General features: G+C 67.0%; 94 protein-coding genes, 1 pseudogene and 2 CRISPR repeat arrays (1 of these 97 running past the window's edge). Of the genes and pseudogenes, 52 read left to right on the forward strand and 43 right to left on the reverse strand.

Annotated features, from left to right (window positions below; translation table 11 throughout):
• Positions 1–506: 506 nt before the first annotated feature.
• Entirely contained in the window at positions 507–1,694 is a 1,188-nt protein-coding gene (gene nadA, locus G8760_RS23360) for a quinolinate synthase NadA (protein WP_166355256.1), read from the reverse strand.
• 83 nt (positions 1,695–1,777) lie between these two features.
• Between nadA and G8760_RS23365 the strand changes: the two genes are divergently transcribed.
• The gene (locus G8760_RS23365; RefSeq protein WP_166355257.1) at positions 1,778–2,059 is read left to right on the forward strand and encodes a hypothetical protein; all 282 of its coding nucleotides are present in this window, start codon (positions 1,778–1,780) and stop codon (positions 2,057–2,059) included.
• 88 nt (positions 2,060–2,147) lie between these two features.
• On the opposite strand, the gene G8760_RS23370 is transcribed toward G8760_RS23365, so the two are convergent.
• Positions 2,148–3,035 carry a GNAT family N-acetyltransferase gene (locus G8760_RS23370; protein ID WP_166355258.1) on the reverse strand — a complete coding sequence of 296 codons (888 nt, stop codon included), beginning with the start codon at positions 3,033–3,035 and terminating at the stop codon, positions 2,148–2,150.
• A 100-nt stretch (positions 3,036–3,135) separates the two neighbouring features.
• Here G8760_RS23370 and G8760_RS23375 point away from each other — a divergent pair, with 100 nt between their 5' ends.
• Positions 3,136–4,260, forward strand: a complete 1,125-nt coding sequence (locus tag G8760_RS23375) for a glycerate kinase family protein (protein ID WP_166355259.1) — start codon at positions 3,136–3,138, stop codon at positions 4,258–4,260.
• Positions 4,261–4,428: 168 nt separating this feature from the next.
• Positions 4,429–4,776, forward strand: a complete 348-nt coding sequence (gene erpA, locus G8760_RS23380) for an iron-sulfur cluster insertion protein ErpA (protein WP_166355260.1) — start codon at positions 4,429–4,431, stop codon at positions 4,774–4,776.
• A 311-nt stretch (positions 4,777–5,087) separates the two neighbouring features.
• On the opposite strand, the pseudogene G8760_RS30980 reads toward erpA, so the two are convergent.
• Positions 5,088–5,300: pseudogene (locus G8760_RS30980) on the reverse strand (sulfurtransferase TusA family protein); the annotation flags it as partial.
• A 55-nt stretch (positions 5,301–5,355) separates the two neighbouring features.
• Entirely contained in the window at positions 5,356–6,507 is a 1,152-nt protein-coding gene (locus G8760_RS23390) for a cysteine desulfurase family protein (protein WP_166355262.1), read from the reverse strand.
• Positions 6,508–6,687: 180 nt separating this feature from the next.
• Here G8760_RS23390 and ctaC point away from each other — a divergent pair, with 180 nt between their 5' ends.
• The 4 genes from ctaC (at position 6,688) to G8760_RS23410 (ending at position 10,369) form a co-directional block, all read left to right on the forward strand.
• Complete coding sequence (ctaC, locus tag G8760_RS23395) at positions 6,688–7,503, forward strand: aa3-type cytochrome oxidase subunit II (RefSeq protein ID WP_207782651.1); 816 nt, start codon at positions 6,688–6,690, stop codon at positions 7,501–7,503.
• Positions 7,504–7,574: 71 nt separating this feature from the next.
• On the forward strand, positions 7,575–9,314 hold the full coding sequence (ctaD, locus tag G8760_RS23400) for an aa3-type cytochrome oxidase subunit I (RefSeq protein ID WP_166355338.1): 1,740 nt from the start codon (positions 7,575–7,577) through the stop codon (positions 9,312–9,314).
• Positions 9,311–9,706 (forward strand): cytochrome c oxidase subunit 4, encoded by a 396-nt coding sequence (locus G8760_RS23405; protein WP_166355264.1) that lies wholly within the window; start codon positions 9,311–9,313, stop codon positions 9,704–9,706. Before ctaD ends, G8760_RS23405 begins: the two co-directional genes overlap by 4 nt.
• Before the next feature lie 189 nt (positions 9,707–9,895).
• Complete coding sequence (locus G8760_RS23410) at positions 9,896–10,369, forward strand: SRPBCC family protein (RefSeq protein ID WP_166355265.1); 474 nt, start codon at positions 9,896–9,898, stop codon at positions 10,367–10,369.
• Between the two features lie 161 nt (positions 10,370–10,530).
• On the opposite strand, the gene qcrB is transcribed toward G8760_RS23410, so the two are convergent.
• Genes qcrB through ctaE form a run of 4 tightly spaced genes read right to left on the reverse strand, consistent with a single transcriptional unit; the run spans position 10,531 to position 14,784 of the window.
• Positions 10,531–12,216 (reverse strand): cytochrome bc1 complex cytochrome b subunit, encoded by a 1,686-nt coding sequence (gene qcrB / locus G8760_RS23415; protein WP_166355266.1) that lies wholly within the window; start codon positions 12,214–12,216, stop codon positions 10,531–10,533.
• Positions 12,213–13,292: a cytochrome bc1 complex Rieske iron-sulfur subunit gene (gene qcrA, locus G8760_RS23420; RefSeq protein ID WP_207782652.1), complete on the reverse strand. Its 1,080-nt coding sequence runs from the start codon at positions 13,290–13,292 to the stop codon at positions 12,213–12,215. Before qcrA ends, qcrB begins: the two co-directional genes overlap by 4 nt.
• Complete coding sequence (gene qcrC / locus G8760_RS23425; RefSeq protein ID WP_246222665.1) at positions 13,289–14,179, reverse strand: cytochrome bc1 complex diheme cytochrome c subunit; 891 nt, start codon at positions 14,177–14,179, stop codon at positions 13,289–13,291. The genes qcrA and qcrC overlap by 4 nt, the downstream gene beginning before the upstream one ends.
• Positions 14,180–14,190: 11 nt before the next feature.
• Positions 14,191–14,784, reverse strand: coding sequence for an aa3-type cytochrome oxidase subunit III (gene ctaE, locus G8760_RS23430; RefSeq protein WP_281355179.1), 594 nt, complete (start codon positions 14,782–14,784; stop codon positions 14,191–14,193).
• 226 nt (positions 14,785–15,010) lie between these two features.
• Between ctaE and G8760_RS23435 the strand changes: the two genes are divergently transcribed.
• Together G8760_RS23435 and trpD are read left to right on the forward strand one after the other, a co-directional pair.
• Positions 15,011–15,427: a response regulator transcription factor gene (locus G8760_RS23435; protein ID WP_166355268.1), complete on the forward strand. Its 417-nt coding sequence runs from the start codon at positions 15,011–15,013 to the stop codon at positions 15,425–15,427.
• Positions 15,424–16,458 (forward strand): anthranilate phosphoribosyltransferase, encoded by a 1,035-nt coding sequence (gene trpD / locus G8760_RS23440; protein WP_166355255.1) that lies wholly within the window; start codon positions 15,424–15,426, stop codon positions 16,456–16,458. Before G8760_RS23435 ends, trpD begins: the two co-directional genes overlap by 4 nt.
• Before the next feature lie 252 nt (positions 16,459–16,710).
• Here the strand turns inward: trpD and G8760_RS23445 are convergent, their stop codons facing one another.
• Together G8760_RS23445 and G8760_RS23450 are read right to left on the reverse strand one after the other, a co-directional pair.
• Positions 16,711–16,995: an Lrp/AsnC family transcriptional regulator gene (locus tag G8760_RS23445; protein ID WP_166355269.1), complete on the reverse strand. Its 285-nt coding sequence runs from the start codon at positions 16,993–16,995 to the stop codon at positions 16,711–16,713.
• A 210-nt stretch (positions 16,996–17,205) separates the two neighbouring features.
• Positions 17,206–18,990 (reverse strand): DEDD exonuclease domain-containing protein, encoded by a 1,785-nt coding sequence (locus G8760_RS23450; protein WP_166355270.1) that lies wholly within the window; start codon positions 18,988–18,990, stop codon positions 17,206–17,208.
• Between the two features lie 146 nt (positions 18,991–19,136).
• On the opposite strand from G8760_RS23450, the gene G8760_RS23455 reads away from it, so the two are divergent.
• From G8760_RS23455 to G8760_RS23465, 3 genes are all read left to right on the forward strand, one after another.
• Positions 19,137–19,451, forward strand: a complete 315-nt coding sequence (locus tag G8760_RS23455; protein ID WP_207782662.1) for a hypothetical protein — start codon at positions 19,137–19,139, stop codon at positions 19,449–19,451.
• A 196-nt stretch (positions 19,452–19,647) separates the two neighbouring features.
• On the forward strand, positions 19,648–20,622 hold the full coding sequence (locus G8760_RS23460; protein ID WP_166355271.1) for a C40 family peptidase: 975 nt from the start codon (positions 19,648–19,650) through the stop codon (positions 20,620–20,622).
• A 187-nt stretch (positions 20,623–20,809) separates the two neighbouring features.
• The gene (locus tag G8760_RS23465) at positions 20,810–21,940 is read left to right on the forward strand and encodes a glycosyltransferase family 4 protein (RefSeq protein WP_166355272.1); all 1,131 of its coding nucleotides are present in this window, start codon (positions 20,810–20,812) and stop codon (positions 21,938–21,940) included.
• A 371-nt stretch (positions 21,941–22,311) separates the two neighbouring features.
• On the opposite strand, the gene G8760_RS23470 is transcribed toward G8760_RS23465, so the two are convergent.
• Together G8760_RS23470 and G8760_RS23475 are read right to left on the reverse strand one after the other, a co-directional pair.
• Positions 22,312–22,935: a response regulator gene (locus G8760_RS23470; RefSeq protein ID WP_166355341.1), complete on the reverse strand. Its 624-nt coding sequence runs from the start codon at positions 22,933–22,935 to the stop codon at positions 22,312–22,314.
• Positions 22,936–22,953: 18 nt separating this feature from the next.
• Positions 22,954–24,531: a sensor histidine kinase gene (locus G8760_RS23475; RefSeq protein WP_166355273.1), complete on the reverse strand. Its 1,578-nt coding sequence runs from the start codon at positions 24,529–24,531 to the stop codon at positions 22,954–22,956.
• Between the two features lie 779 nt (positions 24,532–25,310).
• Here G8760_RS23475 and G8760_RS30985 point away from each other — a divergent pair.
• From G8760_RS30985 to G8760_RS23495, 3 genes are read left to right on the forward strand one after another with little or no spacing between them, the layout of a single operon-like run.
• Positions 25,311–25,757, forward strand: a complete 447-nt coding sequence (locus G8760_RS30985; protein WP_166355342.1) for an SRPBCC family protein — start codon at positions 25,311–25,313, stop codon at positions 25,755–25,757.
• Positions 25,754–26,707, forward strand: a complete 954-nt coding sequence (locus G8760_RS23490; protein ID WP_166355274.1) for an ROK family glucokinase — start codon at positions 25,754–25,756, stop codon at positions 26,705–26,707. The genes G8760_RS30985 and G8760_RS23490 overlap by 4 nt, the downstream gene beginning before the upstream one ends.
• A complete protein-coding gene (locus tag G8760_RS23495) occupies positions 26,700–27,464 on the forward strand; it encodes an endonuclease/exonuclease/phosphatase family protein (protein ID WP_166355275.1) in 765 nt (254 codons plus the stop codon). Before G8760_RS23490 ends, G8760_RS23495 begins: the two co-directional genes overlap by 8 nt.
• A 35-nt stretch (positions 27,465–27,499) precedes the next feature.
• On the opposite strand, the gene G8760_RS23500 is transcribed toward G8760_RS23495, so the two are convergent.
• Positions 27,500–28,126 (reverse strand): hypothetical protein, encoded by a 627-nt coding sequence (locus G8760_RS23500; RefSeq protein ID WP_166355276.1) that lies wholly within the window; start codon positions 28,124–28,126, stop codon positions 27,500–27,502.
• Positions 28,127–28,135: 9 nt separating this feature from the next.
• Positions 28,136–28,297, reverse strand: a complete 162-nt coding sequence (locus G8760_RS23505; protein WP_166355277.1) for a hypothetical protein — start codon at positions 28,295–28,297, stop codon at positions 28,136–28,138.
• 128 nt (positions 28,298–28,425) lie between these two features.
• Here G8760_RS23505 and G8760_RS23510 point away from each other — a divergent pair, with 128 nt between their 5' ends.
• The gene (locus G8760_RS23510) at positions 28,426–29,127 is read left to right on the forward strand and encodes a lysophospholipid acyltransferase family protein (protein ID WP_166355278.1); all 702 of its coding nucleotides are present in this window, start codon (positions 28,426–28,428) and stop codon (positions 29,125–29,127) included.
• Positions 29,128–29,203: 76 nt separating this feature from the next.
• Here G8760_RS23510 and G8760_RS23515 read toward each other — a convergent pair whose 3' ends face one another.
• The 7 genes from G8760_RS23515 to G8760_RS23545 are packed head-to-tail and all read right to left on the reverse strand — an operon-like array spanning position 29,204 to position 37,364.
• Entirely contained in the window at positions 29,204–30,367 is a 1,164-nt protein-coding gene (locus G8760_RS23515) for a hypothetical protein (RefSeq protein WP_166355279.1), read from the reverse strand.
• 44 nt (positions 30,368–30,411) lie between these two features.
• The gene (locus tag G8760_RS23520) at positions 30,412–30,924 is read right to left on the reverse strand and encodes a hypothetical protein (RefSeq protein ID WP_166355280.1); all 513 of its coding nucleotides are present in this window, start codon (positions 30,922–30,924) and stop codon (positions 30,412–30,414) included.
• Positions 30,925–32,289: an RAMP superfamily CRISPR-associated protein gene (locus tag G8760_RS23525; RefSeq protein ID WP_166355281.1), complete on the reverse strand. Its 1,365-nt coding sequence runs from the start codon at positions 32,287–32,289 to the stop codon at positions 30,925–30,927. It lies immediately after the preceding gene.
• Entirely contained in the window at positions 32,290–33,291 is a 1,002-nt protein-coding gene (locus G8760_RS23530) for a type III-B CRISPR module-associated Cmr3 family protein (RefSeq protein WP_166355282.1), read from the reverse strand.
• Positions 33,288–33,842: an RAMP superfamily CRISPR-associated protein gene (locus G8760_RS23535; protein ID WP_166355283.1), complete on the reverse strand. Its 555-nt coding sequence runs from the start codon at positions 33,840–33,842 to the stop codon at positions 33,288–33,290. The genes G8760_RS23530 and G8760_RS23535 overlap by 4 nt, the downstream gene beginning before the upstream one ends.
• Positions 33,835–35,193: a Cas10/Cmr2 second palm domain-containing protein gene (locus tag G8760_RS23540; RefSeq protein ID WP_166355284.1), complete on the reverse strand. Its 1,359-nt coding sequence runs from the start codon at positions 35,191–35,193 to the stop codon at positions 33,835–33,837. The genes G8760_RS23535 and G8760_RS23540 overlap by 8 nt, the downstream gene beginning before the upstream one ends.
• Positions 35,190–37,364, reverse strand: a complete 2,175-nt coding sequence (locus G8760_RS23545) for an RAMP superfamily CRISPR-associated protein (RefSeq protein WP_166355285.1) — start codon at positions 37,362–37,364, stop codon at positions 35,190–35,192. Before G8760_RS23545 ends, G8760_RS23540 begins: the two co-directional genes overlap by 4 nt.
• Before the next feature lie 539 nt (positions 37,365–37,903).
• On the opposite strand from G8760_RS23545, the gene cas3g reads away from it, so the two are divergent.
• Genes cas3g through cas2 form a run of 6 tightly spaced genes read left to right on the forward strand, consistent with a single transcriptional unit; the run spans position 37,904 to position 46,849 of the window.
• Positions 37,904–40,303, forward strand: a complete 2,400-nt coding sequence (gene cas3g / locus G8760_RS23550; RefSeq protein WP_166355286.1) for a type I-G CRISPR-associated helicase/endonuclease Cas3g — start codon at positions 37,904–37,906, stop codon at positions 40,301–40,303.
• A complete protein-coding gene (gene cas8g1, locus G8760_RS23555) occupies positions 40,300–42,525 on the forward strand; it encodes a type I-G CRISPR-associated protein Cas8g1/Csx17 (RefSeq protein ID WP_166355287.1) in 2,226 nt (741 codons plus the stop codon). The genes cas3g and cas8g1 overlap by 4 nt, the downstream gene beginning before the upstream one ends.
• On the forward strand, positions 42,522–43,484 hold the full coding sequence (gene cas7g / locus G8760_RS23560) for a type I-G CRISPR-associated RAMP protein Csb1/Cas7g (protein ID WP_166355288.1): 963 nt from the start codon (positions 42,522–42,524) through the stop codon (positions 43,482–43,484). The genes cas8g1 and cas7g overlap by 4 nt, the downstream gene beginning before the upstream one ends.
• Positions 43,485–43,489: 5 nt before the next feature.
• Positions 43,490–44,899: a type I-G CRISPR-associated protein Csb2 gene (csb2, locus tag G8760_RS23565; RefSeq protein ID WP_166355289.1), complete on the forward strand. Its 1,410-nt coding sequence runs from the start codon at positions 43,490–43,492 to the stop codon at positions 44,897–44,899.
• Positions 44,896–46,557 (forward strand): CRISPR-associated endonuclease Cas4g/Cas1g, encoded by a 1,662-nt coding sequence (gene cas4g/cas1g, locus G8760_RS23570; RefSeq protein WP_166355290.1) that lies wholly within the window; start codon positions 44,896–44,898, stop codon positions 46,555–46,557. Before csb2 ends, cas4g/cas1g begins: the two co-directional genes overlap by 4 nt.
• 4 nt (positions 46,558–46,561) lie before the next feature.
• Positions 46,562–46,849 (forward strand): CRISPR-associated endonuclease Cas2, encoded by a 288-nt coding sequence (gene cas2, locus G8760_RS23575; RefSeq protein WP_166355291.1) that lies wholly within the window; start codon positions 46,562–46,564, stop codon positions 46,847–46,849.
• 176 nt (positions 46,850–47,025) lie between these two features.
• Positions 47,026–48,372: a CRISPR direct-repeat array (repeat unit 36 nt; unit sequence CCATTCCTGGTCATTACGACCAGGCTCCATTGCGGC).
• Between the two features lie 102 nt (positions 48,373–48,474).
• Positions 48,475–50,192: direct repeats of the CRISPR family, unit length 36 nt; unit sequence CCATTCCTGGTCATTACGACCAGGCTCCATTGCGGC.
• 488 nt (positions 50,193–50,680) lie between these two features.
• Here the strand turns inward: cas2 and G8760_RS23580 are convergent.
• Positions 50,681–51,844 (reverse strand): osmoprotectant NAGGN system M42 family peptidase, encoded by a 1,164-nt coding sequence (locus G8760_RS23580; RefSeq protein ID WP_166355292.1) that lies wholly within the window; start codon positions 51,842–51,844, stop codon positions 50,681–50,683.
• 162 nt (positions 51,845–52,006) lie between these two features.
• On the opposite strand from G8760_RS23580, the gene G8760_RS23585 reads away from it, so the two are divergent.
• Positions 52,007–52,582 carry a dihydrofolate reductase family protein gene (locus G8760_RS23585; RefSeq protein WP_166355293.1) on the forward strand — a complete coding sequence of 192 codons (576 nt, stop codon included), beginning with the start codon at positions 52,007–52,009 and terminating at the stop codon, positions 52,580–52,582.
• Between the two features lie 127 nt (positions 52,583–52,709).
• On the opposite strand, the gene G8760_RS23590 is transcribed toward G8760_RS23585, so the two are convergent.
• From G8760_RS23590 to G8760_RS23625, 8 genes are all read right to left on the reverse strand, one after another.
• The gene (locus G8760_RS23590) at positions 52,710–54,233 is read right to left on the reverse strand and encodes a M48 family metallopeptidase (protein ID WP_166355294.1); all 1,524 of its coding nucleotides are present in this window, start codon (positions 54,231–54,233) and stop codon (positions 52,710–52,712) included.
• Positions 54,234–54,387: 154 nt separating this feature from the next.
• Positions 54,388–56,127 (reverse strand): N-acetylglutaminylglutamine synthetase, encoded by a 1,740-nt coding sequence (gene ngg / locus G8760_RS23595; RefSeq protein WP_343074456.1) that lies wholly within the window; start codon positions 56,125–56,127, stop codon positions 54,388–54,390.
• A 41-nt stretch (positions 56,128–56,168) separates the two neighbouring features.
• Positions 56,169–57,968 (reverse strand): N-acetylglutaminylglutamine amidotransferase, encoded by a 1,800-nt coding sequence (locus G8760_RS23600; protein ID WP_166355295.1) that lies wholly within the window; start codon positions 57,966–57,968, stop codon positions 56,169–56,171.
• Between the two features lie 142 nt (positions 57,969–58,110).
• A complete protein-coding gene (locus tag G8760_RS23605; protein ID WP_166355296.1) occupies positions 58,111–59,001 on the reverse strand; it encodes a F510_1955 family glycosylhydrolase in 891 nt (296 codons plus the stop codon).
• The gene (locus tag G8760_RS23610; protein ID WP_166355297.1) at positions 58,998–59,618 is read right to left on the reverse strand and encodes a DUF305 domain-containing protein; all 621 of its coding nucleotides are present in this window, start codon (positions 59,616–59,618) and stop codon (positions 58,998–59,000) included. The genes G8760_RS23605 and G8760_RS23610 overlap by 4 nt, the downstream gene beginning before the upstream one ends.
• A 115-nt stretch (positions 59,619–59,733) precedes the next feature.
• The gene (locus G8760_RS23615) at positions 59,734–60,204 is read right to left on the reverse strand and encodes a hypothetical protein (RefSeq protein ID WP_166355298.1); all 471 of its coding nucleotides are present in this window, start codon (positions 60,202–60,204) and stop codon (positions 59,734–59,736) included.
• Between the two features lie 17 nt (positions 60,205–60,221).
• Positions 60,222–61,109: a serine hydrolase gene (locus G8760_RS23620; protein ID WP_166355299.1), complete on the reverse strand. Its 888-nt coding sequence runs from the start codon at positions 61,107–61,109 to the stop codon at positions 60,222–60,224.
• A complete protein-coding gene (locus G8760_RS23625; RefSeq protein WP_166355300.1) occupies positions 61,106–62,110 on the reverse strand; it encodes a LysR family transcriptional regulator in 1,005 nt (334 codons plus the stop codon). The genes G8760_RS23620 and G8760_RS23625 overlap by 4 nt, the downstream gene beginning before the upstream one ends.
• Positions 62,111–62,393: 283 nt before the next feature.
• Between G8760_RS23625 and G8760_RS23630 the strand changes: the two genes are divergently transcribed.
• Positions 62,394–64,457 (forward strand): penicillin-binding transpeptidase domain-containing protein, encoded by a 2,064-nt coding sequence (locus G8760_RS23630; protein WP_207782655.1) that lies wholly within the window; start codon positions 62,394–62,396, stop codon positions 64,455–64,457.
• A 559-nt stretch (positions 64,458–65,016) separates the two neighbouring features.
• Here the strand turns inward: G8760_RS23630 and G8760_RS23635 are convergent.
• From G8760_RS23635 to G8760_RS23645, 3 genes are all read right to left on the reverse strand, one after another.
• Positions 65,017–66,228 carry a pyrophosphate--fructose-6-phosphate 1-phosphotransferase gene (locus G8760_RS23635; RefSeq protein WP_166355302.1) on the reverse strand — a complete coding sequence of 404 codons (1,212 nt, stop codon included), beginning with the start codon at positions 66,226–66,228 and terminating at the stop codon, positions 65,017–65,019.
• Positions 66,229–66,432: 204 nt separating this feature from the next.
• Positions 66,433–67,767 (reverse strand): GGDEF domain-containing protein, encoded by a 1,335-nt coding sequence (locus G8760_RS23640; protein WP_166355303.1) that lies wholly within the window; start codon positions 67,765–67,767, stop codon positions 66,433–66,435.
• A 506-nt stretch (positions 67,768–68,273) separates the two neighbouring features.
• A complete protein-coding gene (locus G8760_RS23645; protein ID WP_166355304.1) occupies positions 68,274–69,515 on the reverse strand; it encodes an MFS transporter in 1,242 nt (413 codons plus the stop codon).
• Positions 69,516–69,978: 463 nt separating this feature from the next.
• Here G8760_RS23645 and G8760_RS23650 point away from each other — a divergent pair, with 463 nt between their 5' ends.
• Positions 69,979–71,337, forward strand: a complete 1,359-nt coding sequence (locus tag G8760_RS23650) for a class II 3-deoxy-7-phosphoheptulonate synthase (protein WP_246222668.1) — start codon at positions 69,979–69,981, stop codon at positions 71,335–71,337.
• Positions 71,338–71,367: 30 nt separating this feature from the next.
• Here the strand turns inward: G8760_RS23650 and trpS are convergent, their stop codons facing one another.
• Together trpS and G8760_RS23660 are read right to left on the reverse strand one after the other, a co-directional pair.
• A complete protein-coding gene (gene trpS / locus G8760_RS23655; protein WP_166355306.1) occupies positions 71,368–72,429 on the reverse strand; it encodes a tryptophan--tRNA ligase in 1,062 nt (353 codons plus the stop codon).
• A 204-nt stretch (positions 72,430–72,633) separates the two neighbouring features.
• Positions 72,634–73,269, reverse strand: coding sequence for a DUF2461 domain-containing protein (locus tag G8760_RS23660; RefSeq protein ID WP_166355307.1), 636 nt, complete (start codon positions 73,267–73,269; stop codon positions 72,634–72,636).
• A gap of 104 nt (positions 73,270–73,373) precedes the next feature.
• On the opposite strand from G8760_RS23660, the gene G8760_RS23665 reads away from it, so the two are divergent.
• Both G8760_RS23665 and G8760_RS23670 read left to right on the forward strand, forming a co-directional pair.
• Positions 73,374–74,414: a threonine aldolase family protein gene (locus G8760_RS23665; RefSeq protein WP_166355308.1), complete on the forward strand. Its 1,041-nt coding sequence runs from the start codon at positions 73,374–73,376 to the stop codon at positions 74,412–74,414.
• Positions 74,415–74,660: 246 nt separating this feature from the next.
• The gene (locus tag G8760_RS23670; RefSeq protein WP_166355309.1) at positions 74,661–75,557 is read left to right on the forward strand and encodes a sulfite exporter TauE/SafE family protein; all 897 of its coding nucleotides are present in this window, start codon (positions 74,661–74,663) and stop codon (positions 75,555–75,557) included.
• A 33-nt stretch (positions 75,558–75,590) separates the two neighbouring features.
• On the opposite strand, the gene aroF is transcribed toward G8760_RS23670, so the two are convergent.
• The 3 genes from aroF to G8760_RS23685 form a co-directional block, all read right to left on the reverse strand.
• A complete protein-coding gene (gene aroF, locus G8760_RS23675; RefSeq protein ID WP_166355310.1) occupies positions 75,591–76,649 on the reverse strand; it encodes a 3-deoxy-7-phosphoheptulonate synthase in 1,059 nt (352 codons plus the stop codon).
• Between the two features lie 220 nt (positions 76,650–76,869).
• Positions 76,870–77,733 (reverse strand): deoxyribonuclease IV, encoded by an 864-nt coding sequence (locus G8760_RS23680; RefSeq protein WP_166355311.1) that lies wholly within the window; start codon positions 77,731–77,733, stop codon positions 76,870–76,872.
• A gap of 23 nt (positions 77,734–77,756) precedes the next feature.
• A complete protein-coding gene (locus G8760_RS23685; protein WP_166355312.1) occupies positions 77,757–79,943 on the reverse strand; it encodes a Stk1 family PASTA domain-containing Ser/Thr kinase in 2,187 nt (728 codons plus the stop codon).
• Between the two features lie 153 nt (positions 79,944–80,096).
• Here G8760_RS23685 and G8760_RS23690 point away from each other — a divergent pair, with 153 nt between their 5' ends.
• Positions 80,097–80,594 carry an SseB family protein gene (locus tag G8760_RS23690; RefSeq protein ID WP_166355313.1) on the forward strand — a complete coding sequence of 166 codons (498 nt, stop codon included), beginning with the start codon at positions 80,097–80,099 and terminating at the stop codon, positions 80,592–80,594.
• 71 nt (positions 80,595–80,665) lie between these two features.
• Here G8760_RS23690 and G8760_RS23695 read toward each other — a convergent pair whose 3' ends face one another.
• Positions 80,666–80,971 (reverse strand): DUF1844 domain-containing protein, encoded by a 306-nt coding sequence (locus tag G8760_RS23695; protein ID WP_166355344.1) that lies wholly within the window; start codon positions 80,969–80,971, stop codon positions 80,666–80,668.
• A gap of 356 nt (positions 80,972–81,327) precedes the next feature.
• On the opposite strand from G8760_RS23695, the gene infC reads away from it, so the two are divergent.
• From infC to G8760_RS23720, 5 genes are all read left to right on the forward strand, one after another.
• Positions 81,328–82,044 (forward strand): translation initiation factor IF-3, encoded by a 717-nt coding sequence (infC, locus tag G8760_RS30395; protein ID WP_343074455.1) that lies wholly within the window; start codon positions 81,328–81,330, stop codon positions 82,042–82,044.
• Positions 82,045–82,060: 16 nt separating this feature from the next.
• Positions 82,061–82,255: a 50S ribosomal protein L35 gene (gene rpmI / locus G8760_RS23705; protein WP_166355315.1), complete on the forward strand. Its 195-nt coding sequence runs from the start codon at positions 82,061–82,063 to the stop codon at positions 82,253–82,255.
• Between the two features lie 102 nt (positions 82,256–82,357).
• Positions 82,358–82,738: a 50S ribosomal protein L20 gene (gene rplT / locus G8760_RS23710; RefSeq protein WP_166355316.1), complete on the forward strand. Its 381-nt coding sequence runs from the start codon at positions 82,358–82,360 to the stop codon at positions 82,736–82,738.
• 239 nt (positions 82,739–82,977) lie between these two features.
• Complete coding sequence (locus G8760_RS23715; protein WP_166355317.1) at positions 82,978–83,862, forward strand: TrmH family RNA methyltransferase; 885 nt, start codon at positions 82,978–82,980, stop codon at positions 83,860–83,862.
• A 159-nt stretch (positions 83,863–84,021) separates the two neighbouring features.
• A complete protein-coding gene (locus G8760_RS23720) occupies positions 84,022–84,489 on the forward strand; it encodes a PPOX class F420-dependent oxidoreductase (protein ID WP_166355318.1) in 468 nt (155 codons plus the stop codon).
• A gap of 61 nt (positions 84,490–84,550) precedes the next feature.
• On the opposite strand, the gene G8760_RS23725 is transcribed toward G8760_RS23720, so the two are convergent.
• Positions 84,551–85,774, reverse strand: a complete 1,224-nt coding sequence (locus tag G8760_RS23725) for a phospholipase D-like domain-containing protein (protein WP_166355319.1) — start codon at positions 85,772–85,774, stop codon at positions 84,551–84,553.
• A 211-nt stretch (positions 85,775–85,985) separates the two neighbouring features.
• Between G8760_RS23725 and pheS the strand changes: the two genes are divergently transcribed.
• Genes pheS through G8760_RS23745 form a run of 4 tightly spaced genes read left to right on the forward strand, consistent with a single transcriptional unit; the run spans position 85,986 to position 91,412 of the window.
• Positions 85,986–87,095, forward strand: a complete 1,110-nt coding sequence (gene pheS, locus G8760_RS23730) for a phenylalanine--tRNA ligase subunit alpha (RefSeq protein WP_166355320.1) — start codon at positions 85,986–85,988, stop codon at positions 87,093–87,095.
• Entirely contained in the window at positions 87,096–89,609 is a 2,514-nt protein-coding gene (gene pheT, locus G8760_RS23735) for a phenylalanine--tRNA ligase subunit beta (RefSeq protein WP_166355321.1), read from the forward strand.
• 8 nt (positions 89,610–89,617) lie between these two features.
• A complete protein-coding gene (locus tag G8760_RS23740) occupies positions 89,618–90,538 on the forward strand; it encodes a polysaccharide deacetylase family protein (RefSeq protein WP_207782656.1) in 921 nt (306 codons plus the stop codon).
• 58 nt (positions 90,539–90,596) lie between these two features.
• Complete coding sequence (locus G8760_RS23745; protein WP_166355322.1) at positions 90,597–91,412, forward strand: SDR family NAD(P)-dependent oxidoreductase; 816 nt, start codon at positions 90,597–90,599, stop codon at positions 91,410–91,412.
• A gap of 105 nt (positions 91,413–91,517) precedes the next feature.
• Here G8760_RS23745 and G8760_RS23750 read toward each other — a convergent pair whose 3' ends face one another.
• The gene (locus G8760_RS23750) at positions 91,518–94,919 is read right to left on the reverse strand and encodes a S8 family peptidase (protein WP_166355323.1); all 3,402 of its coding nucleotides are present in this window, start codon (positions 94,917–94,919) and stop codon (positions 91,518–91,520) included.
• A gap of 158 nt (positions 94,920–95,077) precedes the next feature.
• On the opposite strand from G8760_RS23750, the gene G8760_RS23755 reads away from it, so the two are divergent.
• The gene (locus G8760_RS23755; RefSeq protein WP_166355324.1) at positions 95,078–95,899 is read left to right on the forward strand and encodes a serine hydrolase; all 822 of its coding nucleotides are present in this window, start codon (positions 95,078–95,080) and stop codon (positions 95,897–95,899) included.
• Between the two features lie 92 nt (positions 95,900–95,991).
• Complete coding sequence (locus G8760_RS23760; protein ID WP_166355325.1) at positions 95,992–97,575, forward strand: N-acyl-D-amino-acid deacylase family protein; 1,584 nt, start codon at positions 95,992–95,994, stop codon at positions 97,573–97,575.
• On the opposite strand, the gene G8760_RS23765 is transcribed toward G8760_RS23760, so the two are convergent.
• Positions 97,561–98,835, reverse strand: a complete 1,275-nt coding sequence (locus tag G8760_RS23765) for a CynX/NimT family MFS transporter (protein ID WP_166355326.1) — start codon at positions 98,833–98,835, stop codon at positions 97,561–97,563. The genes G8760_RS23760 and G8760_RS23765 overlap by 15 nt on opposite strands.
• Before the next feature lie 223 nt (positions 98,836–99,058).
• Here G8760_RS23765 and G8760_RS23770 point away from each other — a divergent pair, with 223 nt between their 5' ends.
• The 3 genes from G8760_RS23770 (at position 99,059) to G8760_RS23780 (ending at position 104,271) form a co-directional block, all read left to right on the forward strand.
• Positions 99,059–100,936: a glycoside hydrolase family 3 protein gene (locus G8760_RS23770; RefSeq protein ID WP_207782657.1), complete on the forward strand. Its 1,878-nt coding sequence runs from the start codon at positions 99,059–99,061 to the stop codon at positions 100,934–100,936.
• 41 nt (positions 100,937–100,977) lie between these two features.
• Positions 100,978–102,345: an exo-beta-N-acetylmuramidase NamZ family protein gene (locus G8760_RS23775; protein WP_211199001.1), complete on the forward strand. Its 1,368-nt coding sequence runs from the start codon at positions 100,978–100,980 to the stop codon at positions 102,343–102,345.
• 96 nt (positions 102,346–102,441) lie between these two features.
• Positions 102,442–104,271 carry a serine hydrolase domain-containing protein gene (locus G8760_RS23780; protein ID WP_207782658.1) on the forward strand — a complete coding sequence of 610 codons (1,830 nt, stop codon included), beginning with the start codon at positions 102,442–102,444 and terminating at the stop codon, positions 104,269–104,271.
• A 118-nt stretch (positions 104,272–104,389) separates the two neighbouring features.
• On the opposite strand, the gene G8760_RS23785 is transcribed toward G8760_RS23780, so the two are convergent.
• Complete coding sequence (locus G8760_RS23785; protein WP_207782659.1) at positions 104,390–104,863, reverse strand: GNAT family N-acetyltransferase; 474 nt, start codon at positions 104,861–104,863, stop codon at positions 104,390–104,392.
• 216 nt (positions 104,864–105,079) lie between these two features.
• On the opposite strand from G8760_RS23785, the gene argC reads away from it, so the two are divergent.
• The 10 genes from argC to G8760_RS23835 form a co-directional block, all read left to right on the forward strand.
• Positions 105,080–106,132 (forward strand): N-acetyl-gamma-glutamyl-phosphate reductase, encoded by a 1,053-nt coding sequence (gene argC / locus G8760_RS23790; protein ID WP_166355327.1) that lies wholly within the window; start codon positions 105,080–105,082, stop codon positions 106,130–106,132.
• 168 nt (positions 106,133–106,300) lie between these two features.
• Positions 106,301–107,458, forward strand: a complete 1,158-nt coding sequence (gene argJ / locus G8760_RS23795; protein WP_166355328.1) for a bifunctional glutamate N-acetyltransferase/amino-acid acetyltransferase ArgJ — start codon at positions 106,301–106,303, stop codon at positions 107,456–107,458.
• Complete coding sequence (argB, locus tag G8760_RS23800; RefSeq protein ID WP_166355329.1) at positions 107,455–108,342, forward strand: acetylglutamate kinase; 888 nt, start codon at positions 107,455–107,457, stop codon at positions 108,340–108,342. Before argJ ends, argB begins: the two co-directional genes overlap by 4 nt.
• The gene (locus tag G8760_RS23805; protein WP_166355330.1) at positions 108,339–109,613 is read left to right on the forward strand and encodes an acetylornithine transaminase; all 1,275 of its coding nucleotides are present in this window, start codon (positions 108,339–108,341) and stop codon (positions 109,611–109,613) included. The genes argB and G8760_RS23805 overlap by 4 nt, the downstream gene beginning before the upstream one ends.
• Positions 109,614–109,674: 61 nt before the next feature.
• Entirely contained in the window at positions 109,675–110,598 is a 924-nt protein-coding gene (gene argF, locus G8760_RS23810; protein WP_166355331.1) for an ornithine carbamoyltransferase, read from the forward strand.
• Positions 110,595–111,140, forward strand: a complete 546-nt coding sequence (locus tag G8760_RS23815) for an arginine repressor (RefSeq protein ID WP_166355332.1) — start codon at positions 110,595–110,597, stop codon at positions 111,138–111,140. Before argF ends, G8760_RS23815 begins: the two co-directional genes overlap by 4 nt.
• A gap of 84 nt (positions 111,141–111,224) precedes the next feature.
• Positions 111,225–112,430, forward strand: a complete 1,206-nt coding sequence (locus G8760_RS23820) for an argininosuccinate synthase (RefSeq protein ID WP_166355333.1) — start codon at positions 111,225–111,227, stop codon at positions 112,428–112,430.
• 146 nt (positions 112,431–112,576) lie between these two features.
• Positions 112,577–114,031, forward strand: a complete 1,455-nt coding sequence (argH, locus tag G8760_RS23825; protein ID WP_166355334.1) for an argininosuccinate lyase — start codon at positions 112,577–112,579, stop codon at positions 114,029–114,031.
• 66 nt (positions 114,032–114,097) lie between these two features.
• Complete coding sequence (locus tag G8760_RS23830) at positions 114,098–115,132, forward strand: DNA polymerase IV (RefSeq protein ID WP_166355335.1); 1,035 nt, start codon at positions 114,098–114,100, stop codon at positions 115,130–115,132.
• A gap of 74 nt (positions 115,133–115,206) precedes the next feature.
• A protein-coding gene (locus G8760_RS23835; RefSeq protein ID WP_166355336.1) for a nitroreductase family deazaflavin-dependent oxidoreductase crosses the window boundary here: on the forward strand, positions 115,207–115,343 show its 5' portion. 298 nt of this gene lie beyond the right edge of the window; 137 of the gene's 435 nt are visible here — the first part of the coding sequence; it begins with the start codon at positions 115,207–115,209; its stop codon lies off the right edge, out of view.

Genomic DNA, 115,343 nt, shown 5'->3' on the forward strand with positions numbered 1-115,343 from the left:
CCAACGCCGCGGCCATCCTGATATCCATCGCTGCCACTCTCCCCGTCATGAACACACAGTCCACAACAATTCAGGTGTCAGCGATGTCCCGAGACATCAACTGTCAGCGATGTCCCGAAACAGGACAACGTGTGCGGTAGCGAGGCATGCATCTGATCGTCAGAGCATCCACTGTTGTTGTCGCGCTGGCGATAGTAAGCGTCCTTGTGCCCAGTGCGAAGGCCGCAGTAAGCCTCCTTGCCGTTGCCCGGACAATTACCACGTTTCCCTTTGCGGTGCGGAACCGTGCTGCTCTGTTCCGGACTGCGCTACCGCCAGATGGGGTTAAGGGCCGGATTCGGGCTTTAACGCCATCTGGCGGTAGCGCAGTGCGCGATGTCCCGACACGCCGGTGTCAACAATCACCTGACATACGAGAGTCGGCCAACGCGTCGGTCAGCGCACCTGATCGCCTCCGTGGAAATGATCAGGTGACAAAACGACGATCAGGTGCGCAAACGGGGTGGCTAGTCTTGAGCGGGCGCGGTGCCGGGCAGCGCCAGCATGCGATCGAGTGCGACGCCGGCCCAGTGGGTGGTGTCGGCGTCGACCTGGATGCGATTGACCACCCGCCCCTCGACCAGGCTTTCCATCGCCCATACGAGGTGCGGCAGATCGATGCGGTTCATCGTCGAACAGAAGCAGACGTTGCGGTCCAGGAAGACCACCTGCTTGTCCTGATGCCGTTCGGCCAGCCGCTTGACCAGGTTCAGTTCGGTGCCGACAGCCCATGCCGACCCGGCCGGAGCGTCGTCGATCATCTTGATGATGTACTCGGTGGAGCCGATGTAGTCGGCGGCGGTGACCACCTCGTATTTGCACTCGGGGTGGACGAGCACGTTGACGCCCGGGATACGTTCGCGCACCTCGCGTACCGCGTCCACGGTGAACCGGCCGTGCACGGAACAGTGCCCTTTCCACAGCAGCATCGTCGCCTGGCGCAGTTCGTCGTCGGTGACGCCGAAGTCCGGTTTGTGGGGGTCGATGACGACGCAGTCCTCGAGCGTCAGCCCCATTTGCAGCACGGCGGTGTTGCGGCCCAGATGCTGATCGGGGAAGAACAGCACCTTCTCGCCGTGCTCGAAGGCCCATTCCAAAGCGCGGCGCGCGTTCGACGAGGTGCACACCGCTCCACCGTTGCGTCCGACGAAGGCCTTGATGTCGGCGGAGGAGTTCATGTAGGTGATCGGGACGGTCGACGACGCGACTCCGGCGTCGGCCAACCGTGCCCAGGCGTCCTCGACCTGCACGATCCGGGCCATGTCGGCCATGGAACAGCCGGCTGCCAGGTCTGGGAGGATCACCTGCTGGTGGTCGCCGGTGAGGATGTCGGCGGATTCGGCCATGAAGTGCACGCCGCAGAAGATGATGAACTCCGCGTCCGGGCGGGCGGCGGCGTCACGGGCGAGTTTGAACGAGTCGCCGGTGACGTCGGCGAACTGGATGACCTCGTCGCGCTGGTAGTGGTGCCCGAGGAGGAATGCTCGCTCGCCCAGTGCGTCGCGCGCCCGCCGTGCGCGGTCGACCAGGTCGGGGTCACTTGCCGCCGGTAGGTCCCCTGGACACTCGACGCCGCGCTCGGTTGCCGGGTCGGCGCCGCGGCCGAGGATGAGTAGCGGCAGGGGAGTAGCGGGCTCTGGGTCGGTGACGGTCACGTGACGACGCCTCACTTTCACGGGCAGCTGCCTCTACATAGGACGATAGTGGCAACCGCCTGATAGATGGCACACTTCCCAGTGTGATGACCGCCATGCTGGCCGCCCTCGTGCTCGTGGCCGTGGTGGCTGCCTTCGGGTTCGCGTCGTCGGCTCAGCGCCGTGCTGACGAGGCGCAACGCCGGGCTGAGGTGCTGGCCGAACAGAATCACCGACTTGAGCGTGCCGTCGGAGTGGCAGAGCAGGCGCTGCGGTCGTTGGCACACGACACCCGGATCGATACCGGGGTGGCCGTGCAGATCGATTCCGCCGTGGAAGACATCCGGCGCGCCGCTCGCGGCGATGACCCTGGTCTGGGCCGCTGAACCTGCCGCCGCTGGTGTTCGAGTCGTCCGGCCGGGCAACTCGAAAAGCCGGGTGGAACTCTCGACGACCTGGCCGAGGCGGATCCCGTCAGCCGAACGGGACGGACGGGACGTAAGGCGTCGGCGGTCGCATGTGCCGCAGCGCCAGGAAGCCCTCGGCTTCGATCCGCAACCCGGCCGCGAGCCCGACGTCCACCGCCCATTCCTGGTCGGCGGTGAGGTAGCGGATGATGACCTCCGTACCGGGCGGCTGTTGCGCCAATGCCGCCCACAACAGCCGCTGGGCGACACCTCGCCGAGTGGCGGCCAGCAGACCCACCCCGGACCGGTCGAGGTAGGTGTATCCACTGCCGGTCAGCGTGTCGCAGACGAGGAGCGGGCCGTAGCCAGCCATGATGCCGTGGTCGGGCCGGTGGGTGGCGCCGCGGATCTGGCGGTCGACCGAGTCGACGAGTTCGAGATCCGCCTGCGAGCCCACCCGTACGCCATTAATGTCGGGCACGACGTCGTGATCGACGACGCCGACGAGGCGCATCGTCGGGTGCAGGGTGAAGCCGGCCTGCCGGTATCGGCGCAGCGCCCGTGGATCCGGCAGCGCACATACCGCGCCTCGTAGGCAGCCGGCGCCGTAGGCAAGGGCGGCATCGAGGAGTGCTTTGCCGATGCCGCGGCCCTGGTGACCTGGGGCGACGGCATAACTGGACAGGATCCAGAGCAGATCGCGGCGGACGGCGACGGCGATGCCGACGATGTCGTCGCCGGCGTCGGCAACCCATGCTCCGTCGGGGTCGGTGCTGAGGAAGTGGGCGAGCCGGGCGGTCCATCGTTGCCGGGCGAGCGGCGGACGCTGGCCGGGTGCCGCCGCGGTGTCGTCGAGGCTACCGGTGTGTTCTCGTGGCGGGCTGGGAGCGAACGCCTGGGCCGTGACCCGTTCGGCCGCGTCGATGTCGGCGGTGCGCATCGGTCTGATCCGCATGATGCTCCTGGGCTGCTCGTCGTCGCTCGATGGTGCCACAGGGCCACCACATTCGGACGCACGGAATTCCGGTGCACGGCACTAGGGCACACTCTGCGGTATGCGCATCCTCATGGCACCGGACAAGTTTGCAGGGACGTTGACGGCGGTCGAGGCGGCCCAGGCGATGGCGGAGGGATGGTCGCGTACCGCACCGGACGCGGAGGTCGTCACCGCACCGATGGCCGACGGGGGCCCGGGGTTCGTGGACGTTCTGCACGCCAGCGTGGGCGGGCAGATTCTGGCGGTCACGGTCCGGGGGCCCATCGGCGTGCCGGTCCCGGCAACTCTCCTGGTCGCAGGGGAGACGGCCTACATCGAATCGGCCCAGGCCTGCGGGTTGGCGCTGCTGCCCACCGAAGACGACGGCCGAACGCCATTACCTGGCGTCTCGAGCCGGGCATCCACCTATGGCGTGGGTGAGTTGATCTCCGCGGCCATTGACGCCGGCGCCACCAGGGTGGTCGTCGGTCTGGGCGGATCGGGAACCAACGACGGCGGGGCAGGCCTGTTGGCCGCGCTAGGTGCGACGTCGGAGCCCGCTGGGGTGTTGGCCGGTGGCCCGGAGAGGCTGGCCGACGTGCGGTCGGTTAATCTCGACGCCGCGCGGGCCCGCCTGGCCGGCGTGGAACTCGTCGCCGCGTCGGACGTGGACAACCCGTTGCTTGGGTTGCGCGGAGCCACCAACGTCTTCGGCGAACAGAAAGGGATCGTCGGTGACGAAGCCAAGCTGGCTGCCGACGCCGCGCTGACGGCGTTCGCCGATGTCGCCGGCCGGGACGTCGCCAACTGGAAAGGTGCGGGGGCCGCGGGTGGACTCGGGTACGCGTTGTTGTTGCTCGGTGGCCGGCGCGAGCCGGGGTTCACGACGGTTGCGCAAGCCGTGGAGCTGCCCGACCTGGTGGCGGCCTCCGATGTCATCGTGACAGGTGAGGGCAAGCTCGACTGGCAGTCGATGGATGGCAAGGTGCCGGTCGGGGTGGCCGAGCTGGCGGGGGCGGCGATGCGCCCGTGTATCGTTCTGGCCGGTGTGGTTGAGGTGGGCAACCGAGAGCTGCGCGCCAACGGCATCGAGGCAGCGTATTCGCTGGTGGACGTGGTCGGGGAGGAAGAAGCGTTCGCCCGGCCGGCACAGAGTTTGGCAGCCCTGGCCGAGCGGGTGGCGAAGACCTGGAGCCGGCGTTGACGGGGGTCCGGCGCCAACCCGTCGCGTCGTCGACGGCCAGGGCGTCGTACGGATCTCCACACCGCACCATGTGACCTCGTAGACTGGCTCCCACGGTAAGGAATGTCCGTGCGTCCGCGCACGTTGGACGATAAAGACGTAGTCCCATATTCGTCAGGAGAAGCAACGATGACGGTTCAGGAACAGACTGCCAGCGACGTCGTGCTGACCGAGCAGGCGTCCAGCAAGGTCAAGGCCCTGCTCGATCAGGAAGGGCGCGACGACCTCCAGCTGCGCATCGCTGTTCAGCCGGGGGGTTGTTCCGGCCTGCGCTACCAGCTCTTCTTCGACGAGCGATCCCTCGACGGGGACGTCGTACAGGAGTTCAGCGGCGTGAATCTGGTGGTAGACCGGATGAGTGCGCCGTACCTGACCGGCGCCACGATCGACTTCGTCGACACCATCGAGAAGCAGGGGTTCACCATCGACAACCCCAACGCCACGGGTTCGTGTGCCTGCGGCGACTCGTTCCACTGAGTCGACCCCGTTCCACCGCGCCGACGCGTTCCACCGTGGCGCCCCTCAACCCCGGTGATCGTCGCCGGATTCGCGTCGCTACCCACCGGTGATCGAAGCCCAGATCGGGTCGCTATGACGACCAGAAACCGGCAACGATCACGGTGGTGGTGGGCGGAAAGCCGGCAACGATCACCGGAAATGGCGGGTGATCAACGGCGGGCCGAGCGCCCTCATTGCATACGACGGACGAGGTAAGCAGGCCACAGAGCCCGGCCCGGCCGGGAGGCATCGTTGGTGCCAACCGCCGGGCCCGCCGGACCAGCGGAGTCACCGTCGGCTACGGGCACGGCCTCCTGGCCGACGTAGTGGTGGTGGCGCATCCGGCACCAGGCCGGGATGTCGCTGGCCGCCGCTGGATCGTCGGCGATCACCTGTACTACGCCGCCGACAGGTACGTCGCCGATCCGCTTGGCCAGCTGGATCACCGGCAGCGGACAGCGCATCCCCCGACAGTCGAGCACCAAGTGCGGCGCATCAGACATTCCGGCCTCCCGCTGGATCGATCGTGGCCCCCGCGCGGGTGAAAATGGTCATTTCTCACATTCCCGCATCCGCGCGTAGCCGGGCGACGACGCCGGGCACGACGTCGAGAAATCGCCCGACGTCGTCGGCGGTGGTGTTTCTGGTCAGCGACACCCGGACGTTGCCATGAGTCAGCACCCCCATGGCCTCGAGAACATGGCTGGGCCGCAAGGTACTGGCCGTACACGACGAACCGCTGGAGACCGCGAACCCGGCGCGGTCGAGTTCGGTCACCAGGGCCTCCCCGTTGACGTACAAGCAGGAAAACGTGACGAGGTGAGGGAGCCGCTCGTCGGGATGGCCGACCACCTCGACGTCGGGAATGCGCTCGGGGATCTCGTGGCGGATCTTCTCGACCAGCGTCCACTGCTGGCTGGCGAGGTGGTCGGCCTCTTCGGTCCGGGCGCGTAACGCCGCCGCGGCAGCGAGGACTCCCGGCACGTTCTCGAAGCCCGGCACCCGGCCACCTTCGCGCTCGTCCTCGGGCAGAGGAGGGGTCCATCGGGAATCCCGGCGAACGGCGAGTACCCCGACACCCGGCGGCCCGCCCCATTTGTGTGCGCTGGCGGTCAGGACGGACCATCCGCCCGGCAGTGGAGCACGACCTGCCGTCTGCGCGGCATCCACGAGCAACGGGACGCCATGCAGGTGGCATGCCGCGGCGACGGCCTCCACCGGCTGGACCGTCCCTACCTCGTGGTTGGCTGATTGCAGACAGGCTAGGGCGGTCTCCGAATCCAGCATGGACGCAAACCGTTCGGGATCGACGCGACCAGTGTTGTCGACGCCCACCAAACGAGCCGTCGCCCCGCTCGCTGCATGGAGAACGGACGAGTGCTCCACCGCCGACGCCACCACCTGGGTGCCGACCCGCCGCCGCGCCTGGAGCGTCCCCAGCACACCGAGGTGCACCGCCTGGGTGCCATTGGTGGTGAACGAGATCTCATCCGGCCGGGCCCGGAATACAGCGGCGATCACCTCGCGGGCGTTGTCCAGTAACACCCGGGCGCGGCGCGCCGAACCGTACAGCCGAGCCGGATCGGCCCAGCCTTCATCCACCGCGGTGAGCCAGACCTCCCGCGCAGCAGGGTGTAACGGCTCGGTCGACGCTGCGTCGAGATGGGTGGCGCTGGTCGGGGTGGTGGCTTCCGTACGTACCGTACTCACGACACATACCGTAACCAGGGACCTCCTGCCTGATCGTGAGTGCACAACCGTTAGGGTGGGCGTCGACAACAGAAGCGTGCCTGGGCCCCTTCCATGCCTATTTCGGGTTGGACGGCGGTAACCGGGGCGGGTCTATGCGTGGAAGGGCGCCTCGTGGGTCAGGATGAAAGAGTTCGCCCGGTGCGTCGCAGAGTTATGGCTGCGTCCGCCGCGGTGGGCGCGGTATTGGCACTAAGCGGCTGCGCTGCGGACGCCTCCGGGCAGTGGCAACGCTGGGGGCTACCCGAGGGTGTCACCGAGCAAGCACCGCTGATCGGCGACCTCTGGGTTGGGTCGTGGGTGGCTGCGCTGGTCGTCGGAGTGCTGGTCTGGGGGCTGATCCTCTGGGCGGCCATCGCCTACCGAAAGCGCAATGACGAGCTACCGCGGCAGACGCGGTTCAACATGCCGATCGAGTTCCTCTACACGGTCACTCCGTTGATCGTCATCGGTGTCCTCTTCTTCTTCACGGTTCGGCACCAGGACGACATCCTGGACGAGTCGGCACCGGCGGACGTGACGGTCGGGGTGATCGGGCAACAGTGGTCGTGGACGTTCAACTACGTCGACGAAGACGTGTACGACATCGGCACCACCACGGAGATCCCGACGCTGTACCTCCCGGTCGACCAGACGGTCCGGTTCGAGCTCGACTCGCCGGACGTCATCCACTCTTTCTGGGTGCCGCAGTTCTACATGAAGCAGGACGTCGTCCCGGGACGCACCAACAGCTTCCAGGTGACGCCCAACAAGGAAGGCACCTACGCCGGTAAGTGCGCGGAGCTATGCGGTGTGTACCACTCCCGCATGCTCTTCAACGTCGAAGTGGTCTCGGCGGAAGAGTTCGAGGCACAGATGGAGGCTCTGCGGCAGGCTGGCCAGTCTGGCCAGATCGACGCTCCGTTGCGGGGCGCGTACTCGGAGACGCCGCTCAACGAGGCCGGGAGTGACCAGTGACCACATTCGTCGAGCGCGCTGACTCCGCTGGCGCGCCGCAGCCCAAACCCTCCCAGCACCGCAAGGGCAGCATGGGAGTGCGCTGGCTGTCATCCACCGATCACAAGGTGATCGGCTACATGTACCTCATCGCGTCGTTCGGGTTCTTCTTGATCGGCGGCGTGTTGGCCCTGGTGATCCGGCTGGAGCTGTTCTCGCCGGGCCGCGACGTGGTCAGCGACGGCTTCTTCAACCAGCTGTTCACCATGCATGGCACCATCATGCTGCTGTTGTTCGCCACGCCGCTGTTCATCGGGTTCGGCAACATCATCGTGCCGCTGCAGATAGGTGCGCCTGACGTCGCATTCCCACGGCTGAATCTGTTCAGCTTCTATCTGTTCGTGTTCGGTGGTCTGATCGTCGTCGCCGGTTTCATCACCCCCGGCGGCGCGGCAGACTTCGGGTGGTTCGCTTATACGCCGCTGTCCAACTCGGTCTATACCGCACATGTCGGCGGTGACCTCTGGGTGGCGGGCCTTGCTATGAGCGGCTTCGGCACCATTTTCGGCGCGGTCAACTTCATCACCACCGTCGTGTGTATGCGTGCGCCGGGTATGACGATGTTCCGGATGCCGATCTTCACGTGGAACATCCTGGTCACCAGCATTCTGGTGATCATCGCGTTCCCGCTGCTGGCGGCGGCGTTGTTCGCGCTGTTCGCGGACCGCAACTTCGGCACCCACATCTTCGATCCGTCGGCCGGTGGTGCGGTCCTCTGGCAACACCTGTTCTGGTTCTTCGGCCATCCCGAGGTCTATATCATCGCGTTGCCGTTCTTCGGGATCATCACCGAGGTCATCCCGGTGTTCAGCCGAAAACCGATCTTCGGATACAAAGGCCTGGTCCTGGCCACGTTGTCCATCGCGGCGCTGTCCGTGACGGTGTGGGCACACCATATGTATGTCACCGGGGCGGTCAATCTACCGTTCTTCGCGGCGATGACCATGCTGATCGCGGTGCCTACTGGGTTGAAGTTCTTCGCCTGGATCGGCACCATGTGGCGCGGTTCGGTGACGTTCGAGACACCGATGCTGTTCGCGCTCGGGTTCATGGTGACGTTCTTGCTCGGTGGGCTGACCGGCGTCATCCTCGCCTCGCCACCACTTGACTTCCACGTGTCCGACTCGTACTTCGTCGTCGCGCACTTCCACTACGTGGTGTTCGGCACTGTGGTATTCGCGATGTTCGCCGGCTTCTACTTCTGGTGGCCGAAGTGGACCGGACGCATGCTCGACGAGCGGCTCGGCAAGATCCACTTCTGGTTGTTGTTCGTCGGGTTCCACCTCACCTTCCTCGTCCAGCACTGGCTGGGTGTCGACGGTATGCCGCGCCGGTACGCGGACTACCTACCAGAGGATGGATTCACCGGGCTGAACCAGGTGTCAACCATTGGCGCCTTCGTGCTAGGTGTATCCACCCTGCCCTTCCTATGGAACGTGTGGAAGTCTCGGCTGTCGCCCAAGGTGGCCGCGGACGACCCATGGGGCTGGGGCCAGTCCCTCGAGTGGGCCACGTCATCGCCACCGCCACGGCACAACTTCACGTCTTTGCCGCGCATCCGAAGCGAGCGGCCGGCATTCGACCTCAAATACCCCGAGGTGGCTGCGGAGTCGCAGTTGAAACCCACCACCGCGGGAGTCATGGTCGAAGTCCTCGGCCCGGCCGACGTGCAGCTGGTCGGTGAGGCTGGTGCCCCGGATGACGTGGCCGATGACGACGGCGACACCCACCAGCAGAGTCGTGAGGACAACAAGCGGGAGGACGAGCAGTGAAGATCGAAGCGTTCATCTTCGTCGTCGTCGCCGTCTTCCTGGCGGTGGTCACGCCGATCTACTGGTTCATGTCCAAAGACCCCACGGGGACGACGGCGCTGACCCTGACGTTCGGGCTCGGGGCCATGATCGCGTTCTATTTCATGTTGCTGGCCCGCCGGCTCGGACCACGCCCCGAAGACCGGCAGGATGGCGAGATCGAAGAACTCGCCGGCGAGTACGGCTTCTTCAGCCCGCACTCGTGGTGGCCGCTGATGGCCGGTGCCGCAACCACCGTGGTCTTCGTCGGACTGGTGTTTGCCTGGTTCATCCTCATCATCGGTCTGGCTTTGTCGGTTATCGCGGTTATCGGCTGGGTCTTCGAGTACTACCGGGGCGACTTCGCCCACTGACGAGCACCGACGCCGAGCCCGCGACGGGAGAGCGTCAACGGCGCCTGGCCGAGGCATTACGCCTCGGCCAGGCGCCGTTGTGTCGTGTGGTGCGAGCTCCGCGGCCACTGTTGGCGAGGGACCGAGTCGGCGTTGGTTCACCGGGCGGGCTTCACCGGCTGTGTGGCGGGCCGTATAGTCTCATGGTCCATGATGGGGCGTCGTTACACGTTCGGGTCCGTGTGGCACATCCAGGCGCCGCTGAGCCGTTGCTGGGAGTTCCTGGCGGCGCCGAGCCAGCAGTGGCTTGACTGGTGGCCCCGGCTGCGCGATATCGACGTACGGCGCACCGACGGGCTCGTGGGGAGCCTCGCCCGTTGCACGTGGCAGAGCCCGGTGGGGTATCGCCTACACACCGAGCTGCTCGTCACCGACGTCCGTGCACGCCACGGAGTGGAGATGACCACCCGTGGCGATCTCGCGGGGGTGGCGTTCGTCGGCTTCGCCGAGCTGCCTGATCGGAATGGTACCCGCGGTACGCGTATCGAAGTGACGTGGCGCGTGATGACCACCCGTCGTTGGATGAACCTGTCGGCGCCCCTGCTGCGGCCCCTGTTCACCTGGGGACACGCCGCGGTGATGCGGGGAGGGGAGCGAGGCCTGAACGCTACGCTGAGCGCCTGATCCAGAGCTGAGCGCCTGATCCAGAGCTGAGCGCCTGATTCGGAGCTGAACGCGCGGGGCGCGGCGCGTGACGGGCTTACCCGGATGCCGGTGTATAAGCGAGAGGGCCGCATCCGTCGCCCTTGACGGATGCGGCCCTCTCGCCGCTCTGCGCGTGCCGGCTAGTGCTGATCGCTGGTGGCGTCGCTGCCGGAATGTGCTTCGAGCTCCGCGTGACCGTGGTGGCCGTGCTCGAGCTCTTCCCTGGTGGGTTTGGGGATCACATCTCCGAAGTAGAACCGGGAGATGCGCGCACGCCGACGGTCGTGTTTGTAGTTCGGGTTGGGGATGCCGTTGGCGTCGGTCGGTGCGCCCGCTTCGTGCACCTGTGGCCGCTCATGTGCCGTGAGTGCGTAGGCCTGCGCCGCCGAGAGCGGACTGTGGCGCTCGGTGAACTCACCCTCGGGGCTGACCATGATGACGCCGGACTCCATGCCGTGCAGCACCTTGTCACGGTCGCGGCGTTGCAAGCCGAGACAGATGCGCTTAGTGATCCAGAACGCCAGCGGCGGCATCACTATCAAGCTGACCTGCAAGAACCGAGAGACCCAGTTGACTGGGATATGCAGGGTGGTGGCGAAGAAGTCGTTACCACCGGCGATCCACAGCAAGATGTAGAACACGATGAACGCGACACCGAGGCCGGTACGCACCGGGACGTTGCGCGGGCGTTCCAGGATGTGGTGCTCGCGCCGGTCGCCCGTGATGCGCTGCTCGATCCAGGGGTAGAGGGCCAGGAGGGTCAGTAGGACCCCGGGCAAGATGACGGCCGGCAACAGCACGCTGGGCGTGACGTGATAGCCGAAGATGGTGAACTCCCAGGGCGGCATCACTCGCAATGCGCCGTCGAGGAAGCCGACATACCAGTCGGGTTGGACACCTGCCGTGACTTGTGACGGATCGTATGGTCCGTAGAACCACAAGGGATTGACCTGGATCAACGCCGACATCAGGACGATGAAGCCGAACACGATGAACGTGAACCCGCCGGCCTTGGCGACGTAGATGGGGAAGAACGGGTAACCGACGACGTTCTTCTCCGTCTTGCCGGCACCGGCCCACTGGGTGTGCTTCTGGTACCACACCAGCATCAAGTGCACGGTGACCAAGGCGATGATCAAGCCGGGTACGAGCAGGATATGGATGGCATAGAAGCGGGAAATGATGTCTTCGCCCGGATACTCGCCACCAAAGAGGAAGTACGAGACATAGGTACCAACAACTGGAATCGCCAGGATGCCGGCCTCGATGATCCGCAATCCGGTGCCGGAGAGCAGATCGTCCGGAAGGGAGTATCCGGTGAACCCGTTGGTGATGCCGAGGGTGAGCAGCAACAGGCCGATGACCCAGTTGAGTTCCCGTGGCTTGCGGTAGGCACCAGTGAAGAAGATCCGCAGCATGTGCACCGACATAGCTGCGATGAAGATCAGCGTGCCCCAGTGGTGGATCTGGCGCATCAGCAACCCACCGCGGACCTCGAACGAGATCTGAAGGGTGGACGCGTACGCCTCGGACATCCCGATGCCGCGCATAGGCACGTAGGCGCCGTCGTAGATGATGTGTGCCATCGACGGCTTGAACCAGAGGGTGAGGAACACACCCGACAGGAGGACCAAGATGAGGCTGTAGAGCGCGATCTCACCCAAGAGGAATGACCAGTGGTCCGGGAAGATCTTCCGCAGGTTGCGCTTGAGCCAGTTGTTGGCGGCAATCCGCTGATCGACGAAGCCGACGACCTTGCCGGCGCCTTGGAGCACCGCGTTGTTGCTAGTACTGACGTCGCTGCCGGTTCTGGTGGTCGTGCTCATCGTGTTCCGCGCTCCCAATAGCTCGGCCCGACCGGCTCGGTGAAGTCGCTCTGCGCGACCAAATACCCCTCGTTGTCGACTGCCAACGGGAGTTGCGGCAGAGGCCGGGTGGCGGGGCCGAAGACGACCTTGCCGTTGTCGGCGAGGTCGAACGTCGACTGATGACAAGGACAGAGCATGTGATGGGTGGTCCGCTCATACAGGCTGATCGGGCAGCCGGCATGGGTGCAGATCTTGGAGTAGGCGATGATGCCGTCGACGTGCCAATTCTCCCGGTCGTCGAACGGTGAGAGCTCCTCGGGGAGCATCCTGATGAGCATGACCGGCGACTTCGCCCGCTCGTTGATCTTCGCCGGGCCGTGGTCGGGCAGGTCCCGGTAGGTGGCCGGCATGACGTTGACGAGCTGTCCGAGCTCGAGCTGGGCCGGACGGATGGGCTGGTAGGTCACGTCGGTCAGCAGCCGCACCCCCTCGGCCCAGACCGTGTTCTCCTTGGTGTCGCCGGGCAGCGGCCCGAGATCACGCAGCAAGACGATGGCGGGCAGCGGGAGCAGCGCCATGGCGCCGAGCAGCGAGTTGCGGATGAGTTTGCGGCGCCCGAACTGGGTTTCCTCGGCGCCGGTGTTGAAACTCTCCAACGTGGCTTGGCGTACCTCGTCGCTGCTGACCAGCGGCTTGCGGTTCTCGGCGAACTCGGGGCTGGTCATCAATGTGCGCGCCCATTGCACGGCGCCGAGGCCGATCAGCAGCAGCGCCAGGCCGAGGGTCATACCCAGCGCGAAGTTGCTCACCTGGACTTCGCCGACGTTCGGAACACCCTCGGGTGTCTCGATCTCGAAGGCGACGTACGCCACGATGGACGCGATGATGAGGATCGACGCGAGGCCGAACATGCCCGCCACTTGACGGTCGGCACGCTTCTGAGCTTGCGGGTTGACGTCGGTGTACCGGGGCCCGGGATCGTGCAAGCCAGGATCCGGAATAGGATCGCCGGCCGGCGCGCGGTGTTCCAGCTCGCCGGCGTGTTCAGGATGGTCGACCGGGTAACTCATTTCCTCGCTCTTCGAAGTAGTCACGACGAGGACCTCTCAGCCGAACGAGCCGCGGCCGACCGGGTGACGACCCAGGCGGCGAACGCGATGAGCCCGCCGATCCCGACCAGCCATGCCCAGAGGCCCTCGGACACCGGGCCAACTCGACCGATGCCGAGACCACCTGGATCGGGCTGCTCGTTGATCGCCGTGAGGAACGCGATGATGTCGCGTTTGTCGTCCTCGTCGAGGAGCTCGTCGTTGAACACCGGCATCGCCTGCGGGCCGGTGAGCATCGCCTCGTAGATGTGTTTGGGTTCGACGCCGGTGAGCCGTGGTGCCTCTTGGCCATAGGTGAGCGCGCCGCCCTGGCCGGACGTGTTGTGGCACTGGGCGCAGTTGGTGCGGAACAGCAGCCCGCCTCGGGCGATGTCGACCCCTTCAGCTTCGGTGTCGAGCATGTCGTCGGTGGGGATCTCCGGGCCCGGCGCCAGCGACGCGACGAAGGCCGCCATCGCGGCGATCTGCTCGTCGCTGTAGGCGACCGGTTTAACCGGAGCCTGGGCACCTGGGGCGGCCATCGGCATCCGGCCGGTGCCGACCTGGAAGTCCACCGATGCGGCGCCGACACCTACCAGCGACGGCCCGAGCACGGTGCCGTCGTCGCGGATCTCACCTTCACCGTTGAGCCCGTGGCAGGAGGCGCAACCGATGGCGAACAGCTGCCTGCCCTCTTCGATCTGCGTCGACTGGGAGACAGTCGCTTGGCCGAGCGGGGACTGCGTAGAGGGCGTGAACGCGGCGTAGGCGGTGCCACAGGTGAGGAGGACGACGAGCAGCACTGTCACCGCTGCCAGCGGATGCCGGCGCCGCCTCGTCAACACCCGGCCGAACCACCCGCCGGTACGACGACCCGAAGAAGATCGAGACACGTTTCTCCTCATCACTGGATGACGTAGATGGTGAGGAACAGGGCGATCCAGACGACGTCAACGAAGTGCCAGTAGTAGGACACGACGATGGCGCTGGTGGCCTGCTCGTGAGTGAACCGGCTGGTCATGTACGTACGGCCGAGGACCAGGAGGAACGCGAACAGACCAAGCGTGACGTGAATGCCGTGGAAGCCGGTGGCCAGGTAGAAGATGGAGCCGTATGGGTCGCTGGACAGGGTCAAGCCCTCGTGCAGTACCAGTTCGGCGTACTCATAGCTCTGGCCGGCGATGAAGAACGCGCCCATGAGGAACGTGAGGATGAACCACTCACGCATTCCCCACTTGCTCACCTGGAAAAGACGGCCCGTACGCCCGACCTGCCCGCGTTCCGCGGCCAGCACCCCGATCTGGCAGGTGACCGACGACAACACCAGCACGGTGGTGATGGTCAGAGCGAATGGCACGTTCAGCAGCTGAGTCTGCTCGTCCCACACACCCGGCGCGTTCGACCGGAGCGTGAAGTAGATGGCGAACAGTGCCGCGAAGAACATGAGCTCACTGGACAGCCAGACGATGGTGCCGACCGACGTCAGATTCGGTCGCACCGGCGACTGTGGGAGGGCAGAATCAACTGCAGTCGTGGAAGCCACGCTGCCATTATGTCGCTAGCTCTTCGCGGACGTGACCCCGCCCCGCCGACACGCCGTTGGGCGAGCCAGTACCATCGAGGATGACACCCCGCCGGCGCAGGACACAGCATACGCTTCCGATGCCTTCCGCGGCATTCGCGCTCCTCGCCGGCCCCAGACCGAGCCCAGCGAGGACCACTCGATGACCAGCACCGAGCCGACGATGAAGATCCTCGTCTACAGCGACGACCGCGCTACGCGCGACACAGTTCGGCTCGCGCTCGGTCGTCGCCCGGCGGCGGATCTACCGAAGGTGGAAGTCGCGGAGGTAGCCACCCACGCTGCGGTGATCGATGCGCTCGAAGTCGGAGACGTCGACGTCGCGGTACTCGACGGCGAGGCCACCCCGATCGGCGGTATGGGCGTGGCCAGGCAGGCCAAGGAGGAGATCTTCCAGGCCCCGCCCATCGTGCTCCTCATCGGGCGGCGGGACGACGCATGGCTGGCGGCGTGGTCGAAGGCGGAGGCCGTCGTGCCGCATCCCCTCGACCCGCTGGCGGTGGCGTCGGCCGTGGGCGAGCTCATGCGTCGCCGGCTGGAACTGCGGACCGTGTCATGACCACGGCACATCTTGGGTGGCCCGAAGTTCTGTCCACGTTGCTGAACCGGCAGGATCTTCCCGCCGCGTCGACGACGTGGGCCATGAACGAGATCATGCGGGGTGAGGCCACGGCTGCGCAGGTCGCAGGTTTCGCGGTCGCCTTGCGGGCCAAAGGAGAGACCGCCGAAGAGCTGGACGGCTTGGTCGAGGCGATGTACGCCAATGCCACGCCCTTCGACAACCCCCAGCCGTCCCTGGACATCGTGGGTACTGGGGGCGACCGCGCCAACACGGTCAACATCTCGACCATGGCGGCCATCGTGGCGGCCGGCGCTGGGGTGCGGGTCGTCAAACACGGCAACCGGGCAGCGTCGTCGGCCTGCGGGGCCGCGGACGTTCTGGAAGAGCTGGGCATCCGTCTCGACCTGCCACCGGAACGGGTGGCGGCCGTCGCCGACGAGGTCGGCATCACGTTCTGCTTCGCGCCGGCCTTCCATCCGGCGATGCGGCATACCGGTCCGATCCGCCGGGAGCTTGGTGTGCCGACGCCGTTCAACCTTCTGGGGCCGTTGGCCAACCCTGGGCGCCCAACTGCCCAGGCCGTCGGCGTGTCAGACCCCCGCATGGCCGCCGTGGTGGCGGGAGTACTGGCTCGGCGCGGCGTTTCGGCTCTCGTCTTCCGCGGCGACGACGGTCTCGACGAACTCACGACCACGACGACGTCGGACGTCTGGCTCGTCAACGACGGACAGGTCACGGCCGAGCGGTTCGACCCCGGCGATCTCGGCATCCCGCCGGGCCGGGCCGAGGCCCTGCGCGGCAAAGACGCGGCGTACAACGCGGACGTGGCGCGGCAGCTGTTGGCCGGCGAATCTGGACCAGTGCGCGACGCAGTGTTGCTGAACGCCGCTGCCGGACTGGCCGCGTTCGGCGCCTCGGGGGCGCCGCTGGTCGAGCGGCTGCGGGTTGGCTTGGACACAGCTCGGACGGCGGTCGACTCGGGTGCGGCAGCCGCAGTGCTCGAACGCTGGGTGGCAGCCGCCCGGTGATCGTTGCCGGTTCGCGGCGCCACCCCCGGTGATCGAAGTCAAGATCCGGTCGCTATGGCGACACGAAACCGGCAACGATCACCGGCGAGGAACGACACGAAACCGGCGACGATCACCGGCGAGGAACGACACGAAACCGGCGACGATCACCGGCGAGGAACGACACGAAACCGGCGACGATCACCGGCGAGGAGCGACACGAAACCGGCAACGATCACCGGGGCGTGAGTCCGTGGCGGCGCCGGATATCGGTCAGTCGCCGTCGGCGCCGAGCGCGAATGCCGCCTCGAGGTCGTGTTGGGAGTACGTGCGGAACGCGATGTGCGTCTCGGTGTTCAGGACACCGTCGATCTTGTTCAGCCGGTCGGCCACGACGTCGGCGATGGCCTCGTGGGTGCGCACGCGCACCAGCGCGACGAGATCGATCTCTCCGGTCACCGAGTAGACCTCGCTGACGCCGTCGAGCGCGGCGATGTGTTCGCCGACCTCGGGGATGCGCGCGACGTCGGCCTGGATGAACACGATGGCGGTGATCACGAGCTGTCTCCTCTTCAGGGGTCAGAGCTGGGTGCGCTCGGTACAGACACTACCGGAGCGGGTGGATGCCCGTGGGCCGCGCATGGGGGAGTACCCGGCACGTCCGGTGAGCGCCCCTGGGCGCCGTACGTCGAACCCATTTGATCCACCGGGTGGGCGACGGGTCGACGACGACGACGAACAAGGCATGACCGGACAGACGCCGAGGGGTCAGCCGGCCGGGCGCAGCCCACGGCGGTCGGCGAACGGCCGGGCGCCGAGTGCGTCAGCGTCGGCCGCGGCCACGACGTCGGCGTAGGTGGCCGCGCTGCGAGCCGGGAACGACCAGCAGCCGTCCACCTCGACCAGGCGGACCCCGGACGAATCCAGCCAGCGCAGGATGCACTCGGCCTCTTCCGCCGTACCGGCGGGCTGCGGTGGCGGTGGAGGAGCCACGGTCTCCGCCGTGGCCACCAGGCTGTCCACGTACGGACGTGGATCGGCGCCCGGGGGTGACGTTCCGGCGGCAGCGAGCCGGGCATGCCTGATGACGTGCAACTCCCAGCCGCCGGCCTCGAGCCGCCGGGCGGCGACCAGTTGGGGTACCGCGGCCAGCGCGCCCATACGCTGGCAACGCATCGCCGCTCGGACGAACGCGGTCAGCCGGTCTCGGTGTGAGGCAGCGTCTTCATAACGCTGCCGGTCCGCGAGTGCGTCGATACGGGCCCGCAGCCGGCGCACCACGGTCTCCGGGTCGCCGGTGAACGCGGTGCGCACTGCCTCGGCATGCACCGCGTACTGGTCCGTGCTCTCGGCACCGGAGCAGGGCGCTCCGCACCGGCCCATGTCCGCCAAGATGCACGCGGATACCGGGCGATGTGGGGACAGGCGCTGCGTGCATTGTCGGATCGGGATGGCCTCGTGTACGGCGGTCATGGCGGCCTCGGCGTTGCGCTTGGAGCCGAACGGTCCGAGGTACACCGCGCCGTCGTCGCGAACCTGGCGAACGAGCGAGAGCCGCGGGAACGCCTCGACGGTGAGTTTGAGCCAACTTCCGCGCTCTGGATGTCGGGAGCGGCGGTTGTACCGCGGCTTGCGCTCGCCGATGAGCCGCAGCTCGCGAACCTCGGCCTCGAGATTGGTGGCGCACTCGATGCCGGTGACCGATGACGCGATGGCGATCATCTCGGTCATCCGGGTTCTGGTCTCGGAGGCGGTGAAGTAGGTGCGGACCCTGGTCCGCATGTTCTTGCTCTTGCCGACGTATAACGCCCGGCCGCCGTCGTCGGCGAACACGTACACCCCCGGTGCGGCGGGCACCTGCTCGGCAAGGTGTCGCTTCGACCGTTGTGCCGGGGTGACGGTGCTCTGCCAGAGGCTGAGTTCCTCTACCGTGTGCACGCCGACGTTGCCCAGCCGCTCGAGCAGGCCGTGCAGGACATCGACCGTCGCCTTGGCATCGTCCAGGGCCCGGTGCGTGGGCATCGTCGTGGCCCGGAACAGCTGTGCGAGTGTGGAGAGCTTGCAGTTGTGTGCTTCGTCGCGGGCGAGGACGCGGCGCGCCAGCCGTGCGGTGTCCAGCACCTGGAACCGTGGCCACGCCATGCCGAGCTGCTCACAGCCGGCGCGTAGGAAGCCGATGTCGAACGGGGCGTTGTGCGCAACCAGCACCGACCCGCGGGCGAACTCCATGAACGCTGGCAAGGCTGCCGAGATGGGCGGCGCGTCTACGAGCATGGCGTCGGTGATGCCGGTCAGCACGGCGATGAACGGCGGCACCGGGACGGTGGGGCGCACCAGGGTGGCGAAGGTGCCGACGACGGCGCCCCCACGTACCTTGACCGCGCCGATCTCGGTGATCTCCGAGGTGTTGGGTGATCCGCCGGTGGTCTCCAAATCGACGACGACGAATGTCGTGGACGCCAGCGGTAGCCCGATCTCGTCGATGGTTCCCTGCACGCCATACAAGGCTGAGCCACCGCCCGTTCTGGTCTGCCCGACCCGTCGCCGCTCCATGAAACGCACCGTAAGGGCCGGCACCGACAACCTCGGCGCGCCACGCCCTGGACGGCGGTATCCGCTCCTCGGTGGAGAGCGCCGGGGGCTACCGCGCCGACGTGCGGCCGCGACCCTGTCGGTGGCGGGCCGTACCGTCATCGGACATGGAGATCGCGGCCGCCGGGCCGGGACACCCATCGACGCCAGGAGGTAAGAACGTGCTCATCGATTGCGATCGTTGCGAGGTGCGCGGCCTGTCGTGTTCGGACTGTGTGGTGAATGTCCTACTCGGCGGCCAGATGCCTGATCTCGACGCAGCCGAGCAGAAGGCCATCGGTGTTCTCGCAGATGCGGGCATGATTCCACCGCTGCGGCTCCGGCTCGTTGAGGCCGAAGAAGCGTCAAACGACAAATCGGACAGGAAAAAGTTTGTAGAAACTTGGCCGAGGGGTTTGCCTGACGTGCGCTCGGCTGGCTAGGCTCCCGCATCAGGTGCCCGCTGCCAGCCACATGAACGGAAGGATCAGCGTGCCTGAGCACAAAAGTCGGTCAGGTAAGTTCCCGCGAAGCCTTATAGCCCTGTGTGCGGCCGCAGCAGCCGTCGTTGCGGGGGTCGGGTTGGTCCAAGTGGGGCACGCGGATCCAAGACCAACGCTGGAAGAAGCCGCCCAACGGGTGGATGAGCTTGGCAAAGAGGTCACCAAGGCCACCGAGCGCTATCACCAAGCGGGTGAACAGCTCGAAGAGGTGGAGCGGCGGCTCGAGCGGGCCGACAACGCCATCACCAAGCAGGAGGAGCGGGTCGCGGCCGCATCGGCCGAGATGGCCGGGTATGCCGCAGCCACCTACCAGACCGGTGGCATCGACCCCACCATCCGTACCCTGCTCGCGGACGACCCCGTCGGTTACCTCGCACACGCGTCGATTCTTGACGCTTATGCGCGGCAGCAAGCGCAACAAATCGAGAACGTCACACATGAGTCGCGCGAACTCGAGCAGATCAAGCTGACGGCTGACGAGGAACTTGCCCGCCGCACCGCGATCGAAGAAGAGATCGAGGAAGAACGCGCGGCGATCGAGAAGGCTCTCGCCGAAGCCGAGGAGATCCTCGACGAGCTCGAGGAAGAAGAACGCCAACGCCTGGAAGAGGAGCGTCGGCAGCGCGAGCTCGAGCGGGAACGTGAGCTGGAACGCGAGCGCGAAGAGCGCGCCGACGACCCCAGCCGCGGCGACAACGACCGCGGCAACGACGGTCAAGACGACTCCGACGACGATCCCGGCGGAGACGACCCTCCGCCGTCCGGCAACGCTCAGGCGGTTGTTGACTTCGCCATGGCTCAGCGTGGAGACCCCTACAAGTGGGGCGCCTCCGGTCCGAGCGCATGGGACTGCTCCGGGCTGACCATGATGGCGTGGCGTCAGGCGGGTGTGTCATTGCCGCGCTCATCGTCGTCGCAGATCAATGTGGGCACTCGGGTGTCGCGCAGTCAGCTACAACCCGGTGATCTCGTTTTCTACTACAGCCCGATCAGCCACGTTGGCATCTACATCGGCAACGGCCAGATCGTGCATGCCACCAGGCCGGGTGACGTCGTGCGCACCGGACCAGTGGACTCGATGCCGTTCGCCGGCGCGAGCCGGCCAGGCTGATTCCACCCGCAGCTGTCCGCGGATCCGGCGCACCGGACTATGTAGCCCGCCGCGTAGTGCGCCGTTTCCGCCAAGCTGGCATGGGTATAGCACCTGGTATGCCGCCGCTGCTCGCCGCCCAAGACATGATCAGCCAGTTCAGGCAAAGAGCCGTGCCTTGCGTCATCCGTGTGGCAGGCTCACATTAATGGGCCGCACACTCGTCGTCACCAACGACTTTCCTACTCGCAACGGCGGCATCGAGTCGTTCGTCTATGCGCTGTGTCAGCGGCTCCCACCAGACGAGGTGATCGTCTACACCGCGTCGATGCCCGACGATGCCATGTTCGACCAACGTTTGCGGTATCCGGTGTTACGAGACAAGTCGTCGACGCTGCTGCCGACGCGCGGGGTGGCGAAGCGCACGGCTGCTGTCGTGCGTGAGTTTGGATGCACATCGGTGCTGTTCGGTGCGGCGGCACCACTCGGGCTGCTCGCTGCCAGGTTGCGCCAGGCTGGTGCGGATCGGATCGTGGGCTTAACCCACGGCCATGAGACGTGGTGGGCGCGGGTGCCAGCGGCGCGCCGGGCGCTCCGACGGGTCGGCGACACTTGCGACGTCCTGACGTACGTGTCCGAGTTCTGTCGACGGCGGATCATGAACGCACTTTCCACGGAGGCCGCGGACCGAATGGTGCGCCTGGCGCCGGGTGTTGATGTTGACGTCTTCCGACCAGGCGCCGGAGGTGATCACCTGCGTGAACGGCTCGGTATCGGTGCTCAGCGCCCCGTACTGCTGTCGGTGTCACGATTTGTGGCCCGGAAGGGGCAGGACACGCTGATCCGGGCGATGCCGCACATCCTCTCCACAGTGCCGGACGCGTTGTTGGTGCTGGTGGGGGACGGCCCGAACCGGATGAGACTACAGCGGCTGGCTCGTGACTACCACGTCACCGACAACGTTCTCTTCGCTGGTGCGGTCCCGTGGTCGCAGGCGCCCGAGTGGTTCGACGCCGCGGACGTGTTCGCGATGCCCTGCCGGACCCGGTTGGGCGGGTTGGAGCCGGAGGCGCTCGGCATCGTGTTCCTTGAGGCCCAGGCCGCCGGCCTGCCTGTGCTGGTGGGCGACAGCGGCGGCGCTCCGGAGACGGTCCGGCACGGCGAGACGGGCTACGTGGTCGACCCACTCGATCCGGTAGCGGTAGCCGAGCATGCCGCCCCACTGCTGGCCGATCGTCAGCACGCGCGAGACCTGGGGATGAAGGGCCGGGAGTGGGTGCAGCGCGACTGGAGTTGGGAGGCGTCCGTCGAAACCCTCCACACCGTCCTCACTCGGTGATCAGGGGCCTGCGTGTGCCGCCCACCTCCCCGCGCGTGTCGCGTCGTGGGGCGCCACGTTCTCGACGCCAGCGGCGCACGCGACGCCATCCTTCCGCGTGTGTCGCGGCGCGGGCTATTCGTGGCTAGTGCGGGATGCTGATGGACGATCAGATGCGCTAATGACCGTTTCCATGTCGGTTGTGGCACCTGATCGTCCGCCGTTCGGATGGTGAGACGTGATCAGATGCACCACGGCGCCGTCGGCCAGCGTCGTCCACCACGTCTGCGCACCTGATCACTACCGCGGTGGCGATCAGGTGCCAAAACGGCGATCAGGTGCCAAAACGACGATCAGGTGCTAAAACGACGATCAGGTGCGCAACGGGGGAGCTAGGGCTCGGTGGAGCTGTCGAGCAGTCCGGCGCGCACGGCGGCCATGATCGCCTGTGCACGGTTCCCGGCGCCGAGCTTGTCGTACAACTTCGACACGTGTGTTTTGGTGGTCGACTCGCTGATGTACAGCTTGCGCGCGATGCTCGACACCCCGAGCCCTTCGGCCAACAGGCCGAGCACCTCGCGTTCGCGGCGGGTGAGCTGCGGTCCGGTGGGGTTGAGTTTGCGGTGCATCGCCTCGGCGAGATCGGCGGCGATGAACGATGATGGTTTCGCGGCGGCATGCCGGGCGGCGGCCACCACATCGTCGCTCGGAGCACTCTTGGGCACGAAGGCCGACGCTCCGGCGTCGAGCGCGGCGAACAGTTGGTCGTCGCCGGCGTACATGGTGAGAACCACCAGGCCGATCTCGGGGCGGGCGGAGCGGAGGACTTGAGCCAGATCAAGGCCGCTGCCGTCGGGCAGCCGGACATCCAGGACGGCGACGTCTGGCTGTGCGGTCTCGGCGAGGCGGCGCGCCTCGGCTACCGAGCCGGCTTCGCCGACGACTTGGAACTCGGCGTCGCGCTCGAACGCACGCCGTAGCCCTTGTCGGATGAGCTCGTGATCATCGACGAGCATGACCGTCACTGGCACGGATTACCCCTCTTCGCTATCGGGCCCGAGGGATACGCCCACGACCGTACCCCCTTCGGGTGCATCTTCGATCACTAACGTCGCTCCGATACGCCTGGCGCGTTCAGCCATGATGTCCAGCCCGTAGCGGTCGCTCGGGCGGTCACGCATTCCCTGGCCGTCGTCTGCCACGCGAATGTGTGCTGATGGCGGGTTAACACTGACGGTGACCCACAGATTACGTGCTTTTGCGTGCTTCCGCACGTTGGTGATGGCCTCCTGCCCAATTCGCAACAACTCCGCCTCGACCTCGGGTCTAAGCCGCTCCTGTCCCTCCTGGTTGACCAGGTGGACGTTGAGTCTGGCCTGGGCACCGATCTGGCGCGCGTACCCGGACAGAGTCTCACCGAGGCCGGCCTCCCGGTCGAGGTCGCTGCGCAGGTCGAAGACGGAATGGCGTAGTTCGGTGACGATCCGGGTCAACTCCCGGCGCAGGGTGGTCGCCAGCGATGCGGTGTCCGCACTGGTGGTCCGGGCGAGGAGATCGTCGACGAGGTAACCGAGCGACGCCAGCTCTTGTACGATGCCGTCGTGGATCTCCCGAGCCAGCCGCTGGCGTTCCTCTCGGGTGGCGAGTTCGCGTACTTCGTCGAACAGGAGCGCGGTCTCCAGACGCACGGCGCCCTCGTCGGTGGCCCGGGCCAGCTCGGTGAGCTCGTCGGTGGAGGCCTGCTCGGCGACGTCGGCCACGACGGCACCGATGGTGCGGGAGCCAACCCGCAGCGGCAGCACAACCCGGTACCCACGACGGCCGGCCGGTGCCGACGCCGGGACCTCGTTGGTCCATGCGTCGAGGACGACGGGGTCACGTTCCGCGCCGACCAGCCAGCCGTCGTCGTCGCCCCGCCGGGCCAGGGGGAACAGCACGCCGCCCTCCCGCCGGACCAGCAGGGCGGAGCGGCGGACCTCCAAGCTGGCGGCGAAGTTGTCCAGGATGCCTTCGGCGAGAGTCATCGGGTCGAGCCCGCCGGAGAGCCGACGTGACACGACCCGCAGTTCGGAGAGCAACCGGTAGGCGGCGGCGTAGCGCTCGCCGTCGGCGACGTGGACGTTCTCCTGCCGCAGCAGCCAGGCGCCGATAGCCCCGGTGATGAACACGATGGCCAGCCACGCCGCGAGGCTGCTGGCCGACCCGAGGTCGAGCAGCGCGTTGCGGGCGAGGATGTCACCGGCGGCCATGCCGAGGGCGGCGATGATGGTGGCCAGGATCGCTCCGGCCGCACCCCAGGTGAGACCCCCGGCGAAAGCGGGAAGGAGCAGGTACGGCAGGGCGAGGTAGGCCTCCGGGAAACCCAAGCCGATGACGATCGATGCGAGCGCCATCTCGCCGGCGGCGCGCAGCCGGGAGGGCGGCATCGCCCGCTCGGCGATGGCGGCGGCCAGAGCCACGAGTGCCAGCGCGCTGAGCCACCACCATGCGTCGGCTAGATTGCTCGCCGACCCCGTCAATGCGACAACCAGCGCCAGCATGCCGGGACGAGCGACCGCGAGCGCTCGCCAGTGGCGCTGGGCGACAGCCGGATCCGACGTAAGAACGCTCACAGCGGATAAGTGTGCCTTATGTAGCCCTAACGTGGCGTGCGCAGAGCCGGTTCACTCTCGGTCGGTCGCGCCGGGCTGGGTCTGGGGCGCCGGGCCGCTGCCGGACCGGTAGGCTGGCGGCGCCGATCACCCTGGTGGGAGACAGTGTCGGCCGGGTGTGGAAGAGGCTGGTCATGGCACGTGAGAAGCATCGCGACGAGCCGACGGACGGCGTCGTGGCGGCGCCGGCTGTCGACATCATGGACGAGTCGTTCATCGTGGCCGATCCGGCGGCGTTGGCCGCGATCATCGCCGACCCGGAGAGATGGCACCGGTGGTGGCCACGGTTGGAGCTGGTGGTCGTCGAAGACCGAGGCAGTCTCGGCCTGCGCTGGCGGGTGGCCGGTGAGTTGGTCGGCACCGCCGAGATCTGGCTGGAACGGTGGCGAGACGGCGTCGTCGTGCACTGGTTCCTGCGCGCCGAACCAACCGCCGACGCGGGGAGAAACTCTCGGCGCTGGCGGCCGTGGCGTCGGCGACGGGTGGACGTCGAGCGGATCCGGCGCCGATACGTCACCACGTTCAAACGGCACGTTCATGAACTCAAAGACGAGGTCGAGGCGGGCCGCGTGGTCGGCACTCCGCGGCGGGTCGCGAGACGTGGCGGGCCTGGTTCCGCCGCGTCCGCAGCACATGCCGCCCCGGAATCCACCGGCGGGCGACCGCAAGCACACCGGCCGGAGGCCGACGCCGGCGCCCCAGGTATCCCTATAACGGCTGTGCGCTCTAAGGTTGGGCCCATGGCAGCGCAGACCACGTCGAGTATCACCATCGCCGCCCCACCTGCGGACGTGATGGCGGTGATCGCCGATCTCGAGGCGTATCCGGAGTGGACCGCCTCGGTCCGCGAGGTCGAGGTGCTCACCGTCTACGAGGACGACGGCCGGCCCGGGGAGGCGCGCTTCGTCCTCGACGCCGGACCGGTCAAGGACACGTACACGCTGACCTACGAGTGGGACGATGATCACGAGGTCCGCTGGTCTCTCGTCGAAGGTTCGTTGATCAGACAGCTCGAAGGGTCATATCGGCTCGTCGAGTCGGCTGCGGGCACCGACGTCACGTACCAGCTCACCGTCGACGTCGCTATCCCGCTTCTCGGCCTGATGAAGCGCAAGGCCGAGAAGGTGATCATCGACACTGCGCTGAAAGAGCTCAAGAAGCGGGTCGAAGGTGGGTCTGGGGCGTGACGCACAGTATTGGGGTCGACGTCGGCGGTACCAAGATCGCGGCAGGCGTTGTCGACGAGAAGGGCGAAATCCTCGCGAGCACCCGGCGTGACACCCCTTCGCAGGATGCGGCGTCGATCATCGCCGCGATCGTCGGTGCTATCGACGAGTTGCGCGCCGACCACGCGGCGGACGTCGTCGGCATCGGCGCGGCGGGTTTCGTCGATGCCGGCCGGTCCAGAGTGGTCTTCGCACCCAACTTGGTGTGGCAGGACGTGGATCTGCGAGACGAGGTCTCCGCGGCCACCGGGCTGCCCGTTGTGGTCGAGAACGACGCGAACGCCGCCGCCTGGGCCGAGTTCAGGTTCGGAGCGGCCGTCGACGTCGACGACATGATGATGCTCACCATCGGTACGGGTGTGGGTGGTGCACTCGTGCTCAACGGCGCGCTGTACCGGGGATCGCACGGCATGTCCGGGGAAGTGGGCCACGTCCGGCTGGTTCCGGACGGCCAGCTGTGTGCGTGTGGGTTGCGAGGCTGTCTGGAGGCTTACGCCAGCGGGCGAGCGCTGGTCCGCAACGCACGATCGGCCGCTACTAAGGCCGCCGCGGCGTTGCCCGGATCGGCGGATCGGCTGCTGGAGCTGGCCGGGGGAGACCCGCACGCCATCACCGGACCGATGGTCACCGCCGCAGCTAAGGAAGGCGACGTGCTGGCGGCGTATCTCATCGCCGAGGTTGGCACCTGGCTCGGCGCCGCGATGGGATCGTTCACCGCCATCTTCGACCCCGCCGCTTTCGTCATCGGCGGTGGTGTCGCCGACGCCGGAGAGTTGCTGCTGAAACCGGCCGAAGATGCCATGCGGCGCTCGGTGACCGGCGGCAACTACCGTCCACAGGCCACTATCCGGCTGGCGACGCTAGGAAACGAGGCGGGCATCGTTGGCGCGGCGGATCTCGGACGTGTCTGAGCACCCGGCGCCCGGCCACGGACCGGCCGACATCACCCGCACCAAACTCCGGCTGGTCAGTTATAACGTCCAAGGGTTGCGGGCCGGCCTGGCGCCGGTCGCACAGGTGCTGCGTGAGCTGGACCCCGACGTCGTCTGTCTGCAAGAGGCACCACGCCGGTTGGCGTGGCGAGGGCGGTCCGCGGCGCTGGCCCGGCGCGCCCACCTGCTCTATGTGGGTGGCGGCGGGAACACCGGCGGCACGGCGCTGCTGACAGCCGTCCGGGTCGACGTGCACGATGTCGCCGAACGCCGGTTACGCCCCACGCCGGGGCTGACCCGGCGCGGTGTCGTGGTGGCCCGCATGGGCAAAGGTGCCGCGCGGTTCGGGGTGGCGTCGATCCACCTCGGGCTGGACGCAGCCGAGCGGGCGCGGCATTTCACCGACATCAGTGGCTTGATGCGGGCCAGCGTGCTGTCCGATGGCGGCGAGGTGCCGGTGGTCCTCGTCGCCGGTGATCTCAACGAATCACCTGGTGCGTTGACGTGGTCGCGGATGGCGGCGCAGTACGTCGATGCCGGCGCCGACGACGATACTCCGACGTTCTCCACGTCGCGGCCCCAGCGACGTATCGACGGTGTGTTCGTCCGCGGCCCGGCCGAGATCACGTCGTACCAGGTGCTGGATACGCCGCTCGTGGCGAAGGCGAGCGATCACCGGCCGGTTGTGGTCGAGTTGTCCATTCCGGCCGACGTGGCCCCGGCACCACACTCCTGACCGGGGCCGGTGACCGGGCCGGGTCAGGCAGCCGGTCAGACGACGGCGCCGTCGTCGGGATCGTGGGGATTGCGCCCCCGCATCCGGCTGATCAGGGTGACGAAACCGGCGACGAAACCACCCGCCATGACGAACATCACCTCGCTGGACGGCGTCCAGCCCATAACAGTGGCCAGCAACAGCAGCGCCGGCGCACCGATGAGTCCGGTCCATGCCCACCTGGTCACCCGATCTCCGCGGGGCAGCGGAGGCGGATCCGGCGGGACGAAGTGGTCGCCGTCGGAGAGATAGGCGTCGCCGGGGTCCGGCTGGTGGGTGCGCGCTGGCTGTTCCGGCTCGGCCGGCCCGGCAGCCGGATAGGTGCTGAACGGCCGCACGCCGGCGAAAGGATCTGGTTGTGGGGTGTCGGTGTCATCCTCGTCGAGGAGGTCACCGTCGGGCCGGAGGTCACCGTCGGGTTGAAGGTCGCCGCCGTCGAGGAGGTCGTCGTCGGGGCGGCGTCCGACGGGGGCAGCAGTGTCGGACGGCGAATCCAGCTGCTCGTCCACGTCGATGTTCTCCGCCGCCGGCCAGCGCTGCGTGCCCTCACGCGGCTCGGGATCGCTGTGGAACGCGTCGACCAGGTCGGCCCACGCTTTGTCTTCGTCACGTTCGCCACTCACAGGTGCTGGTCACCCCTTTCCCTCGGGTGCAACGTCGCTGGTGGCGTGGATCTTCCACGTGACGGCGGCGCGAACGCGGGCGGCGCAGCCCACACCCGGCCGGGCCAGCGTCAAGACAGCCCTCGGATCCGGCATAAGGAACAGGCCGACGGCGGCCCGACGTGGCTGCATAACCCCATCGTCGCACGAAGTTGGCGACCCATGCGCATACCGGTCGGCCCAGCCGGATCGCCGCTGCTGGGGCGCGCCGGTCGGCCCAACCCGCGCGGATCGGACACTTCTCGTTGTAGTGTTCCGACGTGCTCTATTGGCTGCTCAAGAAGGTGTTCCTGGGTCCGCTGCTCCGCCTGTACTACCGGCCATGGGCGGAAGGAGCGGACAACGTGCCTGCTCAGGGGCCGGCTATCCTGGCAGGTAACCACCTGACGGTCGTGGACTCGTTCTTCATGCCGCTGGTCCTGACCCGGAAGGTGACCTTCTGGGCCAAGAGCGACTACTTCACCGAGCGCGGGCTAAAAGGACGGCTCAAACGTTTCTTCTTCTCGCGCACCGGCAACCTTCCGGTCGACCGCTCAGGTGGGCGGGCCAGCGAGCTGGCGATGCGCAGCGCGCTGAAAGTCTTGGAGGAGGGGGAGCTGCTGGGTCTGTACCCGGAGGGCACACGGTCGCCGGACGGGCGGCTCTACCGTGGCAAGACCGGGGCGGCTCGGCTGGCGCTCGAGGCGAAGGTGCCGGTCATCCCGGTGGCCATGATCGGGACCGCCGAGATGCAGCCCGCAGGTCAGCTCATCCCCAAGCGGATGCGTCCGGGTATCCGTTTCGGTGAACCTCTCGACTTCAGCCGGTACGAAGGTTTGGCCACCGACCGATACGTCCTGCGCGCCGTCACCGACGAGATCATGTACGCGCTGATGGAGCTGTCGGGGCAGGAGTACGTCGACGCCTACGCGGCCAGCGTCAAAGCCAAACTCACGGCCGAGCGCAAGGACAACGAGGGCTAGGGCAGCGACCACCGGGCATGCTGCGGGAGTATCTGGTTTCGTGTCAGCCGGTTGCCTGTCCGGCGCGAAGATACGCCTACTGATGATTCCAGTAGCGAGTTGCCGAACGTCCGAGGTCGAGATCTGGGATCACCATGGGCCCGCCGTGGCCGTTCCACATAACCGGCCACAGGTGCTCAGGCCAGCTCTCGCCCATCTGGGTGGCGAGAATGCCTATCCCGGCGACAGCCTCGGGCATGGCCACCATGCCGAGAAGAACCACACCTCCGCGCTCTCGCCATACTGCGCTGATCCATCTCGCAGCTGATTGTGCCAGCGGCTCGTAGTTCTCCCACGCATGGTGTCGGGTATCGGGAAAGGCTCGCCATTCCCGAAATTCGAGGTCGACTGTACCTGTCAGTCCGGTGTTTCCTCCTGCGTCGCGGAGTGTGAGATGGATCGGTTGTGCGGGTGTTTCGTCACCGGGTGGAATTGGACCCCATGCCCCAGGGCTCATCCGGACGAGTAATAACGTCGCAGGTTTGGGGGAAGCCGCATTCTTGGCCGTAGGATCGTCGGATCCAAAGTTCGCCGTTGCCTTCCAAATAGCGCCGGGCGCTCCTACATCCGGTAGTGATGGATCTATAGTGAAAGACTTGGGTGGCTCGCGCCATGCCTCGGGGTCCAGCCGGCCGGCTCGTCCTTCGCTTGGGCGTCGCCGTATTCCGAGCACTAATCCACGGCGGCCGGATATTGCCCTTAACGTAAATGCCAACGATACCGACCACCATGCCCAGATGAATAAGCTGTTGCGTGTTCTCTGGTTGTCGTTGTACTGGACAGCCCAGAAGGCGTAGACGAGTTCGTCCACCTTGCCACTCCATTTGTGGGCATTCTCGTCCAGCGGCCACTTCCAGTTGCTCCCGAGTTCGTCTGGGCCAGGTACTCGTATAATGTGAGCGAATTCCGTTTGGATTCTAGTGGAGAAGTTTCGTTTCTCTTCATAGGTCCAGGTTTTTGCCGACTCATTCACAATGTATGCCGTGCCGCGACTGTCAAGTAGCCGCCTCCGGCGGAACCACAGGCGGACTCCGACGAAGATGGCTGATACGGCCAGCGCCAAAAGGGCAGAACCAACACCCACTTCCACCAGGAAGTTATGAGAGCTGGCGTCGCTCGTGATGATGCCCGGGAGGAAACTGATGGCGCCACCAAGCGATATGGTTCCCGTCGTGAACGCAACGGCGATAGCGGGTGCCATCCGGGACACATCTTGGTCCAGTTCCTGCCACCAACGGGGTACCCTCACGCTGGTGTCCCAGCTGCGGCTTGTGCACGACGGTCAGAGTTGGTCGACGCCGAGACGAGTGTTACCGGCATGCCGCCGAGTACGTCGTAGATGCGCCAGCGTTGTGCCCCCCACGCTTGTGTGCCCCACCTGATCTTGACGCGAGAGGTGTCGCCGCCGCTCGGTCCTGGCCACTCAATACCGGTCTGGACCCGAACCTCCAGCTCACCGTCGTCGCGCCAGCCCGCCGGCACAGAGGCCGCGGGATCGGTGGACAGCCAGGCCATTACGACGGTGGCTTCGTCGTTGTCTACGTCTCGATTGACGCGCGCCCGGATCATGATCGTCTCGTCGGGTGTCCACGCCCACAACGTGCTCGTCCATGGACACGCTCGAGGTAGGTGGGTTGCCTGGTGCCAGCCGTCGAGGTCGGCCCAGCAGGCCCTCCACCCGGCGGTCACGGACACGAGTTCGCTCCATGCCCGCCATCCCGACGCCATGAGCCGCCCAGGGACGAACGTCGTACTCACCTAGCTCACCTCCGCCACGCTGGTTCTAAGACTCCGTCTGATCGTGTCCCAGCTGCCGACGTTGGTTTCATCGGTCAGTCTCAGGCTTCCGAGCCCGCGGGTTGTGCCATGGCCAAGCCCGACGAGCCCTGCGTCGATGTCGCGAATGACGGCGTCGAGAAGCGCCGTGACACCCGGCGCGGGGGCATGGGGTGCCGTGATGGTTAACGCGAGCCGGCCTTCGGTGACGATCCGTTTGGTGAAGAGGCGACGGTCGTGGCCGCCTCCGCTGAACCGGTCGATGGCGACATGAGTAACGCAGGTGTCCTTAGCGGCATCGATGACGGAGTCGGAGAAGCGCAGCAACCCCCGCCTCCCAACGACGCTCGGCACCTCTGGCCGCAGCTGCACCGGCTCGGTGTAGGTGACCCCGAAAGCCAGGCAGAACTCACACGGTGTTGTAGGTGAGCAGCCCGCATCTTTGGCGGGTGCTGGTTCGGCGTCTATGAACCGGCGGCATCCGGCTCCCAGACGGCCTAGGATCTCCGCCATCCGGGATCGGAAGATACCTTTCCAGGTGCTCCCCGGAATGACGAACTGGTCGGTGTTGTGGTCAACACGCATCGGCTCGGCCGGGGTTCTCCCGCTGTCGCCCTCCTTGTGCTGCCCGCTCCCGATATGCAGGCCCGAGGCGAGGCTGAAGGTGGCGGTCTTTCGCCATGTCGCCACGGCGCTGTGCCCGGAGAGCGGACTGGTGGTGAGTTCGACATCGCTGACGACGTGGTCGACGAGGCTGGTGCCGCCGTAGGTGAGCCAGATCAGTAGATCTTCGTCACGGGTGAGATCCAGTGTGCCGGTCTGGACGGCTTCGACCGTGGTTGCGCCCCAACCTCGCGACGCTCCGCCGCCTAAGGACGGGGACCAGGTGTGGAGCTTGCCGTAGAGAACGTTCCAGTCTTGCTCATCCGCCTGCCTGTTGTTGCTGTCTATGCGTAGATAGACGGCCAGCGTGGTTCCCGGCGGGAGCAATTCGTTGGTACGCAACGTGCGTGACCGAGCAGCACCGCTGGCGGGGTCGACGGCCGTGCTCGTCCTCTTGATGACCGTGCCAGCGTCGGCTCGGCAGCCCATGATGCGCACTCGTGAGGACACGGCCACGGTCCGGCCGGCGTTGTTGGTATCGCCGCTCCGCTCGACGTAGCCCATCAGCCGCCGCGCGTCGTCGGCAAGATGTGATCGCAGCGACCCGGCGATGGATGTCTCGGGAATGATCACCCGGCCGCCGTTGTCGCGGGGCAGCTCCAGCGTGCCCTCGATGCCCACGACTGGGCTGATTGCGGCCGGTTCTTGCAGCCGCAGGTGTACCGTTGCCAGGCGTATGATCACTTACGATCCCTGCCTCTCTCGGCCCTGGCGGGGTGCTGGGCTCAGCCAGCCGAAGCCTTCATTACGCCGTAGGCCGATGCCGTGCCGAAGCAGCCGCTCCAGCCCTTGCTCAGAAGGCTCGGTGGCGAAGCGTGCGGTGAACGAGGAACCAATGTCGACCGCCCATTCGGCTGGTTTGGGTAACCCGCTTGCGTTGTGCCATCCGCCGACCCGTAACCATCGGGCCGCCACGTCTCTGATCTCTTCACAGGGTGACTGAACGATCTCGGCGATCTCGTTCCGGGATGGCGTGCTGGCCGGGCGCCCCGCTGAGTCGACGAAGATGCCTGGTGAGCCCAGAAGCAACGTCACGTCGCGACCCGTCGCCTTCAGGCGGGGCGCGGCTTCCGGTGGCTCATCCACGATCTTGAGCTGGACCTCTCCGGACACGCTGGCCGCACCACCGACGCGGATGGTGCACTGCTCGCCTAGCCATTCTCGCGCCGGGCCGGTGACAAAGGCGTGGCCGGACAGGGGTGTCCCGGACCGTAGGCCGGTTCGTTCGAAGAGTTGTCCTTCTTTGCTGGTTTCCTGGTCGGTGAGTTCGACCCGTGGCCGGCTCGTCATCAGGGATGTCGGATCATGGGCGGGTGGTTTGAGTGCTTGTTTGACGGGGACGAGCTGCTGGCCGCAAAGTGGACATCGGCTGTTGGGCTCGCCCCAGGGGTCCGGGCGATGGAGCGGAACGCAGCCGTCGGGTGCGCCGTACTTGTGCTCCCGATACGACCGGGGAACCAGTTGGCCACCGGCGGGAAGCAACGGGCCGAACCGACTGCGCTCGAAGACGTCGATGAACTCGGCCCGCCGGCGTTCCTGATCATGCTCACGTAACCAGCGCGCCGCCAGCGCGCCCCGCAACGTCGATCCCGGGATGTACGGCAATCCTTCGGTCACCGCCAGGGCGCCTTTGGCGCCCACGGAGACGAATTGCTTGGTGGTCGCCACAATCCGGACAGCAGTCACGGCCGAACCTCCTGCAGTGCACGGAGCTCTCTAACATCATCGATGGTCAGCGGCTGATCCGGGCTGATGTGGACCCACCCAAGGCCGCGGCGGCGCTGATTGCCGAGGGCATGGACCGACGCGGCGCTAGCGCGGAGGATGAGGGAGTGCCGGGTTCGCTCAGCGTCGGGGATGCGATAGTGGCTCGATATCACAAACGTGGCTGATGACGCCCACGCGATCTGGCCGTACTGAAGATGGTCTTCCACGGCGGTGCCGGTTTCCGCGTCGATCTTCACCCGCACCCGGGGGGCGGCATCTACGCTGAAGCCCTCGCTCATGTCTGCGTCGGACCATGCCCATGGTGACGGCTGTGGGGATCTGCCGAACACCGCGTTGATGGACGGGTTAGCTATAGATAGACCTCGGGCCGCCGCCCGCATGAACCCTTTGAGAGTTGGCGCCGGTATCGGCGACACTTCGTCCACCATGGTGTCGAAACCCGCGCCGGCCTGGCCGGTAGCCACCCGGAACGGGCCGTGAAAGGTGATCGTGAATCGGAGATCAGTCATGCCACCAACTCCGGGCTAGCAGCTCAGCTTCGACCGGTGTGAATACACCAGGGTTCGGCGGGTGGGATAGGGTTTTGAACCTCTCCGGCTCCAGCCCGAGCCGTTCACATTCCTGCTCCCAGGTTTCCCAGTGGTTTGGGTCGCCCGGCTTGTAGCGCAGCGCGAGATTTCGCCGGGTTGATGCGCCAAGGCGGGCGAAGTCGTTGAGTGCGGTGCGCAGCTCGTCTGTTGAGTCGAGTGACGACTCCCGGAGCACCGCCCGAGTAGGTGGAACCCTGCGTCCGTCGACGGTGACGTGGACCCATGAGATGCTGGCCTGTTCTCCTTGGACCACGTTCTTCGCGTGCCGCAGGACGTCATACGCGAGTTGTGAGGTCGCGGAGAAGGGGTAGTGGGTGTCCGCGAAGACTATTCCGGCGGAGACCGACCCGCTGGAGCTCGTCTGGACGTCGTTCAGGTGTGTGCTTAGGGCCTGCCGCATGTCCGTGGTAGCTGTCCGGACATATGCCTGCGTGAACGGCCACGCCGCCCGCGCGGGCACGCTGACCAGTACGTCGTCACCCCCGGTGACGTGGGCGATCACTGGATCCTCAGCGCAGCCAAGGTGTTCTCTAGCAGCTATCCGTCCGGCGTCCAGCGCCGCTGTGACACTCTCTGCGACGTCTCGGGATAACCGCGCGATGACACGGAAGTCGCCGTTGGCGGTTGATGTCTGGAATACCTCGCCGAGTCGGTTCGCGTCGATATAGATGGTCGCGAGGTGGTTGCCGCTGCGCTTGTCGAGGGCCGCCAGCTCGTCGAAGGTTCGCCCGGTGCCACCGCTGACCTTGTTGCGCATCGAGCAGTCCGGGCAGACGCTGAGAACCCGGTTCTCTTCTGCGTCTTTGACGCTGATCGTGGCCGTAGCCGAGTCCAACCGGCACATATCGCACAGTCGAGCGGTGGGCAGCTCGTTCGGCGACGGCAGTGTTTCGATCCGCCCGGAGTCTCCGATCACGCTCGCCAGGCCGGGTCCTTGGGCCTGGAGGGCAGCGAGCTCACCAAGGGCCAGATCGTCGTCATCGGCATACACCCAGGACACGTGCATCTCCGCACCTGGAATCCGTTTTCTCAGTGCGACCGCGAGCCTGGAAGCCTCCGCCTCACCTGACCCCTGACGGTCAGAGACCACGTCGATGACCCCGTCGACGTTGACGGCGGACGGATGAGCCTGAAACCCGGCGCTCGCTGCCGCCGCCATCAGCTGCTGATGTGTTAACGCTGTTGATGCCCCGCGCAGAAGCGACAGCTTCGGGGTGCGCGACACATAGCTTTGGATCCGGGCGACTCCGGCGCGCAAGTACAGCGTCATCTCCGACCGCCCTTCTTCTGAGGCTTCGGAGGGGGTGTGCGCCCCTTTTTGCGGAGTTCGTCACCGGTGAGCATCGAGGCGTCGTCCTTGTCCGGCGCCGGTAAACTGCGGAGCTTCGAGTCGACCCGGACGGTTCGACCGTTGATCTTGGACTCCACTGTTGACGGCTGGCCAGAGGTGAACTGCCAAAACTCGTAGTCGGAATCCTCGCCGCGTCCCGGCACCGGCTTGGCATCGATACCTCGGGCATCGTTCGGATAACGCACCAGAGCATCGTCGACGTGTGCGAATCGCGTCATCGCCGTCAGGGCTCTCCATCGAGCCGAGTTTGCGTTCCGGTCGACGGCTGCCAGAAAGGCGTCGACGGCCTCGGTAACCGTTGGCGCTGTCTGATCGTCGGCCCCCAGGTATCTTCCCCGTGCCGTAGCCAGGTCTAGTTTGATCAAAGGGGCGCCGTCTTCCGTCCGGACGGCCACCGATCCGAACCCGAAGGGCTTGCCTCCACCGATGCTGAGCACGTAGTCGCTGGGGGAGTCGTCAGGGCCGAGAACGAGTCCGGGGGCGACGCTCGCCAGCAACGCACCAAGCTCGGCACGCGTCACGTCGTCGACGAACAGGGTGACCGTCATACGGCCCCCGGGCTGGACGATCCGTGCACCGTGTTGGGATGCGGCCATCGATTCGGCCGCCGCTTCGGTGTCAGTCGGGGCGCTGCGGGCGGTCTGGGACTCGACATCCACGTCGGTCCGCCAGTAGAACTTCCTACCGCGGATCTGCCGTGGCGGGGAGTCATGATGCGACTCTGCCGACCACCACGCGAGCGGCCGTTCACCATTCGACGTGGTCTTATGTTCCAGCCCATCGTTCACCAGATAGAACTGGCCGGCACCCGGATGTGGAGTGCCCATCGGTGCGAGATCCTTGTTATGAACCGGCGAGGGCTGGCCATTCTCGTCAACCAGGAGCGCGTCGGCGACTCTGACCCTGCCTCGGTAGCCGCCGCTGCGTCCCCTGCGTTCATTGCGTGGCTGGGGGCCCTGACGTCGGGGCTTGTCGAGATCGACATCGTCCTCAACCGCAGAGCCGAACAGCAGGCAACTCGGACATAGTCCGCGCATCTCAGGGTTGTTCCACGACTCCGTCGCGGCCGGGTCGAGGCCAAGCGCGATCCGCAGCCGCGGTCCGCTCTCGCACGGGAGTACTGCGGGCGGCACCCGCTCCTCGACCGGGGTCTCTCCCAGCGCCCGCCAGACCTGGCTGACCTTCAACTCTGTGACGACACGTCGTCCATCGACGGTCTCCACCTTCCCCCACAGCACCCTGCCGGGCCAAGGGTCACCGATGCTGGGATCGCGAAAGCCAATAACCTCCGTCGTGCTCGGCGCATGAACCTCGACGTGACGCAGCGGGTTGTCGTCGATACCGGCCGTTCCAGCATTGCGGCGCTGTTGGCTGTCGTCCGAGTTTTCGCTTGCCTTTTTGAAGCTGGTCATCGCTTCCGGGCTGACCGAAACCGGTACCGCGTTGTCCATCCGAGCGAATGCAACGTACCAACGTTTGTTGGCCGTCCGGGTGCCGCCGTCGCTGATGAGCACGACCCCGTGGCTCCCCTCGGCGGATTCCGCCCGATGGAGCGTGCCATCGACGATTCGAGGTGGTCCAGCTTTCGGTCGGTCGATGCCGGTGCGCGGCCAGGCGAAGAGGTCGCCCGTCCTGGGTGGACCTGCGCCAAAGACACCTTTTTTGCCCTCTTCGGGACTCCACAGCAGTGCCTTGATTACATCGCGTCGCTCGGCCGCCGTTGCGAGGATTTCTCCATCGTCGCCGAGAGAGTCGATGCGGACAACGGTCCACTCTTTGGGCAAGAGGGCCACGGGTTCTCGGTAAACCGGAACGAAATCGGTATCCAGAACCCGCATACACGAATCGGTCAAGACCTCGTGCATGTTTCGGATCGATCCATGCAGAGACGAGCCACGCACCACGGGGTAGTCGTCAGTGGTGCCGGCCGTTTCGGTAGCCGGGAGTTTGAGCGGGCTGCGGAGTTCGAGTTCGATGTCGACGCGCCCAGACCACCGATCCGGCCCGGACGCCGCTGTCCGCGACCTAGGCTCAGTCCGGGAAACCACGTCGGGTAAGGGCACGAAGTTGTAGGGGTTGACGAATGGCACCGTGGCGCCCCCTTGTCGTCATCGGATTGGCGATGGTTCACCGGGACGAGACGCCGCTATGTTTGCCCAGTAGGCAAATTCGCCACGCTTGACCAAGCCGCACGTGACTAACGGCGGAATGGACCTTGAACGTGCCAACGATTAGTTCGACGAATCACTCCGTTATACGCCTCGTACCCGGAGTGGTAGTCCAGCTAAGTCGCGCACCAACGGTGGCCGTCCCTGGAAGAAGGCACCAGGCGGCCGACGGAAAACCTGACCCAATTGCGTGGCCGCAGGCCCTTACCCCCAAGAATTGTTTTCCCCTCAACAGACCACCGAACTTAGCCCGTGACGATACCGGTCCCCGCTCATCTGTCAAGACCCCCAGAGCCCCGAACGATTTGAGAATTCGCGAACGACGCGGAGAACTCTCGCCACGAAATTCGGAGTATGGTCCGTGACTACACGTCGTTCGTGAGGGGTTCTGTCCGACCTGTCTGATTACGTCATGGGGGCCCGGACGGTGACGAGGGGCTAGGCACCAGTGAGGGGTAGCGATGGGTGGAGTTCGCGTCGGCTGCACTTTTGACGAGTTGGTGCTTGCAGCCGCTGGCCATGAGCCGTACCACTACCAGCGCCGGCTGGCGGTGGATGGGTTGCCCGAGTTGCTCAACGTGCCTACGGGCGCGGGGAAAACGCTGGCGGCCACGTTGCCGTGGCTCTATCGCCGCCGTTTCCATCCGGACGGCGCGGTTCGTGCGCCGACGCCGCGGCGGCTCGTCATCGTGTTGCCGCAACGCGCGTTGGTCGAGCAGACCGAACGTGTTGTCCGCGGGTGGTGTGAGAGCGTGAGCGTCAACATCGGTGTACACGTGCTGTTGGGTGGAGTGTCGAGGGACGACCGCGCCTGGAAGCTCCGGCCCGAGGCTGACGCGATCTTCGTTGGCACGCAGGACATGGTGCTGTCGCGGCTGCTGTTGCGGGGCTATGCGGAGGCGCCGGGAGCCCGGCCGATGTCTTTTGGGCTGCTGAACTCGGGCACTCAGTTCGTCTTCGACGAGGTCCAGTTGATGGGGCCGGGGTTGCCGACGTCGCTCCAGCTCGAGGCCCTCCGTCGGAGTCTCGGGACGGCCGAATCGTGTAGGTCGATGTGGATGTCGGCGACGGTCGACCTGGGCACCCTGGCCACGGTCGACTACGTGGGCCCGTCGACGACGGTCGAGATCAGTGAGGCCGACCGGACTGGTCCGTTGGCCGATCGCCTCGCGGCCACTCGCCTCGTTACCCGTCTGGACGTCAGCAACGATGCCAAGCGTTACCCGAGGGAGCTGGCTGCTGAGGTCATCGCGCGGCATAAGCCTGGTGCCCGAACGTTGGTTGTGCTCAACACGGTCGAACGTGCTCAGGCGGTTTACCAATCGCTCGCCGCGTTGTCCGGCGAGACGAGGACGCTCCTCCTGCATTCGCGATTTCGCCCACCGGACCGGCAGGCCCGTACGGCTGAGTTGGCGGACGTCGAGGACGGCATCGTCGTCGCCACGCAGGTTCTCGAAGCGGGCCTTGACATCACGTCGATGTTGCTGGTCACCGAGCTGGCGCCATGGTCGTCCATAATCCAGCGGGCGGGACGGTGCAACCGCGACGGCAACGCGCACGGCGCGGTGCTGGCGTGGGTCGCGCCGCCTGGCGGCCGGGCCAGCGCGGCGCCCTACGTGAAGGGAGATCTTGCAGCGAGTGAGGCGGCATTGCGGGATCTCGAAGGGTCGTCGGTCACCAGCGGGGATCTCATCTCTCGGGACGTCGCTCAGGAGCGATCCGTTTATCCGGTGCTGCGGCGTCGCGACGTGCTCGGTTTGTTCGATACGACGCCGGACCTTGCGGGCAACGACCTCGACGTCGGGCGCTGGATCCGAGACGCTGACGAGACAACCGTCTACGCCGCGTGGCGCAACGGCGAGCCGGACACCACCGCTGAGCAGTCGGCGGGCATCCCTTCAAGGGACGAATTGTGCCCCGTTCCAGTCGGTGGCCTGCGCGCCTGGGTGCGGAAGAAGAAGGCTGTTTGGCGCTATGACCACATGACGGCCGAGTGGGTCAGAGTTCTTGCCGAGCGTGATGTCCGGCCGGGGGCGGTGTATCTGCTCGTCGCCGCCGAGGGCGGTTACCTCCCTGAACTGGGCTGGTCTCCGAGAGAGCGCCGACCGGTACCTGTTATCGCCGGTGACGCTGTGGTGGACGCGGTCGATGCGGTGGGCGACGACACCGCGAGCGCCCGGAGTGGGCGTGCGGTCACCCTGGCTCAGCATCTCGATGATGTCGACCGCGAGGTTCATGCCCTGATCGATCAGCTAGGACCGCTGCTGGGTCTGGACGCGCATCACGTGGAGGCAGCGGCGCTGGCTGGTCGGTTCCACGACTTGGGCAAGGCGCACCCGGTGTTCCAGGAGTCCTTGCGCAACGCCGCCGACGGCGCCCTGGGGGACGGCATCTGGGCGAAGTCGGATACGCATCAGCGCTTGCGGCATCGTCGCCGGTACTTCCGGCATGAGCTGGTCAGCGCATTGATGCTCCTGGATGGCGCCAGCCACCTGCTGAACGGTGTGGACGACCCGGACCTGGTGGCCTATCTCGTCGCGGCACACCACGGCAAGGTCCGGATGGCCGTACGTTCGATGCCGGGGGAGTCCGAAGACGGGACCGTGCTCGGGGTTGGACATCCTGACGACGCCGCGACGTTGCCGTTGCAGCTCATAACCGGTGAAAGTGTGCCAGCTGTTCAGCCGGACCTCGATGCCATCCGGATCGGTTCAGACGGCGAGCCTACCTGGACGGCCCGGACCGCGGCTCTTCGAGACCGGCCTGACCTGGGACCGTTTCGGCTGGGTTTCCTCGAGGCCATCGTCCGTGTCGCCGACCAGCGGGTGAGCCGCCGGTACCAGGAGGGAACGGGCGCGTGAACAGCATCGTGTTGGTCGGATGCCGAGCCGAGCCGCTCGGTAGCTATCTCACCGGACTGGGCTTGTGGCGCGCAGTGGTCAGATTGCTTGACTCCGACGCGAAAGCGCATTGGTCGGCCGGTCAGATGGTGTTGACGACGAGGTTCGCCGACGTCGACGAGCTCACCGCACGGCTGGCCGAGACCTTCGAGCCGTTGCCGATCGTGTCGCCGTGGAACGCGGGATCGGGTTTCGCCGGCAATGGCAGGAGCCGCTCCGCCGAGGACACGTTGAACCGTATCCGGGTGTCCACCGATGGTCGACTCGCCGCGGTTCGCCACGCCGTCGCCGCGGCCGATCGGGTCGTCACTGAAGGACGGGACGCCGGCCTGGCCGGCAAAGGCGCCGAGATGTGGGCCAAGAAGCGCAAGGCCGACGTCGTCATGCTCGCTCGGAACATGTTGCCCGACGACGCGCTCGTGTGGGTGGACTCGACCGTGGTGCTGGGCCAGGACGACGAACCGGCGTATAACCGCCTGCTTGGCACTGGTGGCAACTTCGGCCGTCAGGACTTGTCCGCCACCTACCTTGAGCGTGCCGTGGCGCTGGTTGACCGGCCTGATCTCACCCGGTTGCGGGCGGCCTTGACCGGCGATGAGTCGGTTCGCTACAGCCGGGATGCCGTGGGGCAGTTCGATCCGGGTCGGGCCGGCGGCGTTCAGTCGTCGCCATGGGAGAAATCCGACGACAGAGGCTTCGTCAATCCATGGTCGTTTGTGCTCGGCCTCGAAGGCGCGGTCTTGTTCGCGGCGGCCGTCGTCCGGCGGTACGGGGCACAATCGGTCAACGCCGCGGTACCGTTCGTGGTCGCCGCTTCCACGGCCGGTTCTCCAGACGCCGCTGCTGGTGAGCAGGCCAGGGGTGAGATCTGGACTCCGATGTGGGAGCGGCCGGCCCGGCTGGCCGAAGTGGAGCAGCTCTTGAGCGAAGGCCGGGCTGAGTGGCGAGGTACGGCGGCGCGCACCGGCTTGGACTTCGTAAGAGCTATCTCGTCACTTGGGGTAGACCGAGGGTTGTCGTCGTTCACCCGGCACGTCGTCGTTGACCGCCTCGGGCAAAATCCCCTCGCTGTCCCGGTCGATCGAGTCAGCGTCGAACACCGGCCCGAAGTCCGGCTGCTCGGAGACCTGGACACCTGGTTGTCGGGTCTGCGTGGCCGGAACCTTCCCGCCGCGGTGGCGAGTGAACTGCGGGTACTCGACGCCGCCGTGTACGCGGTCTCGAGCGGCCAGGACCGCCGTGGTCTTCAACGGGTTCTTATGGCGCTGGGGAGTTTGCACGATGTGGTGGCACGGTCGGGACGGATCCGCGAAGTAGTCCGGCCGCTGGTTCTCAGACGCCCACACGAGTGGCTGGCGGCGCTGGATGGTGGTTCGCGCGAGGTGCGTTTAGCAGCGGCGCTGGCGTCGGGGCGCGACGGCGGAAAGCAGCCCGGTCCGGCGTTGCGTGAGCTGCTCACCCCGATACGGATAGAACGTGGCGTCGTGCGGTGGAGCGATCGGCCGACGCTGGTGCCAAGCGGCGTCGACGTGGCGACGATGCTGGCTATGGCGCATCGACGGCGTGCGAGGCCAGGAGTTGTTCCCGAACCGGGGGCGGCAGCGGACAATGATGGGGCAACACGTGACGGTGATGTGCAGCCCGCCGTGCGTGGAGTGTTCAGCGCGTTCCGACATGGCTCGTGGGCGCCGCTCGAGGACGTCGCCGCCGTAGCGATGGGGTCGATTGACCACCGTCTGTTCGGTGACTTGCTCCGTGGCTTCATGTTGGCGGACTGGCGGCGTGGAGAACGCGCTGACTGGCCGAAGGCGGAATGGCATCCGATTCCGTCCGCGCTCGCGTTGCTGTTGCCCTTCTACGCCGTCCACCCACTCAGAATTCACCAAGACGGCGATGAACAGGAACGAGACATCCTTCTCCGCCCGGGAACCCGCTGGATCACCCAACTGCTGTCCGGGCATACAGCACAGGTGGCAGCCGTCCTCGATGACGCTCGCCGGCGTCTCGTGATCGCGGGTATCGAGCGTCTCGTCCGACCGGCGGCAGACGTCGATGGTCCGGAGCTGGCTGCGGCGTTGCTAGTGCCAACGTCGTCGTCGGCCCGGCGTCGCGCGCTGCACGCTGTCGCTGACCTTCCTCAACCCCGCACCGAAAACCAGGATCTCGAAGGAGCAGAAGTATGACCGCGACCCGTCACGTCTACGACGCCGAACTCAAGCCGATCCTTGGCAGCACGTTTCAGCCAACCGGGTTCCCTGACCTGGGTGCCGCGACTTTCACTCGGCTAGAGGATGGGGAACCCGTCGAGTCTTTGCTGGTCGAGTCGGTGCAGTCGATGGCCAACCGGTTGGAAGCAACCGCGTGGAACCCGGGTTCGCAACAACCGGAAGATGTGGTGCAAGGACTCTCATATGTGCGCGTGGATCGTCAGAGCACCGGGGAGTTCCTGACCTCGAGCCGCCTCGAGGCACACCGACTCGCCTCACCGTTCGTATGGGAATCCGAAGGTGACGACGGCACCACGTTCTTCGACGTCATCACCGCGCGGCTCGGGTTGGCGAAGGATACGCCGCTGAACTATCCGAAGATGGCCCGCGCGATCCTGGAGCTGGATCCGTTCTGCCTCGTCCATGGGGTGTTCTTCTCTCGTAAGGAATGGCTCGGCCAGCCCAAGTTCCCTCGCGCGGTCAGCGGCGTCATCGAAGCACACAACGTCAAGCAAGCGCCGTCAGGCGGACGGAAGGCAGACCACGTACGTCATCAGCTGGACCGCGATGCCGAAGGTGGAGGAACCGCGGAGGGCTACGGCTCGGTGCCGTTCCACCGCATGGAATGGACCGCTGAGCGCATCGTGGCGTCGTTCGTTGTCGATGTTGATCTGCTGCGGTCGTATGGCCTGCCGGACGGCACCACCGACATGCTGATCACACTCGCCCAGTGGGAGATCCGGTCGCTGCTGTCCGGTGGCCTACGGCTGCGCACTGCTTGCGATCTGGAGGTTGTCGGCGACGCCGAGACACGCCGCGGCGACCCGTTGCCGAACCTGGACGAGCTGACCGAGCGGCTAACGACACTCATCGCCGAGAGCCGGGACGTTCTCGGCGATGGCGAACCCACCGTTGTCCGCTGGGCGAAAGGCTGATCCACATGGCTACCACTCTGGTGGTCTCGTTCGTCATGGGGCGCTATCACGCGACGCCATGGGGACGCCATGTCAACGAAGGGTCGGTCGAGTTGCCGCCGTCGCCATGGCGTCTGCTTCGCGCGCTGTACGCGGTCTGGAAGACTCGCGCGCCCGACCTCGACGCGCCCACGGTGATCGGGTTGTTCGGACGGCTCGCCGAGCCTCCAACCTACTTCGTGCCGCCGTTCCGGCTGGCGCACACACGGCACTACTACCCGGACAGCCAGCACCGCACGGGGAGTACCCCAAGCGTCGACCGGACGTTGGACGCCTTCGCGGTGTTCGCCCACAACGCCGAACTCGGCATCCGGTGGCCGTTCGACCTTGAACCCGAGCAGCACAAGGCGTTCGAGCGGCTCGCCTCGTCGTTGCCGTACCTCGGTCGGGCGGACAGTGTGTGCGAAGCCCGGGTGGTGGAGAACTGGACGCCGCCGGCCGATGCGGTCGCGTCCGGGCCGGTAGACGTCGGAGAGTCGGTGCCGTCGTCAACGAGCGTGATCCGGCTCCTGTGTCCGTCGCTGCCGCTGGACGTCGAAGCGTTGACGGATCGACCGGTTGACGTGCGGGCCGGCCGGCTGCTTTTTCCGTCGGGAACCCGGTTCGTTGGATATCTCAAGCCTGTCGAGCACGCGATCCCGGCGAGAACCGCACGACCGGCTGTCGGTCCGGTTCAGGCCGTGCGTTTCTCGGTGCTCAACCGGGTGCTCCCCGCCCTGAACGACATGGTGACGTTGACGCACCTACTGCGGCAGACAGTACTGAACAAGTTCTCCGATCAGCATCCGGCGTACTGGTGGTTCGCAGGCAAGGACCCGCACGGGCAACCACTGCACGGGCACAACCATCCCCACTACCTCGCGCTTCCCGACGAGCGGCACAGGGTCGGTGAGCTGGCCGTGTGGCTGCCGAACGCGACCAACGGCAGCGACGACGTTCTCCAACGCCTCTCCGGAGTGCGGCGTTTGTGGCGCCCTCACGACGGGGGTAGGCCAGAAGCGGCCATCGCGGTCCGTCTCTCCAGTTTCGGGACCGTTCAGCAGGTGCTGCCGGAGTATGCGGGCGAAAGTTCATCGTGGGTGTCGGCGACGCCATTCGTACCGACCGGACATCGCAAGGGGGAGTGGCAGGAGTTTCTCCGTCGTCGTTTGATCAGGGAGCTGGCCTACCGTGAGCATCTCCCCGCAGACGCACAAGTGACGCTCCTTCGGGGACCCGGCGTCAGAGTCGCACCACGGCGGCCGTACGAGCCGGGGACACATGTACCAACCCCGACGTGGCTGCGGATCGAATTCGCTCAGCCAGTGCCAGGTCCGGTTGTTCTTGGCAGGCTGGCTCATTTCGGGCTGGGATTGTTCAAGGTGGATTCGTCATGAACGCGGGCACCGAGGCGATACCTGAGTTGTTGCCAGCGCGCATGCTCAACGAATTCGTCTACTGCCCGCGGCTGTTCTACTTCGAATGGGTGGATACCAGGTGGGCGGATAACGACGACACCGAGGCCGGCAGGTTCACCCACAGGGTGGTTGATGAACCGGGCGGCCACATGCCGCCTCCCGAAGCTGTTGAGCTGCTGAAACAGGTGCGGTCGTTTCGCGTCGAAAACCGAGACCTCGGCCTGATCGCCGTCATCGATCGGATTGACGCCGGTGACGCCGGCGTCATCCCGGTCGACTTCAAGAAAGGGCGGCCCACTCCAGAGGGTGAACCATGGCCCACCGACCGTGCCCAGGTGATGGTGCAAGCGGTGTTGCTGTCCGCCGCTGGATACGACGTCGATCACGCCATCGTCTACTACGCCGAGACGAATCAGCGCATCGTCGTGCCTGTCACGGACGCCGACTACGACGAAGTCCACGACCTGGTCAGCGCGGCACGCGAGGTAGCCAACCAGGTCAAGCCTCCGCTGCCTCTAGTGAGCAGTCCGAAATGCCCACGCTGCTCACTCGTCGGGCTGTGCCTGCCGGACGAGACCAACGCACTGTTGGAACGTGCCGAGACACCCCCGCGGCGGATTACCCCCAGGGATCCTGATCACCGCCCGCTTTATGTCACGGAGCAGGGAGCCTTCGTCGGCGTGAAGGGCGGCCGGTTGGTGGTCACGAAGGCGAAGGAAAAGCTCGCCGACGTTCGCCTCATCGATGTTGCTCAACTGTGCCTGTTCGGTCATGTCCAGGTGTCCTCCGAGGCTCTGAGCCGACTATGGACACACGGCGTCCCCGTTCTGTGGTTCAGCTATGGAGGCTGGCTGCGTGGCTGGGCACAAGGTGAACCGTCGCGCTACGTCGAGCTCCGACGTCGGCAGGTGATTGTGCATGGCCAGGGTGGGCTCGGAATCGCTTGCCGAATGATCGCCGGGAAGATCCGCAACTGCCGCACCTTGCTCCGACGCAACTCCCGCGGTGACGTGTCATCGGTGGTCGAAGCGTTGGGACGCCTCTACTCGCAGGCTGAACGCGCGACGTCGATACCTGAACTTCTCGGCATCGAAGGGACAGCGGCGCGGATCTACTTCGGTGAGCTCACGACGATGGTGGCGCCCGCGCGCAGCCACCTCGCCAGCGGCTTCGACCGCGACGGCAGGACCCGCAGACCTCCAACGGACCCGGTGAACTGCCTCCTGAGCTACGCCTACGCGCTGCTACTCAAGGACATCGTCGCAGTATGTCTTGGTGTCGGGCTCGACCCATTCATCGGCGTGCTGCACCGTCCCCGGTTCGGACGACCGTCGCTGGCCTTGGACCTCGCCGAGGAGTTCCGACCGCTCATCGCGGACTCGGTCGTGATCGGGCTGTTGAACAACGGCGAGGTCGACTCGCACGACTTCATCATCCGCGGCCGGGGCGTGACGCTGACTCAGAACGGTCGGCGTACCGTGCTACGGGCCTACGAACGCCGCCTTGACCAGACCGTCACTCACCCGACGTTTGGTTACAAGATCAGCTATCGGCGGGTCATCGACGTGCAGGCCAGGATCATGGCCGCGGTCATGATCGGTGAGCTACCCGACTACGTGCCGATGACCACCAGGTGACACCGTGAGCCGCCGCCGCTACCTCATCGCCTACGACATCAGCGACCCGAAACGTCTACGCCGGGTCATCAAAGTCATGGAAGCGTATGGCCAGCGCCTGCAATACTCGGTCTTCCTATGCGACCTGTCCGGCATGGAATTCACCCGCTGGAACCGGGATGTGCTGGAGGTCGTTCATCTCGGCGAGGATTCCGTCGTGACAATAGACCTAGGATCGGTCGAAGCGGCAGCCGAGGTGCGAACCCTCGGCAGGCCCCGGACCCTGCCATCGACAGGCCCGACAATCGTGTGACACTTCCGTGCGAGCGGTGGGTCGTCGACTCCCTCCCTGGGAGGTGCTCGCACGCAGGTCAACAGCAAGGTCCACGCCGAAACCGAGGTCAACCCCGAGCCTCGAAGGCGAGGTCAAACCCGTCGCTCGCGCAGGCTTCCATTCGCCCAGGTCAGACGGCTAGAATCTCAGGAGCTCCATTCCTGGTCATTACGACCAGGCTCCATTGCGGCGACAGCTCCATTTGAGTCCATCCTAGGCGCGCTAGCCATTCCTGGTCATTACGACCAGGCTCCATTGCGGCAAGCTTGGGCCGAGACGGTCCGTAAGTCTGCCGGTATGCCATTCCTGGTCATTACGACCAGGCTCCATTGCGGCGCTCGGGGTGATCTCCGACTCCACTTCGCTCGACGGCGCCATTCCTGGTCATTACGACCAGGCTCCATTGCGGCCTGGAAGTGTCTGTCTGGCGTCAGGAGGCCGAGAACCATTCCTGGTCATTACGACCAGGCTCCATTGCGGCCTAAATAGCTTTCTCGTTCCCTTTGGGCGTTCGACCATTCCTGGTCATTACGACCAGGCTCCATTGCGGCAATAACGGCACGGTATGACGCTCGGCGCGTCGGCAGCCATTCCTGGTCATTACGACCAGGCTCCATTGCGGCTAGGCAGGCTAGAAACGAGACAGTAGGAGAGATCACCATTCCTGGTCATTACGACCAGGCTCCATTGCGGCGGAAAGAACAGTACAGCGTTTAGCAGCTTCCGGAAACCATTCCTGGTCATTACGACCAGGCTCCATTGCGGCCGTTCCATCCACCGCTCAGGGTCCTTGATGTCGCCCCCATTCCTGGTCATTACGACCAGGCTCCATTGCGGCGGGCGTATGGCACGGCGGTCATGGCTATAGTCGTGGCCCATTCCTGGTCATTACGACCAGGCTCCATTGCGGCTGGATTCCCGAAGCCCTGCCACTGAGCTACAACCCCCACCATTCCTGGTCATTACGACCAGGCTCCATTGCGGCCACGCCGGTGTCGGCGTGGACACGATGCGGCACCGCCTGGCCATTCCTGGTCATTACGACCAGGCTCCATTGCGGCACTCGTGAACGCGTAGGACCTCACTACCGGCTGCACGCCATTCCTGGTCATTACGACCAGGCTCCATTGCGGCCAAAGGGTAGGTAGGTTTTTGCGTAATTGGATTTGTCGACCATTCCTGGTCATTACGACCAGGCTCCATTGCGGCGGAGCCGCCGGCGATGACCGGGTGCACGCCGGCCGCCCCATTCCTGGTCATTACGACCAGGCTCCATTGCGGCCGGGATCCCGCCGAACGACTGGGTCCCCGAGGCGGCCGCCATTCCTGGTCATTACGACCAGGCTCCATTGCGGCATCCTGACTGATTCAAGGTTGAACCCGGTGTCTCGCCATTCCTGGTCATTACGACCAGGCTCCATTGCGGCAGCTTCGGCGGCGGATTGTTTGCTCATGGTGCCCAAGCCCATTCCTGGTCATTACGACCAGGCTCCATTGCGGCGCGATGGGCCAGAGGTGGCAGCATCAGCCAGCGGGCGCCCATTCCTGGTCAGGCTCCATTGCGGCACATCGATGGTGCACCGGTTGTCATCGACGGTTTTGTGCCATTCCTGGTCATTACGACCAGGCTCCATTGCGGCCGCCCGTCGATGCGCTACCCGTCATTGAGCCCGCCGCCATTCCTGGTCATTACGACCAGGCTCCATTGCGGCCATTCACAGGGTCGGTTCCATTGTCCATTTGCTAACACGCCATTCCTGGTCATTACGACCAGGCTCCATTGCGGCGTCGGGAGTCGGTACCAGCAGTTGCGGCAGGCGAGGTGCCATTCCTGGTCATTACGACCAGGCTCCATTGCGGCCGATCCCAGCTCATGCGGGCTGCCTCACCTTGGCTTCGACCATTCCTGGTCATTACGACCAGGCTCCATTGCGGCGGCACGGCAGCCTCCAGGGATGCTTGCAGGGCAGGGTGCCATTCCTGGTCATTACGACCAGGCTCCATTGCGGCGGGCCAAGCGCCATCCACCGGAACGATGGTCGTACGCCATTCCTGGTCATTACGACCAGGCTCCATTGCGGCACGGCGGTCACCTCCCGGTGAGAAAGAACGGCGCGCCATTCCTGGTCATTACGACCAGGCTCCATTGCGGCCAATAGCCGAGTAGCAGAGAAGGTCCAGAAACGAGTCGCCATTCCTGGTCATTACGACCAGGCTCCATTGCGGCACGCCGCTGGCGTGTGCTGCCTGTGCGGTAGCGCCGATCCATTCCTGGTCATTACGACCAGGCTCCATTGCGGCGGCGCCAGCGCGAAGCAGGTCGGACCGCGTCGTGCCCCATTCCTGGTCATTACGACCAGGCTCCATTGCGGCCGAAGTCGATCCGGCACCTTGCCTCAGTGGTGGCTGGCCCATTCCTGGTCATTACGACCAGGCTCCATTGCGGCATGGAGCGGTCCTCGACCAGGTAGCCGCCGTCCTTCCATTCCTGGTCATTACGACCAGGCTCCATTGCGGCGACATCCGCGAGATGGCGAACGCAGCCTCTTCGGCGGCCATTCCTGGTCATTACGACCAGGCTCCATTGCGGCATGCAGCCGTACACGGGGGTGCTCGTCGGATGATCGACCATTCCTGGTCATTACGACCAGGCTCCATTGCGGCATCAGGTACGACTCCGTGGTCGGGACGCCGCGGAACCATTCCTGGTCATTACGACCAGGCTCCATTGCGGCGGGGATGCCGTCGCGGCGGGTGAGGAACGCGTCGATTCCATTCCTGGTCATTACGACCAGGCTCCATTGCGGCAATATGTCAGCCCTGGCGCTGCTCGCCATCGAGGAGCCATTCCTGGTCATTACGACCAGGCTCCATTGCGGCTCGTCTTCCCTGGGGCGATCAGGTGTATCAACGGCGGGCCATTCCTGGTCATTACGACCAGGCTCCATTGCGGCGGGTCTGATCTTGTATCGCACTCGTGCCGGCACGCCGGGCCATTCCTGGTCATTACGACCAGGCTCCATTGCGGCTGCCAGGACCACGAGCGGATCCGACGGACCAAGACATCCATTCCTGGTCACTACGACCAGGCTCCATTGCGGCGAGCTGGCGGACCGCGAGACGTGGGCGCTGTTTCACCGCCATTCCTGGTCATTACGACCAGGCTCCATTGCGGCGGGTCTGATCTTGTATCGCACTCGTGCCGGCACGCCGGGCCATTCCTGGTCATTGCGACCAGGCTCCATTGTGGCTCTCGCATGCTTGCGCGATTGGCCTTGGCGCCAGGCCATTCCTGGTCATTGCGACCAGGCTCTGTTGCGGCAGGGCCCTGAATGGGGAGATATTCCTCGCTGCGGCCGTGATGCCGATCGGTGGAGGGTTTTCGGCGCGACGGTGGAGGGGTCTCCTTGCTATAGCGAGTACTACCTTCCACTGTCACACCGAAAACCCTCCACCGTCACAAGGAACAGTGCCAATTAGGTGCGGTATCCCGCGATGTCACTCGACCTGCCCGAGCCACGATGCCCCAAAAGAACATCACATTGTCAGACCCCAACTGCACCCCAATTGCGAAGGGTCTCTTTACGACCGGGCACCCAATGCGGCTGTGACCCGCGATTGGCGGCCCGAGATCGCCATTCCTGGTCGCTGCGGGCTAGGAACCATCACGGCCGTTGTTAACTTGGCCAGCGTCGGTCTCCTCAGAATCTCGGGATGGCCGTCAGCAGGTATGCCGGTGCGGCCACCCGCATGCCAAATGGGCAGGCGGGGGCGAGCCCCGCCATGGCCGTGCGGGTGGTGCGGCCGGTCTCAGCCGTGTCGGCCGGGGGTGTGCTCGGGCTCCGGCTCGGCGGGCTGGACACTGTGGCTTGGGAAGTCCTCGAGGCTGCCCGTCGGGCCTTCGTCCCACTCGGAGAAGGTGAGCGGGCTGGACAGGTAGATGGTGAGCAGTTCGGCGATGCGGCGTACGCCGTCGATGTGGGTGCGCTCGTGGCCGTGGCTGGACTCCACGCCGAAGCCGATCAGGGCGGTGCGGCACTCCATGCCGGACTCGATGGCGGGTGCGGCGTCGGAGCGGTAGAAGCGGTAGACGTCGCGCCGGTAGGGCAGGCCGTTCTCCTCGCACAGGCTGATGAGCCGACGGGTGAGGTGGTAGTCGAACGGGCCGGTGGAGTCGAGCATGCCCACGTTGACGGTGTCTTCTCGGGACTCTTGGCCCGCGCTGACGACGGCGTTGTCGACGGCGACGAGTTCGGCGACGCGGTCGTCGAGGCCGTGGGTGGCGCCCATGCCGACCTCCTCGCCGATGGTCACGAGCAGGTAGGCGGTGACCGGCAAGGCTAGACCGCGATCGGCCAGCGCTTTCACCGCGGCCAAACACGCGGCGACACCGGCTTTGTCGTCCAGGTGCCGCGACTTGATGTACCCGTTGGGGGTGATCTGCGGTGCGGCGTCGAGGGCGACGAAGTCTCCGACCTCGATGCCCAGTTCGGCGACGTCGGCCCGGCTCTCGACCGGCTCGTCGAGCCTGATCTCCACCTGGTGCCAACCAACCCCTTGGGTGTCGACGGAGTCGCCGAAGTTGTGCCCGCTGGACTTCAGCGGCAGCACGGTTCCGGTGTAGATGCGGGTGAGATCGTCGATGAAGACCGTGACGTGAGCGCCTTCGGCGAAGCGCGCGCTGTGGGTGCCGATGGGTACTACTTCGAGACGACCGTTGCTCTTGAGCCGCTTGACCATGCAGCCGATGGTGTCCGCGTGAACAACAACCGCCCGGCTGGTCTCGTCGGATTCTCCGGCCAGGGTGGCTCGTAGTACCCCGCGGCGGGTCAGCTGTACGGGAAGCCCGAGTTCGGCGAGGCGGTCGCCGATGATCTGCATGACGGCGTCGGTGCGGCCGGACGGGCTCGGGGTGCGCAGCAGCTCCATGAGCACGTCGCGCAGGTATTCTTCGTCGATCTCGAAGCGGTCCATACGCCAAGCTTGACACGGGTCGCGCGTGGACAGCCCGCCAGGATGGACAGCCCCCGCCTGCCCCGGTGATCATTGGCTTTTGACTACCGGATCCGGTAGTCAAAAGCCAATGATCACCGGGGCAGGCGGGGGCCGTTCTCCGGCTGGAAGCAGAGGTGGCACATGCGAAAGCTCGTCTACTACGTCGGATCCAGCATCGACGGTTACATCGCCGGTCCGGACGGATCGTTCGATTTCTTCCCGCTCGAAGGTGACCACATCGAGGCACTCATAGCGGAGTACCCCGAGACCATACCGGGGCACTTCCGCGACGCGCTCGGAGTGAACGTACCCAACAGGACCATCGATACCGTGCTGAAAGGACGTAGCACCTACGAGGTAGGCCTCCGGGAAGGCATCACCAACGCCTATCCCCACCTGCGCAATCTCCTGTTCTCACGCACCATGACCAGCAGCCCGGATCCGACCGTCGAACTCGTGTCCACGGATCCGGTCGACAAGGTTCGAGACCTCAAGCGGCAGGACGGCTTGGACATCTGGCTGTGTGGCGGGGGCCAGCTCGCAGCGGCCCTTCGATCCGAGATCGATGTTCTGGTGGTCAAGCTCTATCCGGTCGTCGCGGGGAAAGGGATCCCGCTGTTCGATGGAGAATTCGAGCCTCAGCGGTTCGAGCTGAAGACTAGCCGCACATTCAACAGTGGAATGGCGTTGCTCACGTACCAGGTGGGTGCTGACTGACCGGGCGCCAAGGCGGACGTGCCGCCACCTGTCGGTGGAGGGGTTGTCAGGCCGGACACGCACACCGTTGCTGGTGAACGAGTTGTCCGGCCTGACAACCGGCAAAGAGTGGGGGGAACGAGAGGGGTTAGGTGGTGGTCTCGGGGACGGGGGCGGACGGCCGGGCCGGGTCCAGCGCGAAGGACGGCACGTAGTCGACCCCGATGCCGCTCCGGGCCAGCCAGTCGCGCACCGCGGGTATCTGGGAGCCAGGGTCGGCGACGATGGAAGCGGCGAACTCGTCGAGCTTGATCTCGTTGCCGTTGGTGTCGAGCAACCGCGGCGACGACGACCACGACAGCGCCCAATAGGCCGAACCGTGCTCGATCAACGCTGCCTCGAGTGCGCGGGCGATGAGGTGGTCGAGCAGTCGCGGGTCGTCCGGCCAGCCTTCAACCTGCACTAGCGCCGTGCGTAGCTCTTCGGCCTGTCCACGCAGCATCACCTCGAACGCGGCGTCCAGGGTCGGCTGAGCCGCGCCGAGTAGCCGTTGCCCGAGGATCGCGAGGTCGGCCGCGGGGTTGCGGTTGCTCACCACGTACATGCCACGGGCGACGATGTCTTCCCACGACACCGCGGGCATGGCGAGCGCTTCTTCGCTCAGGAACCAGGTGGTGGCGGTCTGTGTCGCCGTACTTGGGTCGCGGAGCAACATGATGGCGGGGCGCTCGTCCGGGGTGATCGGCTGATCGGGTTGACGTTCGATGTTCGCCAGCCGGTCGGGCAGCGACGGGTGGGAGTCGTAGGGCGAGTGCCCGCCCTGTTCGGAGATCATCGCGGCCATTTCTCGCTGCCGCACGGGATCGCTGACCAGCGAGTGGAATCCGCCGAACATGTCGGCTGGGCGGGCGTTTGCGGGGCCGATCAGGCGGGCGTAGTTCTCGATGAAGTAGTCCCAGGCGGGAGCGAGCCCGTGGACCTTGCGTAGGGCGCTCGACGCTGCCGCACGCCCGGCGATGGTCACCGAATGCTGGTCGGCTTCGAGTTCCTGGCGACGGGACACCGACTGCGACACCCGGAAGAAGAACTTGGCGTAGCCGACGAAGATCCGCCGGACGAATGGGTGTTTCTCGAGGCCCTGGACCGTGGCTATCAGCGACGTGCGGCCCCGGTAGACCGGAGCGCCTAGACGGGTGTGCGAACCGCTGTAGTGGCCGAGTTCGTGCCCGAGGATGGAACGCATCTCGTCGACGGTCATGGTGGTCAGGAGGGGCATCCCGATGTACATACGCCGCCGGGTCGCCTTCAGCCCGAGGAATTTGGTGTCTTCGCTGACGGCCGCGTTGACGTCACCGACGATGCGGATCTCGTCCGGTGGTGCGGTTTGAACCTGCTCGGCTAGTTCGTTGACGGTTTGCCAGAGCACGGGCTCGTCGTCCGGTGTCACTTCGATGCCGGGCGGCTCGCCGGACTGCTGTATGGATACGACGATCAAGGCGCGGATGAGCGCCAGGGCGGCCAGGGTCAGGATGACCGCCGCCTGGAGCCCGTCACCACCGCGTTGGATGACGGCGATGTCGAGGACGACGGCCCCGACGACGATGAGCGCCACCAGCAGGTAGAAGCCGCCCAGCAGGGCCACCGCCACGAGCGCTCGGAAGGTTGTCTTCATAGGTATGAACTCCTGAGGTCGATCACGAGGCGGGCGAGTTTAACACCGCCCTCTGTCGACAATTCAGGTCGGGCCGGGGCATAAGCCACGGTGGCAATGTGCATCGACGAGCGCTCGCGGTCGCCGTTTCTCGCCGGGGTTGCGGAGCCAGCTCTCAGTCGGATGTACCCGGCGCGGGTGCCGGCTCCCAGGCTCGATGCGCGGAGCGGGTCTCCGGGAACAGCAGGTCCACGAAGCGGGCGGCGGTCGGCTGCGGTTCGTGGTTGGCCAGGCCGGGCCGTTCATTGGCCTCGACCAAGACGTACTCGGGCTGATCGACGGCCGGAACGAGCATGTCGAGGCCGGTGACCGGGATGTCGATGGCTCGGCTGGCGGTCACCGCCGCCTCGGCCAGGTGCGGATGCAGTTGCGCAGTGACGTCGTGGATGGTGCCGCCGGTGTGCAGGTTGGCCGTGCGGCGTACCCGCAGCGACACCCCGTCGGGGAGGACGTCGTCCATGTCATACCCGGCCGCCCGCACGGTGTCGGCGGTGACGTCGTCCATGGGAATGGTGGACTCGCCGCCAGTGGCGGCCGCCCGGCGCCGGCTATGCCGTTCGACGAGATGGGCGACGGTGTGCCGGCCGTTGCCGACGACGATGGGTGGGCGACGGACCGCCGCGGCGACCACCTGGTGTCCAATCACGACGATGCGCAGGTCCTCACCCTCGACACACTCTTCGAGCAACACGTCGGGACAGTAGGTGTGTGCGAGGTCGATGGCTCGGCTCAGGGCCTCGGGGTCCGTGACGCCCACCGTGATCCCTCGGCCTTGCTCGCCACGGGCGGGTTTGACCACTACCTCGCCGACCTCATCGAGAAATGCGACGTTCGCGTGGTCTTCACCAGCAGTGCGACCCCGGGCCACCCGCAGGCCGGCCTCGTCGAAGATCCGCCTGGTCACCCGTTTGTCGTCGCAGCGGCTCATCGCGACGGCGGTGGTCAGCTCCGACAGCGACTCCCGGGCGACGATCTTCCGGCCGCCGTGGACCAGGCGCATCTCGCCCCAGCCGGGGTCGAGGACCTCTACGAGAATCCCCCGCCGGCGTGCTTCGTCGGCGATGATCGTCGCATAGGGGTTCAGCTCGACGAGGTCAGCCTCGGGTTCTGGGACGAACAGCGGCTCGTTGATGATGTTCTTGCGTTTGACCGCGAAGACCGGCACCCGTCGAAAACCCAGCTTCTTGTACAGCCGGATGGCCGGATCGTTGTCGTGCATCACCGACAGGTCGAGATGATCCCGCCCACGGCCGATGTACCGCTCGGCGAGCACCCGGACCAACGCTTCGCCCACGCCTGGGACAGGGGTCTGCGGGTCGACGGCCAGGCACCACAGGCTGGCCCCGCGGTCGGGGTCGTCGAAGGCGAGTTCGTGGTCGATACCGGTGACCGTGCCGATCACCGCGCCGGTGCGTTCGTCCTTCGCGATCAGGTATGTGAAGGTGCGAGTGCGCTGGTTCGACCACATCAGCTCCGGGTCGGCCGGCACCATGTGACGCGCGGCGTAGATGCGGTTGACCTCGTCGGCATCACTGGCGTCGGACATCGTGCTGACCACCACACCCGGGATCAGCTCGCGTCGGGGCCGGTACCGGTGCAGCTCCAGTCGGTACGTCATCGATGGATCGATGAACAGCTCGTCCGGGGCGCGGGACACCAGCACATGCGGGTCCGGCACGTACATGGCGATGTCGCGGCGGCCTTCCTCCTCCGCCCGGAGCAGGTGGATGAGCGCGTCGTCGTCGTCGAAGGTCTGAGCGAACAGCAGCCGTCCCCACCCGCAGTCCATCGCGACGTCGCGGCGCATGTCGCGTACGAGGTGTTCCGGCGTCTCCTGCCACGGTCGGCTCCACAGCGGCCGGCGTGGCTCGCTGCCTCCTCGGCGCCGGGCGTCGGTCACCGGGTGGTGCCCGTCTCGCCCAGGTGCGTTTGTAGCCACATCTCGAGCAGGCCGAGTTGCCACAGCCGGTTGCCGCGCAGCGGCGTCAGCTCGGCGTTGGGATCGGCCAGCAAATGGTCGACGTAGGTGTCATGGAACAGCCCGCGGGAGCGTGCGGCGGGGGAGTGCAGGGCGTCCCGTACTCGATCGAGGTACGGGCCACGCAGGTATTTGAGCGCCGGTACCGGGAAGTATCCCTTGGGCCGGTCGATGACCTCATGGGGGAGCACCCGGCGGCCGGCCTCCTTGAGCACACCTTTACCCTCCTGGGCCAGCTTGAGCTCGGGCGGACACTGTGCGGCCAGCTCCACGAGTTCGTGGTCGAGGAACGGCACCCGGGCTTCCAGGCCCCAGGCCATGGTCATGTTGTCGACCCGTTTGACGGGGTCGTCGACGAGCATCACCTGGGTGTCGAGGCGAAGCGCGGCGTCGACGGCGGTTTCGGCATTGGGACGACGCATGTGGTCGGTGACGTATTCGAGGCTGACCGGCGAGCCGGCGAGGTGTTCGGGGCGGACGACGTCACGCATGGCGTCGTGGTCGCGGTCGAAGAACGCCTGCGCGTAGATGTCGACGGCGTCGGCGCGGTCTACCCCGGCCAGCGGCGGGTACCAGTGGTAGCCGGCGAACACCTCGTCGGCGCCCTGTCCGGACTGCACCACCTTCACGTGTTTGCTGACTTCCTGGCTGAGGAGGAAGAAGGCGACCGCGTCGTGGCTGACCATCGGCTCACTCATGGCGCGGATCGCGTCGTCCAGCGCCGGCAGCATCCGTTCGGTGCCGATCCGGATCTGGTGATGTTCGGTGGCGAACTCGCGGGCGATGACGTCGGAGTATTTGAACTCGTCGCCTTCCTCACCGCCGACGGTCTCGAAGCCGATGCTGAACGTGTTGAGCCCGGTCTGGCCTTCTTGTGCCAGTAGGCCGACGACGAGGCTGGAGTCGAGGCCTCCGGAGAGCAACACGCCCACGGGGACGTCGGCCACGAGCCGGCGGCGCACCGCGACCCGCAGCGACTCCAGGACGGCTTCTTCCCAGTCGGTGTCGCTCCACCCGGCCTTGTGGGGGTCGCGGGTGGCGTCGAGGTCCCAGAACACCCGATCGCGGCTGGTGCCGTCGGACTCGACGACGCGGACCGTGGCGGGTGGCAGCTTCCGGACACCCTTGAGGATGGTGTAGGGCGCGGGGACGACGGCGTGCCACGACAGGTAGTGGTGCAGGGCTACGGGATCGATGCTGGTGTCGACGTCGCCGGCGCGCACTAGGGCCGGCAGGCTGCTGGCGAACCGGATCCGGTCGCCTTGCTCGGTGTAGTACAGCGGCTTGATGCCGAGGCGGTCGCGCGCCAGGACCAGGCGGCCCGAGTCGCGTTCGTGGATGGCCAGGGCGAACATACCCATGAAGTGTTCGACGAAGTGCTCGCCCCAATGGTGGTAAGCCTTGGCGATGACCTCGGTGTCCGATGTGGAGAAGAACCGGTAGCCGTGGCCGGTCAGCTCGTCGCGGAGTTCCTTGTAGTTGTAGATGCAGCCGTTGAAGGCGATGGTCAAGCCGAGTTCGGAGTCGACCATGGGCTGGTGCCCGTGGGGCGAGAGGTCGATGATGGACAGCCGCCGATGGCCGAGGGCAAGTGAGCCGTGGGCGTACGCCCCGTAATCGTCGGGTCCACGCGCCACCATCGCGTCGCACATCTGGGCCACGGCCGCGAGGTCAGCCGGGCGGCCGTCGAACGTGTACTCGCCGGAGAGTCCGCACATGTAATTCGACCCTACACGGCGGCGCTCCGCTGCGATACGCGGACCTTCCATCACCCTCCGTGATCGTTGCCGTGATCCGGTCGCTGCGCCAACCCGCGACCAGGTGTTTTAGGTTGGCGCAGCGACCGGATCCGGTTAACGATCACCAGGTGTGGACTTCGGAGAACGACGCGCCCGCATCGGTCGACCTGAGCAACGAGTCCTCCAACGCCACGTACACGTCGCCGTCGGCGCTCACCGCTAGGGCTTGCGGGCGGGCACCGAGCCGAGCGCGCTCGTCCCACGTACGGCCGTCGTCACCACCGCTGTACACCGCGCCGTCCGGGCCGACCCCGTACAGGTCGCCACCGTCCGTCCACTCCACGAACATGATCGACGGAGCCTCGTCGAGCACGTCGAACGTGGCGCCGGCGTCCTCACTGATCATCAAGCCGGCTTCGGTGGTGATGGCGAGTGTCGACGGGTCGTCCGGACTGATGGCGAGGTCCGCCATCCAGTGTTGCCCGAGATGTTCCCAGAGCTCGCCGTCGTCGCTGGTCATCAGCTCCCCGGACGTGCTGTCGAACCCGAAGATCACACCGTTGCTGGTGTCCAGCGCATGGAAGTCGACCTCCCCGGACAGAGCGACGTTCTCCCACGTCCGGCCCCGATCCGGGCTGCGGAGCAGGCCAAGGTTCCCGGGCAGGTCGGTTCGGCTGTTGGGGTGCCCGCTGGCCAGGAAGGTGGTGTCGTCGACGACGGTGAACCCCATAAAATCGTGGTCGTCGTCGCTGACCCGGGACACCTCACCACCATCGACGGCGAAGAGCCCAAAGTGGGTAGCGACGTACACGACGTCGTCGATGACGCCGAGCCCATGGATATGCCCGAAGGCGGGCGCGACCTCGTCAGCGTCCGGTGATTCAGCCGGTGCCCCAGGACCGTGATCGTCGGCCACGGCCGGGCCATCGTCGTCGCCCCCGCATCCCGCCGCGAGAAGCCCGATGGCCAGCATGGCCGCGATCGCCTTCCCCAACCGCCACCGCGAGGTCACCGTGACACCTTCTCGAGCAGGTCCCTCATCTGGTCGATCTCCGTCTGCTGAACCTCGATGATCTCCTCGGCGAGGTCCGCGACGTCGGGGTCGGCCCCATCGGAGAGGACCACGTCCGACATGGTGATGGCGCCCTCATGGTGGTCGATCATCATGGTCAGCCACATCTGATCGAACTCGGTGCCGGAGGAGTCCTCGAGAGCGGCCATGTCGTCGTCGCTCATCATTCCGGCCATGCCGTCCTCGCTGCCGTGACCAGCATGACCGTCGTCCCCGTCGGCGGCTGGGACGTCCTCGCCCCAGGCCTCCAGCATCTCCGACATCAGGTCGATCTCAGGCTGCTGGGCGGCTTCGATGTCTTCGGCTAGAGCCTGGACCTCTGGGGTGGTGCTGCGTTCGGGCACGAGAGCCGACATCTCGATGGCTTGGGCGTGATGGGGAATCATCCCTTGAGCGAACGTGACGTCGGCAGCGTTGAACGCCGCGTCGCCAGCGCCGTCGTCGGTGTCGTCGCCGCCGCAGGAGACGAGCACAGTAGCGACGAGAAGTGCGCCGGCAACGTGAAGGACGGCTTTCGTGGAGCGGCCGGGCGAACGGTGATGTATGGGGTTACGCATGATGTGTCCTCTAGTTTCTCTGGTGTGGTCTGTCTGGTGACGACTGGGCGGTCGGTGGCGGCGGGCTCGACGTCAGGCACGACGCGCTGACGTTGATGGACCGGCCGCGTGACCTCTAAACCCGGATCACACAGAGAGACAAGAGAAGGACGAAACCGTGCCTACGACGTGGCGGTGGGCGGGGAATGCCCTGACGAATAAGCGTCCCGGGCCTTGGTATCGACCACATCCGTACCCGGGCCACCAACAGCCACAGCCCGACGGCCAGTACCGCAGCCGTCAGTACCGCCAAACACAGGTGCAAGAGGTGATGCGAGGCGTCGTGGTCGGCACCGGAATGGCTGGCGCCCGCGGCGTCCGAACCCTCGATGTCCACCTGATGTGTCGGCGCGGAATGTTGGCCGGCGGCGTGCCCGGCGTGGGCGAGGGAGTGGTTCGCCGCCGCCACCGTACTGGTGGACGCCTCCGCGCTATCGGACGACGCCGGGCCGCCAAGGTGATGCATGGCGACGATGCCCAGCATGAGCAGGCCAAGGACGAATACGCGCACCATCGTGTGGCGCATCCGGTTGGCCCTGCTCCGCACGTCACCGACAATACCCGTCACCGCAGCGACGCCACCGCCAGCCTCGCCGCCTGGGCGATAGCGTCGTCAGCGGCCGGCAAGATCAGTCGAGCCCGAGCGGACATGGTGAGCACGGCCACGGCATAAGACTCGCCGTTCGGGTATTCGACGACGCCCACCTCGTGCCTGAGGGCGACGAACGTGCCCGTCTTCCCGGACACCACGACGTCGTCGAACGGGAACGCCGCGGCCAGCCGCTGGGTCCAGACCTGTTGCGACATCACCGACCGGATGAACGCACACTGCTGAGCGGAGGCGGCGCGGTCCGTCCAGATGGCGCTGAGCAGCCGGGTCATCTCCCGGCAGGTGCTGACGTTGTTGCGCGGGTCGGCGGCGTCGAACGCCGCTAGTTCGGCGAGCGAGGTGACGGCTTGCAGCTGGGTGATGGCCTCGTTGACCGACGTACACCCGAACTCCTCGACCAGGGTCGCGTAGAGGTCGCGAGTTCCGCCGGGCACCCGGGTGGACGTGAGCCCGAGGTCCCGGAGGGTGGCGGCGACTCGATCCACCCCCACGACGTCGAGGATGGCGTCGGCCGCGGCGTTGTCACTGACCGTCATCATCGACCGCACGGCGTCCCGCCAGGACATGGTCACCGGATCGGCCATGGCCGCGACGCCCGTCGCACCCGGTGTGCGAATACCAGGGACAAGCTCCACGGCGTCGGTTGCGGAGAGCTCGCCGGAGTCGACCATCCGGGCATAAGCCAGGGCGAGGGGCAGTTTGAACACCGATGCCAGCACGACAGGTTCGTCCGCGCGCACGCCGATCTCACGATGCCGGTCATGCAGAGCTACGGCGTGGACGTGACCGAAGACGCCGGCGTCGTCGAAGCAGCGCAGGATTCTCTGCTCGGTGTCGGTCATTCCTGCCATCCGCGTGGTGTGCCGGGCGGCTGGTATAGGGGAGGCGGCGGTAGCTCAGACGCTGCCGGGAGGCGGTGAGCCGTCGCATCGTGGCCGGCGGCCGCCACGTCGAGGCCGGTCAACGCGGCGACGATCACCGGTGGGAGACGATCGGTGGGCTGCGGCAGATCTGTCGCCCAGGCCAGGCGTAGCCCGAGCGTCAATGGCTCGTCGTCGATCGTGACGATGGAGACTCCGCTGGAGTGGCTGGTGGTTCGGCGCGGATCGTCGGTGGTGAAGCCCACGTGTGTGCCGGAGGCGACCAGGCCGTAGCTCAGCCGATCGTCGGGCACGTGCTGGATGGACTCCGGCAGAAATCCGTGCCGTTCGCAGACGGCGACGATCTCGTCGAACGCGGCCGGAGCCTGCACACGCGGCGGGAGCACCAGGTGATAGCCGGCGAGATCGCGTAGTTTGACGCGCCCGGAGGCGGCACCAGGGTGTCCACTCGGCACCAGGCCGTACAGGGTGACTCGCACGTGAGGTCCGAGCGTGACGTCCCGGGCGACCACGGGTTCGCGCAGGACGCCGAGTTCGGCCCGCCCGGCGAGAAGATCCTGGACCTGGTCCGCGGACGATTGCTCGGTGATGTCGATCTCGGCATCGGGCACGGCTCGGTGACACGCCGCGACGAGGGTTGCGTAGTGGCTGGTGCCTAGCCCGGGAGCGACCCGGACCGCGATGCGGGGACGGGACGGCGTCTCCTGGCGGCGAGCCAGCAGACGCAACTGTTCCACCTCGTCGAGCACCCGGTGTGCGGCCGGCAGCAGCTTGAGGCCCGCCGTCGTCAGACTGACACCCTGGCTGTCTCGGTCGCAGAGCCGGACCCCCAGATGCGCTTCCAGGCGCTTCAGCCCCTGTGAAAGCGGTGGCTGCCGGATGCCGAGCCGTTGCGCGGCGCGCCCGAAATGTCGCTCATGGGCCACGGCGGCGAAATACTGAAGATGCCTGATGAGGTCCACAAGCTGCAACGATATCTGAACCCGTCATCTTTAGGGTCGATATTCGTATTGGACATGCTGCCGGGGGGCGTGTTGTCGTCGTGGCCATGATGCGCCAAGGGGAACCGACCGAGGGGAGGACGTCCTCGGTCGGTACGAAGCACGCGGTACCGTCGGCATGGGGCGAGGCGACCGACGTCGCACTCGCCGCGGTGGGCGCTGGCCCGACACGGATCGGCCGTTCACCGGCCGCCGCACCCGGCCCAGCAACAGAACACCAGCAACCAGAGAGGAACAGCGGGTCGTGAACTCGGATCGCAAAGCCGCGTCGAGGGGGGCGCGAGGAACCCGCGGTCGAGTAGCCGCGGGCATCGTGAGCGCGGGGCTCCTACTGGTGTCGTGTAGTGGTGACGACACCCCCGAGCCAGACCCTGCCGCCGAAGCGCTGGCGGAAGCGCTGGCGTCCGGCGAGTTCGGGGCCGTTGCCCTCGCCGACGCGTCGGCCGAGGACGTCGAAGCCCAGATCGAGCAGATCGTCGACGGCATGGGCGACACGGCGAGATCAGTTGAGTTGCGTGCCTTGACGCCGGACGACGAGAACGGCGACGGCTGGGTCGCCACCTACTCCATCACCTGGCAGCTGGCAGGTGGCCCGGGCGGTGGTGGCACGGGTGCCGACGACGACGCGGGTGCCGACGACGATGGCGACGACGCGGGTGCCGACGACGACGGTGCCGATGATGGTGCTGACGGGGACGGTAGCGACACCGGCGAATGGTCGTACACAACGACGACTCGATGGACACTGGTCGGCGATGGCGACGAACAGAGTTGGCAGACCGACTGGTCGCCGGCGCTCCTGCATCCCGATTTGAGCGCTGGTGACCGTTTGCGGCTGCGGAGGCAGACTCCCGGTCGTGGCGACATCCTCGGTGCCGGCGGCGCCGTGCTGGTCACCGAACGTGATGTCTACCGGATCGGGATCGACAAGACCACGTTTGACGAGGGCGCCACGGGCGCCGACATGGCCGCGTCCGCCGAAGCGCTCGCCGATGTCGTCGATGTCGACCCCACCGGGCTCAGCGAGCGAGTGGCAGCCGCAGGCGATCGAGCGTTCGTTGATGCCGTCACGCTCCGGCGGCCCGACGCCGAGCCACTGCTGTCCGACATCGCCGCCATCGACGGTGCCGTCGCGTTGCAGGACACCATGCACCTAGCACCCACCCGGGAGTTCGCGCGACCCGTTCTCGGCGCTGCGGGAGAGGCCACCGCCGAGATCATCGAGGAGTCGGACGGCAGAGTCCGGACCGGTGACATCGTGGGCCTGTCTGGGTTGCAGCGTCACTACGACGAACAGTTGCGCGGCACCCCGGGATTCAAGGTTGAGCTCGTGCCGGAGGACGGGGACCCGTCGACGATTCATGAGCGCCCGGCCGTCGACGGTGCGGATCTCACGACCACCCTCAGCATGGAACTGCAGGCCCACGCAGAGGCCGTGCTGGCCGACGTAGCGCCGGCGAGCGCTATCGTCGCTGTTCAGCCGTCGACTGGTCACGTGCTCGCGGCCGCGAGTGGACCCGGCGGCGAAGGTTACTCCACAGCGACGCTCGGGCAATACGCACCCGGTTCGACCTTCAAGGTGGCCACCGCGCTGGCATTGCTGCGGTCCGGGCTGACGCCGGACACCTCCGTCGAGTGTCCACCGACCACGAACATCGACGGCCGGGAGTTCGGGAACTACAGTGCCTACCCGGCTAGTGCTCTAGGCACCATCACGTTGGAGACCGCCGTCGCGGAGTCGTGTAATACCGCGTTCATCGACCTCAACGCCGAAGTACCACAGTCGGCCCTGGCTGAGGCGGCAGCATCGCTGGGACTTGGACTGGGCAACGAGGCCGAGGTGGGGGTGCCGGTGTTTCTCGGTACGGTGCCCGACGAAGCTGATGGAACGATGCATGCGGCCTCGATGATCGGACAGGGGCAGCTGCTCACTTCTCCGCTGGGGATGGCGACGGTGGCAGCGTCGGTGGAAGCAGGGCACGCGGTGGTTCCGCGCCTGGTGGACCGTGGTGACGCGGTCGAGGCCGATCCGCCGACCCCGTTGACCGATGACGAAGCCGAGCAGCTGCGGCAGATGATGTCCGCCGCCGTGGAGCGCGGGAGCGCATCGTTCTTGCAGAGTGTTCCGGGCGAGCCGGTCGGCGCTAAGACCGGCACGGCGGAATACGGGACCGAGGTGCCTCCGGACACCCACGCGTGGATGATCGCTACGCAGGGAGACTTCGCGGTCGCCGTGTTCGTCGAGGATGGCGAGTCTGGGTCGCAGACCGCTGGCCCGCTCCTCAGCGAGTTCCTCAACACCCCCTAGTTGTGCACCTGATCTCCGTTTGTGCACCTGATCTCCGTTTCTGCACCTGATCGTTACCGCGGTGGCGATCAGGTGCACAAGTGGTGATGGTGGGCCGGATGAGCGTCAGATCCCGGTGCGCCTTCGCGCACTTCGCTACCGCCAGATGGCGTTAAAGCCCGAATTCGGCCCTTAACCCCATCTGGCGGTAGCGAAGTCCGGGACAGGGCGGCACGGTCCTCACGGCAAAGGGAAGCACGTCGCCGTCCGGGCGGCCACAAGGAGGCTTACTGCGGCATCCGCCCCAGGCACAAGGACGCTTACTGTCGCCAGAGCGACCACAAGGAGGCTTACTGCACACAGCACCGTGCCGTGAGGAAGCTTGTTGCGGTTAGCCGAGGATGGGGGCGCTCTGACGATCAGATGCACGCCTCGCTACCGCACACGTTTGCCATGCATCTGATCATCGACGCGTCCGTACTCTGAAACGCGATCAGATGCACCACACCGCGCCGCACACCGCCGTTCGCGCACCTGATCGTCCCCACGGAAACGATCAGGTGCGGTCAAACGTGGTGCGTCAGGTGGGCTGGTTGATGGCGCTGAGTAGGTCGGCGAACCATGGTGTCGCCGGGTCGAACGCCTTGCCGCCCTTGACCCGCTCGAATTCGATCGCGCGCAGCTTGCCGCCATGCTCCTCGTCATGTCCGATCAGGCCATCCTCTTGACGCAATGCGCATTCAACGGCGTAATCGGTGCAGCTCTTGATCAACCGAAGGTCGTCGGTGTTTGCTGCGGCGGAGCGGCTGAAGTAGCCGCTCTTTTGCACGTTGACCTTCTCTGCGCCCAGCCGCTCGGCGAACTGTTTGGCGAACCATTGGCCGGGGTTGACGTCGTCCAGCCTGACGTGGCCGAACGGGTCGCGGGGGACCTCGGCGCCGGCGTTTTCCAGCTCGGCGACGACCTCGTCCAGGCCGGCACCTTCGGACAGGAAGATGTTGACGCAGCCGACCTGGTCCATGATGGTGCGCAGCCGACCGGCCTCGGCGGCGATGTCGAGTTCGAGTTCGGGCACGTAAACCGCGTGAACGTCCCAACGGCGCGGGTCGAGGCCGATCTCGGGCGCCCATTCCTGGGTGGCGAGCCAGCGTCGGTAGGCCCGGGCGGTGGCGGCGGTGAGCCAGCCGCAGTTCCTACCCATAACCTCGTGGATGACGAGCATGCGCGGGTTGGAGGAGTGTTCGGCGATGACGTTGCGGGCGAACAGGGCGCCCTGTTCCGCGGCGGTCCACGCGCCGAGGCTCTGCCGAACGGGGATGATGTCGTTGTCGACCGTCTTGGGCAGCCCGACGACAGTCAACCGGTAGTTGTTGGACTTCAGGTACGCGGCGAGTTCGGCGGCCATGGTGTTCGTGTCGTCACCGCCGATGGTGTGTAGGACGTCGACGCCGTCCTTGGTCAGTTGTTCGGCGGCGACGTGGAGGGGGTCTTGGCCCTCGGCGACGAGGCCCCGTTTGACCGCGTCGGCCACGTTGGTCAACTTGACCCGGCTGTTGCCGATGGGGCTTCCACCAAACCGGTGCAGCCGGTGGGCGGTGGCGCGGATTTCCGGGGTGACGGTGACGGAGTTTCCGGTGAGCAGCCCGGCGTAGCCGTCGAGGTAGCCGATGATTTCTACGTCGGGGGCGATCTCCGTATAACGTTCGATCAGCCCACCGACGGCTGAGGACAGGCACGGTGCTAGCCCACCGGCGGTGAGCATTGCAACCTTACGAATCGGCTGTTCAGGCATGGTATCGACCTTTCCGCACACTCAAGACTGTGGCAGCGCATCACCCCGTCGTGCTGCGGTCCGATGTAACCCTATCTAAGGATCGAGCGGCTGCATCGTTGGCCATCGCCTTGCCGGCCCGTTGCCACCCATCGCCTCGCCAGCCAGTGCTTTGCCGGGCCCGGTGTTGCGGGGCCGCCGCGTTGCGGCACGGGTGGCTGCCACCTACGTGTCTGCGTCGGCTCGGCGAGGCGGCGGATTATCCGCGACCGACCGTGAATTGTCCGTTGGGACGATGCTGCGCAAGCAGACGGTATTTCGTCCTAGGTTCTTGGCGTCGTAGAGGGCCGAGTCGGCGGCCAGGATGAGTTCGTCCAGCGTCGTCGTGTCGTCGGGCTTGTACAGGACCCCTCCGACCGATGCGCTAAGGCTCACCGGTGTGTGCCCTCCGTCGCCCGTTTTAGCTTCTAATGCGATGGATTGAATTCGCAGGCGGATGCGTTCCGCGACCCGGTGCACGTTCTCCTCGGTGTCGATGTCGGGGAGTACGACGGTGAACTCTTCGCCGCCCCACCTACCGCAGGCATCCAGCTCGCGGACCTCGCTGCGGAGTTCGTCGGCCACCGCGCGTAGTACGTCGTCGCCGAACGGATGGCCGTAGGTGTCGTTGATGGATTTGAAGTGATCCAAGTCGATCACGAGAAGGCCGAGGGGGTTCTGATGATGGCGGGCGCGTGCCACCATTTCTTCGGCGAACTCATGCCATCGTCCAGCAGTGGCCAAGCCCGTCTTGGAATCGATGCGGGCCGCGTGTTCGTACTGGCTGACCAGCAGGCCGCGGTGGAGTGCGATCATGACGACGATGACGGTCGGCAAGACCAGCGGGCTGGCGACAATAGCTACGGCTACCAGCATCCCGAGTGCCGCGGCACCGGCCTCCAAGATCTGCTCGTTGAAGTCGCTGAGGAGGTCGCTCACCCGAGCTGTGGGATTGAACAGGGCCAGCGCTGCCCAGATCAAACCAAAGTTGACGGCCCAGTTCAGGCCAGCCGCGACGACGATCAAGGCAACATCCATGATCCCGCCAGGAAGACCTGGATACGTCTGCACGCCGGTGGCGAGGACCAGAATGGCTGCCTGCGCACCCAGTAGTGTCGCGGCTGTGGAGTAGATCTGCCGGTAGGGGACCGCTTTCCTGTTCTTCACTCGAGTCCACATGAGGAACCGTGTGAAGATGACGATGGCGGCCGCCAGGGCGGGAGGCAGCACGATGACCGCAGCAATGATCCAAACCGAGGTCGAGTCGACGTACGCCACTAGCGGTCGGTGCGCAAACGAGCGACGGTTCTCGACGCGCCGGGTGACCTCGATGGCAGCCCATGCGCATCCGGCCAGCAGGCTGAATCGGCCGAGGTCACTCGAGTTGATATCCACCATGCCGGCGGTCTGGGCAGTGACGACCAACGCGACGGCGTTCACGGTGAGGATCAGGGCGAGGACGGGCTTGGGGACACGCCAGAGAGCCCAGCCCCGAATCCATCGCCATGGTCGTCGAATCACACGTGTGCCTAACTCCTCTGGGTGGACTCCCACGCACTCCTAGCCCGCCTCGACACATCGTAGCCCAACAATCTTCCGCGAATATGGACAATAAGAACGGTTGCCGTCAGGCGATGATCCGTTCGCGACACCCGATGAACGGGGGGTTTCATGCATGCGAGGGCCGAGTCCCACGTGTTCTTCGACAGGTCGGGTCGTCATCACGATCTGTGTCGCCCCGTCTCGGGTCCTGGTGTTGTGGGAGGAGGTGTGCGATGCGTGCGAACAGTTGGGACTGATGGTGGTTGGTCGGTTGGTTTGCGGTGTTGTGGGAGGAGGTGTGCGATGCGTGCGAACAGTTGGGACTGATGGTGGTTGGTCGGTTGGTTTGTGGCGTTGTGGGAGGAGGTGCGCGATGCGTGCGAACAGTTGGGACTGAGTGGTGTATCCGAGCAGGCTGCTCTGGGTGAACAGGACGGGCATGGCGGGCGCCTGATAAGAACCGACCGGCGCCGACGGTAGGTGGACTAACCGGAGGTCTTTGTCCCTGGCGGGTAGTCGGGGTGGGACGAGGACGCCCGGACCCACCGCAGCGCCGCGATCGTCGTTACGACGGTTCCGAGCACAGCCGCGCCGGCGATGATGAGTGCCGGTGTCAACAGCTGAGCCAGGAGCCCGGCGGCGACGATGCCGATTCCTTGCGCGGCCCGCAGGGCGGCGATGGCCACACCGATCGCCTGACCGCGCCTATGCGCCGGGACGATCCGAACGTAGGTCGCCTGGGTGACGATGTCATGAGCGGAGAACACTCCGCTCAACGTCCACAACAGCACGGTCACGGCCAGTCCGGGAACCCAGCCGGTGGGTAGCAAGATCAGGCTGCTGGCCACGGCCATCGGGCCGAGGAGGGTGATGCGCCGGTCCGGCGGCATGATTCGGAGTAGCGCCATGCCCAGGACCGTGCCGACGGGGTTGGCGGCTAACAGCCAACCGACGGCGGCGGTGCCTTCGCCGAGTTGATCGGCGAAGGGGACGGCCAGGCCTTCCGGCACCGCGTAGAAACCTGCACAGCAGGCGATGGCCAGCAGTGTTCGCAGCCGGGCGCTATGAACAACGACACTCCAGCCTGCTTTGATCGTGTCCCACTGCCCGGCAGTCGGCTCGCCGTCTGTTGGTGGTAAGGGACGGTAGTGGCTGATGCCGTGGCGAATGATGATCGCCGACGCGAGAAAGGTGGTTGCGTTGAGGAGCAGAGCGGTCGGCACACCCAACTGAGCGACGAGTGCGGCCCCAGCACCGAAACCGATCGCGACGCCAGCCTGCGACGTGATCGAGATGGATCCTAGGCCCACTGTCAGCCGGTCGCCGGTCAAAATGTCGGCCAGGATCGCGTGTCGTGACGTCGCGAACGGAGCCGCGACGAGCTGCACCAGGAAGAGCAGGCCGGCTTGGACGGCCAGCGGTGCGCCGGGAACCGCCATGAGCGCAACAAGCGCGGCACGGCAGATGTCGGTTATGACCATCACGGTGCGACGCGGGAATCTGTCGGCGAGTCCGGCGAGGGCGGCGCCGCCGATGAAGTCCGGCAGGAATGTCAGGGCGTATGTCAGCGCCGTCAGCCCGGCCGATTGGGTCCGTTCATAGACGAGGATGGTGATCGCGACCCGCGCCAGCTGGCTGCCTATCACCGACAGCGCGTGAGCCGACCACAGACGACGGAACTCGGGGATCGCGAAGACGTCGCGATACGACGCTGGTAATTCAGACATGCTGGTATGAGTGTCGTTGGTCGACTACGTGAGATCAACTCATCCCGGGCACATCTTCGCTAAATCCGGTTGCACCGAGCCTGCTGCCCAACGTGACCGGGAGTGTCTACCGCTCGACGTGACCGGGCGGCCGCAAAGCCCGCATGCTAGTGATCGTCGCCGGGTATGCGTCGCTGCTGTGCGCCTGTGCATGGTGCGTCGAGCGCTGCCATAAATAAGACAAAACGTCCACCGTGGCAGGCGTTCAACGCACCACGCTCCGTGTCGAGGAACCACGGAAATGGGAGCGGGGCAGCGAGATGGGAGCGAAGCGGAGCGCCACGGAGGCGGGAGCGGAGCACCACGGAGGCGGGAGCGGAGCACCACGGAGGTGGGAGCGGAGCGGCGGAGTCTCCAGGCGACCGGCCGTCCGGAACGTGGGATGTCTCGCCTGGACAGTGTCAAAGCGCCTACCCTTGGCCGGGTGACCTCGCATCCCGATTCTGAACTATTCGCGGAGCTGGGCTCCGCCTTGCACCGCCGGCCTGCCGCGCAACAGCCGGACTGGCCGGATCAGGCCGCTGTCCAGCACGCGGTGGCTGAGCTTCGTACTATGCCGCCGCTGGTGTTCGCCGGAGAATGTGACCTCCTGCGCGAGCGGCTGGCTGCGGTGTCGCGGGGTGAGGCTTTCTTGCTCCAGGGTGGCGACTGCGCGGAGACGTTCGGCGGGGTCTCGGCGGACAACGTCCGCAACAAACTCAAGACGTTGTTACAGATGGCGGTTGTGCTCACCTATGCCGCGACGATGCCCGTCGTGAAGGTGGGCCGGCTGGCCGGGCAGTACGCGAAGCCACGATCGAAGCCGACCGAGACCCGCGATGGCGTCACGTTGCCCGCGTTCCGCGGGGACATCGTCAACGGTTTCGAGTTCACCGAGGCCGCGCGTACGCCGGATCCGGCCAGAATGGTCCGCGCTTATCACGCCTCGGCGGCGACACTTAACCTGACCAGGGCGTTCATTGGCGGTGGGTTCGCCGATCTGCACCAGGTGCACGCGTGGAACACCGACTTCGTGCGTTCGTCGCCGGCCGGGCAGCGTTATGAGCGGCTCGCCGGCCGGATCGACCAAGCCTTGCGGTTCATGCGGGCGATCGACGTCGATTCGGAGAATGTGCACACCGTCGAGCTGTACTCCAGCCATGAGGCTTTGCTGCTTGACTACGAGACGGCGCTCACCCGGGTAGATTCGCGGACCGGCCTGCCGTACGACGTCTCCGGACACCTCGTCTGGATCGGTGAGCGAACCCGTCAGCTCGACGGTGCCCATGTGGAGTTCGCCGCGCGTATCCGCAACCCGATCGGCGTCAAGGTCGGGCCGTCTACCACACCCGACGACCTCATGGAGCTGGCCGAGAAGCTGGATCCGGAGCGCCTGCCGGGTCGGTTGACGTTCGTCAGCCGGATGGGCGCCACCGCGATCCGGGACAGCTTGCCGCAGCTCATCGAGAAGGCGACGACGAGTGGCCTGGTGGCGTCGTGGGTGTGTGACCCCATGCATGGCAACACCTACGAGGCACCCAGCGGGCACAAGACGCGCCGCTTCGACGACGTGATGGACGAGGTCCGCGGTTTCTTCGAGGTGCACCGCGCGCTTGGTACCCACCCAGGTGGTTTGCATGTGGAGCTGACCGGCGACGACGTCACCGAGTGTGTCGGCGGAGGTGACCCGATCGCCGAGGACGCACTGCACAACCGGTACGAGACCGTCTGCGACCCCCGGTTGAACCGGACCCAGTCGTTGGAGCTGGCGTTCCTCGTCGCCGAGTTGCTCGAGTCCAACTGATCTTCGGTTCACGCCGCGCCGGCCAGCTGGTCAGTAGTGCATACCGAGGGCGCGTTGGACATCGTCCAGGGTGTTCGTGGCGATGTCGTTGGCCCGTTCCGCGCCGGAACGGAGGACGTCGCGGACTACACCGCGGTCGGTGGCGAGTTCGGCGCGGCGGGCGCGGAGTGGCCGCAGGTGGTCGTTGACCGCGTCGGTGACCACGGCCTTCAGATGGGCAGCGCCGCGAGCGCCGATCTGGTCGGCCAGCTCGGCCGGCTCGACGTCAGCGCAGAGAGCGCCGATGAGCAGCAGATTGGCGACCTCGGGCCGGCGTTGGGGCTCGTAGGTGATGTGCCGTTCGCTGTCGGTGACGGTGCGCCGGATGAGCTGCGCGGTGTGGTCTTCGCTTGCGCGCAGGGAGATGCCGTTGCCGCGGCTCTTGCTCATCTTGCGCCCGTCGACCCCGAGAAGTGCCGGGGTGGCCGACAGTAGTCCTTGTGGTGGCCGGAACAGCTGCTGCCCGTCGCCGAAGCGTTCGTTGAACCGGCGTGCGACGAGCCGCGCCTGCTCGATATGGGGCAGCTGGTCAGCTCCCACCGGCACCAGGTTTCCGTGGCAGAACAGGATGTCGGCGGCCTGGTGGACCGGGTAGGTCAGCAGCAGACCGCTGATGGACGTGAGACCGGCTGCGGCGGCTTCTTCTTTGACCGTGGGGTTGCGCTGCATCTCGGCCACGCTGGTGAGGGCGAGGAACGGCAGCATCAGCTGGTTGAGCGCGGGAACACTGCTGTGCGCGAAGATCGTGGTGCGACTCGGGTCTAGGCCCGCGGCCAGGTAGTCGAGCACGATGCCGTGGACGGTGCGGTTGATGCCGGCGGGGAGGTCTCGGTCGGTGATCACCTGGTAGTCGGCGATGACCACGAACGTATCGACGCCCATCGCCTGCAGCCTGACCCGATTGTGCAGGGTGCCGAAGTAGTGGCCGAGGTGCAGTTCGCCGGTGGGGCGGTCGCCGGTGAGGACCCGGAACCGGTCGGGATGCGCTCTGACGTCGGCTTCGTCGGCGAGTAGTGGCGTGTGGTCCAGTGAGGGTGTCGCGGCTATGGTCATTGGTGTCCTCCGTTGGTCGGAGGCCGCCGTGGGCGGGACCCGCCGCAGCGCTTAGCTCTGCCGCATCTGGCCGCCATCACGGCGGCCACGAGGTGTGTGCTCGGGTGGGCCGCCGGCTAGGGCAGCCACCACCAGGAGTTGAGCACGAGGTTGGTCACGGGGTCGATTATGCCACCTCCTGGCCGGGCAGACGTCGTGAAGGTGTCAGGCTGGCTCGCCGACGTGATCGACGAGCCAGGTGTGCAGTGGCCGGGTGGTGCGCAGGAAGTCGACGACACGACGTTTGGCGGCAGCGGTGCCCAACCAGGCCGCGACCGGCCACTGTCTCCAGGCCACCACCCCCTTGAAACGCAGCAGTTCTACCCGGGGGTGGTCTTTGGCATAGCCGCGGGGGGCGGTTTTGAGGTGGTCGTGGCCAGTGATGTCGACCCCCTGCCCGGTGAGTTCATCGACGAGGGTGACCAGTTGCGCGCCCGAGGTGTCGTCGTCGACCGCGTGCCGGTATCTGGCCAGCTGCTCGGCGTCCATCACGTACATGCCGCTGCCGGCGGCCAATCCGTCGGCGGACAACTGGACGTAGCCACCGCCGCTTAGGGTGGCGCCGATGGCCGTCTTGTACGGAGATTTGTCTGCGCTGAACCGTACGTCGCGATACGGGCGGAAGATCTTGCCGGCACCGAACTCAGACTCCAGCTCAGCTAGCAGGAGGGTCATCGGCTCGCGCACCGAGTGCTCATACATGGCCTTGTGGGCCGTCCAGTAGCCGCGGGAGTTGTCGGCCTCGAGGCCCTCATAGAACTCCAATGCCTCGGCCGGCCAGCCGCTGAAGCCCACGGTCATCACCTTTTCCGTTCCTGGTCGATCTCCGCTGGCAGTCTGCCAGATACCGGGGACAGGGTTCCTCGGGTGCCGCGACCACATCCGTGGCCTTTACAGTGACGGATATGACCTCTGGCGCCATCGACCTACGCAGCGACACCGTGACCCGCCCAACACCGGGCATGCTGGCGGCGATGTCGGCTGCCGAGACCGGTGATGACGTCTACGGTGAGGACCCCAGCGCCATCGCCTTGGAGGAGCGGGTCGCGGCCATGCTCGGCCACGAAGCCGGCCTGTTCACGGTGACCGGCTCGATGGCCAACATCTTGGGGGTGGGCCTCTGGGTCTCCCCAGGCCAGGAACTCCTTTGTGAGGCCCGTGCCCATGTCGTGCGCGCAGAGCAAGGGGCTCACGCCGCGCTGCACGGTGTCACTACTCGGACGTGGTGGCATCCGCGCGGTCTCGTCGACGTCGCGGCCATCCAGCACATGATGGCGCCCGACGCCGGACCGTACTTGGTGTCGACGGCCGCGATCGCGGTCGAGAACACCCACAACTTCGCCGGCGGCACGGTCCAGCCGCGGGATGAGCTGGCGGCGTTGCACGCCGCGGTCGCCGGGACCGGGGTTCGATTACACCTCGACGGTGCCCGTCTGTGGAATGCCCAGGTGGCCACTGGTGTGCCGATCCGGGACCTGGCGGCGGCGTTCGACTCGGTGTCAGTGTGCCTCTCGAAAGGGTTGGGAGCGCCGGTCGGGTCGGTCCTTGTTGGTCCCGCGGACGCGATCGCCGAGGCCAGGCTGCGCCGTAAACGACTCGGCGGCGGCTGGCGGCAGGCCGGTGTGTTGGCCGGAGCCGGTCTGTATGCCGTGGAACACCACGTGGATCGGCTGGCCGACGACCACACGAACGCCAGGCTTATCGCCGAGATCATCGCCGACGCAGCGCCCGGTGTCGTCGATCCGGCGCAGGTGGAGACCAATATCGTCATGCTGGCGGTACCGGGCCGGGCGGCCCAGCTGGTCGAGCAGGCCCGGACGGCTGGGGTCTTGTCCGGCGCCATGGACCCCAACACCGTGCGGCTCACCACCCACCTCGATGTCAGCGCGGCCGACGCGCGAAAGGCCGGCGAGACGCTGGCCGATCTGCTCGGGTCACTGCACTAGTGGCAGGTGTGGCAACAGACCTCCGACGTTGACGTGTCGTGATCAGCGCTGACGCCAGCTAGCTTGGCCGAGGCCTGACCGGCCTACCTGCCCCCGGCGGTGCGATGCAAGGGGACCATCTTCGCCGTATCGGGATACGAGACGAATACGCCCGGATATTGACCTCTGTTGGATCCCCCCCGCACTATTAATCATAGTTAGTCAGTAGGATTAGTGGGTAGTCCGGGCTGGAGGAGGGCGCACGGCATGCACATCCTGGTCATGCTCGGCCTGGTGGGCTTCGGGGCTCAGATGGTCGACGGCAGCCTCGGTATGGGCTTCGGTGCCACCTCCACCACGATGCTGCTGGCGATCGGCACTGCGCCGGCCCTGGCGTCGGCGACCGTCCACCTAACTCAGATCGGGACCACGCTTGCGTCCGGACTGTCGCACTGGCGGTTCGGCAACGTCGACTGGGCCGTGGTGCGCCGGATAGCCATCCCCGGTGGCCTTGGTGCGTTTGCCGGGGCCACCTTTCTCTCCAGTCTCTCCACCTCCTCAGCGACGCCGCTCATGGCTGGAGTGTTGCTCGCGCTGGGTCTGTACATCCTCATCCGTTTCACCATCGCCGGCCCGCCAGTGGGTCATCTCGGCAAACCGCTGCGCAGCCGGTTCCTCGCCCCGTTGGGCCTGGTGGCGGGGTTCGTGAACGCCACCGCCGGTGGCGGATGGGGGCCTATCAGTACCTCGACGCTGCTGGCCAGTGGCCGCCTGGAACCCCGCAAGGTGGTTGGCTCCGTCGGCACCAGCGAGTTCATGGTGGCGGTCTGCGCCAGTCTCGGCTTTCTGCTCGGCCTGGGTCTCCATGGCGTGAAGTTCAGCTGGGTCGCGATGATGCTCGTGGGTGGTGTCGTCGCGGCACCGATCGCGGCCTGGCTGGTCCGGCACATCCCGCCGCGGGTTCTGGGGTCGGCCGTGGGGGGACTGATCGTCCTGCTGAACGTGCGTACGCTCGGTTCCGAGCACGCCTTCGACCTGTCCGGTCCGGTGCGGTGGGTGGTGTACCTGGTTGTCCTGGGGGCCTGGGTTGCCGCGGTGGTCCACGTCGTGCGCCTGCATCGCCGCAAGACCACATCTGAGCTGGTGGAGGTGGGCGCGCGATGAGCCGGGCGACGACGTCGTGGTTTGGCTGAGCCCTCAGAATGGTGCGGGGGTGGCGACCTCGGCGGAGCGGCGGCCGACAACCGGCGTCAGCCGACGGATCGCCGAGGCGAGTTCGCGGATATCGGGTCCGCCGAGTGCTTGTGGGCCGTCGCACAACGCGGCGTCGGGATCTGGGTGCACGTCGATGAGGATTCCGTCGGCGCCGGCGGCCAGGGCCGCCCGCGATAGCGGCAACACCAGGTCCCGACGGCCACTCGCATGAGCTGGATCGACGATGATCGGCAGGTGCGACAGGCTCTGCACCACCGGCACGGCGGAGATGTCCAGGGTGGCGGGTGTGGTCGGCTCGAAGGTCCGGATACCCCGCTCGCACAGCACGATGTTCAGGTTGCCACGTTGTGCGACGTACTCGGCCGCCATCAGCCACTCTTCGATGGTGGCCTGGATGCCCCGCTTGAGGAGGACCGGTTTGCCCAGGCCGCCTACGGCGTCGAGCAGCGCGTAGTTCTGCATGTTGCGGGCACCTACCTGCAGCATGTCCGCGTAACGGGCCACGAGTTCGACGTCGCTGGCTTCGGTAACCTCGGTAACCACCGGTAGCCCGGTTGCCTGCCCGGCCTCAGCGAGAATGTGCAGCCCGGCGCGGCCCAGGCCGCGGAAAGCCTGGGGCGGCGACGGCTGCCGGAACGCACCACCGCGCAGCAGTGTGGCGCCGGCCGCGCGGGCCATCTCCGCGGCTTCGAGGGTCTGGTCCAGGGACTCGACCGCACACGGGCCGGCGAGCAGGGTGAATACGCCGGGGCCGACGGGCACACCCGGGCGGGTGTCGGTCTCGCCGACGTACACGGTGCTGCGCTCGGGGTTGTGGCCGAGGCCCACCAGTTTGTAGGGCGTCGAGACCCGGATCACGTCGGCTACCCCTGCCATCCGGCGAAGATTGAGTGCGCGGAACCGGTCGACGTCGCCGACCAGCCCGATGATTGTGCGGTGGACACCGCGGCTGACGAAGGCCTCTCCACCGGTTCGGCGTACACGGGAGACGACGGCCTCGATCTGCGTGTCGGTTGCGCCTGATGCCATCAGGACGACCATGAGTCGGACTCCTTCCGCCATCTGCGACGGTAAGCCAGGGCGACGTTGATTCAGACCTCAAGTCCGGCCTGTAAGACGATTGGTCACAGTCTGGTCACTATTGGTGTCAAGTAGCGTCAAACGTGTCCATTCCGCCGCTTGAGCAGCGCCTTTCCGTGACCCCTCCCTCCCGGTGATCATTGGCTTTTGACTACCGAATTCGGTAGTCAAAAGCCAATGATCACCGGGAGGGAGGGGAGGTGAGGAGGGAGCCGAGTAGGGCGATGTCGGCGGCGTAGGCCGCTGGCCCGCCAGGTGTCTCCAGCACCACAGGCAGGCCTGCCACCGCCGGGTGGTGCAGGAGTTCGCGGAACGGCTCGACGCCGATCTGGCCGGCACCGATCCGTTCATGGCGGTCCCGGAACGAACCACACCCGTCCTGGGAGTCGTTGGCGTGTACGGCCGCTAGCCGTCCCGCGCCCGCCACCGCCACCAGCCGGTCCAGCGTCGCGGTCATCCCTCCGGGCTGGGCGAGGTCGTGGCCGGCGGCGAAGGCATGGCAGGTGTCGAAGCAGAGCTTGGCCCGAGGGTGGTGATCGATCGCCTCCAGATACGTCTCGACGTCGTCGACGGTCGCGCACAATGACCGGCCCTGACCGGCGGTGGGTTCAAGCATCAGGGCAGGTCCGTCGTCGTCGAGCCCATCCAAGATGGGCAGCAGCGCCTCCCGCACCTGCTTCATCGCGGTGTCGTAGCCGCCTTCGGCCACGCACGATCCGGTGTGCACCACCACCCCGCAGCCGCCCACGGCCCTCGCCCGTACGAGGGCGTGCTCGATGCTGGCCCGCGACCGCTCGAACGTCGCCGCCGTGGGACTGCCCAGGTTGATCAGGTAGGGCGCGTGCACCAGGACCGTCATCGACCGCTGCTCGGCCGCCGTCCGGAAGGCGGCCTCGACCAACGGATCGCCGGGTGTGGTCGCCCATCCCCGCGGGTTGCCGAGGAAGACTTGAACGCTGCGGGCACCCATGTCGGCGGCCCGGCCAGGGACGGCCGCCGGCTTCCCAGCGGCTGGCAGGTGGGTGCCGAGCAGGGGCGCAGGCATGGAGTTCGCAGAGCTGTAGACCATCAGAACCCGAAGATGTAGAGCGTCACCGTCGAGCCTTCCGGCACGGTAGCACCCGGGTCGGGGGACTGGGCCCGCACGACCTGGCGGCGTAGTCGGCCGTCGCCGAACGACGGTTCCACCCGCACCTCCAGGCCGGCCTCGTCGAGGATCCGCTCGGCGTCGCGGACCCGCTCACCGATGACACTGGGCACTTGGACCTCGACCACCTCCGGCCCCTGTGAGACGACGAGCGCCACGGTGTCACCCGCGTGGCCGGTCCCGCTGGAAGGGTCCTGGGAGATGACGACACCGGGGGCGACGTCGTCGGAGAACTCCTCCGTGACGTCGAGCTCGAACCCGGCCGAACCGAGTGCTTCGCGCGCGTCGGCGATCGGGCTGCCGGTGAAGTCGTCGATGTCGATCGGCTCCGGGCCCAGGCTGATCTCCGCGGTGACCTCGGTGTCGGGGCGGACTTCGTCGCCGGCCTCCAGGTCTTGGGAGATGACGCGGCCTTCTTCGACGTCGGGGTGGTGGCGCTCGGTGAACCGCGGCACCAGGTTGCGGTCGCCGAGGGCGGATTCGACTTGCTCGCGGGTCATGCCGTCGAGGTTCGGAACCTCGTAGCGCTCCGGGCCCTGCGAGACGGTCAGCCTGATGGTGCCGCCCTTGAGGATCTGTTCGCCGGGGCCGGGGTCGGTGCTCAGGACCAGGCCGGCCTCGACCTGTTCGGAGAACCCTTCTCCGTCGACGGAGGCTTTGAGTCCAGCCTCCTCGGCTTGGACGATCGCGGCGTCCGGGTCGAGGTTCAGCAACGGCGGTGTGGACGTCCAGCGGCCGGCACCGAACCACCAGGCGGCGATGGTGACCGCCGTGGCGAGGAGCAGGACCAGCAGGAACAGGATCGGGCCGCGCCAGCTGCGGCGGCGCTTCGTTCTGGTCCGGCGGCCGGAACCGCCGGATCGGCCGGTGTCGTCGGCTCCGCTCCCCGTGGTGGGAATCGCCTCGCCGGGTTCGATGTTGATGACCCGGGTCTGCTGGGGTCCATGGGTCGGTGGTGGCGGTGGGGGTTGGGTGCCGGGCGGTGTGGCCAGCGGAGACAGTGGCTGGGATGACGGGTTCTCGTGGTAGAACGCGTTGGCGAGGTCGATGGGATTGCTGTCGACGGTGTGGTCCGGGTTAGCCGGAATCGGCGCCCCGGACTCCCGGTAGAAGGCGTCGGCGACGGCGAATGCGTCGGACTCGGAGGTGTCGTCGGCGGCTGAATCTTGCCAGTTGGTGTTGCCCGCAGGTGCGGGCGTGGGAGCTACCACCGGCATCACCCTGGATGCGTGGCGTGCACCCCCGGTCGAGGAGTCGCCGCTGGCGATCGCGGCGCGGGCGAGCCGGACGGCGGCGAGGAAGTCGCCGGCGTCGGCATAACGGACCTCCGGCTGGCGTGCCGTGGAGATGCGAACGAGCTCGTCGACGACGGCCGGCACCGGGGCGGACTCCGATGGGGTGGGGACGTCCTCGTCGATGTGGGCACGCATGACGACGAAGTCGGTAGGCCCAGAATGTGGTGGCCGGCCGGTCAGCAGCTCGTACAGCATCACGCCGGCGGCGTACACATCCGAGCGCGGCGTGGCTCGCTCACCGAGCGCCTGCTCCGGCGAGATATAGCTGACGGTGCCCAGTAGGAGCCCGCGGGCGGTGGTGTTGCCCTGGCTACGAGTCGCCCTCGCCAAGCCGAAATCGGCCACTTTGATCCGGCCGTCGTCACTGATGAGGACGTTTTCCGGCTTGACGTCGCGGTGCACGATCTCGGCCTGGTGGGCGGCGCGTAGCGCGGACAGAACCGACTCGTAGATCTCGAGGGCGAGGTCGGGGTCGATCCGGCCGTGTTCGCGTAAGACGTCGCGGAGGGTGCGACCCTGGATGAACTCCATGGCCAGGAAGACCGCGCCCTCGTCTTCACCCTGGTCGAAGACGCTCACGATGTGGGGGTCGGACAAGCGGGCCGCGGATCGTGCCTCGCTGATGAACCGGGTGACGAACTCGTCGTCGGCGGCGAGTTCCGCGTGCATGACCTTCAGTGCCACCATGCGGTCGAGGCGAGTGTCGGTGCCGCGGTACACGGTGGCCATTCCGCCACGGGCAAGCAGCGACTCCACGCGGTACCGTCGGTCTAATAGACGGCCCACCGGTGCGTCGGAGACGGAGAGGTCCACGACAAGGCAGTGTACGTTCGCCGTCCAGTTCCTGGGTGGGTGACGTCAGACCTCGGGAGGTTTGGTGCAAAACCGACAAATGATGTGCTGTTGTGATGGGTTTTCGGGTCTTGGCCTGGAAACTGGGCCACGGGCAGGCTAGGGTCGCCGCCCGTGATTGCGAAAACCGGCAAGACGGTGCCGCATGCGGCGTTCCCGGACGACGACGGTTCGGCTGACCCGAACCTGGCCGCGGCATTGTCGGCATATGAGAGCGGAGAAGGCGGACCAGCCGACGTGCTGGCCGCCCTGGCAGGTGGGCGGGTGCTGGTTCCGGTGGTGGCGGCCGCCGACGCAGGCGAATCCGAACCCGAACCCGAAGCGGATGGTGTCGACGACGTGCCGCACCACCAGACGAACATGGCCACGGCCAGCACCATCGGCCGCGACGGCCGGCGTGGGTTGCTCGCCTTCACCAGTGTGGACAGCATGCGGCGGTGGAATCCCGACGCCCGGCCGGTCCCCGTGCCCACGAGGGCGGCGGCCGAGGCGGCGCTGGCCGACGGCGCCGACGCGCTGGTGATCGACCTCGCCGGACCGGTGCTGTTCTCGGTGGACGCTGCGGGGCTGCGGGCCCTGGCGTCAGGCTGGCGGGTGAGCGGCGCCTTGTGACGCGACGAGTGGCGGGCGGTGGTCTGGCCCACCGTGCGCCGACTCCCCGCCGCGGTGGTTAGCCGCGGTGGTTACCCGTAGACCGGCCCGGTGAACTTCTCACCGGGCCCTTCGCCGGTCGCATCGGGAATGGCGGAGGCTTCCCGGAAGGCGAGTTGCAGGCTCTTCAGACCGTCGCGCAGCGGGGCGGCGTGGTGGTGCCCGAGGTGTGGCGCCGCGGCGGTGAGCAGTCCAGCCAGTGCGTCGATGAGAGTCCGAGCCTCATCCAGGTCGCGGTGCTCGGGTAGGTCCTCGGCTAGCCCCAGGTGGACGGCCGCCGCGCTGAGCAGGTGGACCGACGCTGTCGATACCACCTCGACGGCCGGTACCTCGGCGATATCGCGGCCGGCCGCCGCGGTATCGCCGGCGCCCGCCTCGTGGGTGGTGGTGTCGTGGCGTGGGGTGTCGTGGGGGTGCGCGCCGGACTCGGGCTGCGAGGGATGGGAACTCGTCGTCACCCGTGCTACCCTGTCACACTGACCGGTTCACCCGGATGGGGCCTGCTAGTAGGCCCCGGCTAGGTGGAACGCAAGCGGAGACCCTCCCACCCGCCATGGCTGTTGAGGCCATCGGGTTTCAGGTCCGGGCATTCCAGTAATGCCCAGGTGAAGGCGGCGCGTGAGCGTCGTCGGCGCTTTGGATGGCCTTCGCTGTGCGCAGTGGGGGCCATTTTTTGTGGTCTCCTCGTGCGCGCTTGTCAATCCAGCGGAACCCAGGCACACAGGAGGACGGCATCAGCGTCGAGCCCCGTATCAACGACCGGATCCGGGTACCGGAGGTCCGGCTCGTCGGCCCTAATGGTGAGCAGGTCGGCATCGTACGTATCGAGGACGCATTACGCCTCGCTGCGGAGGCTGAGCTCGATCTGGTAGAGGTCGCCCCGAGCGCACGGCCCCCGGTGGCCAAGCTCATGGATTACGGCAAGTACAAGTACGAGTCCGCGATGAAGGCGCGCGAGGCTCGGAAGAATCAGTCGCACGTGCTGATCAAGGAGCAGAAGCTCCGACCGAAGATCGACACACACGACTACGAGACCAAGAAGCGCAACGTCGAACGGTTCCTTGCCGAGGGCGACAAAGTCAAGGTCACCATCATGTTCCGTGGCCGGGAGCAGTCCCGTCCCGAACTCGGGTTCCGGTTGCTTCAGCGGTTGGCGTCCGACGTCGAAGAACTCGGGTTCATCGAATCCGCGCCGAAGCAAGACGGCCGCAACATGGTGATGGTCCTGGGCCCGCACAAGAAGAAGGCGGACGCCAAGGCAGAACGCCACGCGGCCAAGGAGGAGCGGCAAGCCCAACGTCGGGCCGATGCCGAGGCCGAGCGCGCTGAGCGCGCCGCGGGACGCCAGGCGGCGGCGAAGGAACGCTCTGACCGGCCGACCCGCACCCGCGTCGCCGAGAACGAAGAGTAGAGGAGAGTACGGCACCATGCCGAAGAACAAGACCCACAGTGGTGCGCGCAAGCGGTTCCGCGTGACTGGCACCGGCAAGATCCGCCGGCAGCGAGCCAATCGTCGGCACTACCTGGAGCACAAGAGCACCACCCTCACTCGTCGACTCGACGGCACCACCGAGGTCGCCAAGAGCGACGTCAAGCGGGTCAAGAAGCTGCTCGGCAAGTGAGCCTCGATCGTCCCGTCCGCCACCCCGGCTGGGCGGGACGACGCCTGACAGAAGACGACAACCCGGTCCGATGGTGGTGACCGGGCCAAGCTAGGAGAATCAGTGGCACGCGTGAAGCGGGCGGTCAACGCCCATAAGAAACGGCGGGAGACCCTCGAGAAGGCGCGCGGTTACCGGGGGCAGCGCTCCCGCATGTACCGCAAGGCCAAGGAGCAGGTCACCCACTCGTTGGTCTACGCCTACCGGGACCGCAAGCAGCGCAAGGGCGACTTCCGGCAGCTGTGGATCACCAGGATCAACGCCGCCGCGCGGGCCGAAGGCCTGACCTACAACCGCTTCATCCAGGGTCTGAAGTTGGCCGAGGTTGAGGTCGACCGTAAGATCCTGGCCGACCTCGCCGTCAACGACCCCGCGGCGTTCAAGGCGCTGGTCGAGACCGCACGGGCGGCTCTGCCCGCCGACCGCAACGCACCCGCGGCCTGAGTCCGCGTTCGCGCGGGAGATGGTCCGGTTTCAGGAGGGCTCGTCGGGGTGCCGGCGGGCCCTTCGTTATGCGCTGCCGCGCCGCCACTTGTCAGGCCGGACAACTCCGTGCGCTGCCGCGCCGCCATCGCTGACCCTGACAATGTGATTCTGATCAGGTGTAGTCAGGTTGGCGGACGCCAACGTCGCAGCTCACCAACGTGTCCGGCCGGACAGGTCGGACACGATCCGACACGATCATGGAGAGAGTAGCCGTGCTGACGGAGCGGTCCACCCGGATCCGCCAGGCGCGCAAGCTCACCCGCCGGGCCGGCCGTGAGAAGGCCGGGCTTTTTCTCGCCGAAGGTGGCCAGGCCGTGAGCGAGGCGGTGGCCGCATCAGGCCCGACGCGCCAGCAGGCCACCCGCCCGGCGGCATCCCGTGGCGACGAACAGCGGGTCGTGGAGATCTTCGCGACTCCGGCGGCGCATCGACGCCACGCCGCGATCGTCGAGGCCGCCGAACGGGCCGGTATCGACGTGCACCTAGCCGACGACGCCGCGCTGGCCGAACTGTCCGAAACCGTCACGCCACAGGGCATCGTCGCGGTGTGTCGCCCTGAGTCCGCGTCGCTCGCCGACGTCCTCGGGCCGCCGCAGGCACCTGAACCCACCTCCGCGACGCTGGTGCCCGTACTCGTCGAGGCGCAAGACCCCGGAAACGTCGGCACCGTCATCCGTTGCGCCGACGCCGCCGGTGCTGACGCGGTGCTGCTCACGGCCGGCTCCGCGGATCCGTACGGCGGCAAGGCGGTGCGCGCGTCGGTGGGCAGTGTGTTCCATCTGCCGATCGTGTCCGGTGTGGAGGTGGTGGAGGCCATCGATCAGCTGCGCAGTGCTGGACTGACGGTTCTGGCCGCCGATGGCGCCGGCGCCTGGGATCTCGACGATGCTGACGCCGCAGGGGTGCTGAGCGCTCCGGTGGCGTGGTTGTTCGGCAACGAGGCCCGAGGTTTACCCGATGCCGTACGTCGTGCCGCGGACTACGTGGTGCGGGTGCCGATCTATGGCCAGGCGGAGAGTTTGAATCTCGCGACGGCGTCCGCCGTCTGCCTCTATGCGACCGCCCGCGCGCAGCGGCGCTGACGAAGCGCGGCGGGCTATAGAGCAGTAAGCCTCCTTGTGGTGAGTTGTCCAGCGCAGCATGCTTCCTTGTGGTGGCTATGGCGACAGTGAGGCTCCTTATGACCGCGCGCGTTGGGGCAGTAAGGCTCCTTATGGCGACGGGCGATCTACGCTGGTGGGATGCCGAATATCGCAACGAACACTCCGGTGGATCTCGATGGCCTGCTGGACTTCGTCCGGCCGCGGCACCATGCCGTACTCATCACCAGCCGGGCGGACGGCGGCCCGCAGGCGTCGCCGGTGACGTGCGGGGTCGACGACGCCGGCCGGATCGTGGTGTCGACCTACCCCGACCGCGCCAAGGCGGTGAACGTTCGTCGATCCGCTCAGGCCAGTGTGGTGATCCTGTCCGACGACTTCGGCGGTGCGTGGGTGCAGGTGGACGGAGCGGCCGAGGTGCTGGATATGCCGGATGCACTCGAACCTTTGGTGGAGTATTACCGCAACATCGCCGGCGAACACCCCGACTGGGACGAATATCGGGCGGCCATGCGGCGCCAGGAGAAGTCGTTGATCCGGCTGCGCCCGCAGCGTTGGGGCCCGATCGCCACGGGTGGTTTCCCGGCCCGCCTGGCCGAGCAGACCTGAGCGGCCGCCCGGAGCCGGCCATGCCGCCCGCCGCCGCATGGTGACGGCGGGCGCGGCGCGGTCAGCGCTTCACGCCGCGGGCCATGACCCGCTTGAAGTTTGCTTTGTACTGGTCGTGTATCGGGGCGCTGATGATCCGCAACATCGTCTCGTCATTACTCCGCAGCGCGGCCTTCCCCCAGTTGGGGCTTCCGGTGAACGTCACTTTGCGGTCCTTCTTTCCGGCGTATTTTCCGGCGATGAGCAGGTACTTCGAGTGCACGATGTCCCGTTTGCCGTTGTCGGCGAGCTGGCGGAGCTGGATGTTCTTCTGGCCCTTGAGTTTCTTGAACGCCTCGGAGCCCATGTGGGTGTAGGCGATATTGATCTTGCAGCCCTTCTTGGCCAGGCTGACCAGGCGGTCGGCGATGGCGACGCGGCTGACATGCCAGATGGCGATCCGGATGATGGTCTTGCCGCTGGCCGTGCCCACCGTGGTGTTGCCGGTACAGCCAACGTTTCCGAGCGCCTGGTAGACGGTGTCGGTGCTGCGGTTCGTCCCGCGGCGAGGGAAGTGGTACGTCTTGACGTTGCCCGCGAGCACTGTGCGGTAGTAGCCGGTGGACGTCCGGTTGCGGGATAGATCGTTGAAGTACGTCAGGTAGGCGTTGTAGAGAGTCTTGTTGCCGACGAAGGTGACGGCGTTGTTCCAGAACCGGCGGCCGTTGGCGACGGTGAGGTTGGCCGAGGATTGCACGACGACGTTGGACCGGCCGGACACACTGGAGAACAGGTAGAACTTGTTGTGGTTGATCTTCGTGCCGTGGCAACCCTTGGTGCAGACGACGGCCCAGGACGAGCGCGACTTGTTGGTGCCCAGGCCGGCGATGATGGCCTTGCCGGCGCCGGTCTTCGCGGCCGCCGTGCCCTCCAGCACCACTCGGACCTTGACGCCTCGACGGGCGGCCTGAACCAGGGCGTCGGCGAAGCCGCGGTCGAAGTTGGTGATGTTGAAGATCGACATGGAGATGGTGGAGCCCGGCTTGGCCGCCTTGACCATTTCCAGCAGGTAGTTGCGGATGACGTACTGCTGCGCCTTGGTTCCTTGGGGATTGTTGAACAGGGCGCCGGTCCGGGGCGCGGCGGCCAATTCGGCTGCCAGATCCGGCTCGGCCGCTGCGGGCGGAGCGTGTGGTGTCGCCGGCACGTCGGTTGTCGCTTGAGCGTGAGTGAGGCCGATGCTCGCCACCATCATCACTGCCAGCAAGCCGCTGAGCACCACACCCCGTCGAGATCTCGTCACCATCATGGTTTCCTTTCCGCGCAGGTGAACTCACTGGACAGACGGAGCAACGAGATCGAACGGTTGTCGTCGGAGCCCATCGGGTTCAGTTGTGCCAGCGGTCGACCGGCCGTACCGGGGCCCGGGCCGCGACTCGATGGGCGCGCGCATCGACGTCCGTCGTAGAATCGCGTGGTTGTCCCCGGCAGGCCACCACACGCAGGTTGCGAGGAAGATGTCCGCGCCCAACAGCCAATACGATCCCGTCGAGGTCACGCCGTTGCATCCGGACGAGCTGGCCCGGATGCGTGACGACGCCGTGGCCGCTATCCGTGCGGCCGCGGACCTCACGCGGCTGAAGCAGATCAAGGTCGAACACACCGGAGACCGCTCGCCGTTGGCTTTGGCCAACCGAGAGATCGGGGCGTTGCCGCCACAGGCCCGCAAAGACGCCGGGCAGCGGATCGGCGCGGTCCGCAAAGAGGTCACCCACGCCATCCAGGCCCGTCAGGAGGAGTTGGAGGCCGAACGTGACGCCCGGGTCCTCCTGGAGGAGACGGTCGACGTCACCTTGCCGTGGGACCGCACTCCGCCGGGTGCGCGGCATCCGCTCAGCACCATCCAGGAGCGGGTCGGCGACGTCTTCGTCTCGATGGGCTGGGAGATCGCCGAGGGCCCTGAGGCGGAGGCCGAGTGGCTCAATTTCGACGCACTGAACATCGGCCCGGATCATCCGGCGCGCACCATGCAGGACACCTTCTTCGTCGAGTCCGAACAGTCCGGTGTGGTGCTGCGTACTCACACTTCGCCGGTGCAGGCCCGCACCATGCTGTCTCGCACGCCACCCATCTACGTGGTCTGCCCGGGACGGACGTTCCGTACCGACGAGCTCGACGCCACCCACACGCCGGTGTTCAGCCAGGTGGAGGGGCTGGCCGTCGACGAGGGCATCACCATGGCGCATCTCAAAGGCACCCTGGACCACTTCGCGTCGTCGATGTTCGGCGAGGGCATCACCACTCGCTTGCGCCCGTCGTACTTCCCGTTCACGGAGCCGAGTGCGGAGATGGATCTCCAGTGTTTCGTGTGCCGCGGTGCGTCCGTGGGCAATCCCGACCGCCCGTGTCGCACGTGCAGCTCGGAAGGCTGGATCGAGTGGGGTGGCTGCGGCATGGTCAACCCACGAGTGTTGATCGCGTGCGGTATCGATCCGGACCGTTACACCGGGTTCGCCTTCGGCATGGGGCTGGAGCGTACGTTGATGTTCCGGCACGGCATCGCGGACATGCACGACATGGTCGAGGGTGACATCCGTTTCACCACCGCGTTCGGGATGGAGATCTAGATGCGCGTCCCGCTTTCCTGGCTGCGCGAATACGCCGACCTGCCGCCTGACGTTCCGGCCCGTGATGTCGCGGCCCGATTGATCCGGGCCGGACTCGAAGTCGAGACGGTCGACGAGGCCGGAGCCGACGTCACCGGTCCGTTGGTGCTTGGCCGGGTTCTGGAGTATGCCGAGGAGACCCACGGCAACGGCAAGACCATCCGCTGGTGTGCGGTGGACGTCGGCCCGGAACACAACGCCGATCGCGGCGCCGAGGGCGTCGCGTCGCCGTCGCGAGGCATCGTCTGTGGTGCACGCAACTTCGAGGTGGGCGACCTCGTGGTGGTCTGCCTGCCCGGCGCCGTCCTGCCCGGTGGGTTCGCCATCTCCGCGCGCAAGACGTACGGGCACGTGTCGGACGGGATGATCTGCTCGGAGCGCGAGCTCGGCCTCGGCGACGACCACGCCGGCATCATCGTGCTCGACCCCGACGCTGGAAGTCCGGGCGACGACGCTGCCGCGGTGCTCCATCTACGCGACGACGTGCTCGACATCGCCGTCACCCCGGACCGCGGCTACTGCCTGTCCGTCCGTGGTGTCGCGCGCGAAGCCGCGACGGCCTACGGCGTCGCTTTCCGAGACCCGGGTGAGCTGGCCCTTCCGGAGCCAGGGCCGGGCGACTATCCGGTGGTGGTGGACGACGCGGAGCGCTGCCCGGCGTTCGCCACCCGGACCGTCACCGGGTTCGACCCCGCGGCACCGAGCCCGCGGTGGCTGCGGCGGCGAGTCCAGCTGGCCGGGATGCGGCCTATCTCGCTGGCCGTCGACGTCACCAACTACGTCATGATGGAGCTCGGCCAGCCGATCCACGGTTACGACCGTGACCTGCTACGTGGCACCATCGTGGTGCGCCGTGCCGAGGCAGGCGAGAAGCTCACCACACTCGACGACTTCGTGCGGACCCTTGAGACCGACGACCTTCTCATCACCGACGATTCCGGGCCGATCGGCTTGGCCGGGGTGATGGGTGGCAGTACCACCGAACTGAGCGCGGCGACCACGTCGGTGGTGGTCGAGGCGGCGAACTTCGAGACCACCGGCGTAGCCCGGACCGCCCGGCGGCACAAACTCCCCAGCGAGGCGTCGCGTCGATTCGAGCGTGGTGTTGATCCCGCTCTGCCAGTGGCTGCCGCCACGCGGGTGGCGCAGCTCCTAGTGGAACTCGGCGGCGGCGCGATCGAGCCGGGCGTCACACTGGTGGGTGGTCTGCCGACACATCCGGCGGTGGACATCGACGCGGATCTGCCGAGCCGCGTCGTTGGTGTCGACTATCCAGCCGACGAGGTTGTTGGGTCGCTGCGTGCGGTGGGCTGCACGGTGGACACGCCGGCGCCGGATCGGCTCCTCGTCACACCCCCGAGCTGGCGGCCGGACCTGACCGATCCATACGACTTCGTGGAGGAGGTCGCCCGGCTGCGGGGTTACGACGCCGTACCGTCGGTGTTGCCGGTGGCACCACCTGGCCGCGGTGTCACCGTCGAGCAGCGGGTCCGTCGGCGGGTCGAACGCGCCGTCGCCGCCGCCGGGTACGTGGAGGCACCGTCGTACCCGTTTATGGGGACGGCGGAACTCGACGCGTTGGGTTTGCCTGACGACGACGCCCGGCGGCGCGCTTCCCGCCTGGCCAACCCGATCTCCGACGAGCAGCCGCTATTGCGCACCACGCTGCTGCCCGGCCTGCTGGCCACACTACGGCGCAACGCCGGACGCGGGTCGGTGGATGCCGCGGTCTACGAGTCCGGTTTGGTGTTCCGGCCGGAACCGGGAGAGCCGGTGGTACCGCCCCGGCTCCCGGTGGACCGTCGCCCCACGAAAGACGAGTTCGAGCGGCTGGAAGCGGCGCTGCCGAAGCAGCCCCGCCGGCTGGCCGTCGCACTGTCCGGGGCGCGTGAGCGGCCGGGCTGGTGGGGGCCGGGCCGGGCGGCGTCGTGGGCGGATGCCATCGACGCGGCGAGAATCGTCACCGACGCGGCCGGGGTGTCGCTGCGGGTGGAGCGCGACGAACATGCGCCCTGGCATCCTGGCCGCTGTGCCGCGTTGTACGTCGGTGAGACCTTGATCGGGCACGCCGGTGAGCTGCACCCGCGCGTCGTGCAGGCCCTTGGCCTACCGGAGCGGACGTCGGCCATGGAGTTGGAGCTGGACCGCCTGGGTGTTCGTGACGAACCGGTGGTGGCGCCTGCGGTGTCCACGTTCCCGGTGGCGACGCAGGACGTCGCGCTTGTTGTCGATGACGCGGTCCCGGCCGCCGACGTCGAGACCGCGTTGCGCGACGGTGCCGGCCCACTGTTGGAGTCGGTGCGGTTGTTCGACGTCTACAGCGGAGCCCAGGTGGGGGAGGGGCACAAATCGTTGGCTTATGCCCTCCGCTTCCGCGCGTCGGATCGCACCCTCACGGTCGAGGAGACCACGGCGGCCCGGGACGCAGCGGTGGCCGCGGCCGGTGAGCGCACCGGCGCCACGCTGCGCGCTTAGGGGTGTCGGTGCGGACCCCGGTGGTGGCGCGTCGGCAGTTCTTGCTCGGCTGCGCGGCGCTGGTCGGGTTGCCGGCGTGTGGTGTCGGCGGAGCCGACGATTCACCCACCCGGACAGATCGGACCAGGCCGGCGGGTTCGCCGACCACCACCGCGCCGCCGGCGGGCACCACCACCCCAGCTGCGGAACCGACTGGGGCGGCCGAGCTCACCGAGACCCCCGTGAGTGCCGCCGACGTCGACCCCGCCGACTACCCGACCACGGCCTCCGAGTGGGGCGAGCAGGTCACCGGCGTGCGCACCAGGCTCGATACCCGGGACTCCGTTGTCGCGTTGACCTTCGACGCGTGCGGCGGACCGAATGGCGTCGGCTACGACGCCGCGTTGATCGACTTTCTCCGGACGGAGAAGGTGCCCGCGACGCTGTTCGTGAACCAGCGGTGGATCGATGCCAACGAGGCGACGTTCGCCGACCTCGCCGCCGATCCGTTGTTCGCGGTCGGCAACCATGGAACGGCGCACCGCCCGTTGTCGGTGAGCGGCCGGGAGGTGTACGGCATCGCGGGAACCGGCAGTCCGGCCGAGGTGATCGACGAGATCATGATCAACCAGGCGACCATCGAACGGGTGGCCGGGTTGTCGCCACGGTGGTTCCGGTCCGGCACCGCCTATTACGACGAGGTCGCGGTGCGGATCGCCCAGGATCTCGGCTTCGAGGTGGTCAACTACGACGTGCTGGGTGACGCCGGGGCGACTTTCGACGCTGCGCAGGTGGCCGCCGCGCTGGCGACGGCCCAACCCGGGTCGATCCCGTTGCTGCACATGAACCACCCGGCCAGTGGCACCGCCGACGGCGTCGCCCAGGCGGTGCCGGCGCTGCGTTCGCGCGGCATCCGGTTCGTCCCCCTGGGTGACCACGGGTTCGCCTGATGCCGGAAACCCGCGGTCATGGTGGGTCGGTCCGGACGATAAGACGAGGAGAAGAACTATGGCAACAGACGCCGCGCGGCGGGTGCTGATCACGGGTGCGAGCCGGGGGATCGGCCGTGAGCTGGCGGTGGGCCTGGCCGAACGTGGCCTTGCCGTGGGGCTGCTGGCCCGCGATCAGCGCCGCCTCGACGAGGTGGCCGCCGAATGCCGGGAGCGGGGCGCGGCCGAGGTGGTCGTGGTTGTCGCCGACGTCGTGGACTCGACGGCGGTTCTGGCGGCGGTCGACGAGGTGGAGTCCACGCTGGGTGGGGTCGACCTGCTCGTGAACAACGCCGGGGTGATCGAGCCGGAGGCGACGGACTTCCTCGGGCTCGACGCCGAGCAGACGTGGCGGGTCATCGAGGTGAACGTCCGCGGCCCGATGCTGGTCACCCAGGCGGCCCTGCGGGGCATGGTCCGGTCCGGCGGGGGCCGCGTCGTGAATCTCAGCAGCGGCGCCGCGTATAAGCCGATGACGTCGTACACCGGCTACACCGTCGCGAAGGGAGCGTTGACCAGGTTCACCACGCAACTGAATGCCCAGTTCCAGGACCGGGGTGTGCTGGCCTTCGACGTCGCACCGGGTCACGTGGAAACCGAGATGACCACTGCGATGCCGATGCACGAAGGCCGCACGGACTGGACACCGCCGGAGGCGGTCGTGGAGCTGATCGCGGCCGTTGGGGCCGGGCGGCTCGACGGGCTGGCCGGACGGCATCTGCGGGCCGGGACCGACACCGTGGAATCGCTGCTGGCCCGCCAACCCGACATCGTCGAGCGAGATGCCCGGGCGTTGCGGATGGTGCCCATCGACGACGCCGACCCCGTCCGGTGATCGTTGCCGGGGTGCGGGGGCCCAGGCGCCCGGCGCCCCGCCCCCCCGCCCCGGGCGGGGGGGGGTGCACCCCCGGGGGGAGTTGAGGGTGCACCCGGGGGAGGGCTAACGCAGCCCGTAGGCGCGGAGCACGGTCTGCTCCAGCTGGCTGCCGTCGGTCCCGGTGACGCTGGCCCGCAGCGACCCGAACTCGCTCCCGGCCGGGGGTGCCGGCAACCGGACCACGTAGCCGTCGCTGGCCGGCCGCACGCGGACGTCCTGCCAGACCGCGCCGTCGTCGAACGACACCTCCAGTTGGATGTCCTCGACCGCCGGGGCGGACCCGTCGGCCCGCTCCACGGTGAGCTCCAGGCGGAACGGACGCCGCGCCGGCGCCCGGCCGAGCAGGTCGACGTCGCCGCCGATCCGTAGGCCGAGGAACGGCATGGTCTCGAACGGCTCCGGCGGCCCACTCGTGAGTCGCCATGTCGCCTCGACCTCGGTGCCCAGCGTCGACCAACCGACCTCGCGGGTTTGCTGAGTGGTGATCTCATACGTGGCGACGTCGTCGGGGAAGGTGATGTCGTACACCCCTCCGCCCGGGTCTTCGCTGGTGCCGACCACCTCACCGTCGATGGCCAGGGTGGTCGTCGCGGTGTATCCGTCGTCGTCCGGTGGTGTGTAGGCGTAGTGCCCCGGCGACGACGACGCGAAGGGCGTCAGAGTTACCCAGAAGAACCCGAAAGCGACGTGTGGCCGGAGCACCGGACCGATCGGAGCGGCGTTCCACCGTTTCGGGTACCGCTTCCCAGCGTCAAGATCCGAAGGCAGGGCGGCGAACTCGACCGAGTCGCCGAACGCCAGCTGGGTCTCCCAGTGGACGGTGCCGGGTTCGGTGTAGAGGTCCAGTCGCTGCCCGGGCAGGTCCACGTCGTACTCCCATCGCACCCAGCCGATGTCGTCGACGATCGGCTCAGCCATCAGGGACGCGGGCAGGTTCACGTCGACGCCCTGCCCGTGCAGCGTGGTGTCCAGCCGAACCAGGTTGGTGTCGCGGACCCGGAACGTCGGATCGGCCGGAATCCGCCCTTCTTCGGTGAGGTGCAGGTTGTAGCCGCGGTCTGGCTGTCCCTTCTTCGCCGCTGGCGCCGCGAGCCCGGTCTGGTAGCCGAACGTGTACTCGTACGAGGTCACCTCCGGCGTCGGGGTCGCGTAGAGCTGCCCAGTGCCCCGGTTGGGGTCGTCGGGATCGGCTGATACGCCCCACTCGACGAGGAACGACTGGAGGAACGCGCGGCGCTGGCCGACCTGCCATGCGTTCGTGCTGTCCACCTGCACGCCGATGGTCTCGCCATCCCGCGCGTCGAGGGTGACCTCGGTGTCGCCGCGAAGCTCGAGTTCCGGCTGGGAGACGAGGGTGAGGCTGCTGGCCATCGGGTCGGTGACGTCTTCGGTGTAGATCGCCGTGGTGAGGTCGTAGCGGCCGGCCGGGAGCCGAACGGTGACCGGCTCGGCTGGCAGAGCGACATCGCGGAGCAGATCCGCGCCTATATCGCCGATGGTGGCCTCCGTGGCGGCCGGCTCGCCAGTGCGGTCGACGGCGTTGATGGTGAGGTTGTAGGACTCGACCTCTTGGACGACGCCGACGGGGGTGGTGACCGACACCGATCCGGTGTTGTCCGCAGCGGTGATCCAGCCGCTGTAGGCGCCGTCCGGTGCGCCGGTCGACGTGTCCGCGGTGATCTCGACGTCGGCCGTGGCGCCCGCGTTCACCGTGACCTGTTCGGCGTCGACGCTGATGATCCCGTCCGGGGCGGACCCGCCGTCGGGGCCGAGCAGTGTCATCGACAGATCCAGGGTGACGGCGTCGTCACCGGTGTTGTGGTACGTCAACGTCTCGGTGATGGGATCGTCGTCGCCATGTGGCCAGGCAACGAGCCCGAGACTCAGCGAGGCTGGAGCCGTGAACAGCTGTTGTCCCATCGCGCGGGCCGCGTCGACCCGGCCCGCCCCCTGCTGATAGGCGCCGTAGTCGGGGTGCGGCCGCGCACTACCGAGCAGCACCTGCCGGAGTTCGGTGGCGGCCCAGTCCGGGTGTTGCTGGGCCAGCAGTGCCGCGACGCCGGCCACGTGAGGTGCGGCCATCGACGTTCCGGAGAGCCGGGCGTAGTGCTCGTCGACGGCGGCTTCCTGGAGAGTCCCGGCGGCGCGGGCGGCGACGACCCCTTCGCCGGGTGCGGTCAGCTCCGGCTTGATGACCCCACCGCCGAGCCGGGGTCCGGTGTTGGAGAAGCGGCTCAGCACATCGGCGTCGTCGACGCTGCCGACGGCGAGCGCGTGATCGGCGGCGGCCGGGGTGGAGACCGTCGCGGGATCGAAGCACGGCATCGGCGCTGGGTGGTTGCCGGCCGCGACGACGAACAACGTGTCGTTCTGCTCGGTTAGGGCGTCGACGGCCTCGGACAACAGGTCGGAGCCGTCGGTAGCACAGCCGCCGAGGCTGAGGTTGACCACGTCGGCACCATGCTCGACGGCCCACTCCATGCCGGCGATGATCCACGAGTCGTACCCGCCGAACCAGTCCAGAACCTTGCCGATCAGCAGGTCGGCGTCCGGGGCGACCCCCGTGTAGCGGCCGTCCGCGGCGGTACCGCGCCCGGCCACGATCGACGCGACATGGGTGCCATGCCCCTCGTAGTCGATGGGGCCGTCGTCACTGAAGGTGAAGTCCTCGGCCTTGAGCACGGCGTCGGCCAGGTCCGGATGTTGTTCGTCGATGCCGGTGTCGAGGACCGCCACGGTCACCCCTGCGCCGGTGTATCCGGCGTCCCACACCTGAGGTGCGCCGATCCGCGGCACACTCCGGTCCAGTTGCGGGTGGACCCGCCCGTCGAGATGGACTTCAGCGATGCCGCTGGCGGCCGTGCCGATGCCGTCTCGTGCGCCGGCGAGTTCCGCCCAGAGGTCGCCGGTCGACTCGGCTGGGACGGTGACCGCGGCGGCGCCGATGCTGGGCAGCTCACGTTCGACGGCGACTCCGGCGCCTCGAAGGGTGTGGGTGGCGGCGCGTGGTGACCGCGGCGCCTCGTCGTACCGGATGATCAGGGGTAACCCGTCGGCCGACGGGTCGTCGTAGCCCTGCTCGATGAGTGTCGTCACGTCGAACAGGCGGGGGTCGAGCGTGCCCGCACCGACTGGTCCGAGGGCGTCGGCGGGGATCACCCGCAACCGGCCGTCGGTGGTCCGGCGCTGGGCGAACGGAATTCCGTCCCGTCCCGGACCTGGGGTGATGTCGACCGTTCGGGTGTCGTCGCCGTGGGTGGTGACGGTGACGACGTCCCCGGTGAGGAGGGTCACCGACGCCTGTGTGGGTGATCCGGCCGACGCGGGGCCGTCGACGGTGGTCACGGTCGGAGTGGGACCTTCAGGGTCCGCGGTGGCCGGGGTGGCGCCCAGCCCAGCGGTGGTGATCGCCATCGTCGTAGCGGCCGCCGTGACCGCGGCCATGGATCGTCGCCTGGTGCTCATCATCGGCCTCCAGCAAGAAATGATCGTCACTGGCTATGAGCGCCAAGTGCCGTGCTTCGTTGCATGCCGACCGGATCTTTCCGCGGTTGTCCGCCGTGGAGTGGGTGATCGTCGGTGTTGTACGGTGCGGTTCACCATCTGCTGTGTTGTGAGGAATGATGACGACGACGTGGGCGCCAGGCCCGGCCACCGCGCTGCGGGCCGAACTCGAGACACTCGCTACGACGAGTCCGGGGCGATGGGCTTTCGCGGTCCGGGAAAGCGGGCATCAGCTGGCCTCGGTCAACGGCGACACCGTGATGCCCGCGGCCAGCACCATCAAGGTGGCCCTGATGCTGTTCGTGCTGCGGGACATCGCGGTCGGCCGACGTTCGCTGGACGATGTGCTCGACGTACCCGACGTCCGGGCCGGTGGTGCTGGTGTGCTCAACGCGTTGCCGTCGGTGCGTCGGCTCCGGCTCGACGAGGTGGTCGAGCTGATGATCGTCGTGAGCGACAACACCGCGGCGAACATGATCATCGACCTGCTCGGAGCGCCGGCACTCGACAAACGCCTGGCCGAGCTGGGCACTACTCATACCCGGCTACAGCGGCGGCTGATGGACTTGGAGGCGGCCAAGACCGGCCTACGCAACGTCACTACCGCCGACGATCAAGCGCTGCTGCTGGATCGGCTCGTCGGACCGGGTCTGCTCCCGCCGGAGCTGCGCGAGCTCGCGTTGGGTGTGCTCGGCCGGCAGCAGTTCAACGACCGGATGCCGGCTCGGCTCGGGGCGGACGTCGTCTGCCGGCACAAGACCGGGGAGATCACTGGCGTCCGGCACGACGTCGGCGTTCTCGAGTTCGACGGCCGGCAGGTGGTGCTGGCCGCGCTCGGCAGCGAGTTGGACGACCCCGCGTCGCACGCCGAACGGCCGGGTCCCGCGGCCGACATCATCGCCGAGGCGGCGGCCACGGTGGTCCGCCTAGCCCGCACCTGACCCACCGCCCCCCTCCCGGTGATCATTGGCTTTTGACTACCGGATCCGGTAGTCAAAAGCCAATGATCACCGGGAAAAGACGAGAGGTGTATATGAGCGAGTACGATCTGGTCGTCCGAGGCGGCATGGTGGTGGACGGCACCGGAGCGGACCCGGTACTGGCCGACGTCGGGATCGGCGCCGGCACCATTCAAGAGGTCTCCGCCAGCCCGCTCCGGGCCCGCCAGATCGTCGACGCGGCTGGGCGGTGCGTCGCCCCGGGGTTCATCGACCTGCACTCCCACGCCGACTTCCGGATGGAGGGCTGGCCCGCCGCCAGCACCCAACTCCCACAGGGCGTCACCACGCTGCTCGGCGGCAACTGCGGGTTCTCCCCGTTTCCCATCAGCGACGTCGAGGAGATGAAAACCTCCACCGCGTTCTTCGAGCCAGAACTCAGCTGGCACTGGACTCACCACGACGGCTTCGCCGCCGCCGTCGACCGGGCCCGCCCGGCGGTCAACCTGGCGACCCAGGTCGGACACCAGGCGGTGCGGCTGGCGGTGATGAGCGGCGAGGAACGCCAGGCGAGCGACGACGAACTGGCCGCCATGGCGACGCTGCTGACCGAGGCCGCGGAGTCGGGAGCCCATGGGTTCTCCACGGGGCTGATCTACGCACCCGGTACCTACGCCGACGAGCGTGAGGTGCAGTACCTGGTCAGCGCCGCCACCCAGGCGGGTTTGTTGTACTCGACCCACATCCGCAACGAATCCGCGCGGCTGCGGGAGGCCGTCGAGGAGGCTATCCGGGTGGCCGAGAACGCCGGTGCCCGGTTGCAGATCTCCCACATCAAAGCCGCGGGCCAGCGGTTCCACGGCACGGTGTCGGCGGTGTTGGACCTCATCGATGACGCCGCCGAGCGTGGGGTCGACGTCGCGGGCGACGTCTATCCTTATGCGGCGTCGAGCACTACCCTCACCACCCGGCTGCCGACCTGGGCGATGGACGGTGGCCCGGAGGCTCTGCTGACCCGCCTCGCCGACCCGGCCCAGCGTGAGCGGATCGTCGCTGAACTACGACGACGGGACGGCGAGCACGCCGATGCCGCGAAGGTGATGCTCGCCGACTTGGGGCCGGGGCGGTATGAGAACGCCGCCGGCTCCAGCCTCGCCGATATCGCCACCCGCGACGGTATCGACGCCGCGGAGGCGACGCTGCGAGTGTTGGAGGAACACGCCGCCACGGTCACCGTCGTGATCCACGGCATGAGCGAGGACGACGTGGAAACGGTGTTACGACACCCGCGAGTAGCCGTCGCTAGCGACGGGTGGGTGCTCCGCGCCGAGGGGCCTGGACGTCCGCATCCGCGCAGTTTCGGCACCTTCCCGCGGGTGCTGGCCCGGTACGTCCGCGAGCGCGGCGTGTTATCGCTGCCCGAAGCGGTACGCAAGATGACGTCGCTGCCGGCATCCCGGCTGGGGTGGTCCGACCGGGGTGTCATCCGGGTGGGCGCGGTGGCCGACGTTGTCGTCTTCGATCCGGACAACGTAGCCGACCTCTCGACCTATACCGAGCCTTGGCAGTTGGCTACCGGTGTCGACGTCGTCCTGGTGGGTGGTGAGCTGGCCGTCAACGACGGCAAGCCGACCGGGGTCCACGCCGGCCAGGTGCTGCGACGATCACGGGGGCGGTGAGGTAGGGCCCGCGTCTTCCAGCATGCGGGGGCGGGCGGCGCGCAGCCCAGCGATCACCATGACGACGATCGACGCCGCCATGGTGGCGATCGGCACGGTCCACCCTCCGGTGACGTCGTGCAGCAGGCCGAAGACGAACGGTCCGACCATCGCCATGACGTACCCGGTGCATTGGGAGAATGCGGACAGGGCCGTCACGCCGGCGAGTGTCCGGGCGCGCAGACCGATCAACATGAGCATGAGCGGGAAGGTGCCTCCACCGATGCCGATCAGTACCGCCCAGGCCCACGCTCCTTCGGCCGGCCACATGATGAGGCCGCCGTATCCGACGAGGTAGAACCCTCCGAGCACCACCACGAGTGGTGGGATGCGCCGTTGCCGCCGGGCCAGCGCTGGCACCAGGATCGCCAGTGGAACGCCGGCGGCGACGAACACGGCGACGGCGCTGCCGGCGACGGCGAGATCCATGCCGGCATCGACGAGTATTTGCGACAACCATCCGGTTATCACATATGCCTGCATCGATTGCATGGCGAACAGCACGGCCATCCACCAGGCCACCGAGTTGTTCAGCAGGGAGCGTAGTTGGATCGCCGGCCCGGCTTGGTCGCGTGGGCGAGTATCGGGGCGGCGGATCAGCAGTGCCACCCATGGGATCAGTGCGAGTGCGGCGAGCAGGGTCCAACTGCCGAGCCCGGCTCGCCAGTCGGCGTCGAGGCCGCGGGCGATGGGTACGGTGAGCCCGGAGGCGGCGGTCGCCCCGCCCAGCAGGCAGGCCGTGTAGAGGCCGGTGATGGCCGGGACATGGCGGGGGAAGTGGGTCCGGACCAGGCCGGGCAGGAGGACGTTGCCCAGGGCCATGCCGGCCAGCGCCAGGATCGATCCGGCGAAGACCGCACCGACGTCGGGGATCAGCACGCGCACGAGTTGGCCGCACACCATGGCCGTCAGGGCCATGACGATGGTGCGCTGGGCACCGATGCGGGCGGCGATACTTGGCGCGGCCAGCCCGAAGACGACGAAGCAGAAGCCGGGGGTGGCGTTGAGGATGCCGGCCATGGTGGCCGAGAGTCCGAGGTCGTCGCGGATCGCCGGTATCACCGCGCCGAGGGCGTTGGCCGCTGGGCGTAGGTTGACGCTCATCAGGGCGATGGCCACGACGGGAAGGAACGCCGCGCGAATGGTTTGCCGGCGGCTGGTGCGACGGTCGACCGGCCCTGCTGCGGGTGGCTCGGAATCGGGCTCGGCGGCTGAGGTCACCGGATGATTGTCTCCTGCCGGTGGTCTCGATCTTCGCGCGCCACCCGGTGTGGTGGCTGGTGACACTGGCGGTGCTGACCACCATTGACCATTGGTCTACATGTAGGTAAGTTTCCTCATAGCTGCTAGCAGAGGTAGACCGTTAACAAGTCGACACCCGTTCGTCTATGCCACGGTTCTCCCGCTCCGGCCTGCCGGGGCGAGCATCCCTCGGAGGCAGCGCATGTCCGATGGCCGGTTACACCACCGTTCCTCCAGGCTCGCCCGGCTCGGCGCCGTCGCCCTCGCCGCACTCCTGGGTCTCGCCGGCACCGCCGTGGCCGCACCTAGCACTCGAGCCATCGACGCTGATGTCTCCCGCGGTATGGACGAACTCCACGCCGGGCCGACGTCCACCCACCGAACCACCAACCCCGCGGATCGGGTGCCACGCGGGTGGATCGTCAACCAGATCCGGCGAATGACGCTGGAGGAGAAGGTCGGCCAGCTGTTCGTCACCTACGCCTACGGCCCGACAGCCGATACGGTCGACCCACGTAACCGGGCCGTCCACGGCGTCGACACCGCTCGCGAACTCGTCGACCGGTACAAGCTTGGTGGAATCATCTACTTCGCCTGGTCTGGCAACGTCAACAATCCGGCGCAGATCGCCACCCTCTCCAACGGGCTGCAAGAGGCGGCGCTGAGCCAGCGGATGCCCGTGCCGCTGCTGATCTCCACCGATCAGGAGCAGGGCCTGGTCACCCGGATCGGTCCGCCGGCCACCCAGTTCCCGGGCGCAATGGCCCTCGGCGCCGGGCGCAGTGCCGCCGACGCCACCGACGCGGCGCGGATCACCGGTGCCGAGCTGCGCGCCATCGGCATCAACCAGAACTACGCCCCGGTGGCCGACGTCAACGTCAACCCGCGCAACCCGGTCATCGCGGTGCGTTCGTTCGCCGAGGACCCGCAGCTGGTGGCCGACCTCACCGTGGCGCAGGTGAGCGGCTACCGGCAGGCGAAGGTGGCCGCCACCGCGAAACATTTCCCCGGCCACGGGAACACCGCCACCGACAGTCACATCGGCGTGCCGATCATCCACCACACACTCGAGGAATGGCGGGAGATCGACGCACCCCCGTTCGAGGCGGCGGTGGCAGCCGGCATCGACGCCATCATGACCGCACACATCGTTGTACCGGCACTGGACCCGGCCGAGGACCCGGCCACGCTGTCGCACCCGATCGTGACCGGCCTCCTCCGCGATGAACTGGGTTACGACGGTGTCGTCGTCACCGACGCGCTGGACATGGCCGGGGTACGCCAGCATTACGGCGACGAGCGGGTTCCGGTGCTGGCGTTGCGGGCCGGTGTCGACATGCTGCTGATGCCACCGGACATCGACCTGGCGTACAACGCGGTGCTCGACGCGGTCCGGGCCGGGGAGCTCAGCGAACGGCGCATCGAGGAGTCCGTCTATCGGATCCTGCGCCTGAAGTACCAGCGTGGTCTGTACCGCGACCCGTTCGTCGACGTCGACCAGATCGACGACGTGGTGGGCACACCTGAGCATCTGACGCAGGCCCAGCGGATCTCCGATGCCACCACCACGCTGGTGGCCAACGACGCCGGCCTCCTCCCACTCGAACCGGGAGATCAGGACGTGTTCGTCACTGGCTGGGGAGTGGTGACCACACAGACCCTCGCCGCCGCGATCGGCCAACGGGGGCCGTCCACCGCCGTCCTCCAGACCGGCGTGAACCCGTCCCAGGCCGTCGTCGACGCCGCCGTCGCCCAGGCCCAAGGACGTGACATCGCCGTCGTGACCACCATGAACGCGTGGGCGCCGGCCCACCAAGGACAGCGTGACCTGGTACGGGCGCTGGCCGACACCGGGATACCCGTCGTGGTCGTCGCCGTTCGAGATGCCTACGACGTCGCGCACCTCCAGCCGGCGGACACCTACCTCGCAACGTACTCCCACGGCGGGGTCGCACTCGAGTCGGCCGCCCGCGTCATGTTCGCAGAGCGCTCACCGCGGGGGCAGTTGCCCGTGACCGTCCCGGTGGCCGGTGAGTCCGGCGCCGTCCTGTACCCCTTCGGTCACGGCCTGAGCTACTGACGCCACCGTCCGCAGCCCTCATCGACGAGGAGGAGACCACGATGCGACGTAGACACTTTCTGGCCGGTATCGGCGGCATCGGCGGTGGTCTCGTCGGCCTACCGCTGGCCGGCGGGATGGCCGTGGCCCAGGGAGCCGGACGAGGTGGCCCGCCCGGAGGAGGTGGCCCGCCCGGCCGCCCGCGTCTGGTCCGCACCGGTGTGGAGGAGCTGGCCAGGCGGGACTACGACCTCCTGGCGGGGCAGCGGGTGGGCATCATCTCGAACCCGACGGGGGTGCTGCCGGATCTCACCCATGAGGTCGACGACATGGTGCTGCGGGCCGGGGTCGACGTCGTGGCGGCGTTCGGGCCGGAACACGGGTTCCGCGGAAGTTCGCAGGCGGGTGAAGGAGAAGACTCCTTCATCGACCCGAAGACGGGGGTCCGGGTGTACGACGCCTACGCCAGCCTGCCCCCGAGCCAGATCGTGGTGCTGTTCGAGCAGGTCCGGGACGACGTGGGGTTGGACACCGTGGTGTTCGACATCCAAGACGTCGGTTCCCGTTTCTACACCTACATCTGGACGATGTACTGGTCGATGGTGGCGGCGGCACAACTCGGGCTGCGCTTCGTCGTCCTCGACCGGCCCAACCCCATCACCGGACGGCGCGCCATGGGCCCGGTGCTGAACTACCCCGACCAGGCGTCGTTCGTGGGGGAGCGGGAGATCAGCCAGCAGCATGGGATGACCGTCGGTGAGCTCGCCCAACTGTTCAATGCGGAGTTCCTGCCCGGTGTGGCCGGCAGCGGCGTCGACCTGGAGGTGGTCCCCCTGCGCGGTTGGTTCCGCGACATGTGGTTCGAGGAGACCGGCCTGCCTTGGGTGATGCCGTCGCCGAACATGCCAACGGTGGACACCGCCGCGGTGTACCCGGGCACCTGCCTGTTCGAGGCCGGCCACAGCACCGAGGGGGTAGCCGAGGGCCGCGGAACCACCCGGCCGTTCGAGCTGATCGGTGCCCCTCATGTCGACCACGCGTGGGAGGAGGCGTTGAACGCGCTGGACCTGCCGGGGGTGACGTTCCGGGAGGCGTACTTCAACCCGACTTTCTCGAAATACGCCGGCCAGGTCTGCGGTGGTGTACAGCTGTTCGTCACCGATCGCGACGTGTTCGACCCCATCCGCACCGCGGTGGCCATGTTGATCGAGGCACGTCGGCTACAGCCCGACGACATGCAGTTCTGGCGGCCCGGGAGCTCCGGTCGCCGGTGGATCGATCTCCTGACCGGCTCCACCTGGGTGCATACCGCGATCGAGGACGGCGCCAGTGTCGACGAGGTGGTGGCGGGCTGGCAGGACGACCTCGGGGCCTTCCGCGAAACCCGGCAGAAGTATCTGATCTACCACCGGCAGCGCGGCAAGCGCTGAAGGCAGTCGTGGAACACCCGTGGGAGCAGCGCCGGGAGCGCCAGGCTTCGGCGGTGCCACGTCGATGGTTCTTCGTGTGCCGAGAGGAGACACCAGGTGAACACGTCCAGACGAGAGTTCTTCCGCGGCGTGGGGGCGGGCGCCCTCGTGCTCACCGGGTTACCGGTCGCGAACCTGGGGGTCGCCGCCGGTGCCGCCACACCAGCGGGTGCAGCGGCGCGGACGGCCGCTGGCGGAGGCCATCGAGTTGGCCCGCCTACGGTGACCGCGGCCGACGTGGTCTTCGGGTCGCACACGTTGCGCTCCGGGGCGCCGGCTGACGTAGGACTGCTGGCCGATCACGTCGCCCGGATCACACCGAGTGTCGCCGCCTACCTCGAGACCACGCCGGAGAACCCGGCACACCCGATGTACGCCGGCGCGGCAGTGCTGGTCGCGAAGGACGGTGTGATCGTCGAACACCACGCCGTCGGGCATGCGCTGCGGTATGCCGACGGCGAGGGTTCCGAGCTGCCGCCGGACCAGTGGGTCGCCACGCGGAAGGACACGATCTTCGATCTCGCGTCGGTGACCAAACTGTTCTGCGCCATCGTTGTGTTGCAGCTGGTGGAGACGGAACACGTTGGGCTCGACGTACCGGTCGCGCGGTACATCCCGGAGTTCGCGGCCAACGGCAAAGGTGCCGTCACGACGCGGCATCTGCTCACCCACACCGCGGGGTTGCGGGCGTGGGCGCCGCTGTACTCGGAGTACTCGACGCCCGAGGAACGCGTCGCCGCGATCTACGCCGAGGAGCCGCAGGATCCTCCGGGCACCCGGTACGTGTACTCCGACCTGGGCCTGATCACGCTGGGCAAGCTCAGCGAACGGATCACGGGCACGACGTTGGACCGGCTGGTGGCCGAACGCATCACCGATCCGCTGGGGATGACCGACACCATGTACAACCCGCCGGATGAGTTGCGGCACCGGATCGCGGCCACCGAGGACATGCCCTGGACCGGCCGCGGGATCGTCCGCGGTGAGGTGCACGACGAGAACGCGTGGTCGCTGAATGGCGTCGCGGGGCACGCCGGGTTGTTCTCCACTACGGCCGATCTCGCCGTGTTCTGCCAGATGCTGCTGAACGGCGGTGAGTACGACGGGCACCGGATTCTGTCCGAGGACATCGTCCGGGAGGCGATCACCAACCAGAACGACGGGCTGCCGCCCGGCACCGAGGCGCGCCGCGGCCTCGGGTTCGAGCTGCACAAACCGTGGTACATGGCGTCGCTGGACTCTCCGGTGGCCTTCGGGCACACCGGGTTCACCGGCACGTCGCTGGTGATGGATCCCTTGTCCGGTACCTTCGCCGTGCTGCTCACCAATCGGGTGCACCCCGACCGCGGCTGGGGGAGCAATAATCTCGCCCGGCAGGCGGTGGCCCGGCATCTCGGCCGCGCGTTGCCGGTGCGGCCGGCCGTCGGGCCGTCGGCGTGGTATTCGCGCCAGCCGACCGCCACCACCCATCGTTTGACGGTGCCGCTGAGCCGGGCCGCCGGGTTCGGGCCGCGGCTGACCTTCCGGCTCTGGTACGACACCGAGGCCGGCTTCGACGTCGGTCGGCTGGAGGCGTCGAACGACGGCGGTGCGCAGTGGGAGCCGCTGGCCTTCGAGATGGAGGTGGGGCCGTACCGGTGGGCCAGCGACGGGACGTTCTCCGGGTTCCAAGGCCGCCAGTGGCTGCGCGCCTATGCCCAGCCTCCAGTCGGCACCACACACCTGCGGTGGACCTATACCGGCGAGCGGGCCACGCCGTCTCGCGGCCGCGGCGTCTACGTCGACGGCGTACGGGTGGCTGACCGCCTGGGCCTGTTGTTCAACGGAGAGCGCCGGGTAGACAGTGAGCGCGTCGTCTTGGCCGGCTGGGAAGAGTCGGACAACTAACCATCACCCGCCCGATTTGCCCGGAATTCTTATCGGTGATCGTTGGCGGTTTATTGCTGTAAACCCGGGTGGGTAAACGGATTTACTTGGCGGATTTACAGCAATAAACCGCCAACGATCACCCGGGAGAGGGCGGGGTTCCGGGTGCGTGGATCGTGAACAGCAACTCCGGCCGGTCCCATGGCACCGCCGGTGGTCGCGCCGCAACGGTGCCGATGCGCTCGGCGCCCAGCCGGCGGTAGAACATCTCGGCCGGTGGGTGTGACACCACGCGGACGCTGGTGAGCCCGGCCGCCGCGGCCCGGGTGGCCATGTGTTCGATGAGCTTGCGACCGAGCCCGGTGCCCTGGGCGTCGTCGGCGACGAACGCCAAGTCCAGTTCGGGTGGATCGAGGACCAAGGCGTAGAACCCGAGCAGCCGCTGGTCGGCGCCGGTGATCACGTACACCTCGTGCCGGGTGATGTAGTCCGGGGCAACTCGATAGTTCCACAGGATCGCGGCGTAGTGGCCGGCGTAGGCGCTGGAGGAGTGGATGAGAGCGGTCATCCGTTTCGCATCGTTCTCCGTCGCTCGCCTGATGGTGGTGTCCACGCTGGTCAGTGTAGGACCGAACTCGGCAGACGCTCATGTCTTCCCCCGCCAGCCCCGCCAGCCCCTCCGTCCGGCCCGTCCGCCCACCTCCATCCGCACTTCGCTACCGCCAGATGGTCTTCGCGGGCTTCGGGGCGCCCTTTTCGCCACCTGGCGGTAGCGAAGTGGGGGAGACTGAATAGCGGATTGCATGATCATGCGCAGTCGTGCATACTCATGTACATGGTCACGACAGTCGCCGTCGCCGGCGCCAGCGGGTATGCCGGCGGTGAGTTGCTGCGCCTCTTCGCCGCCCATCCGGAGGTCGAGGTCGGCGCGGTCACCGCACACTCGAGTGCGGGCGACCGCCTCGGGCAGCACCACCCGCAGCTTGTTCAGCTGGCCGACCGTGTCCTGGAGCCCACCACTCCAGAAACGCTGGCCGGGCACGACGTCGTCGCCCTCGCGCTGCCGCACGGTGCGAGCGCCGAGCTGGCCGCCCAGTTACCCGGCGATACGCTGGTACTGGACTGCGGCGCCGATCATCGGCTGACCGACCCGGCCGCCTGGAAGCAGTTCTACGGCACCGACCATGCCGGTAGCTGGCCGTACGGGCTGCCGGAACTGGTCCACGCCGACGGCACCAAACAGCGCGACCACCTCGCCGGAACCCGGCGCGTGGCGGTACCCGGCTGCAACGTCACCGCCGTGACTCTCGCGCTCGCGCCCGGCCTGGCGATGCGGGTGGTCCAGCCGGAAGACATCGTCGCCGTGCTGGCCAACGGTCCGTCCGGTGCCGGGAAATCGCTGAAGACGCACATGCTGGCCAGCGAGATCCTGGGGGCCGCGAGCCCGTACGCGGTGGGTGGCAGCCATCGGCACGTCCCCGAGATCGAGCAGAACCTCGCACTCTCCGCGGGTGTCGCCGTCAGCCTCTCTTTCACCCCCACCCTCGTGCCGATGAGCCGCGGCATCCTCGCCACGGTCACCGCTCGGCTCACCCCCGGGACCTCGGCGAGTGCCGTCCGAGATGCCTGGGTCAGGGCCTACGACGACGAGCCGTTCGTACATCTCCTACCGGACGGACAGTGGCCCACTACCGCGGCCACCCTTGGTGCGAACACCGCGCACGTGCAGGTCACCGTCGACGAACGGGCCGGGCGGGTCGTCGCCGTCGTCGCCATCGACAACCTCACGAAGGGGACCGCCGGCGCCGCCGTACAGTGCGCCAATCTGGCCCTGGGCTGGTCGGAGACGTTGGGTTTACCGGTGACGGGGGTGGCGCCGTGAGCACGGATAGCGCTGTCAGCGCAGGTGGCGCCGGGATGGGGACGGGCGCAACGACGACGGGCCCAGGGTGGGCTGCGGTAGCGCGGACGGCCGCGATGTGGAAACGGCGACGATGCGACGACACCGCCGTACCGCCCACAACGTCCGTGTTCTGAAGAAGGAGCATCCATGTCTGTCACCGCAGCGGCCGGATTCCGGGCCGCCGGTGTGGCCGCCGGTCTGAAGCCTAGCGGCAAACCCGACGTCGCCCTCGTCGTCAACGACGGTCCACGGCGCGAGGCAGCCGCCGTGTTCACCACCAACCGGTGCAAAGCCAACCCAGTGCTGTGGAGCGAGCGCACCATCACCGATGGCAGGCTGGACGCCGTCGTGCTGAACTCCGGCGGCGCGAACTGCTACAACGGCCCGGAAGGTTTCCAGGTCACCCACGCCAGCGCCGAGCTGGTCGCCGATCTGATCGGTGGTGGTGCGTTCGACGTCGCGGTCTGCTCAACCGGCCTGATCGGGCAGCCGCTGGATCGCCCACTGGTGGAAGCCGGTATCCGCGCAGCACACAGCGCGCTCGACGCCGACGGTGGAGCCGACGCGGCGGTCGCCATCATGACGACGGACTCCCGGTCCAAGGAGGCGGTCACCAGCACCAACGGCTGGACCGTTGGTGGTATGGCCAAGGGGGCCGGGATGCTGGCGCCGAGCCTGGCCACCATGCTGGTGGTCCTCACCACCGACGCCGTGGCCGATGCCGGCACCCTCGACGCGGCGCTGCGACAGGCCACCCGGACGACGTTCGACCGGCTCGACAGCGACGGCTGTATGTCCACCAACGACACCGTGCTCCTCATGGCCAGCGGCGCCTCCGGGGTAGAACCGGGCCCGGAGGAGCTGGCCGCCGCGGTGACCGCGGTCTGTGCCGACCTGACCCAACAGTTGTGGACCGATGCCGAAGGTGCCCACCACGACATCGAGATCGCGGTGACCGGTGCGGCCAGCGAGGACGACGCGGTGAACGTGGGCCGTGCGATCGCCCGGAGCAACCTGTTCAAGGCCGCGGTGTTCGGCAACGATCCCAACTGGGGTCGTGCCTTGGCCGCCGTAGGGACGACGGACGCCGCGTTCGAGCCACATGACATCGACATCACGATCAACGGGGTACAGGTGTGCAAGGCAGGCGGAACGCAGGTGGCACAGCCGGCCGACGCCGTCGACATGTCCGGCCGGCACGTGCTGGTGGAGGTAGGGCTGGGCGCAGGGTCGGCCGTGGCTACCGTGCTCACCAGCGATCTCACCCATGACTACGTCCACGAGAACTCGGCGTACTCGACATGAGCGCGCCGGTGGAACACCATGAGGCGCTGGCGAAGGCTGGTGTCCTGATCGAGGCGCTGCCGTGGATGAAGCGGTTCCACGGCAAGATCGTCGTCATCAAATACGGCGGTAACGCCATGGTGGACGAGAAGCTCAAGAGGGCGTTCGCCGACGACATCATCTTCCTCCGGCTGGCCGGTCTCAAACCGGTGGTGGTGCACGGTGGCGGCCCGCAGATCTCGGCCATGTTGACCAAACTCGACATCACTAGCGAGTTCCGCGGCGGGCTGCGGGTCACTACACCAGAAGCGATGGATGTGGTCCGTATGGTGCTGGTGGGGCAGGTCGGCCGGGAACTGGTCGGCCTGGTCAACACCCATGGCCCGTTCGCGGTGGGCCTCTCCGGTGAGGACGCCGGGCTGTTCACCGCGGAGCGTCAAGCGGCGATCGTGGATGGCGAAGAAGTCGACATCGGACTGGTTGGGGATGTGGCGCGGGTCAACGCCGACGCCGTCCTCGACCTGATCGAGGCCGGCCGGATCCCCGTGGTCTCCTCGGTGGCGCCGGACGTCGACGGCGTAGTACACAACGTCAACGCGGACACCGCGGCAGCGGCCCTGGCGGTCGAGCTCGGAGCGGAGAAACTTGTGGTCCTGACCGACGTAGAGGGGCTCTACCGGGACTGGCCGAACTCCACCGACATCGTCAAAGAGATGACCGCGGCCGAGCTGGCCGAGCTGGTGCCGACTCTGGACGCCGGAATGGTGCCGAAGATGCGGGCGTGTCTGCGGGCTGTCCAAGGTGGCGTGCCGGAGGCGACGGTGATCGACGGTCGGCTGCCGAACTCGCTGCTACTTGAGGTCTTCACCGACGAGGGAGTGGGAACGATGGTGGTGCCGTCATGACGCAGCACGGCGAGTTGTCAGTGGCGGCCGACGCGTCGGCGCTGGCGGCGGAGTTGTCCGGCCTGACAGGTGCGGGGACGGCCAACGACGGGTGGCTGGAACGCTACGGCCAGACGCTGATGAACACCTTCGGCCAGCCGCAGAAGGTGCTGGTGCGAGGTGAGGGCTGCTACGTCTGGGACGCTGACGGCCGTCGTTACCTGGATCTTCTCGGTGGGCTGGCGGTGAATGCCCTGGGACACGCCCATCCGCTGCTGGTGTCCACGGTGACCGCCCAGCTGGCGACCCTGGGCCACGTGTCCAACTTCTTCGCGTCGGCGCCACAGATCGCCCTGGCCGAGCGGCTCCTAGACCTGCTGCGCGCGGATACGGAATCGACGCCGGGCAAGGTGTTCTTCACCAACTCCGGAACGGAAGCCAACGAAGCCGCTTTCAAGATCGCCCGACGCACCGGCCGCCCTACCGTGATCGCCGTCGACGGTGGATTCCACGGCCGCAGTATGGGTGCCCTAGCGTTGACCGGGAAGCCGTCCATCCGCGAACCGTTCGAGCCGTTGCCCGGTGGTGTCGTCCATGTGCCGTTCGGCGACGTGGAAGCGCTACGTTCGGCTGTCGACGAACACACCGCGGCGGTGTTCCTGGAACCCGTGCAAGGAGAGGCGGGCGTCCGACCGCTGCCGCCCGGTTACCTGGCCGCCGCGCGGGAGATCACCGAACACCACGGGGCCTTGCTGGTGATCGACGAGGTGCAGACCGGTATTGGCCGGACGGGGGAGTGGTTCGCCCACCACGCCGACGGCGTCACGCCGGACGTTGTGACAGTCGCCAAAGGTTTAGGTGGCGGGTTCCCGGTGGGTGCGTGTATCGGCCTCGGGCGGGCGGCGGATCTTCTCGGCCCCGGCTCACACGGCACGACGTTCGGCGGCAACCCGGTCGCGGCGGCAGCCGGACTGGCTGTGCTGCACGCTATCGAACGCGATGAGCTCCTCGTCAACGTCCGCGCCGTGGGCACTCACCTCGTCGACGGTATCCGAGGGCTGGGTCACCCGCTGGTGAGCGGCGTGCGTGGTCGAGGCCTGCTCCTGGGGATCGGGCTGACGTCGCCGGTGGCCGCACAGGTGGCGGCCGCGGCCCTGGCGGCCGGTTTCATCGTCAATCCCGTCGCACCGGATGCGATTCGTTTGGCGCCGCCGCTGATCCTCACCGTCGACCAGGCCGATGAGTTCCTCTCCGCCTTACCGACGCTGCTCGACGTCCGGGAGCCGGTATGACCACCCACCCCACTCTCTCCGGCCGGACAACTCGCCAATGCCAGACGTGGAAGGAGGCGTGATGGTTCGGCACTTCCTCGCCGACGACGATCTCGCACCAGCCGAACTGACCGAGGTCCTCGACCTCGCCGACGAGATCAAGGCGGACCGGTTCGCCCACCGTCCCCTCGAGGGGCCACGAGCCGTCGCCGTCATCTTCGACAAACACTCCACCCGCACCCGGGTGTCGTTCAGCGTCGGCATCGCCGAACTGGGTGGGTATCCGCTCGTCATCGACGCCCAGACGTCGCAGATGGGACGAGGCGAGCCGATCGAGGACACCGCCCGGGTGCTCGACCGGCAGTGCGCGGCGATCGTCTGGCGCACGTTCGAGCAGACCCGGCTGCAGGCGATGGCGGCGGCGTCGTCGGTGCCCGTCGTCAACGCGCTCACCGATCTGTATCACCCGTGTCAGCTGTTGGCAGATCTGCAGACGGTGCGGGAACGTCGGGGAACGTTGGCCGGCCTGACTCTGACCTACGCCGGCGATGGTGCGAACAACATGGCCCACTCCTATCTGCTGGCCGGGGCGAACGCCGGTATGCACGTGCGGATCGCCGCACCGTCGGACTACGCGCCGGATGCCGCCGTGTTGGCTCGTGCGGCCGAGTTGGCCACACGGACCGGTGGTTCGGTCGCTCATGTCGTCGACCCCTTCGATGCGTTCACCGGCGCTGACGTGCTCGCCACGGATACCTGGGTGTCGATGGGCCAGGAGGGAGAGGCGGAGGACCGGGAGGCGCCGTTCGTGCCGTACGCGCTGACCGCGAAGGCGGTGGCCGCTGCCGCGGCGGACGTCGTCGTGCTGCATTGCCTGCCGGCGTATCGGGGTAAGGAGATCGCCGCGGACGTCATCGATGGTCCGGCCAGCGCCGTGTGGGACGAGGCTGAGAACCGGTTGCATGCGCAGAAGGCGCTGCTCACCTGGTTGGTGCGGCGACGATGACCCCGCCGACGACGCGTGCGGCGCGGCATGCCCGGATCGTCGAAATCCTGGCGCAGATTCCGGTGCGTTCGCAGACGGAGCTGGCCGATCGGCTGGCGGACAGCGCCATCGAGGTGACTCAGGGCACGCTCTCTCGCGATCTCGACGAGTTGGGCGCGGTGAAGATCCGCAACTCGCAGGGTTGGCTGGTCTACGCGCTGCCCTCCGAGGGTGGCGATCCGACGCCGCGGGCGGCTGAGGAGGGCGCTGTCGACGCCCGGCTGGTCCGGGTGTGTGAGGAGATCCTGACCTCGGCACGCAGTTCGGCGAACCTCGTTGTGTTGCGTACCCCGCCGGGTGCGGCCCAGTACCTGGCGTCGGCTATCGACCACGCCGCGCGGCCGGAGCTGCTCGGCACGATCGCCGGGGACGACACCGTCTTGGTGATCACCGCGGATCCGGCGGGCGGTGAACGGGTGGCCGCGTGGTTCCTGGCGTTGGCCGAAGGGCGGGTCCCGGCGCCGTCGGCGCCCCATGGCGTCCGCTCGCCCAGCACGGACTGACGCCGCCGTGCGTCGTGGCGGTGTCTGTCGTCGGCTCCACCCACCACAAACCGACCTATCGACTTCACTTATTGGGAGCCCGTTATGACCACCACTGAACGGATCGTTCTTGCATACTCCGGTGGCCTCGACACGTCGGTGGCTATCGGCTGGATCGCCGAGGCCACCGGTGCCGAGGTGATCGCTGTCGCCGTCGACGTCGGGCAGGGCGGCGAGGACCTCGAAACCATCCACAAGCGGGCGCTGGCCTGTGGCGCGGTCGAGGCGTACGTCGTCGACGCACGCGACGAGTTCGCCGACGAATACTGTCTGCCGGCGCTGAAAGCCAACGCCCTGTACATGGATCGCTACCCATTGGTGTCCGCGTTGTCGCGGCCGGTGATCGTCAAACATCTGGTGCGGGCGGCCGAACTGCACGGAGCGACGACGGTGGCCCACGGATGCACCGGCAAGGGAAACGATCAGGTGCGGTTCGAGGTCGGCATCACCGCGCTGGCGCCGGAGCTGAGGTGTATCGCCCCGGTTCGAGATCTGGCATTAACCCGGGAGAAGGCGATCGAGTACGCCGAGACACACGAGCTGCCGATCGAGACGACGAAATCCAACCCGTTCTCGATCGACCAGAACGTGTGGGGCCGGGCCGTCGAGACCGGTTTCTTGGAGGACATCTGGAACTCGCCAACCGAGGCGGTCTACACCTATACGCAGAACCCGGCGACCCCCCGTGACCCGGAGGAGGTCGTCATCACCTTCGACGCCGGCCGCCCCGTCGCCATCGACGGTGAGACGGTCACCATGCTGCAGGCGATCGAGCTGCTCAACCAGCGCGCCGGTGCGCAGGGGGTGGGCCGGCTGGATATGGTGGAGGACCGGCTGGTGGGGATCAAGAGCCGTGAGGTGTACGAGGCCCCTGGCGCGCTCGCGCTGATCACCGCGCACCAAGAGTTGGAGAACGTCACCGTCGAGCGGGAGCTGGCCCGGTTCAAGCGGATAGTGGACCAGCGGTGGGGTGAGCTCGTGTACGACGGATTGTGGTCGTCGCCGCTGAAGAAGGCGCTGGACGGGTTCATCGCCGACGCGAACGCACACGTGTCCGGGGAGGTGCGGATGACGTTGCACGGCGGCCGGGCCGTCGTCACCGGGCGGCGATCCGAGCAGAGCCTCTACGATTTCGGGCTGGCGACGTACGACACTGGCGACACGTTCGACCAGTCGTACGCCAAGGGTTTCATCGAGCTGTTCGGCCTGCCGACCAAGCTTGCCGCGGTCCGCGATCACAAGAACGCCTGAGCCCGTGATCATCAGCGGATTCGTGCCCACCCTCCCGGTGATCGTGAGCAGATTCGCGTCGCTATAGCGACCGGATCCCGCAGACGATCACGGGAGGGGAAGGCGCGAAACGGCAGACGATCATGGAGAAGGAGAAGAGGAGACAGATGTCTGAGGCGGAGCAGCCAGGGCAGTCGGACGAGCCGGTGAGCCTGTGGGGCGGCCGGTTCGGCGGAGGGCCGGCGGCCGCGCTGGCGGCGTTGTCCAAGTCGACACACTTCGACTGGCGGCTGGCACCTCAGGACGTCGCCGGGTCCAAGGCCCACGCGAACGTCCTGCATCGGGCCGGCCTGCTCAGCGACGACGAGCTGGCGGCCATGATCCGCGGCCTGGACCGGCTCGCCGCCGACGTCACATCGGGTGAGTTCCTCCCGGCACCGGACGACGAAGACGTCCACACCGCCCTCGAACGTGGGCTGATCGAGCGTGTGGGCCCAGAGGTGGGTGGCAAGCTGCGTGCTGGGCGTTCCCGCAACGACCAGGTGGCAACCCTGTTCCGGATGTACCTGCGCGACGCCGCGCGGTTGGTGGCCGGCCAGGTACTGGACGTCGTCGACGTGCTGGTCGCACATGCGGATACCCATCTGGGGGTCGCCATGCCCGGCCGCACCCATCTGCAACACGCGCAACCGGTGTTGCTCTCCCACCACCTGCTCGCCCATGCGTGGGCTCTGGTGCGTGACGTGGACCGGCTGCGCGACTGGGACCGCCGGACCGATCAATCCCCGTACGGTTCTGGTGCGTTGGCGGGGTCGTCACTGGGTTTGGACCCGGAATTCGTCGCCCACGAATTGGGATTCTCCAGCGCGGTGGAGAACTCGATCGACGGCACGGCGTCGCGGGACTTCGTGGCGGAGATGGCGTTCGTCCTCGCCATGATCGGCGTCGACATCTCGCGGCTGGCCGAAGAGATCATCCTGTGGGCCACGAAGGAATTCTCGTTCGTCGAGCTCGACGACGCCTGGGCCACCGGTTCGTCGATCATGCCGCAGAAGAAGAATCCCGACGTCGCCGAGTTGGCCCGGGGGAAGGCCGGCCGGTTGGTGGGCAACCTGTCCGGGCTGCTGACGACGCTGAAGGCGCTGCCGCTGGCATACAACCGCGACCTACAGGAAGACAAGGAACCGGTCTTCGACTCCGTCGACTCGCTGATGGTGCTGCTGCCCGCGTTCACCGGCATGGTGGCGACGCTGCGGTTCAACGTTGCCCGCCTGGAGGAGCTGGCGCCGCAGGGATTCTCGCTGGCTACCGATGTGGCGGAGTGGCTGGTCCGGCAGGGAGTGACGTTCCGCGAGGCCCATGAGATCGCCGGCGCCTGTGTACGAGTGTGCGAGGAGCGCGGTATCGAGCTGTGGGATCTGGGTGACGACGAACTGGCGGCAGTGTCCGAACACCTCACGCCACAGGTGCGGGAGGTCCTCAGTGTGCCGGGGGCGCTGGCGTCCCGGTCAGCCAAGGGCGGTACCGCGCCGGACCGCGTGCGTGATCAAATTTCCGCCATCCGGGCCGAGGTCAGCGCCGGCCGTGGGTTCGGCAGCCCCGTGCGCTGCCCCTCCCGGTGATCATTGGCTTTTGACTACCGAATGCGGTAGTCAAAAGCCAATGATCACCGGGAGCAGGGCCGTCCCATGAGGTGGGTCCTCCACGTCGACCTGGATCAGTTTCTCGCCGCGGTCGAGATCCTGCGCCGTCCGGAGCTGCGCGGCCGGCCGGTTGTTGTTGGTGGCGACGGTGACCCCACCAAGCGAGGGGTCGTCAGCACGGCGTCATATGAAGCTCGCGAGTACGGTGTCCATTCGGGCATCCCCTTGCGCCTGGCCGCGCGTCGTTGCCCGGAGGCGGTGTTCCTCCCCGTCGACCGCGAAACCTACGAGGCCGTCTCGGCCGAGGTGATGACCGTCCTACGCGAGTTCGGCGTGGTTGAGGTGCTCGGCTGGGACGAAGCGTTCGTCGAGCTGACGAACGACGACGCCCCCGAATCGACGGCCCGTCGTATCCAGCACCGCGTCCGGGCTCGGACTCAGCTCGACTGTTCGGTCGGTATCGGCCAGAACCGGCTGCACGCCAAGCTGGCCACCGGCTACGGCAAACCCGCCGGGGTGTTCCGGCTGACGTATCAGACCTGGTTCGACGTCTTGGGTGACCAGCCGACGGATGCCGTGTGGGGAATCGGGCGCAAGACGGCCACGAAGCTGGCGGCGCTTGGTATCACGACGGTGCGTGAGCTCGCGGCCGCCGACCCCGGCGAGCTGGCTGCCACCTTCGGCCCGCGCACCGGGCCATGGCTGGTCCAGATCGGCCAGGGGAGGGCGGGATCCCGGGTCTCGGGGGAGCCACACCAGGCCCGTTCGCACGGGCGAGAGGTGACGTTTCAGGAGGACATCACCGACTGGGAGGAGGTGCGTGAGCAGGTGGCCAGACTGGCCGGCCGGGTGGCGGAGGACGTCGCCGATACCGGACGGCCGGTGGTGCGCATCGTCGTGAAGGTGCGATACGCGCCGTTCTTCACCTACACCCACGGTGTGACCATGCCAGAACCCGGAACCTCCGCGGGTGCCATCGAGCAGGCGGCGTCCGCGGCCCTCGAGAAGTTCACCGACCGTCGTCCGGTGCGCCTGTTAGGGGTGCGTGCTGAGCTGGCCAGGCCATCTTCGCTACGGTGAGCACCTGAACCGCCGGGGCGACGTCCAACCGGTTGGGTGCTGGCCGGTGTGCCCCGGATCGTAGACTCGGGACGATGCGCGACACCACAGCTCGCCGGCTCTCCAGACTGCACAGTTGGCTGTATCGGCTCACCGGCGGTCGCGTTGGACGGCGGCTGGTGAACAACGACATGTTGCTGCTCACCACCCGGGGGCGCACAACCGGCAAGCC

This window comes from Phytoactinopolyspora limicola (assembly GCF_011320225.1).
Classification (GTDB): Bacteria; Actinomycetota; Actinomycetes; order Jiangellales; family Jiangellaceae; genus Phytoactinopolyspora; species Phytoactinopolyspora limicola.

Coding starts and splice junctions, on each gene's coding strand:
- G8760_RS23370 (WP_166355258.1), bottom strand. CDS start 3,035: ATGCGGATCAGACCGATGCGCACCGCCGACATCGACGCGGCCGAACGG.
- G8760_RS23375 (WP_166355259.1), top strand. CDS start 3,136: ATGCGCATCCTCATGGCACCGGACAAGTTTGCAGGGACGTTGACGGCG.
- erpA (WP_166355260.1), top strand. CDS start 4,429: ATGACGGTTCAGGAACAGACTGCCAGCGACGTCGTGCTGACCGAGCAG.
- ctaD (WP_166355338.1), top strand. CDS start 7,575: ATGGGAGTGCGCTGGCTGTCATCCACCGATCACAAGGTGATCGGCTAC.
- G8760_RS23410 (WP_166355265.1), top strand. CDS start 9,896: ATGATGGGGCGTCGTTACACGTTCGGGTCCGTGTGGCACATCCAGGCG.
- qcrB (WP_166355266.1), bottom strand. CDS start 12,216: ATGAGCACGACCACCAGAACCGGCAGCGACGTCAGTACTAGCAACAAC.
- G8760_RS23435 (WP_166355268.1), top strand. CDS start 15,011: ATGACCAGCACCGAGCCGACGATGAAGATCCTCGTCTACAGCGACGAC.
- trpD (WP_166355255.1), top strand. CDS start 15,424: ATGACCACGGCACATCTTGGGTGGCCCGAAGTTCTGTCCACGTTGCTG.
- G8760_RS23450 (WP_166355270.1), bottom strand. CDS start 18,990: ATGGAGCGGCGACGGGTCGGGCAGACCAGAACGGGCGGTGGCTCAGCC.
- G8760_RS23455 (WP_207782662.1), top strand. CDS start 19,137: ATGGAGATCGCGGCCGCCGGGCCGGGACACCCATCGACGCCAGGAGGT.
- G8760_RS23465 (WP_166355272.1), top strand. CDS start 20,810: ATGGGCCGCACACTCGTCGTCACCAACGACTTTCCTACTCGCAACGGC.
- G8760_RS23470 (WP_166355341.1), bottom strand. CDS start 22,935: ATGCTCGTCGATGATCACGAGCTCATCCGACAAGGGCTACGGCGTGCG.
- G8760_RS30985 (WP_166355342.1), top strand. CDS start 25,311: ATGGCAGCGCAGACCACGTCGAGTATCACCATCGCCGCCCCACCTGCG.
- G8760_RS23505 (WP_166355277.1), bottom strand. CDS start 28,297: ATGCAGCCACGTCGGGCCGCCGTCGGCCTGTTCCTTATGCCGGATCCG.
- G8760_RS23515 (WP_166355279.1), bottom strand. CDS start 30,367: ATGGCACCCGCTATCGCCGTTGCGTTCACGACGGGAACCATATCGCTT.
- G8760_RS23535 (WP_166355283.1), bottom strand. CDS start 33,842: ATGACTGATCTCCGATTCACGATCACCTTTCACGGCCCGTTCCGGGTG.
- G8760_RS23540 (WP_166355284.1), bottom strand. CDS start 35,193: ATGACGCTGTACTTGCGCGCCGGAGTCGCCCGGATCCAAAGCTATGTG.
- cas3g (WP_166355286.1), top strand. CDS start 37,904: ATGGGTGGAGTTCGCGTCGGCTGCACTTTTGACGAGTTGGTGCTTGCA.
- cas7g (WP_166355288.1), top strand. CDS start 42,522: ATGACCGCGACCCGTCACGTCTACGACGCCGAACTCAAGCCGATCCTT.
- csb2 (WP_166355289.1), top strand. CDS start 43,490: ATGGCTACCACTCTGGTGGTCTCGTTCGTCATGGGGCGCTATCACGCG.
- cas4g/cas1g (WP_166355290.1), top strand. CDS start 44,896: ATGAACGCGGGCACCGAGGCGATACCTGAGTTGTTGCCAGCGCGCATG.
- G8760_RS23580 (WP_166355292.1), bottom strand. CDS start 51,844: ATGGACCGCTTCGAGATCGACGAAGAATACCTGCGCGACGTGCTCATG.
- G8760_RS23585 (WP_166355293.1), top strand. CDS start 52,007: ATGCGAAAGCTCGTCTACTACGTCGGATCCAGCATCGACGGTTACATC.
- G8760_RS23590 (WP_166355294.1), bottom strand. CDS start 54,233: ATGAAGACAACCTTCCGAGCGCTCGTGGCGGTGGCCCTGCTGGGCGGC.
- G8760_RS23600 (WP_166355295.1), bottom strand. CDS start 57,968: ATGTGCGGACTCTCCGGCGAGTACACGTTCGACGGCCGCCCGGCTGAC.
- G8760_RS23610 (WP_166355297.1), bottom strand. CDS start 59,618: ATGCGTAACCCCATACATCACCGTTCGCCCGGCCGCTCCACGAAAGCC.
- G8760_RS23620 (WP_166355299.1), bottom strand. CDS start 61,109: ATGACCGACACCGAGCAGAGAATCCTGCGCTGCTTCGACGACGCCGGC.
- G8760_RS23635 (WP_166355302.1), bottom strand. CDS start 66,228: ATGCCTGAACAGCCGATTCGTAAGGTTGCAATGCTCACCGCCGGTGGG.
- G8760_RS23645 (WP_166355304.1), bottom strand. CDS start 69,515: ATGTCTGAATTACCAGCGTCGTATCGCGACGTCTTCGCGATCCCCGAG.
- trpS (WP_166355306.1), bottom strand. CDS start 72,429: ATGACCATAGCCGCGACACCCTCACTGGACCACACGCCACTACTCGCC.
- G8760_RS23660 (WP_166355307.1), bottom strand. CDS start 73,269: ATGACCGTGGGCTTCAGCGGCTGGCCGGCCGAGGCATTGGAGTTCTAT.
- G8760_RS23665 (WP_166355308.1), top strand. CDS start 73,374: ATGACCTCTGGCGCCATCGACCTACGCAGCGACACCGTGACCCGCCCA.
- G8760_RS23670 (WP_166355309.1), top strand. CDS start 74,661: ATGCACATCCTGGTCATGCTCGGCCTGGTGGGCTTCGGGGCTCAGATG.
- aroF (WP_166355310.1), bottom strand. CDS start 76,649: ATGGTCGTCCTGATGGCATCAGGCGCAACCGACACGCAGATCGAGGCC.
- G8760_RS23680 (WP_166355311.1), bottom strand. CDS start 77,733: ATGCCTGCGCCCCTGCTCGGCACCCACCTGCCAGCCGCTGGGAAGCCG.
- rpmI (WP_166355315.1), top strand. CDS start 82,061: ATGCCGAAGAACAAGACCCACAGTGGTGCGCGCAAGCGGTTCCGCGTG.
- G8760_RS23715 (WP_166355317.1), top strand. CDS start 82,978: ATGGAGAGAGTAGCCGTGCTGACGGAGCGGTCCACCCGGATCCGCCAG.
- G8760_RS23720 (WP_166355318.1), top strand. CDS start 84,022: ATGCCGAATATCGCAACGAACACTCCGGTGGATCTCGATGGCCTGCTG.
- G8760_RS23725 (WP_166355319.1), bottom strand. CDS start 85,774: ATGGTGACGAGATCTCGACGGGGTGTGGTGCTCAGCGGCTTGCTGGCA.
- pheS (WP_166355320.1), top strand. CDS start 85,986: ATGTCCGCGCCCAACAGCCAATACGATCCCGTCGAGGTCACGCCGTTG.
- pheT (WP_166355321.1), top strand. CDS start 87,096: ATGCGCGTCCCGCTTTCCTGGCTGCGCGAATACGCCGACCTGCCGCCT.
- G8760_RS23745 (WP_166355322.1), top strand. CDS start 90,597: ATGGCAACAGACGCCGCGCGGCGGGTGCTGATCACGGGTGCGAGCCGG.
- G8760_RS23750 (WP_166355323.1), bottom strand. CDS start 94,919: ATGAGCACCAGGCGACGATCCATGGCCGCGGTCACGGCGGCCGCTACG.
- G8760_RS23755 (WP_166355324.1), top strand. CDS start 95,078: ATGACGACGACGTGGGCGCCAGGCCCGGCCACCGCGCTGCGGGCCGAA.
- G8760_RS23760 (WP_166355325.1), top strand. CDS start 95,992: ATGAGCGAGTACGATCTGGTCGTCCGAGGCGGCATGGTGGTGGACGGC.
- G8760_RS23770 (WP_207782657.1), top strand. CDS start 99,059: ATGTCCGATGGCCGGTTACACCACCGTTCCTCCAGGCTCGCCCGGCTC.
- G8760_RS23775 (WP_211199001.1), top strand. CDS start 100,978: ATGCGACGTAGACACTTTCTGGCCGGTATCGGCGGCATCGGCGGTGGT.
- argC (WP_166355327.1), top strand. CDS start 105,080: ATGTACATGGTCACGACAGTCGCCGTCGCCGGCGCCAGCGGGTATGCC.
- argJ (WP_166355328.1), top strand. CDS start 106,301: ATGTCTGTCACCGCAGCGGCCGGATTCCGGGCCGCCGGTGTGGCCGCC.
- argB (WP_166355329.1), top strand. CDS start 107,455: ATGAGCGCGCCGGTGGAACACCATGAGGCGCTGGCGAAGGCTGGTGTC.
- G8760_RS23805 (WP_166355330.1), top strand. CDS start 108,339: ATGACGCAGCACGGCGAGTTGTCAGTGGCGGCCGACGCGTCGGCGCTG.
- argF (WP_166355331.1), top strand. CDS start 109,675: ATGGTTCGGCACTTCCTCGCCGACGACGATCTCGCACCAGCCGAACTG.
- G8760_RS23815 (WP_166355332.1), top strand. CDS start 110,595: ATGACCCCGCCGACGACGCGTGCGGCGCGGCATGCCCGGATCGTCGAA.
- G8760_RS23820 (WP_166355333.1), top strand. CDS start 111,225: ATGACCACCACTGAACGGATCGTTCTTGCATACTCCGGTGGCCTCGAC.
- argH (WP_166355334.1), top strand. CDS start 112,577: ATGTCTGAGGCGGAGCAGCCAGGGCAGTCGGACGAGCCGGTGAGCCTG.
- G8760_RS23830 (WP_166355335.1), top strand. CDS start 114,098: ATGAGGTGGGTCCTCCACGTCGACCTGGATCAGTTTCTCGCCGCGGTC.